Genomic DNA, 114,400 nt, shown 5'->3' with positions numbered 1-114,400 from the left:
GGACCTTCCAGGTCTTCCCGATGTACGTGGCGGCCTGCCTGTGGTACCTGCTGCTGACCAGCGTGCTGCTCGTCGGGCAGTACTACCTGGAGCGACACTTCTCCAGGGGGTTCGGCAGGAGCGCCCAAGCGAAGATCAGACTGCGCGGGATCACCGCTGAGGCCGGCGGCAGCGCGAGCGAGGCGGGTCGGTGATGACGCAGGTGACGACATCGGCGGAGGCCGCGGAGACGGCCGCCGACGGCGTGATGGTCCGCGCCGAGCAGGTGCACAAGTCGTTCGGTCCGGTGGAGGTGCTCAAGGGCATCGACCTGGAGGTGCGCAGCGGCGAGGTCTGTTGTCTGCTCGGGCCCTCCGGCTCGGGCAAGTCGACGTTCCTGCGCTGCATCAACCATCTGGAGAAGATCAACGCCGGCCGGATCCGGGTGGACGGCGACCTGATCGGCTACCGGGAACGCGGTGGCAAGCTGCACGAGATGCGGGAGAAGGAGATCGCCGCCCAGCGCCGCGCTATCGGCATGGTGTTCCAGCGGTTCAACCTCTTCCCGCACATGACCGCCCTGCAGAACGTCGCCGAGGCGCCGGTGCTGTTGGGCAGGGAGCGCAAGGCGGCCGCCCGGGAGCGGGCCGCCGCGCTGCTCGAGCGGGTCGGGCTCGGCGACAAGCTGGGCAACTACCCTGGGCAGCTCTCCGGCGGGCAGCAGCAGCGCGTCGCCATCGCCCGGGCGTTGGCGATGCAGCCGAAGCTGATGCTCTTCGACGAGCCCACCAGCGCGCTGGACCCGGAGCTGGTCGGCGAGGTGCTCGACGTGATGAAGGACCTTGCCCGCGACGGCATGACGATGATCGTGGTGACCCATGAGATCGGCTTCGCCCGGGAGGTCGGCGACTCGCTGGTGTTCATGGACGACGGTGTGGTGGTGGAGTCCGGCGCGCCGCGCGAGGTGATCGCCAACCCCCGGCACGACCGGACCAAGGCGTTCCTGGCCAAGGTGCTCTGAGTCGGTGCCCGGCGCGGCCGCTCCGAATGGCCGCGCCGGGCGTCGTGCCGGTGTCCCGTCCTGTCGTAGCGGCGGACTAGAGTCGCTGCCGTGACAGCTACGACGCCGCGCCTGCTTCTCGTTGACGGACATTCCATGGCATATCGGGCGTTCTTCGCCCTGCCCGTGGAAAACTTCTCCACCACGACGGGGCAGCCGACCAACGCGGTGTACGGCTTCACCTCGATGCTGATCAACGTGCTGCGCGACGAGCAACCCACCCACATCGTGGTGGCCTTCGACGTCTCCCGCCACTCCTTCCGCACCGACAAGTACGCGGAGTACAAGGCCGGCCGCAGCGAGACCCCGACCGACTTCAAGGGCCAGGTCAGCCTGGTCAAGGAGGTCCTGGCCGCGCTGCAGATCCCCGTGGTGGAGAAAGAGGGCTTCGAGGCCGACGACGTCATCGCCACGCTCGCCTGCCAGGCCCGCGACCAGGGCATGTCGGTGCTGATCAGCAGCGGTGACCGCGATGCGTTCCAGCTGGTCGACGATCAGATCACCGTCCTCTACCCGCGCAAGGGCGTCTCCGACCTGGCCCGGATGGACCCCGCGGCGATCGAGGCGAAGTACGGCGTCACGCCACAGCAGTACCGGGACCTCGCCGCGCTGGTCGGCGAGACCAGTGACAACCTGCCCGGCATCCCGGGCGTCGGCCCGAAGACCGCCGCCAAGTGGATCACCACGTACGGCGGGGTGGAAGGCGTCATCGCCCGGGCCGACGAGATCAAAGGCAAGGCCGGCGACAGCCTGCGGGAGCGGCTCGCCGACGTGATCCGCAACTACGAGATCAACCGGCTCGTCTCCGACCTGGAGCTGCCGCTGCGCCCGGAGGACAGCCGCTGGACGGGTTGGGACCGGGAGGCGGTGCACCAGGTCTTCGACACCCTGGAGTTCCGCATCCTGCGCGACCGCCTCTACCAGTACCTGGAGGCGGTCGAGCCGGAGGCCGAGTCCGGCTTCGACCTCACCGGCGAGGTGCTCACCGAGCCCGGCGCGCTGGCCGGGTGGCTGACCACGCACGTCCCGACCGGCACCCCGGTCGGGTTGGCGGTCAAACTCGACACCGGCCCCAACCGCCGGCACACCGCCTCGATCACCGGTCTCGCGCTGGCCACCGCAGGCGGCGCGGCGGTCTGGCTCGACCCGGCAAGGCTCGACCCGACCGACGAGGGCGCCCTGGCCAGCTGGTTGGCCGACGAGCAGCGCCCCAAGGTGCTGCACGACAGCAAGCCCGCCGTGCTGGCCTGCGCCGCGCACGGCTGGCAGCTCGCCGGCATCGTCCGGGACACCCAGATCGCCGCGTACCTGGCCCGCCCCGATCAGCGGTCCTACGACCTGACCGACCTGGCGCTGCGCTACCTGCACCGCGAGCTGCGGGTGGACGTCCCGGAGTCCGGCCAGCTCACCCTCGACGGCCTCGGGGACGAAGGGGTGGTCGAGCAGAACCTGATGCTCCAGGCCCGCGCCACCCTCGACCTGGCCGACGCGATCGACGCCGAGCTGTCCCGCGACGGCGAGCAGTCGGCCCGGCTGATGGCCGGCGTGGAGCTGCCGCTGATGCGGGTGCTGGCCACCATGGAGAGCACCGGCATCGCCGCCGACACCAACTATCTCTCCGAGCTGGAGGCCCACTTCGCCGCCGAGGTGAAGGCCGCCGCGCAGGGCGCGTACGAGGCGGTGGGTCGGGAGTTCAACCTCGGCTCGCCCAAGCAGTTGCAGGAGATCCTCTTCACCGAACTGGGTCTGCCGAAGACCAAGAAGATCAAGACGGGCTACACCACCGACGCCGACGCTCTGCAGTGGCTCTACGTGCAGCAGCCGCACCCGGTGCTGGCCCACCTGCTGCGTCACCGGGACGTTGCCAAGCTCAAGTCGACAGTCGACGGGCTACTCAAGTCGGTCTCCGACGACGGCCGGATCCACACCACCTTCAACCAGACCGTCGCGGCCACCGGTCGGCTCTCCTCCACCGAGCCCAACCTGCAGAACATCCCGATCCGCACCGAGGAGGGCCGTCGGATCCGTCGGGCCTTCGTGGTGGGAGACGGCTACGAGTCTCTGCTCACCGCCGACTACAGCCAGATCGAGATGCGCATCATGGCGCACCTCAGCTCGGACGACGCGCTGATCGACGCGTTCAACTCCGGCGCCGACTTCCACGCCGCCACCGCCTCGTCGGTCTTCGGGGTGCCGCTCGGCGAGGTCACCCCCGACCAGCGCCGCAAGATCAAGGCCATGAACTACGGCCTGGCGTACGGCCTGAGCGCCTTCGGCCTCTCCCAACAGCTCAGCATCAGCACCGAAGAGGCGCGCGGGCTGATGGAGAACTACTTCGCCGGCTTCGGTGGGGTGCGCGACTACCTCCAGCAGGTGGTCGCCCGGGCCCGCCAGGACGGCTACACCTCCACCATCCTCGGTCGACGCCGCTACCTGCCCGACCTGGTCAGCGACAACCGGCAGCGCCGTGACATCGCGGAGCGGATGGCGCTCAACGCCCCCATCCAGGGCTCCGCCGCCGACATCATCAAGGTGGCGATGCTGCACGTCGACACCGCGCTCCGCGAGGCTGGGCTGGGCTCACGGATGCTGTTGCAGGTGCACGACGAGTTGGTCTTCGAGGTCGCGCCGGGTGAGCGGGAGGCGTTGGAGGCCCTGGTCCGGCGGGAGATGGGCGAGGCTCACCCGTTGTCGGTGCCGCTGGAGGTGTCGGTCGGTCTGGGCCGGGACTGGAACAGTGCCGATCACTGATCTTTGTGCTTGCGGTGGTGGGGGTTGCGGTGTGGGGTTGCCCCGGAACCCCTGACCTGGTCGCGGCAGCTGGCGTGGTTGGGCCCTCGCCGACGGGCGCCATTTCACGATCGCGCAACGTCGGGGACAGTGCGGATCGTGGCGTTCTGAGCGACCAACGTCACCGACGTTGCGCAGATCGTGCGGCGCTGACCAGCTACTTCATGGGGTCGTGGCCCCAGTTCATGAGCGACCAGCGCCACTTGGTGTCGCGGACGTTGCCGGAGGGGCGCTGCGCCATGTGCCGGCGTACGTAGCCGACGACCTTGCGCATGTGCTTGTAGTCGCCCTCGGACAGATCGCCGCGTTTGCGACGGAGCAAGTTGATGATCTTCCGGCCGGACTCGTGCCCGACGGACTCGCCACCACCCGCACGACCGCCCTTGTGCCAGCCGACCTGTTTCGACTCGTCGGTCTCCAGCCATGTGGACAGCTCGCCGGGCTTCATGTTCACCGCCTCGGTGAACTCCCGGTAGGTGTCCCGGCCCTCGTCACTCTTACTCATGGCGCAGCGCCCCGGGGCGGTGGGCCACGTCGCGGCCCGTGCCGTCACTGCGGACCCGGTACTGCGGGTCGTCGGGGGCCGCGTTCACCGCCCGCCCGCTGACGCTGGTCCGCTCGGTGATCGTCTCCTGCACCACGCCGTACGCGCGGCTGCCGTGGGCCGACCAGGAGACATGGTCGCCCTTGTGAAATCTCGGTTCGGCCATGGTCCTCGGCTACCCGACCCGGCTGGGGCGAAACGGCTACGGCGTGATCTCGGCGACCGGCAGCTTGATGTCGAACGGCTCAGCCAACTCGATCACGTCGGCACCGTCGGAGACCAGCTCGTACTGCCGCTCACCGCCCGGCCCCACCCGATCGCCGATCCGGTACGCGTACACGTGCACCGGGTCCTGTTCGATCCGCCAGTAGAACGGGATGCCCGCTGCGGCGTACTCACCCGGTTTCGCGAACCGGTCGATCCGTCGCGTTCCCGGCGAGACGATCTCCACGGCGAGCAGGACGTCTGACGGCCGCAGGATGGATTGGACGGACTTCACGCCGGCGCGGTGCAACAGCACGTCGGGCTGTCGGCTCGTGTTGTGGCTGAGCCTGACACCGATGGCCTGGGCGGTGCCGAGGTGTCGCGGCGCGCGGTTGTGCAGCCAGAGCCAGAGCAGGCTGGAAATGTTCTGGTGGCCCAGGGTGGGGGAGGGTGTCACCTGGATAACTCCGTCGACGAGTTCGACGCGGGGGGCGTCGTCCGGCAGGGTGAGCAGGTCCTCCAGCGTGTAGTCGGCACGCTGCTGCCTCATCGGATCCGGACACCAGGGGCCAGGTGATGTCGGGACGGGCTCGGCGCTCATGGGCACGAGCCTACCGGCGGTCGATGGCTCGCACGTCGGACAACGGGTGCGGCGCTCACTCGGCGGGCTTCTCGGTGACGAAGATGGCGGTGCCGGGGAAGAGTCGTCCGCGCAGCGGGCTCCACTGCCCCCAGATCCCCTCGTGCCCCTCCGGCCACTCCGGCTCCACCAGGTCCAACAGCCGGAACCCGGCACCGACCAGCTCGCGGATCCGGTCGCCGAGGGTGCGGTGCTGCTCGACGTAGGTGGCCACGCCGGTCTCGTCCTGCTCGACGTACGGGGAGCGGTCGAAATACGAGTGCACGGCCGTCAGGCCGCCCTCGCCGGGGTCGTCGAGGAAGATCCACCGCATCGGGTGGGTCACCGAGAACACCCACCGGCCACCCGGGCGCAGCACCCGGTGCACCTCGGCGAGCAGCGCCGCCGAGTCGTCCACGAACGGGATCGCGCCGAACGCGGTACAGGCGACGTCGAACGACCGGTCGGCGAACGGCAGGGCGAGCGCGTCGGCCTGCACCAGCGGTACGCGTACCCCGGTGCGGTCGGCGGCCTCGGCGGCGTGCCGCAACATGCCGGCGGACAGGTCGAAGGCGACCGGCCGGGCGCCCTGGGTGGCGAGCCAGCGGGCGGCGGCCGCTGCGCCGGCGCCCACCTCCAGCACCCGCCGCCCCGACACGTCGCCGAGCAGCCGGGCGTCGGCCTCGCGCAGGCCCTCGGGGCACCACACGAAGTCCACATCGCCGAGGAACGCACCGTGTTCGGCCTGGTAGTCGTCGGCGTCGGTGTCCCACCAGCCGCGGTTGGCGCGCCGGGCCTCGGCGTCTCCCACCCGGCGCCGGGTAACCCGGCTGTCGTCATCCACGCGCTCACGCTAGGCCCCACCCAGCCCATTGGGCACGGCGGCGCGTCCAAGATCTGCGCGACTCCTCGCCCGGTGGGCTCGATCGACCCGGCTCCGGTGACGTCGCGGTGTCCGAGCCGCTTCAACCGTGCCGGCGGGCCGGCAGCGACACCGCAGCGACACCGCAGCGACACCAGGAAGCCGGGGCGACCAATCGCGGCCCGTGGTGCGCACCCACGGGGCGGGAGGGGCTGTTGTGACGCAGGAGACAGCAGCGGTGTTTTCCGGGCGATTGTTCGGCTTTCGCAGGTCATCGCACGAAGAGAACCCGGGAGGGCTTGCACGCTGTGGTAATGCGCACGGTAGGCTAGACGATGCGCTCGCGGATCGCGTTGCCTCGGCAGGGAGCAGGTACGCGGTCGTCGGAGCCACATCATGATCTCACTAGGCGATCGTTCGGTGTGCCCGGCGACGGATCCGCTGGCGCGAACAGGTCACTGCGACACACCAGCCTGCTGTGACAACCCACCGACCGGAGCAACCGCCCACATGACGAGCAGCATCGAGGCCCCCTCGAGCGCCACCCGGGTCACCCACGACGATCTCGGTTCCGAGGAGGCATTCCTCGCCGCGATCGACGAGACCATCAAGTACTTCAACGACGGCGACATTGTCGAAGGCACCGTCGTCAAGGTCGATCGGGACGAGGTCCTGCTCGACATCGGCTACAAGACCGAGGGTGTCATCCCCTCTCGTGAGTTGTCGATCAAGCACGACGTGGACCCCGCCGAGGTTGTGACGGTTGGTGACCACATCGAGGCCCTGGTCCTCCAGAAGGAGGACAAGGAGGGTCGTCTGATCCTCTCCAAGAAGCGGGCACAGTACGAGCGGGCCTGGGGCACGATCGAGAAGATCAAGGACGAGGACGGCGTCGTCCGCGGTTCGGTCATCGAGGTGGTCAAGGGCGGCCTCATCCTCGACATCGGGCTGCGCGGCTTCCTGCCCGCGTCCCTGGTCGAGATGCGTCGCGTGCGCGACCTGCAGCCGTACGTCGGGCGTGAGCTCGAGGCCAAGATCATCGAGCTGGACAAGAACCGCAACAACGTGGTCCTGTCCCGCCGGGCCTGGCTGGAGCAGACGCAGTCCGAGGTGCGCACCGAGTTCCTCAACAAGCTGCAGAAGGGCCAGGTCCGCAAGGGCGTCGTGTCCTCGATCGTCAACTTCGGCGCCTTCGTGGACCTGGGCGGCGTCGACGGTCTGGTGCACGTCTCCGAGCTGTCCTGGAAGCACATCGACCACCCGTCCGAGGTCGTCGAGGTCGGCCAGGAGGTCGAGGTCGAGGTCCTGGACGTCGACCTGGACCGCGAGCGGGTCTCGCTGTCGCTGAAGGCGACCCAGGAAGACCCGTGGCGGCAGTTCGCCCGCACCCACGCGATCCAGCAGATCGTGCCGGGTAAGGTCACCAAGCTGGTTCCGTTCGGTGCGTTCGTCCGCGTGGACGACGGCATCGAGGGTCTGGTCCACATCTCCGAGCTGGCCGAGCGCCACGTGGAGATCCCGGAGCAGGTCGTCCAGGTTGGCTCCGAGGTCATGGTCAAGGTCATCGACATCGACCTGGAGCGTCGCCGGATCTCGCTGTCGCTCAAGCAGGCCAACGAGGGCTTCGTCGAGGGCGAGGAGCACTTCGACCCGACCCTCTACGGCATGGCCGCGACGTACGACACCGAGGGCAACTACATCTACCCCGAGGGCTTCGACCCGGAGACGGGCGAGTGGCTCGAGGGGTACGACAAGCAGCGCGAGACCTGGGAGAACCAGTACGCCGAGGCTCGTGTCCGCTGGGAGGCCCACACCAAGCAGGTGCAGACCTCTCGGGCTGCCGACGCCGAGGCTGCTGCCAACCCGACTCCGGTCGTCCCGGCCGCTGGCGGCGGCGGTGGCGGTGGCACCACCTCCTCGTCCAGCCCGGCCCCGAGCCGGCAGGCCGAGGAGCCGGCCGGCACGCTGGCCACCGACGAGGCGCTCGCCGCACTGCGGGAGAAGCTCGCCGGCGGTAAGTGACCCGCTGAACGACGACGGGCCCCGTCCCCGCGATCTCCGGATCGCTGGGGGCGGGGCCCTCGCCGTATCCGCCGACCGCCCCGCCGCCTCGCCGCCCCGCCGCCTCGCCGCCTCGCCGCCTCGCCGCCCCGCCGGCTCGCCGGCTCGCCAAGATCGTGCTCGATCCATGATGTAGGGGCCTCCCCAGCGCCGTAGACCACTACATCCTGGTTCGAGCACGATCTTGGCGGTCGTGGGCGTCCCGAACCCCGCTTTCGGTGTCTCCGAGGGCGGAGTTCGTCGTCATGATTCGCGCAACATCAGGGATGTTGCTGTCTCGCGCGCGTCGGAGGCAGCAACATCCCTGATGTTGCTCGGATCTTGGCGCGGGGCGCGGGGCGCGGGGCGAGTCCCGGGGTGGGGTGGTGGCGAGGTGTCGCCGGGTCGTGGGTGGGTTGGCGGCGGGCTTGTCGATCCGGTTGACTGTCCGGGTGCTGAGGGTGGGGTTGACCGGCGGAATCGGGTCAGGAAAGAGCGCGGTGGCCGCGCGGCTCGTCGAGCGGGGCGCGGTACTGATTGACGCGGACCGGGTGGCCCGGGAGGTGGTGGCGCCGGGTACGGACGGGCTGGCCGAGATCGTCGCCGCCTTCTCCGACGCGGTGGTGGACGCCGATGGCGCACTGGACCGTGCCGCACTGGGAGCGGTGGTGTTCGCTGACGAGACCGCCCGTCGTCGGCTGGAGGCGATCACCCACCCCCGGGTCCGGGCCCGCACCGCGGAACTGGCCGCCGCGGCGGCAGCCGACGCGATAGTCGTCAACGACGTACCGCTGTTGGTCGAGGTGGGTCTCGCGCCGACGTACCACCTGGTGGTTGTGGTGCAGACGGCCGTGGCGACCCGACTGCAGCGGCTGGCGCGTGACCGGGGGATGAGTCGCGCGGAGGCCGAGCGGAGGATCGCCGCCCAGGCCGACGACGCCCGCCGTCGGGCGGCGGCGGACGTGGTGCTGACCAACGACGGGAGCCTGACGGCGCTGCACGACGCCGTCGACCTGCTCTGGGAGCAGCGGTTGGTGCCCTACGAGGACAATCTGCGCCAGCGGCGGGTGGTCCCGCCCGACGAGGCCGAGTTGGCCTGGGCCGACGCGAGTTGGCCGGAGCAGTACGCGCGGCTGGCCGCCCGGATCCAGCACGCGCTCGGCTCGAGTGCCCTCCGGATCGATCACATCGGCTCGACGGCGGTGCCCGGCCTGGCCACGCAGAACGTCATCGACGTGCAGGTGGCGGTCGCCAGCCTCGCCGACGCCGACGGGCCGTTGGCCGATCGGCTGGCGAGCGCCGGGTTCCCACGGGTGCCGGGGCAGTGGTGGGACGACCCGCGCCCGGCCGGCAGGGGCCGCTGGGAGAAGCGGTTGCACGGTAGTGCGGACCCGGCCCGCCCCGTCCGTCTGCACGTGCGGGTGGCGGATTCGCCGGGTTGGCGGTACGCGCTGTTGATGCGCGACCACCTGCGTGCCGACCCGGATCAGCGAGCCACGTACCTGCTGCTCAAGCGGGAACTCATCGACGCGGCCCCGGTGGCCGGCAATTCCGGGACGGGCCGCAACCCGTGGTTCGACGAGGAGTACCTGCGGGCCGAGCAGTGGGCCGCGCAGACCGGCTGGCGTCCCTGAGGAATCGGTCAGCGGGCACCGGGCCGGGGTGCCGGAGAGCGAGGGGCCGGGGGTCGAGGGTTGGCAGCCAGTCGGGGCACGACGGCGGGCTGGAGATCCAGGTGTGCCCACGCGCCGGCGTCGGTCTGCAACTCGAGCCGGCGGAGCGACCCGTCCCGGTCGAGCCAGTAACGCAGCCGCGCGTCGGCCGGGCCCGATTCGATGACGTCCACTGTTCGTCCGGCAATGACGTCCTCGCGTACCCGCACGGCCGCGCCGCGCTGCCCGACCGACCCGGCGGCTATCGCGGCGTCGACCAGCACACTCAGGTCGTCTCGGGCGGGCCGGGAGACGCGCCATCCCCCGGTCGGGGGCGGTAGCGGCGGCCGGGCCGGCGCCTCCGCGGTGCCGCCGCCACCATCGGCCGCGGGCAGGTCCGCCCGGGCCAGGCCGGCGGCGTCGCGGCGCAGCAGGGTCCGGCGCTCCGGTACGCCCAGGTCGGCGACCGCGAGGTACGCGCTGCGCGCGGTCCAGCTCAACCAGCCTGCGCCCCGCAGGTTCGTCTCAGTGCCCATCGGTGCGGTCAGAGTCACGGTGGCACCGCCGTGGGCGCGGAGCCGGGCAGGCAGCCGGTCGAGCCGACGTTGCTCGGCGTCGGTCAGCGCGCGGGGCAGACCGGGGCGACCGCCGAGTGCGTCCACCGGTCGTAGCGTTGGCCGGTCCTCGCGGTTGAAGATCATCGTGACCGGCCCGGTGCCGGGCAGCACGGTTACCAGCTTGTGCAGGCGGGCGTCCTGATCGAGCCAGTACCGGGTCTTCCCGTCCGGGGCGGGCGTCGCGGCGCTGGGGGTGCCGATGGCCGTGCTGGCGGCTGGCGTGCCGCTGGGCAGTGGTGCCTGTATGACGTCGAGTGGGCCGGCCGGGACGGCCTCGCGGGCGATCCAGCGCGCCCCGTCGGACGGTGCGGTCCGGGTCGTGGTGTCGGGGCGGTCGGCGGCGAGATCGAGGAGCAGGTCGAGCACCGGTGCCAGGTGCGCCCCGGGTGCCGGTCGGTGCAGCTGCCACCGGTCCGTCGGGGGCATCAGTGGTGGTGCGGCGGGAGTGGGCACCGCCGCCGGATCGGGCCGGATCACCAGCACCGGACCGCTCCTCTGCAACAGCCCGCGTTCGGCACCCGCTCCCGGCCCGCCCACGTCGAGGTAGAGCAGTGACCGGGACCAGTCCACCCAGCCCACCAGTTCGATGCGGGCGGCGCCGGTACCGGCCGTGACCCGTACGCCGGCGCGCAGGTCCCGCAGGTTGGTGACCCGCACGGCGGCCAGCCGCTCACCCTCCGCCAGGGTCAGTGGCCGGGCCGGCTCGGGCGGGTCGGGCGCCCAGCTCAACAGCCCGAGCACCAGCGCCGTCGCGGACGTCACCGCCGTCAGACCGAGCAACAGCAGCACCGTACGCCGACGACGGCCGGCCGAGGGCGGCCCGGCGGTGTCGGCGGCCTCGGTGGTGTCAGTGGTGTCCGGGGTGTCGCCGCTGCGGGTGGTCTCGCGGTTCTCCGCGAGGCTCCGCTCGGCGGCGGCCCGCCGCGTGTCCTTGGTCCCGCGACCGGCGGTGGCTCGGCGCGCGCCGCCGGCGGACCGGCCGGCCGTGGACCTGCTCCCGGTGTCGGTGGTTCGGCCGGCTGTGGACGTGTTCCTGGCGTCGTCGGTTCGCCCGGCCGCCGGGGTGCCGCCGACCGGGCCGGTGCGGTGCCGCCCGCTGCCGCTGGCCGTGCCCTCGCTGGTGCCCGGGCCCTCGCCGGTGCTCGGGCCGTTGCCGCTGGCCGGGCCCTTGCCGGTGCTCGGGTCGTCCGGCGGGGGTGTGGCGGTGCGGGCGGTGTCGGGTGCCGGGGTCGGAGAGGTGTCCACGGAGATGAAACGGGCGGGGAGGCACCGGGGTGACGAGCAGGGGCGCTCGCGGCGGCCGGTCTGCGCCTCGAGCGCGACCACACGGGTGCGCACGCCGGACGAGCCGGGTGCTGCGACCGCAGTGCCGGGGGTGACCGGCCGTGATGTTGGCCTGGCCACCGGCCCGGTCGGCCGCCGCGAGCGGCCTACATGAAGAGGGTAGTCCCGGTGACATGGGCCACACAATGGGAATATTGAAGCCGATCACGTACCTGGCGTGACGGCCGTTCCTGTCGGACCTCCGGCGTACCGTTGATGGCATGGCGCTCGACATTCCCCGGCTGGACAGCCGCTTCCAGGTCGTCAGTGACTTCCAGCCGGCCGGCGACCAACCAGCGGCCATCGATGACCTTGAGCGCCGAGTTCGGCGCGGCGACCGCAACACGGTGCTGCTCGGCGCGACCGGCACCGGCAAGAGCGCCACCACTGCGTGGCTGATCGAGCGGCTGCAACGCCCCACCCTGGTGCTCGCCCCGAACAAGACGCTCTGCGCACAGCTGGCCAAGGAGTTCAGCGAGCTGCTGCCGCACAACGCGGTCGAATACTTCGTCTCGTACTACGACTACTACCAGCCCGAGGCGTACATCCCGCAGACCGACACCTACATCGAGAAGGACTCCTCGATCAACGAGGAGGTGGAGCGGCTACGGCACTCGGCGACGATGTCGCTGCTCACCCGCCGCGACGTGATCGTTGTGGCGACCGTCTCGGCGATCTACGGCCTGGGCACCCCGGAGGAGTACCTCAACCGGGCGGTGAAGGTGCAGATCGGGCAGGAGCTCGATCGCGACCAGTTGCTGCGCCGGCTGGTCGACATCCAGTACACCCGCAACGACATGGCCTTCCAGCGGGGCACCTTCCGGGTTCGCGGCGACACGCTGGAGATCATCCCGGCGTACGAGGAGCTGGCGATCCGGATCGAGCTGTTCGGTGACGAGGTGGAGAAGCTCTACTACCTCAACCCGTTGACCGGTGACGTGGTCCGCGAGGTCGACCAGTTGGTGATCTTCCCGGCCACCCACTACGCGGCCGGTCCGGAGCGGATGGAACGGGCGATCCGTGACATCGAGGTCGAGCTGGCCGAGCGCCTCGCCGAGCTGGAGCGGCAGGGCAAGCTGCTGGAGGCGCAGCGGCTGCGGATGCGCACCACCTACGACATCGAGATGATGCGGCAGGTGGGCTTCTGCTCCGGCATCGAGAACTACTCGATGCACATGGACGGGCGGCTGCCCGGCAGCCCGCCGCACGCCCTGCTCGACTACTTCCCCGACGACTTCCTCACTGTGGTCGACGAGTCGCACGTGACCATCCCGCAGATCGGCGGCATGTACGAGGGCGACGCGTCCCGCAAGCGGATGCTCATCGACCACGGCTTCCGGCTGCCCAGCGCTGCCGACAACCGGCCGCTGCGCTTCGACGAGTTCCTGGAGCGGGTCGGCCAGATGGTCTACCTCTCCGCGACCCCCGGCACCTGGGAGATGGAGCAGGCTCAGGGCGAGTTCGTCGAGCAGGTGATCCGACCCACCGGTCTGGTCGACCCGGAGGTCGTGATCAAGCCGACCAAGGGCCAGATCGACGACCTGATGCACGAGATCAAGCTGCGGACCGACCGGGACGAGCGGGTGCTGGTCACCACGCTGACCAAGAAGATGGCCGAGGACCTGTCCGACTACCTCCTGGAGAACGGCATCCGGGTGCGCTACCTGCACTCGGAGGTCGACACGTTGCGCCGGGTGGAGCTGCTGCGCGAGCTTCGCAAGGGTGACTACGACGTGCTCGTCGGCATCAACCTGCTCCGCGAAGGTCTGGACCTGCCCGAGGTGTCGCTGGTGGCGATTCTCGACGCCGACAAGGAAGGCTTCCTGCGCAGCGGCCGCTCGCTGATCCAGACCATCGGGCGGGCCGCCCGTAACGTCTCCGGCCAGGTGCACATGTACGCCGACAAGATCACCCCGTCGATGGCGGCGGCGATCGACGAGACCGATCGGCGTCGGGCCAAGCAGATCGCGCACAACGAGGCGCACGGCATCAGCCCGGAGCCGCTGCGTAAGAAGATCCACGACATCCTGGACGACATCTACCGCGAGGCCGAGGACACCGAAAACTCCCGGGTCGGCGGCGCGGTGCGTCAGCTTTCCCGAGGCAAGGCGCCGGTCAAGGAGACCCGCAGCCGTAGCCGGTCCGCCGCGACCGTCACCTCACGGGAGGGGATGGCCCGCGCCGACCTCGCCCAGCTCATCCAGGAGCTCAACGACCAGATGCTGGCTGCCGCCCGCGAGCTCCAGTTCGAGTTGGCGGCCCGGATCCGCGACGAGGTCTCCGACCTGAAGAAGGAGCTGCGCGGCATGGACGCCGCCGGCGTGAAGTGACGGCCACCCGGTCGGCCCCGCCCAGCGCACCGCTCGGGCCCGGCCGACCGGGGCACGCGAAGGGCGGGCACTGTTGACGGCGGTGGCGCCGATCGGCGAGATGGTCTTCGGGCTGCCCGACGCCAGCCTGCGTCCGTTCGTCGACAGGTACGTGGGCTACCGGGAACGAGCGGACGTGCCACTGGTCCGCCGGGAGTCGGCGGGCGTCTTCGTGGTGCTGATACTGGGCTGGGGCGCTCCGCTGGACGTGACCGACCGCCGTAGCGCCGAGCGTGGCGTCACCGCTGTCGACTCGTTCGTGGCCGGCACTTTCGACAGTTGGTGCACCACGCGCACCGTGGGCGTGGGGGAGGGCGTCCAGTTGCTGCTCGCCCCCCTGGCCGCCCGCCGACTTCTCGGTCTGCCCCTGGGCGAGCTGACCAATCGGGCCGTCGGCGTCGGGCAGCTCCCGGGCCGTTGGCTGGATCGGCTGCGCGGCCAGCTCGCCGAGGCCACCGGCTGGTCGGAGCGGTTTGACCTTCTCGACCGGGTCCTCGCCGCCCGGCTGGCGGCGTCCCCGCCGGTGGACCCGCGGCTCGACTGGGCGTGGCGGTGGCTGACCGCCAGCGGTGGGCGGGGGAGCGTCGGTGTTCTCGCCGACGAGTTGGGCTGGAGCCGCCGGCACCTCGCGTCCCGATTCCGGCAGGAGGTCGGGCTGCCGCCCAAGATGGCCGCCCGGCTGCTGCGTTTCCAGCAGGCTCAGGCCGCGTCGACCCACGCCGGCGAGGCCGGGCGGGGAGTCGACTGGGCCGCCGTGGCGGCGGGCTGCGGCTACTACGACCAGTCCCACCTGATTCGGGACTTCCACGAGTTCGCGGGGGCGACGCCGGCCGCGCTGCTCTCCGGCCGCTGACGGCCGCCAGCCGACCGGAGCCGGTTCGGCGACCCGCCGAGGTCACATTCGTCCAATCCGGAGCCGCGCCACTGGCCGCAGAATCGGGTCATGCGAACCATCTATCCGATCTTCCGTTATCCCGATCCCCGCGCCGCGATCGACTGGCTCGGTGCCGCCTTCGGTTTCCGGGTGCACGCCGTGCACGAGGCGCCGGACGGTGCGGTCGCGCACGCCGAGCTGGTCCTCGACACCGGCATGATCATGCTGGGTGGTCGGGCCGACGCCCCGCCCCGGCCGGCCGATGACGGCTGGTCGGTCTACGTGGCCGTGCCGGACGTCGACGCCCACTGCGCCCGGGCCCGCGCGGCCGGCGCCGAGATCATCCGCGAGCCGTTCGACACCGACTACGGCTCCCGTGACTACGCGGCCCGCGATCTGGCCGGTTACGTCTGGTCCTTCGGCACCTACCGACCCTGAGTCCGGCTACGCCGATCGGGGATGGACGGCCCGCCGGGACCAGCCTTCCCGGTCTGAAACTGCACTGACCTGCGGAAACGATCTGCTCCGGCGAGCCGGTCCGGCCAGCGGCGTCGAATACCCTGATTGCGGTGCGCGAGCGAGCTATTGCACTGGGTGATCGTCCTGCGTAGTCTCCCTCGGTGGGGAGGCCGGGATGCCGCTGCCAACAAGTCCTGTCATTCGACGTGCACGTCTCGGCGCGGAGCTGCGCCAACTCCGTCGGCGCGAGTCGCTGACCCTGGAGCAGGTCTGCGACCGGCTGGGCTGGGCCTCGACGTCGAAGCTGTCCCGCATCGAGCTGGGTCAGAGTCGCCCGGACCTCGCCGACGTGCTCGATCTGCTGGACGTCTACAAGGTGCCCACGCCCGCGCGGGAGGCGCTGATCGTCATCGCCCGGGACGCGGCGACCAGCCGAGGCTGGTGGAAGACGCTGGGCGAGATGAGCGAACGGCAGCGCACCTACGCGGAGTTGGAGGCGGGCGCCGCCGACATCGTCGAGTACCAGCCGTCGGTGGTGCCGGGGCTGCTCCAGACGCCCGCGTACGCCCGGGTGTTGGTCAGCGCCGGCGTCCAGCTCACGCCGGACGTCGATGTGGAGGCCGAGGTGCGCGCGCGGGCACTGCGGCAGGAGGTGCTTCGGCGGGCCTACCCGCCGCGCTACATGGCGGTGCTCGCCGAGGCTGTCTGCGACCCGGGTGACCTGCCGGTGGCGGTCTGGCGTGAACAGTTGCGTCACCTGGTCGCCGTGACCGGCCTGTCCCACGTGACGGTGCGGCTGTTGCCACGCGGAGCGGCAGGTGGCGGGCTGCATCCGCTCACACCCTATTCCTGCTACGCCTTTCCCGACCCGGCGGACCCGCGCACGGTCATGCTCGAGGCGTTGACCACCGACGTCCGGTTGGCCACCGTGCTCGACGTCGACCGCTACGAGCGGATGACCGCGGCGCTGCTGGCCGCGGCGTTGTCACCGGAGGAGACGGTCACCGTGCTGGCCCGCCGTGTCGGCGAGTGAGTGTCGACCGGTGCCGACGGTGGCGCGCCGCGCGGCCACCGGACCCGGCGCCCCCGAGCCCGTCGGGGCCGGCGGCCGGCGCGTGCGCCCGGCACGATAACCGCGGGGTACGACAGCTCGGCTCAGGCCGGTACGTCGAGGAAGTGTTCGACAATGGGCGGTCCCGCGAAGTGCGGCCCGATCAGCGCCCGCCACGCGTCGAACCGTTCGGTGGCCCGGAAGTTGTTCTCGTGCGCCTCGACCGAGTCCCATTCGACGAGCAGCACGAACCGGGTCGGTGACTCGATTCCTCGGGTCATCCGCACGGACCGGCAGCCGGTCGCTCCGGCGAGCACCGGGTGACCCTCGGCGTACGCGGCGGCGAACGCGTCCTCGTGTCCGGGTAGTACGTCGATCAACGCGACCTCAAGCACCATGTCGGACAGCCTCCCACGGCGGTCGGGGCGGTCGGTGTAGCGGGGCCGTGCCGGACCACTGCCTGGGCTCCGCCTCGGCTCGACCGAGGGCGTTGACACGGATCCTAGGGTGGCCTCGTGATCATCGACTGGCTGACCGGCACCGCGTTTCGGGTGGCCGGGACGGGCACCACCTGGGCGGAGCTGCTGGGGTTCTTGACCGGTGTGCTCAACGTGTGGTTGGTGGCCCGGCAGAAGATCGCCAACTGGCCGATCGGCATCGCCAACGTGCTGCTGCTCATGGTGCTGTTCTGGACCGCCGGGCTGTACGCCGACGCGGGGCTCCAGGTCGTCTACGTCGCGCTCGGCTGCTACGGCTGGTGGCACTGGCTGTTCGGGGGCGAGCGGCGTACCCGGCTCACTGTCAGCCGGACGGGGCGGCGGGAGTGGCTGGGGCTGGCCGCCGCCGGGCTGCTGCTCACCGGCGCGCTCTGGGTCCTGCTGGACCGGGCCACCGACTCGACAGTGCCGCTGCCGGACGCGTTGACCACGGCGCTGTCCCTGCTGGCCACGTACGGGCAGACCCGAAAGCGGGTGGAGAGTTGGTGGCTGTGGATCGCCGCCGACCTGATCTACATCCCGCTGTACGCGTACAAGGGGCTACACCTGACGGCCGTGCTCTACCTGGTCTTCCTCGCCCTGTGCGTGCTCGGATTGCGGGCCTGGCGCGCCGATCTGCGTCGGGCCGACCGGCCGAGCGCGGTTCCGCCCGGCCCGGCCCCGGTCACCGCGTGAACCCCGCGACATCCGGCCGTCCGCCGGCACCACGCGGGCCGGCACGTCGGTCCACCGCCGAGTTCGGGCACGGGATGGTGGTGGGCAAGTTCTATCCGCCGCACGCTGGGCACCACGCGCTGATCCGGGCCGCCGCCGCCCGGTGCGCCGAGGTGACCGTCGTCGTGGCGCCCTCGCGTCGGGAGTCCATTCCGCTTGCGCTGCGCCTCGACTGGCTGCGAGAGGTGCACGCGGACACGCCGTGGGTCCGTGTCGTCGGCCGGTACGACGACCACCCGGTGGACTACTCCGATCCGGCGGTCTGGGACGCGCACTGCGCGGTGTTCCGCGAGGCGGTCGGGTCGGGGTCGGTGGACGCGGTCTTCTCCTCCGAGGCGTACGGCGTCGAGCTGGCGCGCCGCTTCCACGCCGTACCCGTGTCGGTTGATCCGGACCGGCGGACCGTGCCGGTGTCCGGGACGGCCGTGCGCGCGGACCCGGCGAGTCACTGGCGGTGGCTGAGCCCGCCGGTGCGGGCATGGTTCGCCCGGCGGGTGGTGGTGGTCGGGGCCGAGTCGACCGGGACCACGACGATGGCGGCGGCGCTCGCCGGGCACTACGGCACGTCCTGGGTGCCGGAGTACGGCCGGGAGTTGACCGCTCGCAAGCTGGCCCGGTTGCGGGAACGAGCGCCGGAGGCGACCGTCTTCGACGTCAACTGGGACCGGGACGACTTCCGCGCGGTGGTGCGCGAGCAGCAGGCGGCCGAGGACGCGGCGGCCCGGACGGGCGCGCCGCTGCTGGTCTGCGACACCGACGCGCGGGCGACGGCGGTGTGGGAGGAGCGCTACCTGGGCAGCGCGTCCGAGGAGGTGCGGGCGGCGGCCCGCCGGCCGGCGCTGTATCTGCTGACGGATCACCGGGGGGTGCCGTTCACCGATGACGGGCTGCGCGACGGTGAGCACCTGCGGGCCTGGATGACCGAGCGTTTCAGGGCCGAGCTGGCCGGGTGTGGCGTGCCGGTGGTGGAGTTGACCGGGCCGCACGCCGACCGGTTGGCCGCGGCGGTGCGGGCCTGCGACGACCTGCTCGCTGCTGGCTGGTCGCTCGCCGACCCGATCGCCGCACCCGACGTGCACTAGCCTCCTAGGAAGCCCTGGCGGGTGTGCGGTGGGACGCGTCGCGTGGTGTCCGGCGCCACCGGGTGCCCGGGGTGTGATCACGGGGCGTGGTGGGCAACAATGGTCATTGAGGAGGGGAGTATTCCCCCGCAACGGAGTCGTCAGCACGGTCGATCGCCGGAACCACGGCGCCCGACCCGGCCCCGTAGGTCGCCGCCCCCCGGGGCGACGGCGGAAGAGACCTCCGACAGTCACCAGAGTGAGCGACAGCGGCACGCCGGCTCCCGCAGGGGCGTACGGTGTGCCCGACGCCGCGTGTCTGCCGGAGGAATGAACGTTGGACGTGTCCGGATTGGTGTGGGCGGGGACGCTTGTCGCACTGACTGCGGTCCTGCTCGTCGACCTGTTGATCATCGGTCGGCGCCCGCACGAGCCGAGTGTGCGGGAGTCGAGCCTCTGGGTCGCCTTCTACGTCGGCCTCGCCCTGCTCTTCGGTGTGGGTGTCTGGCTGACCTCGGGGGCCAGCGCGGCCGGCCAGTTCTACACCGGCTGGCTCACCGAGTACAGCCTCTCGGTGGACAACCTCTTCGTCTTCGTGATCATCATGGCGCGCTTCGGGGTGCCTCGGCAGTACCAGCAGAAGGTGCTGCTCGTCGGCATCGTGCTGGCGCTGGTGATGCGCGGCGGGTTCATCGCCGCGGGTGCGGCGCTGATCACGCAGTTCTCCTGGGTCTTCTACATCTTCGGCGCGTTCCTGATCTACACCGCGGTGAACCTGGCCCGGCAGGGTGAGCCGGACGAGGACGAGTTCTCCGAGAACCTGCTGATCCGGTGGAGCCGCAAGGCGTTGCCGATCTCGAAGGACTACGACGGCGCGAAGCTGACCACCCAGGTGGCCGGCAAGCGGCTGTTCACCCCGATGCTGATCGTGATGATCGCGATCGGCACCACCGACCTGATCTTCGCGTTGGACTCGATCCCAGCGATCTTCGGCATCACCCAGGAGCCGTACCTGGTCTTCACCGCGAACGTCTTCGCGCTGATGGGCCTCAGGCAGCTCTACTTCCTGCTCGGTGGCCTGCTGGACCGGCTGATCTACCTGAGCTACGGCCTGGCCGTCGTGCTCGGGTTCATCGGGGTCAAGCTGGTGCTGGAGGCACTGGCCGACAACAACCTGCCGTTCATCAACGGTGGCGAGCACGTCGGCTGGGCGCCGCACATCCCGATCTGGTTGTCGCTGCTGGTCATCATCGGCACCCTGGGCATCGCCACCGCCGCCAGCCTGGTGAAGTCCTCCCGGGACCGGCGTCGCGAGTTGGCCGAGGCCCGACGCTGACCGGACACCGGCCGGGTGCGGACAGGCACCCGGCCGGTGTCGGAAGTGCCGACCGGCCTGCGCCGGGCCCAGCCGCCTGGACTCCGGCGTCGACAGAGACCCGCCCTAAGGCCTGTTTCATAAGAACTGGCCGCCCTGCGGCGGGCCCGGACGACGACCGGCGGCGTTGCGGTTGCGTCCGGATACGACACCGGTATCCGGACGCAACCGCGCCTTGCCGGATCGCCGCCCGGACTCCGCCTCGGCTCGACCGCCCTTATGAAACAGGCCTTAGACCCGGTGCGCGCCCACCAGTGTGGCGGTCCGGTCTGCCGGCAGTTCCTCTTCGATGACCCGCCGCCGCCGGTAGCAGGCGTGCAGCATCCGGCGCTGGCCACCGTCGCAGGGGGCGGCGGTGACGATGCCGATGTGGTGGATCTTGCGGCCCGGTCGGGCGAAGAAGTAGAGATCGCCGGGGCGTTCCGCGCCCAACGACAGTGGGGTGGTGGCCACGGCCTGATCGTCGGCGTCGCGGGGCAGCAGCACCCCGAACCGCCGCCAGGCCAGATGCACCAGCCCCGAGCAGTCGATGCCGTGCGCGGAGAGACCGCCCCAGATGTAGACCACGTCCAGCAGGCGCTGTGCCACCGCGAGCGCCTGCGCGGCGGCTGGCGACGCGACCGCCGACGACACCAGGTGACGGTCGGGCAGCCAGAGCGGGGCGGCCCGACCGGGAACGTGCACCGGCCGCCAGTCGTCGAGCGCTGGGCCGGCCGGGACGAGCCGGGTGCCGACGACGACGCCGGGCAGCACCACCGGCCCGTTCGGGGCGGCGTGCAGCCCGGTGACCGTGGCGTCCACCACCAGCGGGTGGTCGATGCCGGTGTGGGTCGGGTCGAGAACGGCCAACTGCTCGGCGGGAAGCCAACCCGGGTAGCCGCGGGGATCCAGCTTGGCGGCTGGTTGTTCGACGGCGACGACCCGGGCCCAGCCGTCCGGGCGTAGCTCACTGACGAGGACCCGTTCGCCGAGCAGGAGTTGGCTCAGCACGCAGTCGCCGACCTGCTGGTCGGTGTCCATCCCGGAGACCCAGGTCGGGATGTCGGCGCGTGCGGTCAGCGCCGGACGGTCGACCGCGCGGACGGCCTCGGGGGAGGTCCACAGCGTCGCCACGGCGACCCGGACGACGGCCTCGCGGCCCGGTTGCAGCTCCACGTCAACCCCCAGATCGTGTCGGCTGTCCAGGGAAACCCTATGAAAGAAACCGACGGCCATCAACCATGGGCCTGCACTTTTGCTTCAGCGAGGCCGGAGATGCCCAGGCCAGGGGCATCCGGCAGCACCACCGTCGCCCCGTCGTAGCGAATGCCGCCCTGCACCGGTGACCAGGCCAGCCACCAGGCGGCGTCCAGGTCGGAGACCGCTGTGGTGCCGTACGCGGCGACCAGGCTCGCGGCCGCTCCGATGCCGACCTGGCTCTCCATCATCGAGCCGACCACAGTGCCGAGGCCGTGCGCGGAGGCCAGGTCGAGGAGGGTGCGGGCCGGGTGCAGTCCACCGCACTTGGCCAGTTTGACGTTGACCAGGTCGGCGGCCCGGCGGCGGATCACCTCCACCAGGTCACGCACCCCGAAGACCGCCTCGTCGGCCAGGATCGGCACGGACACCCGGTCGCTGACCCAGGCCAGCCCGTCCAGGTCCCAGCGGGCCACCGGCTGCTCGACCAACTCCACGTCGAGCCCGGCGTCCTCGATGCCGCGGATCACCCGGACCGCCTCCCGGGGCGTCCAGCCCTGGTTGGCGTCCAGCCGGATCCGGGTGCCGGGGCCGACGGCCGCCCGTACCGCGCGTACCCGGTCCAGGTCAGTGGCCGCGTCGGTGCCGACCTTCAACTTGAGCACGCCGAAGCCGTCGGCCTGCCGCTGCCGTGCCGCGGACGCCAGGTCCACAGCGTCGCCCGCCGCCAGCGTGACGTCCGTCGGAACCCGCAGCGTGGTGCCCCCGAGCAACCGCACCAGGGGTACGCCCAGTCGCCGCGCGGCGAGGTCGTGCAGGGCGACGTCCACCGCCGCCTTCGCGGCCTCGTTGTCGACCACGGCGCGCTGCACCTCGGCGCACCGGGTCACCAGGTCGTCCGGGTCACGGCCGATCAGCCGTGGGCCGAGCAGCTCGCGGACGCACGCCTGCGCGCCGGCGACCGACGCGCCGGTGACCTGCCAGACCTGCGGCGCCTCACCGAAGCCGGACCGGCCGTCGCTGTCGACGAGTTCGACGACCAGAGTGTCCACTGTGGTGGTGCGACGTAGCGCGGTGACGAACGGGGTGTGTAAGGGAGCGGAAACCCGGTGGGTGCGTACCGCCGAGATCGTCATGTCAGGCACCCTATACGGAGGTTCACCTTCGGAGGGGAGACCGCATGACCGGGCAGGGCTGGGAGCTGGTGGGTGCGCCGAACGCGCGTGACCTGGGTGGGCTCGTCGGCGCGGGCGGGCGGAGGGTCCGGGTCGGCCAGTTGATCCGCACTCCGGCGCTGGGTCGGCTGACCGACGAGGACCTGCCGGTCCTGGCGAAGCTGGGGCCCGCGTGCGTGGTGGATCTGCGTGACGCCTCGGAGATCGCGGTCGCGCCGGAGGACCGCTTCGCCGGTGAGCCACGGGTGGTGCGCCTGCCGGTGCACGACGCGGAGCACCCCGTCTTCACGTACGTCTCGGCGGTGCTGCTCGGACACGACCTGAACGCGTACGCCGAGCTGGCCCGGCAGGGCACGGCGGGGGCGATGGAGGCGATCTACCGCTGGTTCGTCACCGGTGAGTCGGCGCGGGTCGGTTTCGCCGAGGCGGTGCGGCTGGCGTCCCGCCCGGAGAATCTGCCGCTGCTCTACCACTGCTCCGCCGGCAAGGACCGCACCGGTTGGCTGACCGTCATCCTGTTGACGGCGCTCGGGGTGGACGAGGCGGCCGTTCGCGCCGACTACCTGCGCAACAACGAGCTGACCGACAGCCTGCGGGCGGTGATCGTCGAGGCGATGCGTCGGCGGAATCCCGAGTTGGACGTCGACGCGGTGGTGCCGGTGCTGGAGGTCCGCGCCGAGTATCTCGACGCCGGTTACGCCGAGGTGCGGCGGGTGCACGGCTCGTTCGACGCGTACCTGCGCGACGGGCTGGGGCTCACCGACTCCGACCTCAGGGCGTTGCGGGCGCAGTTGCTGGAGTGACCGGCGCGTCGGTGGGTGTGCCGGTGCGGGCGGCGCAGCCGGTGACGATCAGTGCCTGGCCGGCGGCGTAGGTCGCCATGACCAGCACCGGCGCGCCGGGTGGTTGGGCCACCTCGGCCACCCCGGCGGCGATCAGCAGGTCGGAGCCGAGGAAGAGCGCCGCGCCGACACCGACCCGCCAGCCCTGGGTGGCGGCGGTGCTGGCCATGGCGGCCAGCGCGATCGCGTAACCGGCCACCGGTACGGCCAGCCCGGCATCGGAGAGCCCCGCCCACATCCAGGTCAGCGCGATGACGGTCAGCGCCGCGTACCCCAGGGGAACGGCGACCAGCGGCGTGCGGCGCAGCGCGGTCGCGGCGCCGCGTCGGGTGAAGGCCGCGAGGTAGCAGAGGTGCGTGCCGAGGAAGCAGGCCATGCCGGCGAGGAACCAGCCGGTGCCGTCGATCATCAGGGCGATGTCGCCGCCGGTGGCGAAGGCCAGCGCGGCGAGCAGCAGCCGGTCCGGTCGGGCCGCGCGTTCGGCGCTGACCCGCCAGAGGTACGCGGCCAGCAGCGGCATCAGCAGCGGCTTGGTGAGCAGGAAGGCCAGGCCGCCGCCGGTGGCGTTGGCCAGCAGGTTCGCGGCCGTCACGACGAGGAAGGCGATCAGCACGGTGCGACTGCGGGGCATCGGCGGCTCCGGGGTGGGGGTGCGAGCAGCGTAGCCGTAGTCGGCGGTGCTGGCATCGCCGCCGAGGCTGTCGGGTCAGAGGTGGTGGCGGGCGGCCCAGACCTGCGCCGAGATGTGCGCGAGCAGCAGGCAGGCGTCGTCCTCCACCTGGTCGTCGCCGCCGGCCAGGTCGGTGGTGGTGCAGACGGCGATCAGGTATGGCGGGGCGTCGTCGGGCAGCACCACGCCGGCGGCGTGGCGGACGCCGCGTACCCAACCGTTCTTGTGCGCGATGCGGGTGCCAGTGGGCAGGCCGGCGGCGAGGTCCTCGCGGTGTTCCTGGGCGAGCAGGACGTCCAGCATGGCGGTGCAGGCCGCCGGTGAGGCGAGTGGGCCGGGGGTGTCGGCCCCGGTGGCCAGTGCGCCGAGCAGGGCGGCCAGGTCGGCGGCGGTGACCGTGTTGGTGATGCCGGCCTCGCGGGCGGCGAAGTCCTCGATGCCGCGGCCGGTGACGCTGTTGCGGGCACCGGCGAGCGCCCAGACCTCGGCGACCGCGGGCAGCCCGACGTGGCCGAGGACGAGGTTGGTGGCGAGGTTGCTGGAGCGCACGATCATGCGGTCGGCCAGCCAGCGCAGCGTCGCGGTGCCGCCGATGCGGTCCCAGACCGCGTCGTCGTTGTCGTAGGGCTGCGCGTTGGCGAAGCGGGGTGCGCCGGGCTGGGCGGAGTCGAAGTCGTTGACGACCGGGACCGGGGCGTCCAGGTCCAGGGTGCCGGCCTCGGCGGCGCGGTGCAGCGCGGCGAGCACCGCCACCTTCATGGTGCTCGCGGCGTAGTGGCCGGCGTCCGCGTGGCGGGTCCAGGTCGGCGGCGCGTCGAGGCGCCCCACGTACGCGGAGACGGTGCCGGGCACCCCGTCCAGGTGGGCGTCGAGATCATCCCAGGTCATGCCGGTGACCGTAGCGGATCAAGCGGGGGTGGGCTCGCGTACCCGTCGGGGGAAAGACGACGGGCGCGCCGGCCGCAAGCGGCCGACGCGCCCGGTGTCGGGTGCTGGTGAGATCAGCCGGCGTGCTTGCGGCGGGCGGTGGCCCGGCCCCGCAGCTGCTGGTCGAGCACCACCTTGCGGATGCGCACCGTGGCCGGGGTGACCTCGACGCACTCGTCCTCGCGGCAGAACTCCAGCGCCTGCTCCAGGGTGAGCTTGCGCGGCGGGACCAGCTTCTCGGTCTCGTCGGAGGTCGACTGCCGCATGTTGGTGAGCTTCTTCTCCTTGGTGATGTTGACGTCCATGTCGTCGGAGCGGGAGTTCTCCCCGACGATCATGCCCTCGTACACCTCGGTGGTCGGCTCGACGAAGAGCTGACCGCGCTCCTGCAGGTTGGTCATCGCGAAGGCGGTGACCGCGCCGGCCCGGTCGGCGACCAGCGAGCCGTTGTTACGGGTACGCAGCTCGCCGAACCACGGCTCGTAGGACTCGAAGACGTGGTGCAGGATGCCGGTGCCCCGGGTGTCGGTGAGGAACTCGGTGCGGAAGCCGATCAGGCCACGCGCCGGCACCAGCCACTCCATCCGGATCCAGCCGGTGCCATGGTTGACCAGCTGCTCCATCCGGCCCTTGCGGGTAGCGAGGAGCTGGGTGATCGCGCCCAGGTATTCCTCCGGGGCGTCGATGGTCAGCCGCTCGACCGGCTCGCAGGTCTTGCCGTCGATCACCCGGGTGACCACCTGCGGCTTGCCGACGGTCAGCTCGTAGCTCTCCCGGCGCATCTGCTCGACCAGGATGGCCAGCGCCAGCTCACCGCGGCCCTGCACCTCCCAGGCGTCCGGCCGCTCGGTGGGCAGGACCCGCAGGGACACGTTGCCGATCAGCTCCTTGTCGAGCCGGTCCTTGACCATCCGCGCGGTGACCTTGGCGCCCTTGACCCGGCCGACCAGCGGCGAGGTGTTGGTGCCGATGGTCATCGAGATGGCCGGCTCGTCGACGGTGATCAGCGGCAGCGCGACCGGGTTCTCGACGTCGGCGAGGGTCTCACCGATCATGATCTCCGGGATGCCGGCGACGGCGATGATGTCGCCCGGGCCGGCGGTCTCGGCCGACGTGCGCTCCAGGCCCTCGGTCATCAGCATCTCGGAGATGCGGACCCGCTGGGTGCTGCCGTCGGTGCGGCACCAGGCCACCGTCTGACCCTTGTTGATGGTGCCCTGGCGGACCCGGCACAGCGCGAGCCGGCCGAGGAACGGCGAGGCGTCCAGGTTGGTGACGTGCGCCTGCAACGGCGCGCCGTCCTCGTACGAGGGTGCCGGGATGGTGTCCAGCAGGGTGCGGAACAGCGGCTCCAGGGAGGTGCTGTCGTCGGGCACCGAGCCGTCGGCGGGCTGGGTCAGCGAGGCGACGCCGTCGCGGGCGCAGGCGTAGACGATCGGGAAGTCGATCTGCTCCTCGTCGGCGTCCAGGTCGAGGAAGAGCTCGTAGGTGTCGTCCACGACCTCCTTGATCCGGGCGTCCGGACGGTCCACCTTGTTGATCACCAGGATGATCGGCATCCGGGCCCGCAGCGCCTTGCGCAGCACGAAACGGGTCTGCGGCAGCGGGCCCTCACTGGCGTCGACGAGCAGCACCACACCGTCGACCATGGTCAGGCCGCGCTCCACCTCGCCACCGAAGTCGGCGTGGCCGGGGGTGTCGATGATGTTGATGGTGACCGGGTCGGAGCCGTCCGCCGGCAGGTACCGCACACCGGTGTTCTTGGCCAGGATCGTGATGCCTTTTTCCCGCTCCAGGTCACCGGAGTCCATCACCCGCTCGGTGTTCTCGCCGCGTGCGCCGTACGCGCCGGCCTGCCGCAACATGGCGTCGACCAGGGTGGTCTTGCCGTGGTCGACGTGAGCGATGATGGCGACGTTGCGGAGGTCGGTGCGAAGCTGCATACCCTCTATCCTTCCGCCTGCGCTCGCGCAGGCTGCGTCGGGGTCACCCCCAGGTGCCCCTGATCTATGGTGAAACCGCTGTGCCGGTGGTTCCCCCGGCTGGCATGCTGGCTCCCGTGTCCTGGGGGCCTGAGTGCACGACCTGCTGACCTGGGTGCAGGGTCTGCCCACCCTGTGGATCTACCTGGTCGCCGCGCTGATCGTGGCGGGCGAGACCGCGGTGATCTTCGGCCTGCTCGTGCCGGGTGAGGCTACCCTGCTGCTCGTCGGCTTCCTCACCTACAACGGTACCTTGCGGCTCGGGCCGGCGTTGCTGGCGATGATCGTCGCGGCGGTCCTCGGCGATGGGCTGGCCTTTCGGGCCGGACGGCGGTACGGCTCCCGGCTGCGCGCCGGGCTGGGTCACCGGGTCGGGCCGCAGCGGTGGGCCCGCGCCGACGCCATGCTGGCCCGCCTGGGCGGGCGGGGGGTGTTCGCCGCCCGATGGGTGGCTTTCGCCCGGACCCTGGTGCCCCGGCTGGCCGGTGCGGCCGGTATGCCGTACCGGCGGTTCGCCCTCTGGAACCTGGCCGGGGTGGTGACCTGGGTGGGCGGCTCGGTGCTGCTCGGTCACCTCGCCGGTGAGTCGTACGACACCGTCTCCCGGCTTCTGGGCCGGGCCACCGGGGTGGCGTTCCTGCTGCTGGCCGGCCTGGTGGGTGTGGTGCTCGTGGGTCGGTGGCTCGGCCGCAACCCCGACCCGGCGCGCGCGCTGCTGTCCCGGGCCGGCGCGCTGCCCCCGGTGCGGTGGCTCACCGCCCGCTACGGGGTGCTGTTCTTCCTGGTGGCCATGCGGATCGGCCCGGCCTGGACGCTGCTGCTCAATCTGGCCGCCGGGTTGCTGCTCCTGTTCGCCGCCGGGCTCGCCATCGCCGGTCTGCTCGCGCTGGCGGTCCGCAACAGTGGTCTGGCCGCGCTGGACGGCGCCGTCGCGGGGTGGTTCGCGGCTCGGCGCACCCCGGACGCCGCCGACGCCACACTGGTCCTGGTGTCGGTGGTACGCGGGTCGGTGCTGATCCTGTTGGTGGCGCTGGTGGCGGCGGTGCTGGCGTGGCGCAACCGACCCTGGCGGGCGGATCTGCTCAGCGTGGTCGGTACGGCGGGCGCGTTCGTGCCGCTGGTGGTGCTGGCCGTGGTGGCCGAACTGACCGGCCCGCACGGGACCGCCCCGGGCGGCGGTGAGGTGGCTGCGCTCTCCACCCAGAGCGCCGTGGTCGCGGCGAGTTTCTGCACCCTGGCGTGGCTGGTGTCGCGCAGCGCCCGCTGGCCGGTGGCGGTGGCTGCCTGGACCGCCGCCGCGGCGGGGGTGCTCGGGATCGGCGGCGCGCGGCTCTATCTCGGGCTGGAGACGGCGAGCGGGACGGCCGCGGCGGTGCTGCTCGGGGTGCTCTGGACCGTGGTGTTCATGGTCGCCTGGGCGACCCGCGACCGGGCGGTTGGCAAGGGTCAGCCACCGGTGGACCAGGCCCCCCGGCGGCCGTCGCAGGGGCAACGCCGCCCGGTCGAACCTTGTTAGGGTGCGGCGACAATCACACGGGGGAGGCATCGGCATGGTTCGACGCACCGATCGGCTGGGCGCCGCAGTGCTCGCCGGGCTTCTGCTGGCGGGCGCGCTCGTCGGCTGCGCCGCCAAGGGGGAGAGCCCATCGGGCGTGGCCGCGCCGGTCGCCATCACCGACGGGCCGACCGATGCCCCGTCCGACGAGGTCGACGGGGAGCCGAGCCCGTCGGTGAGCGCCGTGGAGTCGATGGGTTCCGCGCCGAGTCGGAGCGCTACCCCGAAGCCGAAGACGACGAAGAAGGCGACCCGGGCGGCACCGAAGCCGCGCCCGGTGCCGAAGCCGCCCACCGAGACCGAGGTTCCACCGGCGCCGCCGAAGCCGGCGCCGAGTTCCTGCAAGCCGACCTACAAGGGCAGCCAGGCGAGCCGGTCCGAGGTGAAGGCGGCGCTGACCGACGCGGCGAGCCGTACCTACTGGCCGGTGTCGGCACCGGACATCAAGATCCCGCTCAACCTGCTCAAGGCCACCGCGTGGCAGGAGAGCGGCTGGCAGTCCAACATCTACGCCTGCGACGGTGGGGTCGGGCTGTTGCAGGTGATGCCGGACACCGCGACGTGGATGAACCAGCGGTTCGAGAAGAGCTACAAGATCGACGCGTACCAGGACAACGCCTACCTCGGCGCCACCTACCTGGCCTGGGCGACGAAGTACATCGGCGACATGTACTTCGAGTCCGACTTCCGGCTCGACCCGGCACTGTGCACCAGCGAGCTGAATTCCTGCCTGCTCAACGCCGTCATCGCCGCGTACAACTTCGGGCACGGTGCGGTGGCTCAGGAGGGGAAGCCGCTGACCATCCCCAACCCGTCGTACGTGCGCAACGTGCGGGCACTGATGAACGAGTGCGTCTGCCTGGCGTACTGACCCTCGTCGGGGCCGTGGCGGATTCGCCGCGGCCCCGACGGGTCGGTCAGTCGTGTGTGGCGACCGGCTCGGGCGAGCGCGGGGTGGCCCCCTGCACCGGGTCGGGCGTGATGCGGCCGGGCCACCAGAAGCGGTCGCCGAGCAGGAACGCCAGCGCCGGCACCAGGACCGTACGGACCAGCAGGGTGTCGAGCAGCACACCGATGCAGACGATGATCCCGATCTGGGTCAGGGTGATCAGCGGCAGCACACCGAGCACGGCGAAGACCGCGGCCAGCAGCACTCCGGCGCTGGTGATCACACCGCCGGTCACCCGCAGGGCGGACAGCATCCCGGCGCGGGTGCCGGCGCTGCGGGCGTCCTCCCGGGCCCGGGTGACCAGGAAGATGTTGTAGTCCACCCCGAGCGCCACCAGGAACACGAAGGCGAGCAGCAGCACACCGCTGTCCAGCGCCGGGAAACCCAGCACGTGGTCGAAGAGCAGCCAGGCCGCGCCGAGGCTGGCGAAGTACGAGGCGATCACGGTGAGCACCAGCAGCAGCGGCGCGAGCAGACCGCGCAGCAGCAGCACGAGCACACCGCCGACCAGCAGCAGGATAATCGGCAGGATGAGCCGCAGGTCCCGGTCGTTGGCCTCGTCGGAGTCGTACGTGGCGGCCACGGAGCCACCGACGATCGCCCCGGACGGGGCGTCGGCACCGGCGGCGGCCGGCGGCGCTGAGTCGGGAACGGCGGCGACCGCCGCGCGCAGCGCCTCGATCGCGCGGTCCGAGGCGGTGGTGCCGGGTTCGGCGTCGAGGACCACGTCGACCTGGGCGACGGCCGCGCCGGCGTCGCCGGGGCGTGCCGAGGCGACACCGGGTACCGCTGTGGCGGCGTCGGTGACCGCCCGCACCGCCGCCGGGGTGGTGATCACGGCGACGGGCTGGGTGCTGCCGGCGGGGAAGGCCCTGGCCAGGGTCTGTGCGCCGGTCACCGCCTCGGGCTCGGCCCGGAACTGTTCGGTCTCGGACAGGCCGGTCCGGATGCCGAGCCCACCCAGCGCCAGGCCGCCGAGCAGCACAGTGGCCAGCGTCGCGACCACCACCGGGCGGCGTTGCACGGCGGCGCCGAGTCGACCCCAGAGCCGACCCTCACGTACCGGGCCGCCGACCCGGGGCACGAACGGCCAGAACAGGCCGCGACCGAAGAGCACCAGCACGGCGGGGAGCACGAACAGGGCCGAGAGCATGGCGAAGACCACACCGGTGGCGCAGGCCACGGCCAGTGCCCGGTTGGTTTCCTGCTCGCTGAGCAGCAGGGTGAGCACGCCGAGCACGACGGTGCCGCCGCTGGCGAGGATCGGCTCCGCGGTGCGGCGCAACGCGGCGCGCATCGCCGCGAACCGGTCCTCCTCGCGGCGCAGCTCCTCCCGGTAGCGGGCGATGAGCAGCAGCGCGTAGTCGGTGGCGGCGCCGAAGACCAGCACGCTGGCGATGCCGGTGACCTGACCCTGCTGGAGGTTGATGCCGACACCCGGCACGATGACGTCCACCGCGCGCAGGGTGAGCTGCTCGGTGGCGGCGACCACGACCAGCGGCACGATCCACAGGAACGGGCTGCGGTAGGTGATCAGCAGCAGCAGCGCGACCACGGCGGCGGTCACCACGAGCAGGGTGACGTCGGCGCCGTCGAACACCGAGGAGAGGTCGGCGGTGAACGCCGGGGAGCCGGTCACCTCGGCGGTCAGCCCGTCGGGCAGGTCCGCGAGGGTGGCGCGCAGCTGGGTCACCGCGTCGGTGACGACCTCCTGCCCGCCGGCGGTGTCCAGCGGCACGGCGACCAGGGCCACCGCGCCGTCCGGGGAGACCTGGGCGGGGCTGACCTGCCCACCCACCGCGAAGCGGCGCAGACCGTCGGCGCGAGCGCCGACGGTCGCCCGGTCGGCTTCGCTCAGCGCGCCGCCGTCACCGCGACTGATCACCACGATGGCCGGCTGCACGTCGCTGGAGGGCAGCTGATCCTGCAGGCGTTGCACCTGGGTCGACTGCCACTGCACGGACAGGCCGGTGGCGGAGACCGGTGCCGGGTTGTCCGGCTGGGGTGTCCCGAAGACGGCAGCGCCCACGACGATCGCGGCGGCCACTGTGAGCCAGGCGGCCAGCCGGCCACGAGCGACTCTGGTGAACACAGACATCAGATGACCTCAAGGTCTTTCGGAAGTCGAGTATCTTGATAGCCGAGATTATCCGGGGCTGTTCTATGCTGCAACCCGGGGGATCAACGACGGGAAGAAGCGGCGCGAGGTGGCGACTCACGGCATGTACCGACGGCGCGACACGCGCCGCGAGCAGCTGGCCGCGGAGATCACCAACAACCTCCGGCGGTACGCGGCGGACGCCCAGCAGGTCGGCCACGCCTTCGCCAACCTGCACGGCCTCAACCCGACCGACCTGCAGGCGTTGATCGCGGTGATGGACGCCGAGCTGCTCGGTGACCCGATCACCCCGGGCCGTCTCGGCGAGCAGCTGAACCTCTCCTCCGGCTCGGTCACGGCCCTGATCGACAGGCTGGAACGGGCCGGGCACATCCGCCGCGACCGGGACACCGTCGACCGGCGCAAGGTGCTGCTGCACTACGCCGACCAGGGTGCCACGCTGGCCATGGAGTTCTTCCGGCCGCTGGGCGCCCGTACCGACACGGTGATGGCCCGCTTCAGCGAGGACGAGCTGGAGGTGGTGCACCGGTTCATGGAGGAGATGAGCGAGTCGCTGCGCGGGCACCGCGACGCGGTGCGCGCCACCCGGCCGGAGTCACCCCGCCGCCCGACGGGCTGACCGGTGCCGCACCTCGTCACCCGCCTCGCCAGCGCCGCGCTGCGCCTAACCCCGACCCGCCCCGGCCCGGTGCGGGTCAGCCGTGACCTCGCGGTGCGGGCCCGCGACGGCGTGGTGCTGCGCACCGACCACTACGCCCCGGCCGTCCGCGGTGCGCCGACCGTGCTGATCCGCACCCCCTACGGGCGGGGTGGGCCGCTGCGGCTGCTCGGTCGGCTGCTCGCCGCCCGGGGTCGACATGCGGTGATCCAGTCGTGCCGGGGCACCGGCGGCTCCGGTGGAACGTTCGCCCCGCTGGTGCACGAGCGCGACGACGGCGCGGACACGCTGGACTGGCTGCGTCGCCAGCCCTGGTGGTCCGGGCAACTCGGCATGTTCGGGGTCAGCTACCAGGGCTTCGCCCAGTGGGCCCTGGCCGCCGACGCCGACGAGGAGCTGCGCGCCATGGTCGCGGTGGTGACCGCCTCGGCCACCCGCGACTCGACGTACGCGGGGGAGTCCTTCGCCCTGGACACCGTGCTGACCTGGGCGGAGCTGCTGCACGCGCAGACCGTGCCGTGGCTGGCCCGGCAGTGGGAACTCAAGCGCGGGCAACCCCGGCTGGCCGCCGCACTGGAGCACCTCCCGCTGGCCGAGGCCGACCGGGTGGCCACCGGCGTGACCATCCCGTTCTTCCAGGAGTGGCTACGCCACCACACACCGCAGGCCGCGTACTGGCGGACCCGGGTCTTCGCCGACCAGGTCGCGAAGGTGCGGGCGCCGGTGGTCATGGTCACCGGTTGGCACGACATCTTCCTGCCCGCCCAGCTCGACGACCACGCCGTGCTGCGCGCCGCCGGCACACCGCCGCGCCTGGTCATCGGCCCATGGACGCACGGCAGCCCTGGACTGTTCGTGGGCGCGCTGCGCGAGGGGTTGGCCTGGCTCGACGAGCATTTGCCGGCCACCACTCGATCGCGCGGCCCGGCGGGACCAGCCCGGCCGCCCGTGCGCATCCACGTCGGCGGTGCCGGCGGCGGCTGGCGGGACCTGCCGGACTGGCCACCCCCGGCGGTCCAGACCGCCTGGCACCTGCAACCCGGTGGCGCGCTGGCGGCACGCCCACCTGTCGTGTCGACACCGGACGCGCTCCGCTACGACCCCGCCGACCCCACCCCGTCGCTCGGTGGTCCACTGCTCGTCGCCCAACGGGCCGGCCCGGTCGACAACCGGCGTGTCGAGGCCCGCCCCGACGTACTGACCTACACCAGCGCCCCGCTGGCCGCGCCGGTCGAGGTGATCGGCCCGGTCCGCGCCGAGATCCACCTGCGCAGCGATCTGCCCTACCTGGACGTGTTCGTTCGTCTGTGCGACGTGGACCGCCGGGGTCGCTCGTGGAACGTGTGCGACGGTCTGGTGCGGGTCACGCCCGAGCGCTTCCCGGCCGACCCTTCCGGGGCGCTGCGGATTCCGGTGCCGCTCTGGCCGACCGCGTACCGCTTCGCCGCCGGGCACCGACTGCTGGTGCAGGTCTCCGGCGGCGCCCATCCACGGTGGGCGCGCAACCCCGGCACCGGAGAGCCGCTCGGCACGGCGGTGACGCTGCGTGCCGGTTGGCGGCAGGTTCTGCACGACCCGGCGCACCCCTCGGCGCTGCTGCTGCCGATCGTCCACTCTGCCCCGCACCAACCTCCAATCTGAACAGACCCCTCCTGAGCTGGGCGTTTACCGAAAATGCGGGCTATGGTGGAGTCAACGCCCGGCGCCGTGCACCAGTAGGCCGGGCTCGCCCGAAGCCCAGCACCGCGTACGCGGTGTGACGTCGTGCCCGGTCCCCGCCTCTCGGAAAGGGGGACCCCATGACCCGGGCCCCGGCTAACCTTCTGGCCGTCCGAAGTCTGCTCCTCACTCACCTCGACAACGCTCCCGGGCCCGACGACCTGGATCCGGGCGAGGTCGGCATCGTCGGCGACAGCGCCCACCGGGGCGGCTACCACTGCGGATCGGACCGGGTGGTCCCCAACGACTACTCGGTGGTCGAGTCGCCTCGGGACCGGGCCGGGCTGACCCTCGACGCGGCGGCACTGGACGTCGGACAGTTCGATGTCCGTTCCGGTGGCCGATCGAACACCCTGCCCAGCTTCTCGGTCTGGTGCGTGGCGCAGTGCGCCGCGAACGCGGCCGACACCCGGGACATCCGGGAGATCATCTACAGCCCCGACGGCAGCACTGTGAAGCGGTGGGATCGCCTCGGCAAGCGCACCACCGGCGACAGCTCACACCGTTGGCACACCCACTTCAGCTTCTTTCGCGACGCCATCAAGGCGGGCCGCGACCAGCGGCCCCTGTTCCGCCGCTACCTCAGTTCCATCGGACTCCTGGAGGACGACGACATGACCCCCGAAGAGCACAACTGGCTGGCCACCGTCCACAAGAACCTCACCGTCCTGGACGGCCGCAACCCGATCGGGCAGATCTACACCCGGATGGCGATGGGTGAGGACGCCACCGTTCCGAACTTCAGGTCGGCCCACCCGACCCTGAAGTCGCTCGGTTTGCAGGTCACCGCCCTGCAGGCCGCACTGACGGAGTTGTCCAACCGGGACTTCACCGACGAGGAGGCGATCATCCAGGGCGTGCTGGCCGGGCTGACCCCGGAGGAGATCGCTGCCGCGATCCCGCCCACGATCGCCAAGCAGGTGGCCGACGAGTTGGCCCGCCGGCTCGTCGCCTGAGCGAGGGGCGGTTCGTAGCCGCCGGGCCGCCCCTCTTGACGCAATCCGCAACGACTGTTGGGCAATAAGTGTTGCGCAACAGTTGTTGCGGATGTCAGGCTGTCGACATGAACAGCCCCGACGTACGCCAGATCACCGACTCCCGGGTGCTGGCCGCCATGTCCCACCCGCTGCGCCGCCGGCTGATGGACGTGTTCAAGGTCCACGGGCCCTCCACCGTCGGGCTGCTCGCCGAGCGCACCGACCAGGCCCCCGCGAACGTCAGCCACCACCTCAAGGTCCTCGCCGCCGCCGACCTGGTCGCCGAGGCGCCCGAACTGGCCCGGGACCGGCGCGAGCGGTGGTGGCGCCTGGTGACCAGGGGGCTGCGCTGGTCCAACGCCGACTTCGACGCCGACCCGGCCTCCCGCGCGGTCGCCGACGCCGCCACCTCGCTCAACCTCGACCGGCACGTCGCGCTGGCCCGGGCCTGGCACGCCGCCGACGAGGCCGAGCAGGCATCCTGGCGCGACGCCGCGTTCTCCACCGATCACTGGCTGCGCCTCACGCCCGAGGAACTGGCCGAGCTGAGCCGCGAGATGATCGGCATCCTCTCGCGCTGGGCCAACCGGGACCTGCCCGACGACGACGCCGAGCGCCGACCGGTCTTCGTGTTCGTCCACGGCGTGCCGGCGCGACCGTGACCGCCGCCACCCGCAGCAACCCGACCCCCGTGCGCCATGCCGGCGGGCTGCTGCGGCACCGCGACTTCCGGCTGCTCTGGACCGGCCAGACGGTCAGCAGCATCGGCAGCAACGTCACCACCGTCGCGCTTCCGCTGGTCGCGGTCGCCGTCCTGGACGCCGGCACCTTCCAGGTGGCGGTGCTCACCGCCGCGGCCTGGCTGCCTTGGCTGCTGATCGGCCTGCCGGCTGGCGCGTGGGTGGACCGGCTGCCCCGCCGACCCGTGATGGTTGCGTGCGACCTGTTCCGCGCGCTGCTCTTCCTCAGCGTGCCGCTCGCCGCCGCGCTCGACCGGCTCACCGTCTGGCACCTGCTCCTGGTGGCGCTCAGCGCCGGCGTCGCCCGTGTCTTCTTCGAAACAGCCGACCAGGTGTACCTGCCGGTGCTGCTGCGACCCGAGCAACTGCCGGAGGGCAACGCGAAGCTGCACGCCGCCCAGACGGCGAGCTATGTCGTCGGTCCCGGCGTCGCAGGTCTGATCGCCCAGCTCATCGGTGCGGTCACCGCTCTGCTGCTGGACGCGATCAGCTTCCTGGTCTCCGCTGTGTGCCTGCTGCGGATCCGCACCGTCGAACCGCGCGTTCGCCGAGTGGACCAGTCCCGGTCACTGCGCCGCGACATCGCCGAGGGGCTGCGCTTCGTCGCCCGAGACCCGTACCTGCGGGTGCTGACGGTCTTCGGCGCGGCCAGCAACATCGGCCTGACCGGTTACCAGGCCGTCCTGGTGGTCTTCCTGGTACGTGAGTTGCGTCTCGAACCGGGCCTGGTGGGTGGGCTCGTCGGTGTGATGAGCGCCGGCGGGATCATCGGCGCGCTGCTCGCCACCACTGTGGCCCGGCGCTGCGGCACCGCACGGGCAGTGCTGATCGCGGCGGCGCTCACCGGCCCGCCCGCGCTGCTCATCCCGCTCGCCGCACCCGGCGTCGGGCTGGCCTGGCCAGCCCTCGGCGGCCTGCTGATCGGCCTCGGGGTGGCCATCGGCAACGTGGTCAAGGGTGCCTTCCGGCAGACCTACACGCCGCACCACCTGCTGGGCCGAGTGACGGTGAGCATGCATCTGCTCAACTACGGCACGATCCCGCTGGCGGCCGTGCTGGCCGGTGCCATCGGCGCACGTTACGGCGTCGAGACGGCAATTGTCGTGATGACCGCCTGGCTGGCGCTCACCCCGTTGATTCTGTTGGTAGGGCCAATCCGGAGGCGGCGGGACCTGCCCGCCGCCCCGGCGGCGTCTTGAGTGCGCTGCGACGGCGGCCGGAGACCGGCCGCCGTCACCGGCACGGAGCTACATCGGGCGGACGTTGTCCGCCTGCGGACCCTTCTGCCCCTGGGTCACCTCGAACTCGACCTTCTGGCCCTCGTTGAGCTCCCGGTAGCCGCTCGAAGCGATGGCGGAGTAGTGGACGAACACGTCCGGCCCTCCACCGTCCTGCTCGATGAAGCCGAAGCCCTTTTCCGAGTTGAACCACTTAACCGTGCCGGTTGCCATGCATCTCTCCCTGTTCAAAGCGGCTGACCCTCGGCCTCTGGCCGATGATCGCCCGTACCTGTTCGACAGTAACGGGCAAAACCCCGATCCGCTGGCCGAAGTGCCGTAGGTATTTAACTGAACTCGGGTGAACTCCGCGCGGCGGCATGTGAAACCCGCCCCGACCAACCGCCGCTGCGGCATGCTTGCGCCGATGAGAGATGCCGCAGTCGACGCGCTGACCGAGCTGGAACGCGAGATCCACGCGCCCGGTGCGGGTCTGGACCGGCTCCGGTTGATGCCCACCCCGTTCGTCCCCGAGGTGCGGCTGCACCTGGCCGAGGACGCGATCGTCTGGTGGGCCCGGATGGAGGCCGCCGCCGGACATGCGCTGCCGGCGCCGTACTGGGCGTCCGCCTGGGCCGGGGGACAGGCCCTGGCCCGCCACCTCCTGGACCACCCGGAGCTGGCCGCCGGTCGCCGGGTGCTCGACCTCGCCGCCGGGTCCGGGCTGGTAGCCATCGCCGCCGCGCTCGCCGGCGCCGCGGAGGTGATCGCCAACGACATCGACCCGTACGCCGTCGCCGCCGTCACCCTCAACGCGCGGGCCAACCACGTCTCCGTCGACGCGACCGGGGACGACCTGCTCGACAGCACCGAAGCGAAGGTCGACCTGGTCGTCGCCGGAGACGTCTTCTACGACCGCGCGATGGCCGACCGGATGCTGCCCTTCCTGCAGCGGGCCGCCGCCGCAGGTGCCGACGTGCTGGTCGGCGACCCCGGCCGCGGGCACCTGCCGACGGACCGCCTGACCGTGCTGGCCGACTACCCGGTACCCACCACCGAACCGTCGGTCGACTCGTCGCTACGCCACGTGCAGGTGCTGCGCCCCGACTGAGGCGCACCCCCGACTCAGGGGCGACCCCGAGGCGGATACCAGGGGTCACTGAGGGCTACGACCGGATGTCCGAAGTGGCGCCACGGCCATAGCGTCGACGTATGACGCAATGGCTGGCCCAGATCGGAGAACTACCGGTTCTGCTGCTGATGGGCGCGCTCGGGCTCGTCATGCTCTTCGACGCCGTACCCCTGCTGGGTGTCCTGGTCCCCGGCGACGTCGCGATCCTCGCCGCCGTCGGCGTCGGCCGCCCGAGCACCGGGCTGGCCACCTTCACCGCGGTGCTGATCGGTTGCCTGGCCGGCTGGTCACTGAGCTTCCTGGTCGGCCGTCGCTACTCCGACCGACTGCGCGACAGCCGCATCGGTGGCTGGATCGGCGAGGCCCGCTGGACAGCGGCCGAAGGAATCCTGCGTCGCGGCGGCGGCCGGATGATGGTTGTCGCACCGTTCCTGCCGGTCTTCAACGCGTTGCTGCCACTGGCCGCCGGCGGGCTGCGGATGTCGTACCGCCGATTTCTCGGCTGCGCGACGATCGGCGCCGCCGCCTGGGCCGGTCTCTACCTCGCCCTGGGCACCGCGTCGCGGTCGGTGGCCGCGCTGCTGCCGGGCGACCCCAGCCCTCTGCTGGTCACGATGGGGGTCGGGCTGGTGCTTGCCTCCGTCGCGTTGCTGGGGGCGCGGCGGCGGTTGTTCGCCGTCGTTGGCTGAGTCTGTCTTTGTTCTGGGGGTGCTGGGGCCGGGTTGCGGTGGGTGAGGGGCTCGCGCCGTGCCTGGTTCGGGAGCCGGGTTGCGGTGGGTGGGGCGGGGGCCCGCCGTGCCCGGCTCCGGGCGGTCAGGCTTGATCCCTGCGCCGGGCACGGCGGGCCCCCGCCCCCGTCGTGGTTCCGGGTCGTGCGGGGGTGCCGCCGCCGTCGTCGGGTTTCTGGATCTTGGTGGTTCTCGGTCAGCGGTTGGTGACCCTGGTTGGGTGGTGGGTTACCAGCCTCTGGCTTTCCACTGGGGGAGGGCGGGGCGCTCGGCGCCCAGGGTGCTGTCCTTGCCATGGCCCGGGTAGAACCAGGTGTCGTCCGGGAGTTGGTCGAACAGCTTGTGCTCGACGTCACCGATCAGCGCCGCGAAGCGCTCCGGGTCCTTGTCGGTGTTGCCCACCCCGCCGGGGAAGAGGCTGTCGCCGGTGAAGAGGTGCGGGGTGCCGGACGGGTCGCGGTAGAGCAGCGCGATCGAACCCGGGGTGTGCCCCTTGATGTGGATGACCTCCAACGCGCAGTCGCCGACCGCCACGGTGTCGCCGTCGGCCAGCCGCTCCGCCTCGATCGGCAGCCCCGACGCGTCATCGGCGTGCACCAACGTCCGGGCGCCGGTCTTGGCGACGACCTCCTCCAGCGCCACCCAGTGGTCCATGTGCTGGTGGGTCGTCACCACTGCGGTGAGCCCACCGTCACCGATCAGCTCGAGCAGCCGGGGCGCCTCGTTCGCGGCGTCGATGAGCACCTGATCACCGGTGCCCGTGCAGCGCAGCAGGTAGGCGTTGTTGTCCATCGGACCCACCGACAGCTTGCTGATGGTCAGCCCGTCCAGCTCCCGAACCGCCGGTGGGCCGCCGTGCGTGACGTCTCCGCTGTATGTCATGACGTTTCTATATCCATTCCGGTGGAGTAGGCAGGGGACCGTCAGGGGTGACGGAGAGCAGGGTGCCGTCGGCGCGGCCGATCAGCCAGGCGGCGAGGTCGGGGGCGGGGCCGGCGACGACCGGTGCGCTCACGCGTTCCCCGATCACCACCTCGTGCTCACTGCCGTCGAGGCGCAGCACCATCGACGGCGGTGTCGGCCCCATGGCGTGATGACTGGCCGCCTCCCGCAGCAGTCGGTGGGCGAACGTCTCCGACCAGTCCGCGGCCCGGTAGTCGGCGGCCAGATCGAGGTGGTGCACCTCGATCTCCCGCAGTCGACCCCATACCAGCAGCGCCGCCGGCCAGGGACCCTTACGCGCCTGCACCGTCGCCGCCCAGGCGTCGGCCGGCATCGCCGCGACCGCCTCGGCGAACAGGTCCGCGGTGCGTCGCAGGTCGTCCAGGTGCGCGGCCGGTGGCCGGCTCGAACCGGCTTCGATGTCGGCGGTGCGGGCGTCCAGCGAGGCGTACATCGGCAGCGCCGCCCCGGTGCGGGCCGCGGTGAGCAGGTTGACGAAACCGTCGGCGTTGCGCGCCACATGCGCCAGGACGTGGCCACGCGTCCAGCCCGGCAGCAGCGACGCGGCGGCCAGGTCCGCGGCGTCGAAAGAAGCGGCGGTACGCAGTAGTCGCCTGGTGGCCGCGTCCACCTCGCCCATCAGCAACAGCGGATCCGTGGTCACCCGTCGACCCTAGCGGTCCGCCGTCGCGCCGTCGCCGGGGAAATCGCTTTCGGCGCGTCGGCGCGCGACCTACCGTCAGCGGCAGACGCGGCACCGGGACATCGGACGGAGGTGGTGATCATGCCGGACGTGGCACGCGTGTTCCGCCATCACCAGCTTCGACACCGATGAGGATGCCATGACGATCGATTTGACCGCCCTCGGCTGGGATGCCGAGCGGACGGCGTACGCCGCGCGCCGCGGCGAGCACCAGCCGGGTCGGGTGGCCCGGGTGGACCGGGGGGTCTGCACGGTGCTCACCGCAGGTGGCCCGGTCCGGGCCAGTCTGGGTGGGGCGGTGCTGACCGTCGCCGCCCGGGACCCGTCCGCGCTGCCCTGCGCCGGGGACTGGGTGCTGCTCACCCACTGGCCGGACCGCCGCGTCACCGTCGAGGCGGTGCTGCCACGGCGGGGCGCGCTGATCCGACGTACCGCCGGCAAGGACGCCAGTGGTCAGGTGCTGGCCGCCAACCTCGACGCCGCCGCCGTGGTGGAGCCGGTGCACCCCGAGCCGGACGTGGGCCGGATCGAGCGGCTGCTCTCCCTGGCCCACGAGTCCGGCGCCCGGCCACTTGTCGTACTGACCAAGGCGGACCTCGCGGCCGACCCGGCCGCGCTGGCCCGCCAGCTGGCCGCCGTCGCGCCCGGGGTGCCGGTGCTGCCGGTCAGCGCCGAACGTGGCCTCGGGCTGGCACCGCTGCGCGCCGAGGTGACGCCCGGCCGCACGCTCGGTCTGCTCGGCCCGTCCGGTGCTGGCAAGTCGAGCCTCGTCAACGCTCTCGTCGGGGCGGTGATGATGCCCACCCAGGCGATCCGGCGCGTCGACGGCAAGGGCCGGCACACCACCACCTGGCGGGCGCTCGTACCGATCCCCGATGGCGGTGCGGTGATCGACACGCCCGGTGTCCGGGCGGTCGGCCTGCTGGACGGCGCGGCCGGGCTCGACCGGGCGTTCGCCGACATCGCCGGGCTGGCCGAGGGCTGCCGGTACGCCGACTGCGGTCACGACGGCGAGCCGGCCTGCGCGGTCCGGGAGGCGGTGCACACCGGCGAGCTCTCCACCCGTCGGTGGGAGAGCTGGCGGCGGCTGCAGGGCGAGGTGGCCCACGAGAGCCGACGGCGGGAGGCCCGGGTGGCGGCGGAGCGACGCGGCGGGTGGCGTTCGGCCCGGCGTCGGGCCGCGCGTCCGCCGGCGCCCGGCGGCTACTGACCGGGCGCCCGCCGGCGCGCGGCCGACCGGGCTCCCGGGCGGCGCGGCCGACCGGGCTGAGCTGGGGGAATGTGCGGGCGAGGGAAAGTGTCGTACCTCGGGGCTAGAGTTGCCGAGGCGTGTTTTCCGCGCCCGCACGACCGCTCAAGACCACCCAGAGCGGGACAGATCCTTTGCTTCGTCTTCTCCCGGGAGTACACGCACCGTGGCCGACCGACTGATCATCCGTGGCGCGCGCGAGCACAACCTGCGTGACGTCAGTCTCGACCTGCCCCGGGACGCGCTCATCGTGTTCACCGGGCTGTCCGGGTCGGGCAAGTCGAGCCTGGCCTTCGACACGATCTTCGCCGAGGGGCAGCGCCGCTACGTCGAGTCGCTCTCGTCGTACGCCCGGCAGTTCCTCGGCCAGATGGACAAGCCAGACGTCGACTTCATCGAGGGCCTGAGCCCGGCCGTCTCGATCGACCAGAAATCCACCTCGCGCAACCCGCGCTCGACGGTCGGCACCATCACCGAGGTCTACGACTACCTGCGTCTGCTCTACGCCCGCATCGGTGAGCCGCACTGCCCGGTCTGTGGTGAGCGCATCTCCCGGCAGAGCCCGCAGCAGATCGTCGACCGGGTCCTCGCCATGGCCGAGGGCACCAAGTTCATGGTGCTCGCCCCGGTGATCCGTGGCCGCAAGGGCGAATATGTCGACCTCTTCGCCGAGCTCCAGGGCAAGGGCTACGCCCGGGCCCGGGTCGACGGCGTGGTGCACCCGCTGACCGAGCCGCCGAAGCTCAAGAAGCAGGAGAAGCACACCATCGAGGTGGTGATCGACCGGCTCACCGTCAAGCCGAGCGCCAAGCAGCGGCTCACCGACTCGGTCGAGGCCGCCCTGGGCCTGTCCAGCGGCCTGGTCCTGCTCGACTTCGTCGACCTTCCCGAGGACGACCCGGACCGCGAGCGCCGCTACTCCGAGCACCTGGCCTGCCCCAACGACCACCCGCTCGCCATCGAGGATCTCGAGCCTCGGGTCTTCTCCTTCAACGCGCCCTACGGCGCCTGCCCGGAGTGCACCGGCCTGGGCACCAAGAAGGAGGTCGACCCGGAGCTGCTGGTCCCCGACCCGGAGCGCAGCCTGCGTGAGGGCGCCATCCAGCCCTGGTCCACCGGGCACAACCTGGAATACTTCCTGCGCCTGCTGGAGGCCCTCGGCGAGGCCCAGCACTTCGACATCGACACCCCGTGGCGGGCGTTGCCGGCGCGCGCACAGAAGACGATCCTGCACGGCTCCGACGACCAGGTTCACGTGCGCTACCGCAACAAGTACGGCCGCGAGCGCTCCTACTACACCGGCTTCGAGGGCGTGGTGCAGTGGATCGAGCGCCGGCACTCCGACACCGAGTCCGAGTGGTCCCGCGACAAGTACGAGGGCTACATGCGCGACGTGCCGTGCGCGGCCTGCGGCGGTGCCCGGCTCAAGCCCGAAGTCCTCGCGGTCACCCTCGCGGGCAAGAGCATCGCCGAGGTCTGCAACCTGTCCGTGGGGGAGTGCGCCGACCTGCTCGCCGGCATCGAGCTGACCGACCGGCAGAAGATGATCGCCGAGCGGGTCCTCAAGGAGATCAACGCCCGGCTGCGGTTCCTGCTCGACGTCGGCCTGGACTACCTCTCCCTGGACCGCCCGGCCGGCACGCTCTCCGGCGGCGAGGCACAGCGCATCCGGCTGGCCACCCAGATCGGCTCCGGCCTGGTGGGCGTGCTCTACGTGCTCGACGAGCCGTCGATCGGGCTGCACCAGCGCGACAACCACCGGCTGATCGAGACCCTGATCCGGCTGCGTGGGCTCGGCAACACGCTGATCGTGGTGGAGCACGACGAGGACACCATCCGCACCGCCGACTGGATCGTCGACATCGGTCCCGGCGCGGGTGAGCACGGCGGCAAGATCGTGCACAGCGGCTCGGTGCCGGCGCTGCTGAAGAACAAGGAGTCGATCACCGGGGCGTACCTGTCCGGTCGGCGGTCGATCCCGACGCCGACGGGCCGCCGGCCGCAGGACCCGGCCCGCGAGCTGGTGGTGCACGGCGCGCGGGAGCACAACCTGCGCAACCTGACCGTCTCGTTCCCGCTGGGCCAGCTGATCGCTGTCACCGGGGTCAGCGGCTCGGGCAAGTCGACGCTGGTCAACGACATCCTGTACGCGGTGCTGGCCAACCAGATCAACGGCGCCCGGCTGGTGCCCGGCCGGCACACCCGCGTCTCCGGGCTGGAGCACGTGGACAAGGTCGTCGGCGTGGACCAGTCGCCGATCGGTCGTACGCCGCGTTCCAACCCGGCCACCTACACCGGCGTCTGGGACCACGTCCGCAAGCTCTTCGCCGAGACGACCGAGGCGAAGGTGCGCGGGTACGGCCCGGGTCGGTTCTCCTTCAACGTCAAGGGCGGGCGCTGCGAGGCGTGCTCAGGTGACGGCACGATCAAGATCGAGATGAACTTCCTCCCCGACGTGTACGTCCCCTGCGAGGTCTGCAAGGGCGCCCGGTACAACCGGGAGACCCTGGAGGTGCACTACAAGGGCAAGACCGTCTCGGACGTGCTGGAGATGCCGATCGAGGAGGCCGCCGAGTTCTTCTCCGCGATCCCGGCCATCCACCGGCACCTGAAGACCCTGGTCGACGTCGGCCTGGGCTACGTCCGCCTCGGTCAGCCCGCGCCGACCCTCTCCGGCGGTGAGGCGCAGCGGGTCAAGCTCGCCTCCGAGTTGCAGAAGCGCTCCACCGGGCGGACGGTCTACGTGCTCGACGAGCCGACCACCGGTCTGCACTTCGAGGACATCCGCAAGCTCCTGATGGTGCTGGAGGGGCTGGTCGACAAGGGCAACACGGTGATCACGATCGAGCACAACCTCGACGTGATCAAGACCGCGGACTGGCTGATCGACATGGGTCCCGAGGGTGGCCACCGTGGCGGCACCGTGCTCGCCACCGGCACCCCCGAGGAGGTCGCCGAGGTCGCCGAGAGTCACACCGGCGAGTTCCTGCGCCAGGTGCTCAAGCTCGACGGCAAGGCCAAGGGTGCGGCTGCCGCCACCACCCGGGCCGCCAAGGCCAACGGCGTGACCAAGGCGCGGGCCAGCCGCAAGGTGCCGGCCGCCGCGCGCTGACCTCACTACGCGTGCTGATGGGGTGGGGCGGGTCGGATGACGACCTGCCCCACCCCATTTGTCGGGTCGAGCGGATGCCGTGGTGAACCATCCGGCACAGTTGCCCGTGTGGAGAAGTGTGGCCGGCCTTCGACCGGCAGCGGGCTAGAGAGAGGCGAGGCATGAGTGACGATCAGGCGCTGACCGGACCAGGTACGCAGACACGTCGTAACCTGCTCACCGGCGTCGGGGCGGTCGGCGCGGCCGTCGTCCTGGCTGCCTGCGGCAGTGACGACGGCGGCAGCAGCAGCGGTGCGCCCACAAGCGGTGGCCCTGCCGTACCCAGCACCGGCGACGCTGGCGGCGGTGACCGGCAGGATGCCCAGTCGCTGGCCACCACCGCCGACATCCCGGTCGGCGGCGGCAAGGTCCTCGCCGCCCAGGGCGTGGTCATCACCCAGCCCACGGCCGGCCAGTTCAAAGGCTTCAGCCCGATCTGTACGCACCAGAACTGCCCGGTGACGAACGTCGACGGCGGCACCATCAACTGCACCTGCCACAACAGCAAGTTCTCGATCGAGGACGGCTCGGTGAAGGCCGGCCCGGCCACCAAGCCGCTGCCGCCCAAGGAAATCAAGGTCACCGGCGACCAGATCTCGCTGGCCTGACCCGACGCGGGGCCGCTGGGCTGACCCGTCCGCACGTTGACCGGCCGGTCGGCCCCGCGTCGCAAGGATCGATCCGCGTTCGGGAAGTCGGGGTGTCGGCGGTGTGCCGACACCCCGACTTCCGGGGCGCCGAGTGGATCACGCCTGCGGTGGGCTGTCGGTGCTGCGGACTAGGCTTGTTGGCGTGGCTGACCCCTCGACCTACCGCCCCGCACCCGGCACCATCCCGGAGCTACCAGGGGTCTACCGCTTTCGCGACGGCACCGGCCGGGTGATCTACGTCGGCAAGGCGCGAAATCTGCGCAGCCGACTCAACTCCTACTTCGGCGACGTCTGGAACCTGCACGAGCGCACCCGGCAGATGGTCACCACCGCCGAGTCGGTGGACTGGATCACCGTCGGCACCGAGGTCGAGGCGCTCCAGCAGGAGTTCACCTGGATCAAGCAGTACGACCCGCGGTTCAACGTCCGCTACCGCGACGACAAGTCGTACCCCTATCTCGCTGTCACCCTCGACGAGGAGTACCCCCGGCTGCAGGTGATGCGCGGCGCCAAGCGCAAGGGCGTGCGTTACTTCGGTCCCTATTCGCATGCCTGGGCCATCCGGGAGACCCTCGACCTGCTGCTGCGCGTGTTCCCCGCGCGCACATGTTCCGCCGGGGTGTTCAAACGGGCCGGCCAGGTCGGTCGCCCCTGCCTGCTGGGCTACATCGGCAAGTGCTCGGCGCCGTGCGTGGGCACCGTCTCCGCCGACGAACACCGGGCCATCGTCGACGGGTTCTGCGACTTCATGGCCGGGCGCACCGACACCATGGTCCGCAAGATCGAACGTGAGATGACCGAGGCGAGCGAGCAGCTGGAGTTCGAGCGGGCCGCCCGCCTGCGCGACGACGTGGCCGCGCTGCGCCGGGCCATGGAGAAGCAAACCGTGGTGCTCGGCGACGGCACCGACGCGGACGTCGTCGCGTTCGCCGACGACCCGCTCGAGGCGGCTGTGCAGGTCTTCCACGTCCGCGACGGCCGGGTCCGCGGCCAGCGCGGTTGGGTGGTGGAAAAGACCGAGGAGCTGACCACCGGGGACCTGGTGCACCACTTCTGCACCCAGGTGTACGGCGGCGAGCACGGCGAGGCCGACGTGCCTCGGGAACTACTGGTCCCCGAGCTGCCCGCGGACGCCGACGCGCTGGCCGAGTGGCTCTCCAACCACCGGGGCAGTCGGGTGTCGCTGCGGGTGCCGCAGCGTGGCGACAAACGCTCACTGATGGAGACGGTGGAGCGCAACGCCAAGGACGCGCTGGCCCGGCACAAGCTCAAGCGCTCCGGTGACCTGACCACCCGGGGTAAGGCACTGGACGAGATCAGCGAGGCGCTGGGCATGAGCACCTCGCCGCTGCGCATCGAGTGCTTCGACATCTCCCAGATCCAGGGCACCGACGTGGTCGCCAGCATGGTGGTCTTCGAGGACGGGTTGCCCCGCAAGAGCGAGTACCGGCGGTTCATCGTCCGGGGCGCCACCGACGACCTCTCCGCGATGTCCGAGGTGCTCCGTCGCCGCTTCGCCCGCTACCTGGACGCCAGGGCCGAGACGGGTGAGGTGGGCGTGGAGTCGGCCGACGACTCGGCCGCCCCCCAGGACGCGGTCGAGCCCCAGGTCGGTGTCTTGATCGATCCGACCACCGGCCGGCCACGGAAATTCGCGTACCCGCCACAGTTGGTGGTCGTCGACGGTGGTGCCCCACAGGTCGCCGCCGCCGCGCAGGCCCTCGCCGACCTCGGCATCGACGACGTGGCCCTGTGCGGGCTGGCCAAGCGGCTGGAAGAGGTGTGGCTCCCGGACGACGAGTTCCCGGTCATCCTCCCGCGCACCTCGGAAGGGCTCTACCTGCTGCAACGGGTGCGTGACGAGGCCCACCGGTTCGCCATCACCTTCCACCGGCAGCGCCGGTCCAAGCGGATGACCGAGTCAGCGCTGGACCACGTACCCGGCCTGGGCGAGGTACGTCGCAAGGCGCTGCTGCGGCACTTCGGCTCGCTCAAGCGACTCTCGGCAGCAACGGTCGACGAGATCACCGAGGTGCCTGGGGTGGGGCGGCGCACCGCCGAGGCGATCCTGGCCGAGCTGGACAAGGACACGAAGGCCGGCGACGGCGCGAAGCCCAGCACCTGAGCGCCGTCGCTCGCTCGCTGCCGGGCCGGAGGCGGCCACCCAGGGCGCGCTGGCTGTCCTCGCTCGCTCCGGTGATGGGCGGCAGCCCCCATGATCGTGCTCGTTCCTGGATGTCAACGCCATTGCGTTAGGCGGAGCGACTGCTCGTCAACCGGCGCCACCTCGCCGATCATGCAGTTGTGGTGGGCAACAAAACGCCCACAAACTGCCAAGCCGGGCACCACAACTCCATGATCGCCCGCGCCGCGCCGCTCCTCGCCGCGCCGCGCCGCTCCTCGCCGCGCCGCGCCGCTCCTGCTCCTGCTCCTGCTCCGCGATCTTGCACTTCCTGTCACGACACAAGCCACATTCCACCCATGTCGACAACCGAAAGCGCAAGATCGGTGCGATCTTCTCGCTCCACCTACGGTGATCGACTAGGAGCCCCTTCTCCAGCACGGTTCGACCCGCCGGCCACAGTGCTAACGCCACAGTGTTTAGTGGCCTCGTTGCGCTGGGCTCCCCGGTCCGCCCCGCACCCGCCCCGGTCCGCCCCGCCCCGCCTCGCCTCGCCCCGGTCCGGTCCGGTCCGGGGCGCAACGGACGAACGGCGCACGCGAGCATTGATCGACTCGGGTTCCGTGATGTCGGGGGGTCTCCGGCTTCGGGACACCGCGTTTTCAGGGAACCCGAGTGGATCATGCGGTTTCGGCCGTCGTGTCGGGGTCGGCAGGGTGACGGTTCGGGTGGTTTGTCGGGTTCGGAATGAATGTCGGGTGGTCGGGGCCACCCGGTCGGCGGAATCGGCGGCCGGCCGGGGTCGTTATACCTGGCAGACCACCGCGACCCTCGAGTCGTAGGGCGCGGGCGGTGGCCCCCGGGAACACCCGGTAGGTCGCCTCGGTTACACCCGGAACGGCCGAGCACGACAACGGCCGGGCCGCCGCCGGGAAGACCCGGCAGGCCACTGCGGTTACACCCCGGAACGGCCGAGCACCACAACGGCCGGGCCGCCGCCGGGAACACCCGGCAGGCCACTGCGGTTACATCCCCGCACTGTCGAGCACCACAACGGCCGGACATGGCAGCCCCCGGGAACACCCGGCAGGTCGCCTCGGTTACACCCCGGAACGGCCGAGCACCACAACGGCCGCCCCCCGCAGGTAGGCGGAATGATCCGCCGCCGGCACCCGTTGCACCCTGTCCCGACGCCGGCCCCCTCGTGCGGGTCGCCGGGCAGACGAACTTTCCCGCGCCACCATTCACCCCCCCTGGTGTGGTGTGGGTATCCCCCTGAGGCAGAGGAGCACGCCATCATGCGTACCGATCTGATCCGTAAGACCGCCCTGACCGCCGCCGGCCTCGCGTTCACCGGCGGCGCCATCGCCGGCCCCGTCACCACCGCGTTCGCCGCCCCGAACACCGGCAAGCCGGCCACGCAGACGCAGACCGACCGCAAGGGCGGCCACGGCGAGCGGGAACTCGGTGTGCGCTACGAAGCGCAGCCGAACTTCTACTACTGCGGGCCCGCCGCGACCCGTAACGCCCTGAGCGTGCAGGGCAAGAACATCAACGTCGATGACATGGCCAAGGAGATGGGCACCACCGAGGCCGGCACCAACTCCATCAACGACATCACCCCCGTGCTGAACAAGGAAACCGGCAAGAACGACGCCTACCGCTCCGTCGAGATCAGCACCCCGAACGCCGATGCCAAGCAGACCGACCAACTGCGCGCCGACATCGTCCGCACGGTTGACGACGGCAGGGCCGTGGTCGCGAACATCGCCGGGACCAGCACCGACACCAACGGTGTGACCCACTCCTACGAAGGCGGGCACTACATCAGCGTCGTCGGCTACCACGACAACGGCACCACCGTCACCATCGCCGACTCCGCCGACCCCAACCAGGCCGCCTACCAGATCAGCGTCGAACACCTCGCCGACTGGATCGCCACCCGCGGCTACGCCACCAGCTGACCCGAACCACACCACATGACCGAAGGGCCGGACCCCACCACGGGGCCCGGCCCTTCGTCATGACCTCAGTCGGTGGCGAGGACGGCCAGAATCTGCTCGCCGTACTTGGCGAGTTTGTTCTCGCCGACCCCGCTGACCTTGGACAGGTCACCTAGCGTGCTGGGCGCGTCGCTGGCGATCTGTCGCAGTGTCGCGTCGTGAAAGATGACGTACGCCGGGACGCCCTGTTCCTTGGCGGTGGTCGCGCGCCAGGCTCGCAACCGCTCGAAGAGCGACGCGGCGGCCGGGGTCAGCTCGGCCACGACGGTGGACGCGCCGCGCGGCTTCGATGAGCGGCTCGATGCCGGCTTCTCCGGCTCGCGACGCATGGTGACCGTACGGCGGCGAGCGAGGACGTCGGCGCTCGCCTCGGTCAGCGCCAGCGTGCCGTAGTCGCCCTCGACGGCGAGGAGCCCTTCGGCGAGCAGTTGGCGGACGACGCCCCGCCACTCGGCCTCGCTGAGCTCGGAGCCGATGCCGAAGACGGTCAGGGAGTCGTGACCGTACTGGCTGATCTTGTCGGTCTGCTTGCCGAGCAGGATGTCGATGCAGTGCCCGGCGCCGAAGCGCTGGTTGCGTTCGCGGTCGAGGCGGAAGACGGCGGAGAGCAACTTCTGGGCGGCGACGGTGCCGTCCCAGGTCTCCGGTGGGGTGAGGCAGGTGTCGCAGTTGCCGCACGCCGCCGTCGTCGTCTCGCCGAAGTATTCGAGCAGCTGGACCCGCCGGCAGCGCACCGTCTCGCAGAGGGCGAGCATCGCGTCCAGGTGCGCGGCCAGGTTGCGGCGGTGGGCGAGGTCCCCGTCGGACGTCTCGATCATTTTGCGTTGCTGGACCACGTCCTGAAGCCCGTACGCCAGCCAGGCGGTGGACGGCAGACCGTCACGGCCGGCGCGGCCGGTCTCCTGGTAGTAGCCCTCGACGGACTTGGGCAGGTCGAGGTGCGCGACGAACCGCACGTCGGGCTTGTCGATGCCCATGCCGAAGGCGATGGTGGCCACCATGACCAGGCCGTCTTCCCGCAGGAAGCGCTGCTGGTTGCGGGCGCGGGTGCCCGCGTCCAGCCCTGCGTGGTACGGCAGCGCGGCGACCCCGTTGGCGGTGAGGAACTCCGCCGTCTTGTCGACCGAGGCACGGGACAGGCAGTAGACGATGCCGGCGTCGCCGGGGTGCTCGTCGCGTAGCAGGGTCAGCAACTGCTTGCGGGGCTCGCGCTTGGGCACGATCCGGTACTGGATGTTGGGCCGGTCGAAACTGGCCACGAAGTGCCGGGCGTCGTCGAGGTTGAGCCGGGTCGCGATCTCGGTGCGGGTGGCGCTGGTCGCGGTGGCGGTCAGGGCGATGCGGGGCACCTGCGGCCAGCGTTCGTGCAGCATCGAGAGCGCGAGATAGTCGGGGCGGAAGTCGTGCCCCCACTGGGACACGCAGTGCGCCTCGTCGATCGCGAACAGGGAGATGCGGCCCCGGTCGAGCAGGGCGAGGGTGGATCGGACGCCGAGCGCCTCCGGGGCGAGGTAGAGCAGGTCCAGCTCGCCGGCGACGAAGGCGGCCTCCACCCGTCGTCGGGCGTCCAGGGTCTGGGTCGAGTTGAGGAACCCGGCGCGTACGCCGACCGCGGTGAGGGCGTCCACCTGGTCCTGCATGAGCGCGATCAGCGGGGACACGACGACGGCGACCCCGTCGCGGACCAGGGCCGGGATCTGGTAGCACAGGGACTTGCCGCCACCGGTGGGCATCAACACCAGCGCGTCGCCGCCGGCGACCACGTGGTCGATCACGTCCTGCTGGAAACCGCGGAAGGCGTCGTAGCCGAACACCCGGCTCAGCACGTCCAGGGCGTCGGAGGCGGCCCGCAGGTCGGTGGGAGAAGCCATCCGGGGAGTCTACGAGCCAACCCCGACAGCGCCCGCCCGGCGCACCCGGGTCGGGTGGGCCGGACGGGCGGGGCGGTCAGCCGGGCTGGCTGGACCGGTTGGCCAGGCCGCGTGGCGGGGCCTTCATCCCGATCACGATGTCGACGATCTCGATGTAGCGGGCCTTGTTGCCCATGCGGAAGGCGGTGGCCGCCGCGTTGATCTCCTCCAGGGTGTCGGCCTCGACCATGGTGACCTGGTCGTACGTGCCGTTCACCCCGGTGCAGACGACGTGGGTGAGCTGCTTGGCGAAGCGGCCCAGATCACGGGCGTGCTCGGCGGAGATCTCGTGGATGCCCTCACGTCCGAGGGCGAAGTACTCGGGGTTGATCCGCATGAACAGGAAGCCCACGTACTTGTTCTTGTCCGCCAGGTCGTGCATCGCACCCTCCCAGATATCGGCCTTGACCTGCGGTTATCGCAAGGAGCGTATAGACAGTTACTGATCGTCATCAAGTGCGCGCACTGTCGGGAGCGCGACCGCCGGGCGCTCGGTGTGCGCCGTGCGGCCACGGGTGCCGGGCGGCGACCGGGTGGCGGGATAGAGTCGCTGATTGACCAATCGCGGCCGAGGGCGGCCGCGGCGCCACGGCTTGGGGGTACGGGTGAGCGAGGCGCGCACAGCCGGGGACCGGATCGACGGCCCGGATGCCAATGACGAACAGGTGGCGGCTGAGTCGGAGACCACACTGGTGGTGGTCACCGGCGTCTCCGGGGGTGGCCGCAGCACTGTGGCCCGGGCGTTGGAGAACGTCGGCTACTACGTCGTGGACAACCTGCCGCAGGCCCTGATGCTGGACATGGCCGAGCTGGCGTTCAAGGCGGGCGGAGCGGCTCGGCGTACCGCGATGGTGCTGGACGTGCGGTCGCGGGCCTTCTCCACCGACCTGGCAGGGGCGATCCGGGAGCTCAAGGAGCGCGGATTCTCGCCCCGGGTGGTCTTCGTCGACGCCGACGACGAGGTGCTGATCCGGCGGTTCGAGAGCGTTCGCCGTTCGCATCCGTTGCAGGGTGACGGGCGGCTGGCCGACGGCATCGCCGTGGAGCGTGGCCTGCTGGAGGAGGCCCGTGACCAGGCCGACGTGATCATCGACACCAGCCATCTGAACGTCAACCAGCTCCGGCGCCGCATCGAGGAGCTGTTCGGTGGCGAGGACGCCCGCCGGCTGCGGGTCACCGTGTTGTCGTTCGGCTTCAAGTACGGCCTGCCGCCGGACGCCGACTTCGTGTTGGACGCCCGCTTCCTGCCCAATCCGTACTGGGTGCCGGAGCTGCGTGAGCACACCGGGCGGGAGGAGGCGGTCAGCGCGTACGTGCTGGGCCAGGAGGGCGCCGACGCCTTCGTCGCCTCGTACGCCGACCTGGTCAACGCCACCACGACCGGGTTCGAGCGGGAGGGCAAGCGGTACCTCACGGTCGCCGTGGGCTGCACCGGCGGCAAGCACCGCAGCGTGGCCATCGCCGAGGAGTTGGCCAGCCGACTGCGTCACTCGGGGTTGGCGGCGAACGCCCAGCACCGCGACCTGGGGCGGGAATGACGGCCCGGCGGGTGGTGGCGTTCGGCGGCGGGCACGGTCTGTCCGCCTCGTTGCGTGCGCTGCGCCACTGCGCCCCCGAACTCGACCTCGACATCACCGCGGTGGTCACGGTGGGTGACGACGGTGGTTCCAGTGGTCGGTTGCGGGCCGAGCGGGGTGGCCTGCCGCCGGGAGATCTGCGCCAGGCGTTGGTGGCCCTGGCCGGTGACCACCCGGCCACCCGGCGCAGCGCCGGGCTGTTCCAGCACCGCTTCGCCGCCGCGCCGGTGGGCGTACCCGGATCCGGCGCGACCGGCCGGGGCCTGGCGGCGGGCGACGACGCGGGCCGGGACGGCGCGGCTCCGCGCGGCACCGACGGGGCGTCTGCCGGCACCGACGGTCTGACCGGGCACGCGGTGGGCAACCTGGTGCTCTGCGGCCTCATGGAGTTGCTCGGCGACCCGGTGGCGGCGCTGGAGCACGCCGGCGCGATGCTCGGCGCGGTGGGTCGAGTGTTGCCGATGTCCCGCCAGCCGGTCGGCATCGAGGCGCGGGTACGCGGTGCCGACCCGGCCGCCCCGGACGACGTGTGCACGGTCAGTGGCCAGCACCAGGTGGCCGTGACCACCGGGCGGGTCGAGTCGTTGCGCCTCACCCCGAGCGCCCCACCGGCGTGCGCCGAGGCCATCGAGGCGATCCGGGCGGCCGATTGGTTGATCTTCGGGCCGGGCAGCTGGTACACGAGTGTGCTTCCGCACCTGCTGGTGCCGCAGTTGGCCGACGCGATCGTGTCCACCTCGGCCCGGCGGCTGGTCACGCTGAACCTCGCCGCGGAGAAGGAGACCCTGGGGCTCTCCGTCGCCGATCATCTCGCGGCACTGCACTGGTACCTGCCCGAACTCAAGGTCGATCTTGTGCTCGCCGACGCGAAGGCGGTGGGTGACCCCGAACCGGTCGAACGTGCGGCAGAATCGCTGGGTGCCCGCCTGGTCCTCGCCCCCGTCGCCGTTGTCGACGGGACTCCCCGCCATGATCCGGCTGCCCTGGGCGCCGCGCTGGTGCCTGTCCTGGGCGCCGATCGTTAGACACGTACGTAATCTCCGGCGACACGCCGGAACAGGTCCGTGAGGGGACGCACAATGGCGATGACGGCCGCGGTCAAGGACGAGCTGAGTCGGGTCGACGTGCCCAAGCCCTGCTGCCGGCGGGCGGAGATGGCCGCGCTGCTGCGCTTCGCCGGCGGGCTGCACATCGTCTCCGGCCGCGTGGTGGTGGAGGCGGAACTGGACACCGGGGCGGTCGCCCGGCGGCTGCGCCGGGAGGTCGCGGAGGTCTACGGCTACCCCAGCGAGATCCACGTGCTGGCCTCCGGTGGGCTGCGCAAGGGCAGCCACTTCATCGTGCGGGTGGTCAAGGACGGCGAGGCTCTCGCGCGGCAGACCGGCCTGCTCGACGTGCGGGGTCGCCCGGTGCGGGGGCTGCCCCCGCACGTGGTGGCGGCCAACGTCTGCTGCGCGGTCTCGGCGTGGCGGGGCGCGTTCATGGCGCACGGCTCGCTCACCGAGCCCGGCCGCTCCAGCGCGCTGGAGATCACCTGCCCGGGGCCGGAGTCCGCGCTGGCGCTGGTCGGCGCGGCCCGCCGCATCGGCATCACCGCGAAGAACCGCGAGGTACGCGGGGTGGACCGGGTGGTCGTCAAGGACGGCGACGCGATCGCCGCGCTGCTCACCCGGATCGGCGCGCACTCCAGCGTGCTGGCCTGGGAGGAGCGTCGGGTACGCCGCGAGGTGCGGGCCACCGCCAACCGGCTCGCCAACTTCGACGACGCCAACCTGCGCCGCTCGGCGCGGGCGGCGGTCGCCGCGGCCGCCCGGGTCACCCGTGCGCTGGAGATCCTCGCCGACGAGGCGCCCAACCACCTGACCGACGCCGGGCGGCTGCGCCTGGAGCACCGGCAGGCGTCCCTGGAGGAGTTGGGCGCCCTGGCCGACCCCCCGCTGACCAAGGACGCCATCGCGGGACGGATCCGCAGGCTCCTGGCGCTGGCCGACAAGCGGGCCCGCGACCTTGGCATCCCGGATACGGAAGCGGCCGTCACGCCCGACATGCTCGTGGTCTGATAGGACGGTGGGGCCGCACGGTGTGCCCGGGAGCACGACCCGGCGCAGCGTGGTCTCGCACGCTCGGATAGGGTCGCTGCGTACGGCAAGGGGGCCGACACAGGCACGCCTCGTCGTGCGCACCGCCTCGGGCGGTCAGGTCCTCAGACCGCGGCGGGGTGGCCGAGACGAACCTTCAGCGGCCGGCTCCAACGGTCGGCGCACACCACTCCGCCGGCCCGTTGTCTGAGGCCGGCAGACCAGAACGCGAGGAGATGGAACCTGTGACTATCCGGGTTGGCATCAACGGCTTTGGCCGAATCGGCCGTAACTTCTTCCGGGCAGTGCTGGCGTCTGACGCCGACATCGAGGTCGTGGCGGTGAACGACCTGACCGACAACGCGACGCTTGCCCACCTGCTCAAGTACGACAGCATTCTGGGTCGCCTGCCCTACGAGGTCAAGGCCACCGCCGACGAGATCACCGTCGGTGGCAAGACCATCAAGGCGTACGCCGAGAAGGACCCGTCGAAGCTGCCGTGGGGCGAGGTCGGCGCCGACGTCGTCATCGAGTCGACCGGCTTCTTCACCGACGCCACCAAGGCCAAGGCGCACGTCGACGGTGGGGCCAAGAAGGTCATCATCTCCGCCCCGGCGAAGAACGAGGACGTCACCGTCGTCATGGGTGTCAACCACGACACCTACGACCCGGCGAAGCACACCATCATCTCCAACGCTTCGTGCACCACCAACTGCCTCGCGCCGATGGCGAAGGTCCTGCACGACACGTTCGGCATCCAGCACGGTCTGATGACGACGATCCACGCGTACACCCAGGACCAGAACCTCCAGGACGCGCCGCACTCGGACCTGCGTCGTGCCCGGGCTGCCGCGCTGAACATCGTCCCGACCTCGACCGGCGCCGCCAAGGCGATCGGCCTGGTCCTTCCGGACCTCAAGGGCAAGCTCGACGGCTACGCCCTGCGGGTGCCGATCCCGACCGGCTCGGTCACCGACCTCACCGTCAACGTCGGTCGCGAGACCACCGTGGACGAGGTCAACGCCGCGCTGAAGGCCGCCGCGGACGGCCCGCTCAAGGGCATCCTGGTCTACAACGAGGACCCGATCGTCTCCACCGACATCGTGACCGACCCGGCGTCGTGCATCTTCGACGCGCCGCTGACCAAGGTCGTCGGCAACCAGGTCAAGGTCGTCGGCTGGTACGACAACGAGTGGGGCTACTCCAACCGCCTGGTCGACCTCGTCAAGCTGGTCGGTTCGTCGCTGTGAGCATCCGGACCCTCGACGACCTGCTCGCCGAGGGGGTGTCGGGTCGGCGCGTGCTGGTGCGCGCCGACCTGAACGTCCCGCTCGACAAGCAGACCGGTGCGATCACTGATGACGGGCGCATCCGCGCGGTGCTGCCGACCCTCGGCGCGCTGGTCGAGGCCGGCGCGAAGGTGGTCGTCTGCTCGCACCTGGGCCGCCCGAAGGGCGCTCCGGACCCGCAGTTCAGCCTGGGCCCGGTCGCCGGGCGGCTCGGTGAGCTGCTGGGGGCGCCGGTGCACTTCGCCACGGACACCGTGGGTGAGTCGGCCCGCGCCACCGTCGCCGACCTGGCCGACGGCCAGGTCGCACTGCTGGAGAACCTGCGTTTCAACGCGGGCGAGACCAGCAAGGACGAGGCCGAGCGGGGCGCCTTCGCGGACCAGCTCGCCGCGTTCGGCGACGTGTACGTGGACGACGCGTTCGGTGCCGTGCACCGCAAGCACGCCAGCGTCTTCGATGTGCCGGCCCGGTTGCCGCACGTCGCGGGTCGGCTGGTGCTGCGTGAGGTCGAGGTGCTTTCCAAGCTCACCGGTGACCCCGAGCGCCCGTACGTCGTGGTGCTCGGTGGGTCGAAGGTGTCCGACAAGCTCGCCGTGATCGAGGCTCTGCTGCCCACTGTCGACCGGCTGCTCATCGGTGGCGGGATGTGTTTCACCTTCCTCAAGGCCCAGGGCCTGGAGGTGGGCACCTCGCTGCTGGAGAAGGACATGGTCGACACCTGCCGCAACCTGCTGGAGCGGTCCGACGGCAAGATCATGCTGCCGGTCGACGTGGTGGTGGCGGACGCGTTCGCTCCGGACGCGGCGCACGACACGGTGCGGGTCGACGGCATCCCGAGCCACCGGCTCGGCCTGGATGTCGGCCCGGAGACGGTGGCTGGCTTCAGCGCCGCGCTGTCCCAGGCGAAGACGATCTTCTGGAACGGCCCGATGGGCGTGTTCGAGATGCCGGCCTTCGCTGCGGGCACCCGGGGGATCGCCGAGGCGATCACCAAGGCCGACGCGTTCAGCGTCGTCGGTGGCGGTGACTCCGCCGCGGCCGTCCGTGCCCTGGGGCTGGACGAGTCGTCCTTCGGGCACATCTCCACCGGTGGTGGCGCCTCCCTGGAATACCTCGAGGGCAAGACCCTCCCCGGCATCGCGGCCCTGGAGAACTGAATGTCGAGCACCACCCGCCGGCCGTTGATGGCCGGCAACTGGAAGATGAACCTCAACCACCTCGAGGCCAACCTGCTGGTGCAGAAGCTGGCGGCGAGCCTCACCGAGAAGCAGCTCACCGCCGTCGAGACGGTAGTGCTGCCACCCTTCACCGACCTGCGCACCGTGCAGACCGCGGTGGACGGGGACAAGCTGCTGATCGGCTACGGCGGGCAGGACCTCTCCCCGCACGCGTCCGGCGCGTACACCGGGGACATCTCCGGGCCGCTGCTGGCCAAGCTCGGCTGCACGTACGTGGTGGTCGGGCACTCCGAGCGGCGGGCCTACCACCACGAGGACGACGCGCTGGTCAACGCCAAGGTCAAGGCGGCGCTGACGCACGGCCTGACGCCGATCCTGTGCGTGGGGGAGGGGCTTGACGTCCGCGAGCAGGGCACCCACGTGGCGCACTGCTCCGACCAGCTCGACGGGGGCCTCGCCGGGCTCACCCCCGAGCAGGTGCGGCAGGTCGTGATCGCGTACGAGCCGGTCTGGGCGATCGGCACCGGCAAGACCGCGACCCCGGACGACGCCCAGGAGGTCTGCGGGGCGGTGCGTCAGCGACTGGCGCAACGCTTCGACCAGGAGACCGCCGACCAGGTTCGGGTTCTTTACGGCGGGTCGGTCAAGGCGTCCAACGTCGCCTCGATCATGGCCCAACCGGACGTGGACGGGGGTCTGGTGGGGGGCGCCAGCCTGGACGCCGAGGAATTCGCTCAGATCTGCAGGTTCCCGGAGCACCTCGCCCGCTGATCGCTCGGTATCCTTGACACCGCCCGTCCGCCGGTCGGTGCCGCCGTGCCCGATCAGACCGGGCGAGGATCGCTACGAGAGGAACTGACCCCAGCCATGCCGATCTGGTTCGCATACACGTTGATCGTGTTGCTGGTCATCACGAGCATTCTGCTTACCCTGCTGATCCTGCTGCACCGTGGCAAGGGTGGCGGTCTGTCGAGCATGTTCGGCGGTGGCGTCAGCTCCAGCCTCGCCGGCTCCTCGGTCGCCGAGAAGAACCTGGACCGCTACACCGTTCTGGTGAGCGTCGTCTGGTTCGCCGCCATCATCGGGCTCGGGCTCTGGCTGCGCCTCCAAATGAACAGCGGCGCCTGAGCAGGCTCAGTAAGTCGTACAATCTGCGCGCGGTTCGTCACTCGACGGGCCGCGCGCAGGCTTTTCTCCGCTGCACCGCGTCGCCCGCCGCTCCACCCCCGAAGACGGCGGGTCCCCTCCGACGACAGGAGCGAGCAGCCGTGCCGAATGGCAACGTTATCCGGGGAGCCCGGGTCGGGTCCGCACCGATGCGCCCCGACGAGCGGCACCAACCCGCCCCCCGACAGGACGTCACCTACTGGTGCCGTAACGACCACCGGGTCGACATTCGGATCGCCGCGGACGTCGAACCGCCACCCCTGTGGGACTGCCCCCGCTGTGGCCTACCCGCCGGTCGGGACGCCCAGAACCCGCCAGGTCGGGTCCGCGCCGAACCGTACAAGAGCCACCTGGCGTACGTGAAGGAGCGCCGTACCGCCGAGGAGGGAGAGGCCCTGCTCGCCGAGGCGCTCGCCGCACTGCGCCGTCGACGCGGCGAGTAGCGGGCTCCTCCGCCCGCTCAGCGCAGACTGCGCAGTCGGACGGGCACATCGGCTGCGGCCGTCCGGTCCAGCAACCAGCGGGTGCGGTTCACGCCGTGCACGCCGGCTGCCGGCAACTGCACCGGGCCTGCGCCGGCCAACGCCATACCCACCGCGCGAGCCTTGTCGGCGCCGGCGGCCACCAGCCAGACCTCCTCGGCGGTGTTGATCGCCGGCAGGGTGAGGGTGGTCCGCGTCGGCGGCGGCTTGGGGCTGCCCCGCACCGCGCTCACCGGCCGGGTCTCGTAGCCCACCGGGTGCTCGGGGAAGACCGAGGCCACGTGGCCGTCCTCGCCGACGCCCAGCATCAGCACGTCGAAGTGCGGCAGTGTGGCGTGCCCGGGCCCGGCGGCGCGGGCCAGCTCCTGCGCGTACTCGGCAGCCGCCGCCTCGGGGTCGTTGCCGGCCGGGCCGTCCGAAGCCGGCATCGCGTGCACCCTGGCCGGATTCAGCGGCACCACGTCCAGCAGGGCGGCCCGGGCCTGCGTCTCGTTGCGGTCCGGATCACCGGCGGGCAGGAACCGTTCGTCGCCCCACCACACGTCGACCCGGGACCAGTCCACCGCGTCGCGGGCCGGCAGCGTCGCCACCGCCCGGTAGACGGCCGCCGCGACCCGACCTCCGGTGAGCACGACCGAGGCTTCGCCCCGGTCGGCCTGGGCGTCGAGCAGCTTCACCAGCAACCGAGCCGCCACTGCCTGCGCCAGCAGGTCGGCGTCGGCGTGGACGGCGACACTCGCCTCACTCATGGTTGCGCCTTCGTTCGAGGACCGCGAGGCGGTCGCTGTCGTGCCCGGGGCGGTGTGCCCGAGGTGGTGGGGCGAAAACCCCGGAGATTGCGGGGCAGGGCCGGTGCGTACCGGCCCTGCCCGACGTTGTGCCCCGGCTGGGCTCAGCCCTCGCCGCTCGTGCCGACGTGCGCGGTCACCCCGGCCTCGGCGCGCTGTGCGGTGGCCGGATCCTTCCAGACGTGGACCCGCTGCGCGGGGCGCTGATCCAGACCTCGCAGCCCGACCGTCGCGCCCAGCGCCTCCGCGTACACCTGGTCGGCGTCCAGCCGGCGCAGCTCCTCGGCCAGTTCGTCGCCGAGCGGGCGGCGTACCAGCGGCAGGGCCCGGTCGTCCTGGCCCGTGCGCCGGAACACGGCCATGCTGTCCTCGCGGGTCAGCGTCAGCTGATCGCCGTTGGCGCAGCTGAGCTGCACCTCCCGCATCCGGGGGAACTCGTTGCTGTCCACCCGGCGTGGGGTGATGCCGAGCCGGCTGGACAGCCAACCGGCCATCAGCGCCGCCGTCGGATCAGTGGGAGGCGCGACGATCGTCGCCTCGGTGACCTGGGCGTTGGTGGTGTCGAACGCCCCGGCGACCAGGGTGCGCCACGGGGTGATCCGGGTCCACGCCAGGTCGGTGTCGCCCGGGGCGTAGTCCCGGGCCCGCTGCCGCAGCGCCTCCAACGGGTCGGCGGCCTGCGCGGAGTCGGTGATCCTCCGGTCGGCCACCACCCCGAGGAAGTCGGTGGCGATCTCCGCCGGCGGCTCGCCGTGCCACCAGGTGACCACCGGTACGTCGGGAACGAGCAGCGGCATCACCACCGACTCGGCGTGCAGGGACAACCGGCCGTACATCCGGGTGACCACCGCCTCGCACGGGCCGAGCCGGCCACCGACCACGATCTCCGCGTCCAGTCGGTTGCGGTCCCGCTCGATCTCCGAGCGGACCACCACCACGAGGCGGCACGGGTGCGCCGCGGCGGCGATCGTCGCCGCGGCCTCAGCCTCCCGGACCCGCTTCTCGTCCACCACCACGATGAGGGTGAGCGCCATGCCGCTGGCCACCCCGCCGGCGCTGCGCCGCTCGGCGGCGAGCGCCTTGACCACCTCGTTGCCGGTGGTGTCCCACAGCCCGATCATGCTCGTCTCCAGGCGCGGCCCTCGCGGGCCAGCATCTCGTCGGAGGCCCGGGGGCCCCACTCGCCGGCCCGGTACGGCTCCGGGGTGGTGCCCTCCCAGGCGTGCTCCAGGGGGTCGATCACCTGCCAGCTCTGCTCGACCTCGGCCGCGTCCGGGAACAGGGTGCGGTCGCCGATCAGCACGTCCAGCACCAGACGCTCGTACGCCTCGGGGCTGGACTCGGTGAACGCCTCGCCGTACTGGAAGTCCATCGCGATGTCGCGGACCTCCATTGTCGTGCCCGGCACCTTCGAGCCGAACTTGAGCACCACGCCCTCGTCCGGCTGCACCCGGATGACCAGCTGGTTGTTGCCCAGCGACTCCATGTCGGCGTCGTTGAACGGCAGGTGCGGCGCCTTCTTGAACATGATGGCGACCTCGGTGACCCGCCGGGGCAGCCGCTTGCCGGCCCGGATGTAGAACGGCACCTCCGCCCAGCGGCGGTTCTGGATGCCCAACCGCACCGCCACGTACGTCTCAGTGGTGGAGTCGGCGGGGACGTCCCGCTCTTCCAGGTAACCGACAGCGCGTTCGCCGCCGACCCAGCCCGGCAGGTACTGACCGCGGACGGTGTCCCGGGCGACGTCCTTCGGCAGGGTGATGGCCTTGAGCACCTTCAACTTCTCAGCCCGGATCTCGTCGGCGTCGAAGCTGGTCGGCTCCTCCATCGCCACCAGGGCGAGGAGCTGGAGAAGGTGGTTCTGCAGCACGTCGCGGGCGGTGCCGACGGTGTCGTAGAAGCCGGCGCGGCTGCCGATGCCGACGTCCTCCGCCATGGTGATCTGCACCGAGTCGACGTACTTCGAGTTCCACAGCGGCTCGAACAGGTTGTTGGCGAACCGCAGGGCGAGGATGTTCTGAACCGTCTCCTTGCCCAGGTAGTGGTCGATCCGGAAGACGTCCTCCCGGGTGAACACGTCGTCGACGAGGTCGTTGAGGGCCTTCGCCGAGGGCAGGTCGTTACCGAACGGCTTCTCCACCACGACCCGGCGCCAACCGCCGGACTTGTCGTTGTCGGCCATCCCGGTGCGGGCCAACTGCTTGAGCACGACAGGGAACGCGGCCGGCGGGATGGAGAAGTAGAACGCCGCGTTGCCGGTGATGCCGTGGGTCTGGCGCAGATCGTCAAGCGTCGAGGCGAGGGTGTCGAAGGCGGCGTCGTCGTCGAACGAACCGCCAACGAACTTGATGTTGCCGGCCAGCCGCGCCCACACCTCGTCCCGCCACGGCGTGCGGGCGTGCTTGCGGGCAGCCTCGCAGGCCAACGTCTCGAAGTCGCCGTCACCCCAGTCCCGGCGCGCGAAACCGAGCACCACGAAGCCCGGCGGCAACAGCCCCCGGTTGGCCAGGTCGTAGACCGCAGGGAGCAGTTTCTTGCGGGCCAGGTCGCCGGTCACCCCGAAGATCACCAGAGCACAGGGCTCCGGGATCCGGGGCAACCGGCGGTCCTGCGGGTCGCGCAGCGGGTTCACCGAACCGCCTCCTGGCTCCGCCTCAGTCACGTCGTCCATCCTCACGCCCGCAGATCACCGGCCGCATCCAGTAGTTGGGCGACACCGGAGGCCCGGTCGGTGAGGTGCAACCGCAGCAACGGCCGCTCCCGACCGGCGAGAGCCTGCCGGTCGCCGGCGGCCTGCGCCGCCTGCAACTCACCGAAGGTGTACGGCTTGCCCGGCACCGCCAGGTCCTCGGCGACCGCGCCGGTCACCTGGAGATAGCTGCCCACCTGCGGGCCGCCCTTGTGGTACTGGCCAGTCGAGTGCAGGAAGCGCGGACCCCAGCCGAAGGTGACCGGTCGGCCACCCGCCTGCGCCAGCAGCGACCGCAGCTTGGCCGTGTCGGCGTCGGCGAACCGGTCGAGGTACGCCATCACCGCGAGGTAACCGTCGTCGCCCAGCCCGTCGAGCAGCCAGCGCAGCACACCGGCCAGGTCCCCGGGGGCGCCCTGCGGGGCGTACACCTCGACCGCGCCCTCGGTGAACGACGGCGTCTCCGCCGGCAGGCCCGAGGCCAGGATCTTGTTGGTGTTCTCCTTGGACTCGGTGACGTTGGGCTGGTTGAACGGGTCGATGCCGAGCACCACACCGGCCACCGCGGTGGCGTACTCCCAGGCCAGGAACTGCGCGCCCAGCGGGCCGTTGACGGCCACGTCCGGGGTGGCCCCGCCGCCCGGCATGTCACCAGGGGCCAGCGCGCCGCCGTAGCTGATCGTCAGCACGTCCGCGCCGGTGGCGCCGGGGCTCTGCGGAGACTCCACGACCACCGGCAGGATGCCCACCCCGGCCTTGCCCGTCGACTCGGCGATCAGCTGCTCGGCCCAGTCGCCGAGCCCGTCGATGCCGGTGCCGTCGGACACCAGGGCGACCTTGTCCCGGGCGAGCGTTGCCGCCGCGCCCAGAGCGGCGCCCAGCGCCAGCGCCGGGTTGTTCTGGTCCGCGCCGAGCGACGTGGCCAGCGCGTCGGCCTGGTCGAGCAGCTCCGCGACCTCGACCCCGGCCAGCGCCGAGGGCACCAGACCGAACGCGGTGAGCGCCGAGTAGCGGCCGCCGACGTTCGGGTCGGCGAGCACCGTGAACGCGCCCATCTCGGCCGCGGTGGCCTCCAGCGGCGAACCCGGGTCGGTGACGATGACGAAGTGCCGGCCGGCCTCCGCCTCGGTCATCCCGGCGTCCAGGAACGCCTGCCAGTACGCGCGCCGGTGGCTGTCGGTCTCCACCGTCGACCCGGACTTGCTGGCCACCACCACGACGGTGCGCTCCAGCCGGTCACCGAGCGCCGCCCGGACCTGGCCCGGGTCGGTGGTGTCCAGCACCGTCAACGGGCGACCCAGCGTCTGGGTGATCACCTCGGGCGCGAGCGAAGAGCCGCCCATGCCGGCGAGCACCACGTGATCCAGGTCGGCCAGCTCCGCGCTCAGCTCGGCCAACTGGACGAGCAGCTCGCGGCTGCGCCGGTGGGTGTCCACCCAGCCCAGCCGGATCTTGGCCTCGGCCTCGGCGTCCGGACCCCACAGGCTGGCGTCCTTGCCCGCCAGCTTGCCCGGGACGCCGGCCTTGACCAGCGCGTCCCGGGTCGAGGCCGGCGCGGCCTTGTCGACCGCGTCCGCGCCGTACACGGAGAGCCCGGCGGCTGCCTCCACCGGCCCTGCAAGCAGGTCGCTCATGCGCCACCCGCCTTGTCGGCGGCCTTGGCGTTGCCCTTGGCGGCCTTGTTCGGCGCGCCGGTGCCCTGCGCCGCGGCCTTCAGCGACTTGGTCACCCCGTCGAGCAGCTCCTGCCAGCTGACCTCGAACTTCTCCACGCCCTCGCGCTCCAGGGTGACGATCACGTCGGCCATGTCCACCCCGACCGACTCCAGGTCCGCGAAGACCTTCCGGGCCGCGTCGTAGGCCCCGGTGACGGTGTCACCGCGGGTCTCGCCATGATCGGCGTACGCGTTGACGACCGACTCCGGCATCGTGTTGACAGTGCCGGGGGCGATCAGCTCCTCGACGTAGATGGTGTCCTTGTAGTCCGGGTTCTTCGTCGAGGTGGACGCCCACAGCGGCCGCTGCGGGTGCGCGCCGGCTGCGGCGAGCGCCTTCCAGCGGTCCGAGGCGAACACCTCCGTGTAGCGCTCGTACGCCAGTTGGGCGTTGGCGACGGCGGCCTTACCCCTGAGCGACTTGGCCTGCTCGGAGCCAATCTTCTCCAGCCGCTTGTCGACCTCGGCGTCGACCCGGGAGACGAAGAAGGACGCGACCGAGCCGATCTTCGACAGGTCGTGGCCGTTGGCCTTGGCCTGCTCCAGGCCGGCGAGGAAGGCCTCCATGACCGCCGAGTAGCGGTCCAGACCGAAGATCAGCGTCACGTTCACGCTGATTCCCTCGGCGAGCGTGTCGGTGATCGCCGACAGGCCCTCCTCGGTGGCCGGGATCTTGATGTAGAGGTTGGGCCGGTCGACAAGCCACCACAGCGCCTTGGCCTCGGCGACGGTCTTGTCCGCGTCGTGCGCGCTGCGGGGGTCCACCTCGATCGAGACGCGGCCGTCGACGCCGTCGCTGCCGTCGTACGACGGGCGCATCACGTCGCAGGCCCACCGCACGTCGTACGTGGTGAGCATGCGGACGGCCTCTTCCACGTCCACGTCACGAGTAGCGAGGTCGCGCAGTTGCCAGTTGTACTCGTCGGCGTCGCTCAGGGCCTTGGCGAAGATCGTCGGGTTGGTGGTGACACCGGCCACGTGCTTCTCGCGGCGGAGCTGGTCCAGCCCGCCGGAGCTCAGTCGTACCCGGGAAAGGTCGTCGAGCCAGACCGCCACTCCCGCGGCGGTCAGCTCATTCAGCTTGTCGGTCATGCCGTCCACGCTCCCTCAGTTGCCGGTCGTGAAACCGGTGATGTCGCCCACCCGGGCCAGCGAGGCGTGTGCCGCCGCCACGATCCGGTCACCGGTGAACCCGAACTGCTCGAAGAGCACGGTGTGCGGGGCACTCGCGCCGTAGTGCTCGATGCTGACGCTCTCGCCCAGGTCACCGACGATGCCGCGCCAGGACATCGCGATGCCCGCCTCCACGCTCACCCGTGCCTTTACCCCGCGGGGGAGCACCGATTCCCGGTACGCCTCGTCCTGCTCGTAGAACCACTCCTGGCACGGCATCGAGACGACCCGGGTCGGGGTGCCGTCGGCCTCCAGCCGCTCACGGGCGGTCAGGCAGAGCTGCACCTCGGAGCCGGTGCCCACGATGATCACCTGGGGCTTGCCGTTGGACGCCTCGGCCAATACGTAACCACCCTTGGTCACGCCCTCCGCGCTGCCCAGGACGTCGCGGTCCAGGGTCGGCAGCGGCTGACGACTCAACGCCAGCGCGGTGGGCCGGTCGGTGTGCTCCAGCGCCTGCCGCCACGCCCAGGCGGTCTCGTTGGCGTCGGCCGGGCGGACCACGTCCAGGCCGGGAATGGCGCGCAGCGCGGTCAGGTGCTCCACCGGCTGGTGGGTCGGGCCGTCCTCGCCGAGGCCGATCGAGTCGTGCGTCCAGACGTAGGTCACCGGCAGCTTCATCAGCGCGGCCAGCCGCACCGACGGACGCATGTAGTCGCTGAACACCAGGAACGTGCCGCCGTAGGGGCGGGTGCCGCCGTGCAGGGCGATGCCGTTGAGGATCGCGCCCATGGCGTGCTCACGGATGCCGAAGTGCAGCGTGCGGCCGTACTCGTGGCCGGGGAAGTCCTTGGTGGCATGGGCGGCCGGGATGAAGGACGGCTCGCCCTTCATCGTGGTGTTGTTGCTCTCGGCCAGGTCGGCCGAGCCGCCCCACAGCTCCGGGAGCACCGGCGCGAGCGCCTCCAGCACCTTGCCGGAAGCGGCCCGGGTGGCCACACCCTTGGCGTCCGCAGGGAAGACCGGCAACGCGTCGGTCCAGCCGTCGGGGAGTACGCGGCCAGCCAACCGCTCGTAGAGCGCGGTGCGCTCCGGGTTGGCCTTCTTCCAGGCGTCGAACGCGGCGGTCCACTCCTGCTCGGCCGCGTCGCCGCGCCCCATCACGGTGCGGGCGTGGCTGAGCACCTCCTCGTCGACCTGGAAGGTCTGCTCCGGGTCGAAGTCGAGGATCCGCTTGGTGGCCTTCACCTCATCGGCGCCGAGTGCCGAACCGTGGATCTTGCCGGTGTTCTGCTTGTTGGGCGCGGGCCAGCCGATGATGGTGCGCAGCGCGATGAAGGAGGGGCGGGCGGTCTCCGCCTTGGCGGCCACCAGCGCCGCGTACAGCGCCTCGGCGTCCTCGTGGTAGTCGCCCTGGTCGGCGTCGCCGCTGCGCCAGTCGACAGTCTGCACGTGCCAGCCGTACGCCTCGTAGCGGGCGGCCACGTCCTCGCTCTTGGCGATCCGGGTGTCGTCCTCGATGGAGATCTCGTTGTCGTCGTAGATCACCGTGAGGTTGCCCAGCTGCTGGTGCCCGGCGAGGGCGCTGGCCTCGTGGCTGATGCCCTCCTCGATGTCACCGTCGGAGACGATGCACCAGATGTCGTGGTCGAAGACGGACGCGCCGAGCTCGGCCTCGGGGTCGAACAGGCCGCGCTCGCGGCGGGCCGCCATGGCCATGCCGACCGCGTTGCCCAGACCCTGCCCGAGCGGGCCGGTGGTGGTCTCCACGCCCGGCGTGTGCCCGTGCTCGGGGTGCCCCGGCGTCTGCGAGCCCCACTGCCGCAGCGACTTGAGGTCGTCCAGGCTCAGCGGGTAACCGGAGAGGAACAGCTGGATGTAGAGCGTCAGGCTGGAGTGCCCGGCGGAGAGGACGAACCGGTCGCGGCCGGGCCAGTTCGGGTCGGCCGGGTTGTGCCGCATGACGCGGTTGAAGAGGAGGTACGCCGCGGGCGCGAGGCTCATCGCGGTGCCCGGGTGACCGTTGCCGGATTTCTCTACGGCGTCCATGGCCAGCACGCGGACGGTGTCTACGGCCCGGCGATCGAGGTCGGACCAGTTCAGTGCGGGGTGCTCGGGTCGTTTAACAGCCACGATGGTTGTGCTCCTCGGCAGATGGGCGGAACCCTCACCGATGACCTTATCGAGCGTCCCTAAACATGCGCCCGGGGATCTGCGCATGGTGTGCGCTACGTGACCATCCGGATGCTCGGTTCAACCCGGTGGTGTGACGGCCCGCACCGTTGTCGGGTCGGCCGGGCAGCCAAAACGACGACGCGTAGTGTGTGGGGCGGTATGCGGATCCGTGCGGTCCCGACCGATCCGATCTCCCCGTGCCCGATGCCGGAAGGTGGCAATCCGTGAGCATGATCACCGAGCGCCCCGCGAGCAACCCGGCCGGGCCACACCCGGCGCGGGCGGCCGAAGGCCCGGTGGCCCGACGGGACGTACGCGCGGTTCTCTCGGCGTACGTGTCGCTCACCAAGCCGCGGATCGTCGAGTTGCTGCTGGTCACCACCATCCCGGCGATGATGCTCGCCGAGGGTGGGCTGCCGTCGCTGTGGCTGATGGCCATCGTGCTGATCGGCGGCTCGCTCGCCGCCGGTGCGGCAAGCGTCCTCAACTGCTACATCGACCGCGACATCGACCAGTTGATGCGGCGTACCAAGCGTCGGCCGCTGCCGGCACACACCGTGTCGCCGCGGAGCGCGCTGATCTTCGGTCTGGTGCTGGCGGCGGTGTCCGTAGCCCTGATGGCGGCGTTCACCAACCTGCTGGCCGCCGGGCTGACCCTCGCCGCGATCGCCTACTACGACCTCGTCTACACCCTGTGGCTCAAGCGTTCCACCCCGACGAACACCTTCTGGGGCGGCGCCTGCGGGGCGGCACCGGTGCTGATCGGGTGGGCCGCGGTGACCGGCTCACTGGCGCCGGCCGCCTGGGGGCTCTTCGCTGTGGTCTTCTTCTGGCAGATGCCGCACTTCTACCCGCTCGCCATGAAGTACAAGGACGACTACGCCCGGGCCGGCATCCCGATGCTGCCGGTGGTGGCCTCGATCCGTCGGGTGAACGCCGAGATTCTGATCTTCGCGTGGCTCACCGTGCTCACCTCCCTGGCCGTCTGGCCGCTGGGGCTCAGCGCGATCTACGGGGCGCCGACCCTGGTGGTGGGCGCCATCTTCATCCTCGAGGCACACCGACTCTGCCGGCGCGCGACGCGCGGCGAGGCGGTCAAGCCGATGCGGCTGTTCCACTGGTCGACGACGTACCTGACGATCGTCTTCGTGGCCGTCGCGCTCGACGCGCTGATCTGACCCGTCCCGGCCGACTCCGCTCCCGCTGTCCACGTGCGGTGGCCTGCGCCCGTCGGCTCCGCTCGCTGCCTTCCACCGCGCCGCGTTCGGCTTCCCGGCCCTCGCGATGGCCGTCTGCGGCGTTGTCCGTCCTGCCAGGTTGTCAGCCCAGCTGGCACCCAGCGGCTCGGGTCGGCGGCGATCGATGCCGCTGATCTACTGACTAATCACGGACGTGGATGAGTTGTCCGGGTTTAACGTCACATCAGAGTAACTTTCTGCATGAGTCGGATCGGCTCAACCTGGGAGGGTTGGGGGGCGGTTTGCCGACGCGCTTTGGGCGTAAAAGTCGGTAAATAACCGGACAGCAAACCTGTGGTCGTCCTTAAACCTGTAGGTAATTGGCATCACAAAAGGTTCATGGTTCTCGCCCGACGGGGTGCAAGTCTGCTTAGGCTTCGCGTCATGGCAGATGGTTCCGATACGACGCTGACCGCTGAGCAGACCGCCGGCGAGCAGGCGCCCCAAAGCCTGGTTGCGGGTCTCAAGGCGTTCGCCGCAGAACACGGCGGCGCGAAGGCGGTCATCGAGTACGTCGGCAAGCGCGGCGCGCGAATCGTCCTGGTCGGTGCCGACGGTGAGTGGGGCGACCAGTTCGCCGACGACACCGTCACCGCCCGGGAGGCGTGCGCCAAGGCGGGAGTCACCGTCGAGAACGCCTGGGAGCGTGAACTGATGGACCAGATGCGTCCGAGCAACGACCTCTGGCGGTCGATGGCCCGGCGCACGATGGCCCGCTGAACAGACAGCTGAATTGACCACATATCACCAGTCGACCCGGGGGGAACCCCGGGTCGCTCTCGTCACCTGCTCCGACCTGGCCGACCTCGACCCGGACGACCGGCTGGTCCTCGCCCCGCTCGCCGCCCGTGGCGTCGCCGTCCAAGCCGCCGTCTGGGACGACCCCGACGTCGACTGGTCTTCCTTTGACCTGGTCGTGCTCCGCTCACCCTGGGACTACGCGCTGCGCCGCGACGAGTTCGTGTCCTGGGCGTCGACCGTGCCGACGCTCGTCAACCCGGCCGACGTGGTTCGCTGGAACACCGACAAGCGCTACCTCGCCGAGCTGAGCGCCGCCGGCGTGCCAACCGTGCCAACAGCCTGGATCATGCCGGGGGAGAGCTGGCAGCCGCCCGCCGAGACCGGCGAGTACGTGCTCAAACCCGCCGTCAGCGCCGGCAGTCAGGACACCGGCCGGTACGACCTGGCCGACCCGGAGCACCGCGACCTGGCCGCCGCACACGTTCGCCGACTCTCCGAGGCCGGCCGGGTCACCATGGTCCAGCCGTACCTGCGGGCCGTCGACACCGAAGGCGAGACGGCTCTGCTCTTCCTGGCCGGCCCCGAAGGGCTCGCGTTCAGCCACGCGATCCGCAAGGGTCCGATGCTGTCCGGGCCGGACCTCGGTCCGGACGGGCTGTACAGGGCCGAAGAGATCACCGCCCGCACCGCTCGCCCCGAGCAGTTGGCGGTGGCCGAGCAGACCCTCGCGACGGTGCCCGGCGGCACCCGACAGCTGCTCTACGCCCGGGTCGACCTGATCCCCGGTGCGGACGGCGAGCCGGTCCTGGTCGAGCTGGAGCTGACCGAGCCGTCGCTCTTCATCGGGTACGCGGACGGCGCCCCCGAGCGCCTCGCCACCGCGATCACCACTCACCTGGCCCGCAACGCCTAACCACTCACACAACAAGCCACTCCCGAACGGCCGCCCGCGCCGCGCGCTCGTGCGTCCGGCTGCCGCGCGTCCGCGCGTCCGTGCTGCCGCCGGCAAGATTGCGCAACATCTTGGTTCTAGTGGCTTCCCGGCGTTCCGTGGCCACTACATCCTGGTTCGAGTGCGATCTTGGTGGCCGGGGGCGCCAGGGGCGGGGTTCCGGTCTCCCCAGGGGCGGCGTTCGTCGTCAAGATCCGCGCAGGATCAGGGACGTTGCTGTCTCCGGCGGGTCGGAGGCAGCAATATCGGGGATGTTGCTCGGATCTTGGGCGCGGGGCGCGGGGCGCGGGGCGCGGGGCGCGGGGCGGTCAGGCGGTGACTGGTACCGGGGCGGCGGCGTCGGTCGGGGTGGCCTGGGGGGCCGGCGCGACCGGGCGGCGTTCCCGGGTGGACCACTGCACCGACAGCGCGGCCAGCAGTACCAGGCAGGAGCCGAGCATGTGTGCCCCGACCAGGAGCGCCGGCACGTGGGTGAAGTACTGCACGAAGCCGATCAGGCCCTGGCCCAACTCCACGGCGACCAGGATGATCGCGGCGCGGGTGGCCCGCTGCGCACCGACGGCGCGGAACGCGAAGATCAGCGCCACCGACAGGCCGATCAGCAGGAAGACCCCGTCCGCGTGCACCTGGGAGATCGTCTCCGGGTCGAGCCCGTTGCGGGCGGCGCCGTGGTCGCCGGCGTGCGGGCCGCTGCCGGTGACCCAGGTGCCGACGACCAGCACGGCGACGGTGACGCCGGTGGTGACCCGGGCCAGCGCGCGCAGCGGTGCGGGCACCACGGCCACGGTCGGGCCGTCGGGGTCGCCGATGCGTCGCCAGAGGGCGTACGCGGCGGCGATCACGGCCATCGAGGCGAGGAAGTGCAGCCCGACCACCCACGGGTTGAGGTTGGTCAGCACGGTGATGCCGCCGAGCACCGCCTGGGCGGGGATGCCCAGGAAGACCGCCACGGCCAGTGCGAGGAGCCCGGGTCGGCGGGGCCGGTGCAGCAGTACGGCCAGCAGCGTGGCCAGCGCGATCAGACCCACCGCGAAGGTCAGCATCCGGTTGCCGAACTCGATGACGCCGTACACGCCCATCTCCGGCGTGGTGACGTAGGAATCGTCTGTGCACCGGGGCCAGGTGGGGCAGCCGAGGCCCGAGGCGGTCAGTCGGACGGCCCCGCCGGTGACGACGATGCCCACGTTCGCGATGATCGAGGCGAGCGCGAGGCGGCGCAGCAGGATGCCGGAGACCGGACGGACGATTCGGTTCACGGCGCAAATCCTACGCACCGTAGTGATCGAGGTTCGTCCGACTCCGTCGGTGCGGTGGTTGGGATCACCGGGGCCCGGGTTTGCGACCCTCCGGGTAATTACGTAACGTTGGCGTTGTGAAAAACGCGGCGGCGCTCTCCGGGCACCAACCGACGGCCGTGCCGGCCGTCGGTGCGTCCGCGTCCGCGCCTGCCGTGACCACGCCGGTCGGCCCCGCCGGGCCGGCGGCGGCCGAGGTCTCCACCCGGGATCGGGTCACCCAGTTGCTGTTGGAGCAGGGTGCCACCACCGCCGCGCAGCTTGGCGCGGCGCTCGGGCTCAGCCCGGCGGCGATTCGCCGACACCTCGACGCGATGCTTGCGGATGGTGACGTGTACGCCCGCGAGCAGCCCGTGCAGGGCAGTCGCGGTCGGGGCCGCCCGGCGAAGGTGTTCCTGCTGACCGAGGCCGCCCGGGTCCGCTGTGGCACCCACCACTACGACAACATGGCCACCGCCGCGCTGCGTTGGATCGCCCGCAGCGGCGGCCCGGACGCGGTGGAGGCGTTCGCCACCGAGCAGGTGTCCGCTCTCGAGTCCCGCTGTCGGGCGGCCATGGAGGATGCGGGCGACGACCCTCTCGCCCGAGCCGAGGCACTTGCCGCAGCGCTCACGGGCGAGGGTTACGCTGCCAATGCGACCACGATCGCCTCTGGCGGCCAGCTCTGTCAGCACCACTGCCCGGTGGCTCACGTGGCCGCCGAGTTTCCTCAGCTGTGCGAGGCCGAGACCGCGGTCATCTCCCGTCTGGTCGGCACCCACGTGCAGCGTCTGGCCACCATCGCGCACGGCGACGGGGTGTGCACCACGCACATCCCGACCCAGCCGGGCCGTGCTCAATCCGGTAATCCCGTAACCACTGTGAGGACAGATAGATGACCGAGCAGATCGTCCAGCCCCTGACCCAGGAAGAGCAGCTCGCCGCCCTGGGCCGGTACGAGTACGGCTGGTCCGACCCGGACGCCGCCGGGGCTGTCGCCCAGCGTGGCATCAACGAGGCGGTGGTGCGGGACATCTCGGCCAAGAAGAACGAGCCGGCGTGGATGCTCGACCTGCGGCTGAAGGGCCTGCGGCTGTTCGGCCGTAAGCCAATGCCGGCGTGGGGCGCGGACCTCACCGGGATCGACTTCGACAACATCAAGTACTTCGTCCGGTCGACCGAGAAGCAGGCCACCAGCTGGGAGGACCTGCCCGAGGACATCAAGAACACCTACGACCGGCTGGGCATCCCGGAGGCGGAGAAGCAGCGGCTGGTCGCCGGTGTCGCGGCGCAGTACGAGTCGGAGGTCGTCTACCACAAGATCCGTGAGGACCTTGAGGAGCAGGGCGTCCTCTTCCTGGACACCGACACGGCGCTGCGCGAGCACGAGGACGTCTTCAAGGAGTACTTCGGCACGGTGATCCCGGTCGGCGACAACAAGTTCGCCGCGCTGAACACCTCCGTGTGGTCCGGCGGCTCGTTCATCTACGTGCCGAAGGGCGTGCGCGTGGACATCCCGCTGCAGGCCTACTTCCGGATCAACACGGAGAACATGGGCCAGTTCGAGCGGACGCTGATCATCGTCGACGAGGGCGCGTACGTGCACTACGTCGAGGGCTGCACCGCGCCGATGTACTCCTCCGACTCGCTGCACAGCGCGGTCGTGGAGATCATCGTCAAGAAGAACGCGCGCTGCCGCTACACGACCATCCAGAACTGGTCGAACAACGTCTACAACCTGGTCACCAAGCGCGCCGTCTGCCACGAGGGCGCGACCATGGAGTGGGTCGACGGCAACATCGGCTCCAAGGTGACCATGAAGTACCCGGCGGTCTACATGACCGGCGAGCACGCCAAGGGCGAGGTGCTCTCGGTGGCGATGGCCGGCGAGGGTCAGCACCAGGACGCCGGCGCCAAGATGGTGCACGCCGCGCCGCACACCTCCTCGACCATCGTGTCGAAGTCGATCGCCCGTGGCGGCGGCCGCACCTCGTACCGGGGTCTGGTGCAGGTGCTGGAGGGTTCGCACCACAGCCGGAGCACTGTCAAGTGCGACGCGCTGCTGGTCGACACGATCTCCCGCTCGGACACCTACCCGTACGTCGACATCCGTGAGGACGACGTGTCGATGGGGCACGAGGCGACCGTCTCCAAGATCAGTGATGACCAGCTCTTCTACCTGATGAGCCGGGGCCTGAGCGAGGACGAGGCGATGGCGATGATCGTGCGCGGCTTCATCGAGCCGATCGCCAAGGAGCTCCCGATGGAGTACGCCCTGGAGCTCAACCGCCTGATCGAGCTTCAGATGGAGGGCGCGGTCGGCTGACGCCGCCGCTCCCTCGTGACGGGTCGGAACCTCGGCCCGTCACATCCGGCCCCAACTCGTCGTCACGGAACAGACAGACCAAGGAAGACATGACTACCCAGGCTTCCGCGCCGCCGCCCAGCACCAAGTCGCAGGCGCTGCGCTCGTACGACGTCGCCGACTTCCCGGCCCTCACCGGCCTGGAGGAGGAGTGGCGCTTCACCCCGCTCAAGCGCCTGCGCGGCCTTACCGGCGACGCGCCGGCCGCGACCGGCGCGGTCCGACACGAGTACGGCGACCTGCCCGAGGGTGTCGCCATCACCCGGGTCGGCCGTGACGACGAGCGCGTCGGCAGTGTGCTGATCCCGGTCGACCGGGTCAGCGCGTTGGCTTACGGTGCCGCCGCGGACGCACTGCTGCTGCGGGTGGACCCCGACGTGGTGCTCGGCGAGGCGGTACGGCTGCGGGTGGTCGGCGAGGGCGTCGAGCAGCCGGCGTTCGGTCACACCTTCGTCGAGGTGGGCCGGTTCGCCGAGGCGACAGTGGTGCTGGAGCACGTCGGGTCGGCCACCCTGGCCGACAACGTCGAGGTCGCCGTGGCCGATGGCGCGAAGCTGACGCTGGTCACTGTCGCCGACTGGGCCGACGACGCGGTCCAGGCCCAGCACCTGAAGATCAAGCTGGGTCGGGACGCCAAGGCCATCCACATCCAGGTCTCCCTGGGTGGCGACCTGGTCCGGCAGTTCACCAGCGTGGAATACACCGGGCGCGGGGGCGAGGCCGAGCTGTACGGCGTCTACTTCGCCGACTCCGGCCAGCACCTGGAGCACCGGCAGCTGGTCGACCACAACGTGCCGGACTGCCGCAGCTACGTCGGCTACCGGGGCGCTCTGCAGGGCGAGAGCGCGCACACCGTCTGGGTGGGCGACGTGCTCATCCAGGCCGAGGCGACCGGCACCGACACGTACGAGATCAACCGGAACCTGCTGCTCACCGACGGTGCGCGGGCGGACTCCGTACCCAATCTGGAGATCGAGACCGGCGAGATCGCCGGCGCCGGTCACGCCAGCGCGACCGGCCGCTTCGACGACGAGCAGCTGTTCTACCTGATGGCCCGGGGCATCCCGGAGAGCGAGGCCCGCCGGCTGGTGGTCCGTGGCTTCTTCGCCGAGCTGATCAACAAGATCCCGGTGGAGTCGCTGCGGGAGAGCCTCGGCGACGCGATCGAGGCCCGGCTGACCAAGGCCGGCGCTTGATGATCCGGCTCTGCTCCACCGAGGACGTGCCGAAGGGCACCGCGATCAGCGCGGACGTCGAGGGCACCCCGATCGCCCTGGTGCACGGCGAGGACGGCAACTTCTACGCCGCGTACGACGAGTGCTCGCACGCCGCTGTCGCGCTCTCCGAGGGCGAGGTCGACGGCTGCACGCTCGAGTGCTGGTTGCACGGCTCGCGCTTCGACCTGCGCACCGGCGAGCCGACCGGCCTGCCCGCCACCGAACCCGTCCCCGTCTACCCCGTCGAAGTCCGCGACGGCGACATCTACCTCAGCCTGACGCCGAGTAATGGAGTGACCCGATAATGAGCACCCTGGAGATCCGCGACCTGAAGGTGTCGGTCAAGCTGCCCGAGGGTGAGCTCAAGCCGATCCTGGCCGGCGTCGACCTGACCGTGAAGTCGGGCGAGACCCACGCGATCATGGGCCCGAACGGTTCCGGCAAGTCCACCCTGGCGTACTCGATCGCCGGCCACCCCAAGTACGAGATCACCGGCGGTACGGTGACCCTCGACGGCGAGGACGTGCTGGCGATGACTGTCGACGAGCGCGCCCGCGCCGGTCTCTTCCTGGCCATGCAGTACCCGGTCGAGGTGCCCGGCGTCTCGGTGGCGAACTTCCTGCGGACCGCGAAGACCGCCATCGACGGCGAGGCGCCGAAGCTCCGTACCTGGGGCGGCGAGCTGCGCGGCGCCATGGAGCGCCTCCAGATGGACCCGGCGTTCGCCCAGCGCAACGTCAACGAGGGCTTCTCCGGTGGTGAGAAGAAGCGGCACGAGATCGTCCAGCTGGAGCTGCTCAAGCCGAAGATCGCGATCCTCGACGAGACCGACTCCGGCCTCGACGTGGACGCGCTGCGCGTGGTCAGCGAGGGCGTCAACCGGGTCCGCGACAACGGCGACACCGGCGTGCTGCTGATCACCCACTACACGCGGATCCTGCGCTACATCAAGCCGGACTTCGTGCACGTCTTCGTGGCCGGCCGGATCGTCGAGCAGGGCGGCCCGGAGCTGGCCGACAAGCTCGAGGCCGAGGGCTACGAGCGGTACGCCGCCGGGGCCGGCACGGCCAAGGCCTGAGCGAAAGAGGCGCTGCCGAGATGACCAGCATCGCGATCCCCGAGGGGATGCCGCAGTACGACGACGTGCCGCGTTTCGACGTGGCCCGGGTGCGCGCCGATTTCCCGATCCTGGACCGGGAGATCAACGGGCATCCGCTGGTCTACCTCGACAGCGCCAACACCTCCCACAAACCGCGCCAGGTGCTCGACGTGCTCGACGAGCACTACGCGCGGCACAACGCGAACGTGTCGCGGTCGGTGCACACCCTGGGCACCGAGGCCACCGAAGCGTACGAGGGGGCGCGGGCGAAGGTCGCCGCGTTCATCAACGCGCCGAGCGTCGACGAGGTGGTGTTCACCAAGAACTCCACCGAGGCGATCAACATCGTGGCGTACGCCTTCTCGAACGCCTCGCTGCGCGCGGACGCCGACCCCCGGTTCCGGCTCGGTCCCGGCGACGAGGTGGTGATCTCCGAGATGGAGCACCACTCGAACATCGTCCCGTGGCAGCTGCTCTGTGAGCGCACCGGCGCGACTCTGCGCTGGTTCCCGGTCACCGACCAGGGCCGGCTGGACGAGTCGGGCCTGGAGGACCTGGTCACCGAACGGACGAAGATCGTCTCGTTGGTGCACGTGTCGAACATCCTGGGCACTGTCAACGCGACCTCCCGGATCACCGCTCGGGTCCGCGAGGTGGGCGCGCTGCTGCTGCTGGACTGCTCGCAGTCGGCGCCGCACCTGCCCCTCGACGTGGTCGACCTGGACGCCGACTACATCGTGTTCACCGGCCACAAGATGTGCGGCCCGACCGGCATCGGTGTGCTCTGGGGCCGGGCCGAGCTGCTGGCGGCCATGCCGCCGGTGATGGGTGGCGGCTCGATGATCGAGACGGTCACCATGGGCCGCTCGACGTTCGCCGCCCCGCCGGCCCGGTTCGAGGCCGGCACCCCGCCGATCGCCGAGGCGGTCGCGTTGGGCGCGGCGGTGGACTACCTGACCGGCGTCGGGATGCGGGCCATCCAGTGGCACGAGAAGGAGCTGACGGCGTATGCGCTGGACGCCTTCGGCTCGGTGCCGGACCTGCGGATCTTCGGCCCGACAGTGCCGGTGGGCCGGGGTGGCACCATCTCGTTCGCGCTCGGCGACGTGCACCCGCACGACGTGGGTCAGGTGCTCGACTCGCTCGGCGTGCAGGTGCGGGTGGGTCACCACTGTGCCAAGCCGGTGTGCAGCCGGTTCGGCGTCCCCGCCATGACCCGGGCCTCGTTCTACCTCTACACCACCACCGAGGAGATCGATGCTCTGGTGGCCGGTCTGGAGCAGGTACGGAAGGTGTTCGACTGATGCAGCTCGACCAGCTCTACCAGGAGATCATCCTGGACCACTACAAGCGCCCGCACGGGCGTGGCCTGCGCGATGCCGACGACCCGGGCGACCAGGTCGCGGAGGCGCACCACGTCAACCCCACCTGCGGTGACGAGGTCACCGTCCGGGTGGCCACCGACGGCACCGTGCTGCACGACATCTCGTACGACGGGATGGGCTGCTCGATCAGCCAGGCGTCGGCGAGTGTGCTGCACGAGTTGCTGCGTGGTCGGGGCGCCGGGGAAGCATTCGAGGTGCACGAGGCGTTCGTGGAGTTGATGTCCGGACGTGGCCAGGTCACGCCGGACGAGGACGTGCTCGGTGACGGGGTTGCTTTCGCGGGCGTGGCCCGTTACCCCGCCCGGGTCAAGTGCGCGCTGCTGCCGTGGATGGCGTTCAAGGACGCCGCGGCACGCGCCGGTGTGGGCGTGAGCCCGGAGGTGAAGGCGTGAGCGAGCGTCAGCGAGCGAATGACACAGTGGTGCCTTGCGGCATCACGCAGCGAAGCGGAGGGACGGCATGAGCGAGCACATCGCTGCTACTGAGGCGACGCCGGAGGCCGGTGACACCACTGTGGTGCCGCAGACCGACGCCGCGACGACCGACGGCACCTCTGACGCCGCCGCTCCTGCGGGCGGCGTCAGCAAGGCCATGATCGCCGACATCGAGGAGGCGATGAAGGACGTCGTCGACCCGGAGCTCGGCATCAACGTGGTCGACCTTGGCCTCGTGTACGGCGTCCACGTCGACGACGAGAACGTCGCCACCCTGGACATGACGCTCACCTCGGCGGCCTGCCCGCTGACCGACGTCATCGAGGACCAGACCCGGCAGGCGCTGACCACCGGCCCCGGCGGTGGCCTGGTCAACGACATCCGGATCAACTGGGTGTGGCTCCCGCCGTGGGGCCCGGACAAGATCACTGACGAGGGTCGGGACCAGCTTCGCTCCCTCGGCTTCAACGTCTGACCGATCCCACTTCGTCGAGCGCGGTACCCGTCCGGGTGCCGCGCTCGACGCGTTTCCAGACCAGCTCCGAAAGTAGTGGAACGGATCATTCCGGTTCGCTCATCAAATGGAGCGGAATATTCCGCTGCGACAGTGGGTGGGTCAGCTCGCTGGAAGCCGGCGGAGAGGGCAGAACAATGAGCGGGATGGCGGCGGGGCAGTGGCGGACCGTGCTCGAAAAGGCGCACGCGGCGCTTCGGACGGCAGTCGAGGGAGTTCCGGCCGACGCCTGAGAGCGGCCCACCCCCTGCAAGCGGTGGAACGTCACCCAGGTGCTTCAGCGCGCGGTCGGCGACCAGCTCGCGACCCCCGACTGACCGCCTGAGGTTCGGCTCTGCTCCCTCGGCCGATCCCAGAACACCCCAAGATCGCGCTTGATCCTCGATGTAGTGGCCTCGGTGCGTCGCCGAGGCCACTACATACTGGTTCGAGTGCGATCTTGGTGGCCGGGGGCGCCAAACCCGGGGTTCCGATCTCCAGAGGGGCGGCGTTCGTCGTCAAGGTCGGCGCAGGATCAGGGATGTTGCGGTCTCCGGCGTGTCGGAGGCAGCAACATCGGGAATGTTGCGCGGATCTTGGGCGCGGGGCGCGGGGCGCGGGGCGCGGGGCGCGGGGCGCGGGGCGCGGGGCGCGGGGCGCGGCGGAATATCGGTGGCGGGGGCGCGGGTCCGGCGCGGAGGATGCGCGTGTGACTGAGGCGTACCCGAAGCAGGTTCCTGTCCGTGCGGCCACTGCCGCGCGTCGACAGCGCAGCCTGCCCCGGCCCGCCTCGATCCGGCGCCCGCCGTCGTGAGCGGCGCGTTCCTCGCTGGTCTCGTGGCCGGCTACGGCGTCGCCATTCCCGTCGGCGCGATCGCGATTCTGATCCTGGGGCTCAGCGCCCGTACGTCGTTTCGGGTGGGTGCGGCCGCGGCGCTCGCGGTGGCGACGGCCGACGGGCTCTACGCGGTGGTGGCCGTGCTCGGCGGCGCAGGCCTGGCCGGGATCATCGCGCCGGTCGCCGGGCCCCTGCGGGTGGTCGCCGCCGTGGTGCTGCTGGGCCTCGCCGGGCACGGCCTGTGGCGGACGTGGTCCGCGCACCGCTCGCCGCGACCGCCGACGGCACGCGACGGTGGGGGCATGAGCACTCCGGGGCGGGCCTACGCGGCGCTGCTCGGGTTGACCCTGCTGAACCCGATGACGGTGCTCTACTTCACCGCCCTGGTGCTCGGCCGCCGGGACACTGCCGACTCGGGCATGGTCCCGATGGCCCTCTTCGTGGCCGGGGTGTTCCTGGCGTCGGCGAGCTGGCAACTGGTCATCGCCGGCGGTGGCACCGTGGTCGGCCGGGCGCTGACCGGGTCGCGTGGCCGGCTGGTCACCGGCCTGGTCTCCAGCGCGCTCATCGCCGCGTTGGCGGTGGCCGCGCTACTGCCAGGCTGAACGGCCACGGCGACCATCCGGCGCGGCGGCCGACCCCGCAGGAGGTGGCTGGGTCCAGGCCGAGCCAGACCAGGTTCACCGGCGGCTCAGCCACCCGGACGGCGCCCGACCGCGCCGGGTCCGCGATGTCGCCGGGCGTGTTCCTGGCCGGGCACACGGGCCGCCCGGGGGCCCGGACGGGTTCGCTGTGCCGTACGGTCGGGCGATGACCAGTCGACCCGCAGCCGGCGGAGGCCGGTGGGTCGAGGTCGACCCGGCCCGCGTCGGCCGCTGGGTCGAGGGCTTCGCCGACCGGCACGGCCCGCCCAGCACCAGCGCGAGGGAGTACGGCCTACTGCTCGCCGCCCCGGACGGGGCAACCGCCGAGCTGCACGCCCCGCCGGGTGCGCCGGCCGGCGCGGATGTGGCCGGGTTCGTGGCCTCCGCTGTCATGCCCCGCCGGATCGGCCTGCTGTTGGCGCGCAAGGGCGCGGTGGCGCTCGGGGTGGCCGAGGGTGGCGACCTCGTCGTCTCCAAGGTGGACACCCGCTACGTGCAGGGGCGCACCGCTGCGGGGGGATGGTCGCAGCACCGGTTCGCCCGTCGGCGTGACAACCAGGCGAAGGCTGCGCTGGGCGACGCGGCGGACCTGGCCGTACGGCTGCTGTTGCCGGAGGTGGCGACGCTCGCCGCGTTGGTCTGCGGCGGTGACCGGCGGGCGGTGGACGGTGTGCTGACCGACCGGCGGTTGGCCCCGCTCGTGCCGTTGCGGGCGGAGCGGCTGCTCGACGTGCCGGAGCCCCGGCACGCGGTGCTGGTCGCGGCGGTGGGTGCGGCCCGGGCGGTACGGATCCTGGTGCGCGACCCCGACTGACCTCGGCCCGCCATTGCGGCGTCGGAGGCCCGCGCCGGCGGCGTCGGAGGCCTGCACGAGCGGCGTCGGAGGCCCGCACGGGCGGCGTCGGAGGGGAGACGGTCGCCACCCAAAACGGGGTTCGCGGCGTGCTGTCCGGCCGGCGGCTGGAGGATGGGCGCGTGGAGTTTCTGGTTGACATGGTGACGACGGTGCCGCAGGGGACGTCGGAGGACGGCGTCGCCGACATGCGTGCGCGAGAGGCCGCGCGTTCGGCCGAGCTGACGGCCCAGGGCAGTCTCCTGCGGCTGTGGCGGCCGCCGCTGGCACCGGGGGAGTGGCGTACGTGGGGGCTGTTCCAGGCCGACGACGCCGATGAGCTGGAAGCCGTGCTCGCGTCGATGCCGCTGCGCGCCTGGCGGCGCGAGACCGTGACGCCGTTGACGCCGCACCCGAACGACCCGGGTCAGCCGCCTCGCTGAGCCGGCGAGGGCACGCCGCCTCGACAGGCACGCCACGGGACACGTCCGTCAGCAGGGAGATCATCATGTCCGACGCTCAGATTCTGCGTACCGTCCTCGACCGGTGGAGATCGGCTGTCGACGCCCACGAGCCCGATCGGGTCGCGGCGTGCTTCACCGACGACGCGATCTTCCAGGGGTTGCAGCCGTACACGGTCGGTCCTGCCGGCGTCGCCGCGTACTACGCCGGACAGCCGCTCGGCCTGACCGCCGCGTACGACATCCGGGAGATCCGCCGTCTCGCCGACGACGTGGTCCTCGGCTACCTGGAGGTGGAGTTCGGCTTCACCGACCGGCCGGCACTGACCGTCAACCTCGGAGTGCTGCTGCGGCGGGTCGACGACGACTGGCTCATCGGCCACTACCAGGTCTCGCGGCTCACCTGACCCCGGAGCTTCGGCCGGAATGACAATCGTGGCAGGCCCACCGGGGGCCTGCCACGACTTCGGAGCGGGTGTCAGAGCTGGTCGGTACCGAAGGTGTCGCAGGTCTTCGGGTCGCCACGGTCGTAGCCCTGGGTGAACCAACGCTTGCGCTGCTCGGACGTGCCGTGGGTGAACTGGTCGGGGTTGACCCGCCCGCCGGAGCGCTCCTGGATGCTGTCGTCGCCGATCGCCTCGGCGGCCTGCACCGCCTCGCTGATGTCGGTCTGGGTGATGGACTTGAACAGCGGTTCCTGACCGGTCTTGTCCTTGCTCTCGGTGGCGTGCTTGGCCCAGGCACCGGCGTAGCAGTCGGCCTGCAACTCCAGCCGTACGGAGGCGGAGCGGGGGCCGCTCTGGTCACCCTGGCCGGCCTTCGCGTTGGTGCCGAGGAGGTTCTGGACGTGGTGTCCGTACTCGTGGGCGAGCACGTACGGCTGGGCGAACTCGCCCTTCGCCCCGAACCGGGACGCCAACTCGTCGTAGAAGCTCAGGTCGATGTAGACCTGCTTGTCGGCGGGGCAGTAGAACGGGCCGACGCCCGAGTCGGCCTGCCCGCAGCCGGTGTTGACGGCGGCCTGGAAGAAGTTGGTGTCGGTCTGCTCGTACTCTCCCTTGCCCAACTCCGGGTACGCCTTCTGCCAGTAGGCCTGGATGCTGTTGACGTAGAGCGCGTTGCGGCAGCGCGCGTCGTCGAGACGCTCGGGGTTGTCGCGGGAGCACAACTGCTCCAGGTCGGTGCCACCGGCCTGACCGCCCTCGTCGCCGTTTGTCATGGCGTTGAGGCCGAAGCCGCCGCCGAGCAGCGCGACGAGCACCGCCACCACGATGCCGATGATGCCGCCCCGACCGCCGCCGCCGGGGATCGGGATGCCGAGGCCGCCTCCGCCGCCTCCACCACCGCGGCCCACGTCGTTGACCTGCGAGGTGTCGATTTCGGCCCGCTCGTTGAGTTCCATGGTGACCCCGATCGCCGTATGCCGGTGAGTGTCTTTTGTGTGCCGTTTCGTCCATCGAGTGCCGGACGGGGTCCGGACAGGCGTTCCGGTACCCGATGATCTTGATTGGTAATCCGGGCAGGAGCTCCGGGCGCGCCCGGTACACTTGTCAGGTGCTGCGCTGCGAAGGCTGAACCGCCCCGCGCCGTCGGGCCTCTTGAGCCCGCCGGCCGTTTCGCGTGCCCCGAGTCAGCCTTCCGAACCCCGAGAGCGAGCCCGCAAACATGATCACTGTCACCGGCCTGGAACTGCGTGCCGGTTCCCGGATCCTGCTGTCCGACACCACCCTGCGCGTGCAGCCCGGTGACCGGATCGGCCTGGTCGGTCGCAACGGCGCCGGCAAGACCACCACGCTGAAGGTGCTCGCCGGCGAGGGGCAGCCGTACGGCGGCCAGATCGACCAGCGCAGCGCCATCGGTTACCTGCCGCAGGACCCGCGCACGGGTGACCTGGAGGTCACCGGCCGCGACCGGGTGCTCTCCGCGCGCGGCCTGGACGTGCTGATGTCCCAGATGCAGGAGATCGAGGCCCGCCTCGCCGAGGACGCCACCGACAAGCTGGTCCGTCGGTACGGCGCGCTGGAGGACCAGTTCGCCGCCCTCGGCGGGTACGCGGCCGAGGCCGAGGCCGCGCGGATCTGCGCCAACCTCGGTCTACCGGACCGGGCGCTCGCGCAGACCATCGGCACCCTCTCCGGTGGTCAGCGGCGCCGCATTGAGCTGGCCCGGATCCTGTTCCGTGACGCGGGCGAGAACGGCGGCGGCATCCTGCTGCTCGACGAGCCCACCAACCACCTCGACGCCGACTCGATCACCTGGTTGCGGGGCTTCCTCGCCAACCACAAGGGCGGCCTGATCGTGATCTCCCACGACGGCGCGCTGCTGGAGTCGGTGGTCAACAAGGTCTGGTTCCTCGACGCCACCCGGTCGGTCATCGACGTCTACAACCTGGGCTGGAAGGCGTACCTGGAGGCGCGCGAGACCGACGAGCGACGCCGCCGCCGGGAACGGGCCAACGCGGAGAAGAAGGCCGGCGCGCTGATGGCGCAGGCCGACAAGATGCGGGCCAAGGCCACCAAGACCGTGGCCGCGCAGAACATGGCCCGCCGTGCCGAGAAGCTCATCTCCGGCCTGGAGGAGGTGCGGGTCGCCGACCGGGTGGCCAAGGTGCGCTTTCCCAGTCCCGCTCCGTGCGGCAAGACCCCGCTCACTGCGACCGGCCTCTCCAAGTCGTACGGCTCGCTGGAGATCTTCACCGACGTCAACGTGGCGGTGGACCGGGGCTCCCGGGTGGCCATCCTCGGGCTCAACGGTGCCGGTAAGACGACCCTGCTGCGGATGCTCGGTGGGCTGCTCAACCCGGACACCGGTGAGGTGCACGCGGGGCACGGCCTGCGGCTGGGCTACTACGCCCAGGAGCACGAGACGCTGGACGTGGAGCGGACGGTTCTGGAGAACATGCGCGCCGCCGCGGTCGAGCAGTCCGACACCGACCTGCGCAAGATCCTCGGCGCGTTCCTGTTCTCCGGCGACGACGTGAACAAGCCGGCCGGGGTGCTCTCCGGCGGCGAGAAGACCCGGCTGGCGCTGTCCACCCTGGTCTGTTCCGGCGCCAACGTGCTGTTGCTCGACGAGCCGACGAACAACCTCGACCCGGTCAGCCGGGAGCAGGTCCTCGACGCCATCGCCAACTACCCGGGCGCGATCGTCCTGGTCACCCACGACCCGGGTGCGGTGCTGGCGCTCAAGCCGGACCGGGCCATCCTGCTGCCCGACGGCGACGAGGACGCCTGGAGCGACGACCTGCTCGAACTTGTCGAGCTGGCCTGACCAAGCTTCTGGCCGGGCCTCAACCGAGCAGGTCCACCAGCCGGCCGACCACGCCGGAGCTGACCAGGATCACCACGCCGATGCCGATGAAGATCGTCGGCACCAGCCAGTGGCCGGCGCGTTCGACCAGCCGGACCACCCGTGGGTGCCCTCCCAGCCACGCGCCGACAGCACACCACAGCGCGATGAGCAGCACGAAGACCAGCAGGAACACCGCGCTGTCGGCTGCGCCGAGGGCGCGGAAGACGGGTACGTAGACGGCCACGTTGTCGGCGCCGTTCGCGATCGTCACGCCGGCCACGCCGAGCGCTCCAGTGACGACAGTGGGGGTCTCGTCCTCGTCGGAGTGACGCAGCGCGCGTACGCCCAGCGCGATCGGCAAGAGGCCGAGAAGCCCCGTCCACGGGTCCGGCACCACGAGCAGCCCGGCGGCCACCACCGCGCTCGCCAGCGCGAGCGCACCGATACCGACGTATTGGCCGGCGACAATCTGCCACGGGCGGGGCCGACCGGTGGTGCGGGCCGCGACGAAGAACAGGGTCAGGATGACGATGTCGTCGATGTCGGTCGCGGCGAAGACCACTGCCGCTCCGGCCGCCGTGCTGAGCAGGTCGATCACGACGGCAGGTTACGGCTCGTCGGCAGCAACCAGCGCCGGCGGGTGGTACGCCCGGACGCCGCGGCGGGCCGCATCGCCAGGATCACTCTATCGGGAAGCTGACATTGCATAGCGTGTCGGTTGGCGAAGAGTTGATATCTGGCGCATGATCGTTCGAGGCGGTCTAATAGGTGGGACCGTATCCGAACCGCACAGTCTGGGACGTGAGGACACAGCATGGCAGCCACTGGCACAGCCACCAGCACTGAGAAGGGTCGCCGGATCGTCGGAGCCGAGCGTCAGACGCTCGCCAAGGACCTGGTAAAGCGGTACACCTCGGGGGAGAGCATCCGCGCGTTGGCGGCCTCGACCGGCCGTTCCTACGGGTTCATCCATCGAGTGCTCACCGAGTCCGGCGTGCAGCTGCGTCAGCGCGGTGGCGCCCGACGCCGCAAGAAGGCGTGACCCGCCCCTCAGCGTCGTCCAACAGCGCCGCGCCCCGGGAAGTCCGGTGACCGCCGAGGCGACCGGGGTTCGGCTGACTTGCGACGGGCCGGTCGCCACGGTGACGTTGTGCCGGCCCGACGTGCTCAATGCCCAGACGCCCGCGATGTGGCGAGCGATGAGCGACTTTTCCCGCGACCTGCCCGGCGACGTGCGGGTGGTGGTGGTCCGCGGTGAGGGCCGCGCGTTCTCGGCCGGCCTCGATCTCGCGGTGGCGGGCGCCTCCGGTCCGGGGTCGTTCGCTGAGCTGGCCACGCTGCCCGAGCAGGAGTGCGCCGAGCGCATCGCGGAGTTCCAGGCCGGTTTCACCTGGCTGCACCGGCCGGATGTCGTCTCTGTCGCGGCCGTGCAGGGCCACGCGATCGGTGCTGGCTTTCAGCTCGCGCTCGCCTGCGACCTGCGAGTGCTGTCCGCGGACGCGAAGCTGTCGATGGCCGAGGTGACCCTCGGCCTGGTGCCGGATCTGGCCGGGACGAAACGCCTCGTCGAGCTTGTCGGCTATTCGCGGGCGTTGGAGATCTGTGCGACAGGCCGCCGGTTGGACGCCGCCGAGGCGGACCGGATCGGGCTGGCCACCCTGGTCGTACCCCCGGCCGAGTTGGACGGCGCGGTGCGGGATTTGACCGCCGGCCTGCTCTCCGGGGCCCGCGACGCGGTGGTCGAGATCAAGGCGCTGCTCGCCGGGGCCGCCGGGCGGTCGCACGCCGACCAGCAGCGCGCCGAGCGGGAGGCACAGACCCGTCGGCTGCGTGACCTCGCCGGCACTGGAGAATAGGTAAGGACCGCACGGGAAGATCCGGGTTACGACCGAGGTTGTCACACTCGTCGGGAGAATTGACCTGACGGTGCGGTCTGCCCGGCAACCCGGAGGTGAACGATGTCCAACCCGATGTCCGGCGGTGGCATGGCCGGGTGGAGCATGCTCCGGTCGATGCGTAACCGCGACGAGGTCTCCTCCCACCGGCTCAAGCGCGGGGTGGCCCGCCGCATCGTCGATTTCGCCCACCCCTACCGGCGCGACATCATCGTCTTCCTGGCCACCGTGGTGTTGGCCGCCATCATTGGCGTGGCCACTCCGGTGCTCGCCGGCGACGTGATCAACGCGATCAACGAGGGCGGCACCGAGGCCGGGCGGCTCGTGGTGCGGCTGGCCCTGTTCATCGCCGCGCTTGCGGTCGCCGACGCGCTGCTGTCGCTGGCCCAGCGGTGGTATTCCGCCCGCATCGGCGAGGGCATCATCTTCAACCTGCGCACCCGGGTCTACGACCACGTGCAGCGGATGCCGTTGCAGTTCTTCACCCGCACCCAGACCGGCGCCCTGGTCAGCAGGCTCAACAACGACGTGCTCGGCGCCCAGCGGGCGTTCACCTCCACCCTGTCCGGTGTGGTCAGCAACGTCATCCAGTTGGTCCTCACCGCGGCGGTGATGTTCACCCTCTCCTGGCAGATCACCGCGCTGTCACTGGTGCTGCTGCCGATCTTCATCATTCCGGCCCGTCGGGTCGGCAAGCGACTGGCCGAGATCACCCGCGAGGCGTACAACCTCGACGCCAAGATGAACGCGACGATGACCGAGCGGTTCGGGGTGGCCGGCGCGCTGCTGGTGAAGCTCTTCGGCCAGCCCGAGATCGAGGCCCGCCGGTTCGGCGACCGGGCCGAGCGGGTCCGCGACATCGGCATCCAGTCCGCCATGTATTCCCGCACCTTCTTCGTGGCGATGCTGCTGGTCGCCTCGCTGGCGCAGGCGCTGACCTACGGTCTCGGCGGCTGGCTCGCGGTGACCGGCGGCGTCAGCGCCGGCACCGTGGTGACGCTCGCGCTGCTGCTCACCCGCCTGTACGGACCGCTCACCGCGCTCTCCAACGTCCGGGTGGACGTGATGAGCGCGCTGGTCTCCTTCGACCGGGTCTTCGAGGTGCTCGACCTCGAGCCGGGCATCGTGGAGAAGCCCGACGCGGTGCCGGTGCCCCTGGGCGCCGGCCGGGTCGACTTCCGCGACGTGCGTTTCCGCTACCCGAGCGCCGCCGAGGTCTCCCTCGCCTCCCTGGAGGAGGTCGCCACCCTCGACCGGACCGTCAACGAACCGGTGCTCAAGGGGGTCTCGTTCAGCGTCGAGCCGGGGCAGATGGTCGCGCTGGTCGGCCCGTCCGGGGCGGGCAAGTCGACACTGTCGATGCTCATCTCCCGGATCTACGACGTCAGCGACGGGCAGGTGCTCGTCGGCGGCGTGGACGTGCGTGACGCGACGCTCGCCTCGCTGCGCGACGAGATCGGTGTGGTCACTCAGGATTCGCACCTGTTCCACGAGACGATCGCCGAGAATCTGCGCTACGCCAAGCCGGACGCCACCGACGACGAGATCTGGGCCGCCCTGGCCGGGGCGCAGGTGGCCGATCTGGTTCGGGCGCTGCCCGACGGTCTGGACACCACGGTGGGGGAGCGCGGCTACCGGTTCTCCGGCGGCGAGAAGCAGCGCATCGCGATAGCGCGGCTGCTGCTCAAGGCGCCGTCGATCGTGATCCTCGACGAGGCGACCGCTCACCTTGACTCGGAGAGCGAGGCGGCGGTGCAGCGGGCGCTGTCGGTGGCTTTGGCCGGGCGGACCGCGCTGGTGATCGCGCACCGGCTCTCCACGGTGCGCGACGCAGACCAGATCCTCGTCCTGGACGGCGGACGGGTCGTCGAGCGGGGACGGCACGACGAGTTGGTGGCCGTTGGTGGGCTCTACGCCGAGCTGTATCGCACCCAGTTCGCGGTCGCCGACTCGCCCACCCCGTTCGTCGACGCGACCGGTGCCGAGCCGGTGGTCATGCCGCTGGGCACCTACCGCGCCGACGAGGTGCTGCCACCGGCCGCCGCCAACTGACGTCGTCGATCAAAGGGCTGGTAGCTCGGTCGCTGCCCGCAACTCGGCGAACGCCAGGCCCAGGGTGACCGGGGTGAAGTGCGCGTTCAGGCCGCTGGGGTTGGGTAGCACCCACAGCCGCGCGTCGGCCAGTGTCTCCGGTTGCGGCCCGAAGGCGGCCTTGGGCCGCTGGAAACCGATCCGGTACGCGGTCACCCCCACCACTGCAACCCAGCGCGGCCGGTACCGGGCCACCTTGTCGGTCAGGATCGCCGCGCCGTCGAGGAGTTCCTCGGTGCTCAGCTCGTCCGCGCGGGCACTGGCCCGGGCGGCCATGTTGGTGATGCCGAGCCCGAGCGCTGGCAGTTCGTCCTGTTCGCTGGGGTGCAGCAGCCGGGGCGTGAACCCGCCCCGGTGCAGCGCCGGCCAGAACCGGTTGCCGGGGCGGGCGAAGTGCCAGCCCGTCGCCGCCGACCACAGGCCCGGGTTGATGCCGACGAAGAGCACCGCCAGGCCGGGAGCGAGGACGTCGGGAATCGTCCGGTCCGCGGCTGCCGCGAGGTCCGCGCGGGTGGGCCGGGTCGGGCCGGAACGCCGCGCCTCGATCGACTCGGGTTCCTGGACGTCGGCATGTCCTGGTCGCGTCGACAGCCCGGCCTCCGTGATGTCGAGTCGATCGACGGCCGGGTGGTCGTGTGGGGCAGGCTCTGGCGGCGTCACCGTGCGGGCGGGTCGGGCCCGCTCGGCTGTCACAGCCCGCGCAGCGCGCCGCCGTCGACCGGCACTGTGATTCCGGTGAGGTAGCTCGCGGCGGGGGAGAGCACGAACGCGGCCACCCGGCCGAACTCGGCGGGGTCGCCGACGCGGCGCAGCGGGATGCCGGCCTCCGCCTCGGCGCGGGCCCGCTCCGGGTCACCGGTCGCTCCGAACAGTTCCCGGTTGCGGTCGGTCATGATCCGGCCGGGCAACAGCCCGACCACCCGGACCCCACGCGGACCGTAGTCGTCGGCGATGTCCTTGGCGGCCCCGACCAGGCCGGGCCGCAGACCGTTGGAGATGCCGAGACCGGGCACCGGGCCACGCGCCGAGGTGGAGAGCACCAACCCGATCGCGCCGCCCTCGGGCAGGGCGTTGGCGACAGTGCGTACGGCGCGGATGGTGCCCAGGAAGACGGTCTCGAAGGACAGCCGCCACTGCTCGTCGGTGACCGCTGCGGCGTTGCCCGGCGGTGGTCCACCGACCGATATCAGCGCGCCGTCGAGCCGGCCGAAGTGTTCCTGAGCGGCGGCGACGAGCTGCCCCGGGGTCTCCGGGTGGGTCAGGTCCGCGGTCAGCCCGATGGCGTGCTCCGGGCCGCCAAGCTGCTGCGCGGCGGCGGCCACCGCGTCCGGGTCGCGGGCCGAGAGCACCACCCGCGCACCGTCGGCGACCAGGCTCTGTGCGGTCGCGTAACCCAGACCGCGGGAGGCGCCGGTGAGGACGTACACGCGGTCGGTCAGTCCGAGATCCATAACTCCGATCCTGCCGCATCCGGTAACCCGTTGCCAGCACGGGTGGGCAGCCGTGGGGCGGGGCGCAGCAGGCGTACCCGGCCGGCGATCTGCAGCGCGACGGCGCCGCCGGCGCGGCCCACCGCTGGCGCCCGGCGTGGGCGCGGCGCTCGAAGCCCGTCGTAGCGCAGGCGTGCCTCCCGGACGGCCAACTCCTCGGCGGCGGCCGGGGGGAGCGCCTGCTGGGCGCGCAGCGCCCGGGCCAGGTCCCAACCGTCGCGGAGCGATCCGGCGGTGGGTCGCCGGGCGGCCCACTCGGCGAAGGTGGCCGACCAGCGGGCACCGAGACCTGCGGCGAGCAGTGGCCAGTGCCGGGCCACCTCGCCGGCCCGTTTGCGCAGCAGGGCCGCGCGGGTGGCGGCCAGCGGGCCCGGCGCGAACCCCGCCGGTGGCTCACCCCCGGCGACCAGCGCCGCGACAAGTTCGGCCTGCCGTTCGGCCAGCCCGGCGCGGGGCGTCGGCGCGCTGCCGCCCTCTGGTGTGCCCGTCATGTCACGGCCGGAAAGCCTGCGGCGGCGGCCAGAGCGTCCAGTTCGGCGCGGAGTTCGACGGCCGGCGGGTAGTGGCCGTCGCGCTCCAGCAGCAGGGCCGGCGGTCGCCGTCGGGCGCAGAGCGCGCCGAGAAGCTCCAGCACCGCTGTCGGCACCGGGTCGGTGTGGGTGTCGTGGTAGAAACCGCCGTGTTCCGCGCCGCCAGCCACGTGGGCGTACGCGACCCGTTCCAGCGGCAGGCGGTCCAGCAACGCCAGCGGGTCGGCACCCCGGTTGCGGGCGTTGGCGTGCACGTTTGCCACGTCCAGCAGCAGCAGTGCTCCGGTCCGGTCGAGGATCTCGGTGAGGAAGTCCGCCTCGGTCAGCTCGTCGTCGGGCCAGTCGACAAGCGCGGCGATCGGTTCCAGCGCGATCGGCACCGGAAGCTCGGCCTGTGCCCGGGCCACGTTGGCGCAGACCACGTCGACGGCTTCCCGGCTGCGCGGCAGCGGCAGCAGGTGACCGGCCTCCAGGCCGCCGGCCCGGACGAACGCGATGTGCTCGCTGACCAGCGGGGCGTCCAGGCGTTGCGCCACCGCGGCCAGGTGCGCGACCCGGGCCGGGTCGACCGGCTCGGCGCCGCCGAGAGAGAGCCGCACCCCATGGGGTACGACGGTCACCGCGCGGTCCCGCAGCTGGGTCAGGCCGGGCGGGAGCGGCCCGGAGGCGGGCACCCCCTCGGCCACCACCTCCACGAAGCGTAGGCCGGGCAGCTCGGCCACGAAACCGGCGATCTCCGGCCGCCAGCCGATGCCGACGCCGGACGGGCCGGTCATCCGCCGCACCCCCCGCCGCCGCACCCGCCTCCGCCGCCGCCGCAGGAGCTGCCGCCGTCCGAGCCGGAGCTGTCACCACCGCCCGAGGATCCGTCGGACCCTCCGGACCAGCCGCTGCCGGCGGCGGCCTGGCGCTGGATCTCGGCCTGCTCGGCGAAGCCAGGGTCGAGCGCCCAGAGCGAGGCGGTGCCGTACAGGGCCACGCCCATCGCCGCGCCGGCCGCTCCGTAGGTGGCGTAGGCCGGCGCGGAGGCGGGGGCGAGGTGGGTGTGCTGGCGGCGGACGGAACGCAGGGCGGCCCGACCGGCCCGGGTGAGCATCGGGACCCGACGCAGCACCAGCGTGACGATCAGGAGAGCGGCCAGGGTCATCAGCAGGTAGCCGACCGGGCGGCCGCTGAACAGGCCGGAGACAAACCGGAGCACACCGAGACCCAGCAGGGCGATCAGGAGCGTGGCCCAGAAGCGGGCCCGCGCGCGCTGCGCGTCGTTGGTCAGCAGCCCGCGCTCCTCCAGGCCGTTGCGGATCTGGTGCAGCGCGACGCGTACGCGCTCGTCCTGGGGCAGGTCCCGGACCCGCGAGTGCTGGTGGGCTGCCCAGTGGATGGCCTGGTCCAGTGGGGTGAGCCCGGTCGGTGCGGCACCGACGGTGGTCAGTCGGCGGTCCGGTCGTACGGCGACCGCGCCGCTGCCGCGCAGCCCGCCGAGCGCCGAGTGCACCGCGAGTTGGGGGCCACCGTTGAGGTACGCGACCTGCTGGGGTCCGAGGGGATCGGCGGTCATGGCACCGCTCGACCCGACCGCCAGACGGAAGCGCTGGTACGCCACGATCGCCACCAGCAGGATGGCCGCGGCGATGTAGTAGCGGAGGAAGGTCGGGCCGGAGATGCCCCAGGTGTCGCCGGACGCGGCGTGGACGGTCATCGACTGCTCCTGTCACCGGAGGGATCGGCGGCCCCATTGTGGAGCAGCCTCGCCACGGTCGACAGACCGGTGTGCGCGCGGTCAGTGCCGGCGGACCGCCTCCTCGACGAGGTCGAGCACCGGGCCCAGGTCGCCGGCCGGTCGGCCCATGGCCAGGTGCAGCACCAGGCCGTCGTAGGCCAGCTCCAGGAACTGGGCCAGCACGTCGATCGGGACGTCCTCGCGCAGCACCCCGGCGTCGCGCTGGCGGGCCAGCCGGTCCCGGGTCGCCTCGGCGATCGCGGCGGACCGCTCCGCCCAGCGCTTGGCGAACGCCGGGTCGGTGCGCAGCCGACGGGAGACCTCCAGCTGGCTGCCCAGCCAGCCGGTGGTGTCCGGCGAGACGGCGCGAGCGAGGAGGTCGCGCATCACCTGCACCAGACCGTTGCGGGCCACCGTCTCGACCATGACCGCGGCGTCGTCCTCGGCGACGGCCAGGAAGAGCGAGTCCTTGTCGCGGAAATGGTGGAAGATCGCGCCACGGGACAGGCCGGTGGCCTCCTCGAGGCGGCGTACTGTCGCCCCCTCGTAGCCGAGCCGGGCGAAACACGCCCGGGCCGCGGCGAGGATCTCCTGCCGGCGAGCGTCGAGCTGGTCCTGGCTTACTCTGGGCACACGTCGATCGTCGCAGGTCACCCCGGGGCACGCAAACCGTACGTACGGCTTGGGATGTTGCCGACTACCATCGCCCGGTGACCCAGCCCCACACCCTGCCCAACTCCCCGCTGACGGTGGCCACCATCCAGGCCACCCCCACACCGGGCGACGTCGCCGGCAACACGGTCATCGCCGCCGACCTGGTCCGTGAAGCCGGTAGGCGGGGCGCCCGGGTGGCCGTCCTACCGGAGCTGTTCCTCTGCGCGTACCACCCGCCGGTTCTCGCTGCCGACCCGGCCGGCACGGACGTCGCGGCCGACCCGGCCGGGATGGTCGCGGATCCCCGGCTCGACCCGCTGCGCGTCGCGGCGCGCGAGGCCGGCGTCACCGCGGTGGTCGGCGCGGCCGTCCGGCACCCCGACGGCCGGCGGACCATCGCGGCGCTGGTGGTCGACCGGACCGGCGAGGTGCGGGTCGGGTACGACAAGCAGCAGTTGTGGGGCGACGAGCGGGAGCTGTTCAGCCCCGGCGACCGGGGTGCCACGCTGCTCGTCGACGACTGGCGGCTCGGGCTCGGCATCTGCTACGACGGCTGTTTCCCCGAGCACGGCCGGGCCGCCGCCCTCGACGGCGCGCACGCCTACCTGTGCCCCAGCGGATACCTGGCCGGCTCCGAGCACCGCCGGGATCTCTACTACGCCGCACGTGCCCTGGACAACACGATGTTCGTGGTCTTCGCCAACGCGGTCGGAGGTGCCGATCCGTGGCGGTTCAACGGCGGTGCGGCCATCTACGACCCCGAGGGGCGGGTGCTGGCTGGCGGAGCGGACGACGGCACGGCGGTGCTCGTGGCGACGCTGGACCCCGCAGTGCTCGCGGCTACCCGGACGGCCCACTCGATGCTTCTCGATCGGCTGCCGGACCAGGGCGGCGCCCGGCTGTCGATGCCTGGCTGAGCCCTTCGTCAGCTCGATACCCGCCGCATCTGTTAACGGACACGTCGGTCCCGTAGGGTGCCCGAGTGCCACTGCTCCTGCTGGACCTGGACAACACCCTGCTGGATCGGGCCGGGCCGTTCCGCCGCTGGGGTGAGCGCTTCCTGGACAGCATCGGCGCGCCCCACACCGACATCGACTGGCTGATCTCGATCGACGCCGACGGTCTGACCGACCGCTGGGACCTCGCCGACGCCATCCGGGACCGCTACGAGCTGCGGATTCCCTCGATCGACCTGGTCGAGGAGCTGCACGACGGGGTGGTGGCGCAGACCCGGCTCGACCCGCTGACCGCCTGCGCGCTGCGGATCGCCGACGACGCCGGCTGGGTGCCGGTGGTGGTCTGCAACGGCACCGTACGCGTCGAGGACGCCAAGATTCGCCAGACCGGGCTGGACCAGTACGTCGCGGACTGGGTGATCTCCGAGGAGGCCGGCGTCAGCAAGCCCAACCCGAGAATCTTCGCGCTCGCCGCCCAGCGGGTCAGGATGCCGCTGCGGGGGGCGTGGGTGATCGGAGACAGCCCGGAGGCGGACATCGGCGGGGCCGCCGCCGTCGGGCTGCCCAGCGTCTGGCTGCACCGGGGGCGCACCTGGTCGGACGTCCGGTTCGCGCCCAGCCGCACCGCGGACGGGTTGATCGCCGCGGTCGCCACCGTCCTGGCCCGCTGAGGGTTCCGCGCTGCCGGCCGGGCGTCCGAGCGGTCGTTCGGGTGGCGGCTCGGTAATTCGGTTGACCGGCCGACGTGGTCGTACGAGCATTGTCCGCGCATGGTGCATCCCGGGCGTGTGCCCGGTCGAGGAGAGGAGGCGGGTCATGGCCGTCTTTGCAGGTCGCTTCTTCCAGCTGCCTATCTCAGCCTCGACCAAGGGAACCTCACCACAGTGCGCGATCATGACCTTCCGGCGCTTGAGCGCCGGAGCCGCGGCAAGAGCCGCTTCGACGACGACGAACAGCAGTTTCTGAAGCGTGGGCGGCCCACCGAGCCGCTCGCAGACCCGGACAGCGAACCTGACCCGGACACCGGCGAGCGCTGGTCGTCCTGGGACGACGCCGTGCACGGGCCACAGCCGCACCCCGCCTGGCTGGTCACCGAGTTGGCCGCCAAGGACACCGAGCTGGGTGTGTTGAAGACCGGCAAGGAGGCGGACGTCCACCTGGTCCGTCGGGCCGTGCCGGACACCGACCGGTCCTGTCTGCTAGCGGTGAAACGCTACCGCGATCCCGAGCACCGGTTGTTCCACCGCGATGCCGGCTACCTGGAGGGCCGTCGGGTGCGCCGGTCCCGGGAGAACCGGGCGATGGCCAGCCGGACGGCGTTCGGCCGGCAGATGATCGCCGGGCAGTGGGCGGCAGCCGAGTTCGCCGCGCTGAGCCGGCTCTGGGAGATCGGCGCCGGGCACGACCGGATCGCCGTGCCGTACCCGGTGCAGTTGCGGGGCACCGAGCTGATGCTGGAGTTCGTCGGTGACGCCGAGTCGGGGGAGGCGGCACCCCGACTGGCCCAGTTGCGACCTGGCCCGACCGAGCTGCGTGACCTGTGGGCCCAACTGGTGGAGGCGCTGCGGGTGCTGGCGCGGGCCGGCTACGCGCATGGCGACCTGTCGCCGTACAACCTGCTCGTGCACCAGGGTCGACTGGTCGTGATCGACCTGCCGCAGGTGGTCGACGTGGTGGCGAACCCACAGGGGCCGGAGTTCCTGGCCCGCGATGTGCGGGTGGTCGGCGCCTGGTTCGCGGCCCGGGGTCTCTCCGCCGAGCTGGTGGACCCGGGCATGTTGACCGGAGAGCTGCTGCACGAGGCGGGCCTGCGCTGATCGGAGCGGGTCGGGCGGTCGCGCCGCCCGACCTGCCGCGTCGACTATTGCAGGTAGCGCTCCACCTCGGGCTTGGGGCGTTCGCCCTGGGCGTCCGGGTCGCCGTGGGTCTCCCGGGCGGCCCGTCGGCGGCGTAGCAGGTCCCAGCACTGGTCGAGGGACTCCTCCAGGGCGCGCAGCCGCTCGCTGGCCTCGCCCTCGGTGCCCGACTCGTGGGCCTGGGCGTCGGCACGCAGCTTGTGTTCCTCGTCGACCAGCTCGGAGATCCGGTTCAGGATGGTCTTGTCGTCCATGCCACAGAGCCTGGCACAGGGTGCCGGGCGTCGCCCGGATTCGGGGGTACCGGTGCGTCCCGGATCACCGACCCGCATCGGCCCGCCCTCCGTCGCCCTGGCGGAGAGGTGGCAGCCCGGCCGGCCGGATGCGGCCGCCTCCGCCCGCCGTGGTGGTGGCTTGATCGGCCACCCGGCGGGTGCCACTCCTGAATATCCATTCTGGATTTGCTCGACGTAGAACATCGACGGCTGTGCGTGCGCTTAGATGGAAATTGCGCTGTACGCAAGTCTGGAGGTGCCCCCCATTTGGTGAGATGCTTCCGGCGGCCCATAAGGTGAAAGTTTCATCAACCTGACCGACCGAAGTGGACTCTCGCGGTCGTCGGGACGACGAGGAGACGTGGTTCGATGTCGCAGGTGTCCGAAGCGGGCCCCGTCACCGTCAGCGCCGAGCCCCGGACGATCCCGTTACGACGCGTTCTCCCGGCACTGGCCCGCGATCCGCTGGGTGCACTCGTCGACTTCGCGCAGGACGCCGGCGGTGACGTCGTCCGGCTCAACCTCGGCTCGTTCCGCCCCTATCTGGTCAGCCACCCTGAGCACCTGCAACGCATTCTGCGGGACAACGTTGCCAACTACACCCGCGACGGCGACGGGTTGCTCTGGCGGCCCGTACGTCGAATCGTCGGTGACGCCATCCTGGTCGCCGAGGGTGAGATCTGGGAATCCAGCCGAGGCGCGCTGCAACCGTTGTTCACCGCCAAGCGGGCCGAGATGCTCGTCGACAGGATGGCCGAGGCGATCAACGAGGCGGTCGACGAGTGGCTCGAACCGGCCCGCGCCGGTCGCCCGATCGACGGGGGAGCCGAACTGACCCGGATCGTCCTGCGCACCACAATGCGGGTGCTCTTCGCCGACCGGATCTCGGTGCCCGACGCGCTGCGGATCAGCGCCGCACTGGACACCCTCACTACCGCGATGCTCCCCCGACTGCTGATGCCCGTCGTGCCGTACGCGGTACCGATGCCCGGCGACCGGCGCTTCCGCGAGGCGGTGCGCACCATCGACGAGGTGGTGCTGCCGATCATCCGGGCGGCCCGGTCCCATCCCACCGACGGCGAGGACATCATCTCCACGCTCTGCCGGCCGCGCGCCGACGGCAGCGAACCCGACGAGTACGCCATCCGCGGCGACGTGGTCGCGATGTTCTCCACCGCCACCGAGACCACGATCGCCCTGCTCTCCTGGCTCTGGCCGGTGCTCGGGTCCCGGCCCGACGTGGCCGAGCGGATGACCGACGAGATCGAGCGGGTGGTCGGCGCCGAACGGGTCGGACGCGAGCACCTGCCCCAACTGCGCTACGGCCGGATGGTGCTCGACGAGATGCTGCGGCTCTACCCGGCCGGCTGGATGATCCCGCGCACCGCGGTCGGCGACGACGTGCTGGGCGGGGTGCGGGTCAAGGCCGGCGGCACCGTGCTGGTCAGCCCGTACGTGACCCAGCGGATGTCGACCTTCTGGACCGACCCGACACTCTTCGACCCGGAGCGGTTCGCGCCGGAGCTGCCCCGGCGGCGTTACCGCTACTCCTACTTCCCGTTCGGCGGGGGCCCGCACCAGTGCCTCGGTCAGTACCTGTTCCTGTTGGAGGCCCAGCTCATCGTCAGCACCGTGCTGAGCCGCTACCGTTTTCGACTGCGCGAACCGGTGGACCTCACCCCCCGGATGGGCGCCTCGCTGCAACCCAAGCAACGGGCCGAGCTCATCCTCACCCCGGTCGAGCGCCCGGCCGCGTCGTGACGGAGGCCCCGCGACCGGCGCGGGCCGGTCAGGACGCAGTCGCCGAGCAGGGTCGGGTGTGCGCACTCGCCCTGCGGGGCGTACGCGACCTCCAGACCGTCACCGCCGCCCATCCCGAGCTGTTCGACGCCGCGCCGTTCGACCCGGCACTGCTGAGTTCGGTTGCCACAGCGGTTGCCTTCGTCGCGCCCTGGCACAGCGTCGCCGAACTGCGGATCACCACCCGTACCGTCCTCTGGGTCTTCGCGGCCGACTGGCAGGTCGACTACCTCGCCCGGTCCGTGGACGACGTCCGCGAGGTGGTGAATGCCTGCCTGGCGGTGGTCGACGGCGGGCCGCCACCACCGGGGCGGCACCTGGCCCGACTGCTGGCCGATCTGCGTGACGAGCTGGCGACCGTGCCGGCGTTCGCCCGGCTGCGCCCGATCTGGCGCGACGAGCTGGCCCGGATGCTCGCCGCCATGGCCCGTGAGTGGGACTGGAAGAACCTGCCTACCGACCCGACCACCGGGCGACGCCTGCCGGACCTGGACCGCTACCTGGAGAACGCCGACAACACCGGTAGCTCCTTCGTCAACGTCACCCACTGGATCGCGACCGGAGACGACCGGACACTCGCCCAGTTGGCCGATCTGCTGGACGCCGGACGCGGCGTGCAGCGGGTGCTGCGGCTGGTCAACGACCTCGCCACACAGACACGTGACGCCGAGTGGGGTGACCTGAACGCCCTCTCGCTCGTCGACGACCCGGCGCAGGTGCACGACCGGCTGGCCGAGCTGACCGCCCGCTCCCGGGGTGACCTGGCCGCCCTCGCCGAGCGGTGCCCCCGTCAGGCGGACTACCTCAACCGACAGATCTCCTTCACCGGCGGCTTCTACCAACTGTCGGACTTCTGGGGAGTGCGCGATGAGTGACTGTGGCACCCGTCTCCTCGCCGACGCGGCGACGACCACCGAACCGGTTGCCGCCGCAGCCCGCGAGCTGGTCGCCAGCCTTCGCCTGCGGCCGTGGGGGCAGGTCGCCGCGTCCGTGTACGAGACCGGGCGGCTGGTCGCCGTCGCCCCCTGGCTGACCGGGCACCACCAGCGGATCGCGTTCCTGGTGCGCAGCCAGCGCCCGGACGGGGCGTGGGGCCCTCCCGAGGGGTACGCCCTGGTGCCGACGCTGAGCGCCACCGACGCGCTGCTCGCGGTGTTGTCCGACGGCAGGGCCGGGACCAAGCTGCTCGCCCCGGTGGCCCGTGGGCTCGGCGCGCTCGTCGACACACTGCTCCGCACGGACGCCCGGACCCTGCCGGACACCCCCGCGCTGGACCTCATCGTTCCGGCGCTGGTCGACACGATCAATGGTCGGCTCGCCGGGCTGGAACGAGCCACCGCCGACCGGCTGGCCTGCGCGCCACTGCCGCTTCCGGCCGGGCTGAACCGGGACCGGCTGCGCGCGGTGCGGTCCGCGGTGGCCGCCGGAGCGGCTCTGCCGCCGAAGTTGGCCCACTTCTACGAGATCCTGGAGGCGGCACCCTCCGACGCCGGCCCCACCCTCACCGCGGTCGGCGCTTCACCCGCCGCGACCGCGGCCTGGCTGAGCCTGGCCGGCCCGGCTGCCGGCCCCGCCGCGTACGCCTTCCTGCGGGCGTTGATCCGCGACGGAGGCGGCCCGGTGCCCTGCCCGGCACCGATCACCGTCTTCGAGCGGGCCTGGGTGCTGAGTGGCCTGAGCCGGGCCGGGATCACGATCGACCCGCCGGCTGACGTCCTGGAGAGCCTGACCGCAGCCACCACCGGCCAGGGCATCGCCACCGGCGACGGCCTGCCGACCGACGCGGACACCACAGCGGTGTCACTCGACGCGTTGGCCCGGCTCGGCCGTCCGGCGGACCCGGCCAGCCTGTGGGCGTACGAGACGGCCGACGGCTTCTGCACCTGGCCGGGGGAGGACGGTTTCTCGGTCACCACGAACGCCCACGTGCTGAACGCCTTCGGTCAGTACGTGAGCCGGTACCCGGACGCCGACGGTCGCTACCACCGGGCGGTCGACCGGCTGAGCGCGGTGTTGACCGGGCGTCAACGCGCCGACGGTGCCTGGCAGGACAGGTGGCACGCCTCGCCGTACTACGCCACCGCCTGCTGCGTGCTGGCACTCGCCGAGTTCGGGCGGGGCGCGGCTGCCGCCGAGGCGGTGGATCGGGCGGCCGGTTGGGTGTTGAACAGCCAGCGCGCGGACGGTTCGTGGGGGCGGTGGGGCGGCACCGCCGAGGAGACCGCGTACGCCCTCCAGGTGCTGTTGACGGTGCCGACGGCGGTGCCCCGGGTCGACGACGCGGTGGCGCGCGGGCACGCCTACCTGCACGAATCCGCTGCGCGGGAGCACCCTCCACTGTGGTGCGGCAAGGAGCTGTACTGTCCGACGGTCATCGTTCGCGCCGCGGTGCTCGCCGCCTGCCGGCTGGCCGGCATTCGTGCCTCCGGCGTAGACCGATCGGTGGTGGATTGCGGTTACCAGATAACAAAAACAGCGACTTGAGGGGTTGTGTGGACACTGCTAGCGTACGCAGAGCCTCAGCCCCGGATGCCCCGCTGTGGTGGGACGTCGCCCCCTCTGATCATTCGTTGATGAGCTGAGTCAACGCCCGGCCTGGGACGGTTCAATGCGTTCTCGCGGTACGAGTATCCGCACCAAGGTTGTCGCCCTGCTGCTCTCCCTGGTCGCGCTCTGGATGTTCGCGGCCTGGGTCACCCTGCGTGATGGCTTCAACCTGCTCGGTGTTCAGGTCATCAACACCAAGGTGTACGAGCCGAGCGAACCGTTGCTGCAGGAGCTCCAGGTGGAGCGGCGGTTGACCCAGGCGTACCTGAGCAACCCCGAGGCCGCGCAGCGGAGCGCCCTTGAGGCCGAACACCGCAAGACCACCGAGCTGGCTGCCACCTTCGCCGACTCGGTGCGCGACTGGCAGGTCGACATCGCCGGCAGTTCCGTGCTGGGCAACCAGCTCCGCATGACGATCGCCCAGGTCGACACGTTGGAGCGGACCCGAGCCGAGGTGCTGGACCGCAAGATCGACCGAGTCGCCGCCGCCGAGGCGTACACCGACGCGATCGAGTCGATCTTCCAGGTCTACGACGTGACAGGCAGTCTGGACGACAAGCAGATCGCCGGCGAGGCGGCGGCCCTCATCCAGCTCAACCGGATGAAGGAGCTGATCTCGCAGGAGGACGCGCTGCTCAGTGGCCTCTTCGGCAACGGCCGGATGAGCGGCGCGGAGTATGCCCGCTACGTCGCGCTGGTCGGCGCGGAGCGGTTCGTCGGTGAAGAGGCCCGGGTCCGGCTCGCCGACGCCGACCAGCGCAGTTACCGGCAGCTCGTCGAGGGTGAGGCGTTCACCCGACTGCGCGCCGTGCAGGACAGCATCATCCGCGAGGGCCGGCCGTCGACGCAGCTGCCGGTCGGCGCCGAGCAGTGGCGCGGCACCGTGGAACCCGCGCTGGCCGCGATCGACGACGTCGTGCTCGGCGGTGGTGAGGGCATCGTGGACCGGGCCACCGGCGTCGCCGTGATGGTCGTCGTCCGGCTGGTACTCGCCACCGGTCTGGGCCTGCTCGCCGTCATCGCCTCCGTCGTCGTCTCCATCACCACCGCGCGGAACCTGCTGCGCCAGCTGGAGCGGCTGCGACAGGCCGCCTGGCAGCTCGCCGACGAGCGGCTCCCCCGGGTGGTGGACCGGCTCGGGCGCGGCGAGGAGGTCGACGTGGCCACCGAGGCGCCCCCGCTGGAGTTCGGCACCGACGAGATCGGTCAGGTCGGCAAGGCGTTCAACGCCGTTCAGGAGACCGCCCTGCGCACCGCCGTCGAGCAGGCCGACCTGCGTCGCAACGTCCGCGAGGTCTTCCTGAGCCTGGCCCGACGCACGCAGGCGCTCGTCCACCGTCAGCTCACCCTGCTCGACGCGATGGAACGCCGCGAGCACGACGCGGAGGAGCTGGAGGACCTGTTCCGGGTCGACCACCTGGCCACCCGGATGCGGCGCAACGCGGAAAACCTGATCGTGCTCTCCGGCTCCACCCCTGGTCGGGCCTGGCGGCGCAACGTCCCGATGGTCGACGTGGTGCGCGGCGCCGTGGCCGAGGTGGAGGACTACACCCGGGTCAACGTGCTGCCGCTCGGTCCTGTCTCGCTCGCCGGCCGCGCGGTCGGCGACGTCATCCACCTGCTCGCCGAGCTGATCGAGAACGGCCTGTCGTTCTCCCCGCCCCACACGACGGTCGAGGTCCGCGGCCAACTGGTCTCCAACGGCTTCGCCATCGAGATCGAGGACCGTGGCCTCGGCATGAGCGAGGAGGACCTGGCCGCGGCGAACCACCGGATCGTCGACCAGTCCGAGCTGAACCTCGCCAACGCCGCCCGCCTCGGGCTCTACGTGGTGAGCCGGCTGACCGAACGGCACGGCGTGCGGGTACGGCTCAAGGAGTCCGCGTACGGCGGCACCACCGCTGTCGTGCTGATCCCGCTGGAGCTGGTCACCGAGGCCGACGCCTCCCCGGAGGACTCCGGCTCGTTCCGGACCGGCTCGGCCATCCCGATGCCGCCGGCACCCGCCACGGACACCGGCCGTACGACCCCCCTCGCACCGGTCGCGCTCGCCGCACCGACGACCACCACGTCGGAGGTGGCGGTGACCTCGGCGGCGCCGAATCCAGCCGACACCACCGCGCCGACGACGGACGGGGAGGCCGAGGCGGACACCGTTCTCCCCACCCGACAGCGGACCACCCCGGCAACCAGCGCCCCCGACCTGCCCACCCGCGCCCGCCGCGGGCCCGCTCAGCCGGCCTTGGAAGCCCCGACAGTGCCCACCGGGCTGCCCGCTGTCGACACCACCCGCCCGGAGACCCCCGACGAAGAGGCGGCCCCGGCCGGCGACGGTGGGCCGGCGCCCGCCAGCGCCGATGCGGAGCGGACCGACTCCGGCCTGCCCGTCCGGGTCCGACAGGCGAACATCGTTCCCGAGTTGCGAGACGACCCGGCGATGTCCGAAACCGACGACGAGGATGTGGTGCGCCCACCGGAGCAGGTTCGCCGGATGATGAGCTCCTACCAGACCGGCACCCGGCGTGGGCGGACCGACGCGGCGCGGCTGCTCGGCGGCGCCTCCGGCGCACCGGTGACGACGACGCCGTCCGAGCCAGCCGACGAGGATCCACAAGCGACCTGACCGAGCACCGGCAACGCGCGGTGTGACGGTCGAGCCCCAGACGAACAACGGCGCACAGCCGGGCGAGAAGAGGACGACGAAGTGACCCAGAAGACGGCTTCGAGCGCCGACCTGACGTGGTTGCTGGATGACCTGGTGGGCCGGGTGAAGCAGGCCGAACACGCGGTCGCGCTCTCCACCGACGGCCTCCTGATGGCCTCCTCGCAGGGGTTGAGCCGGGACGACGGCGAGCACCTCGCTGCGATGGCGGCCGGCATCCAGAGCCTCGCGCGGGGCGCCGGCAAGCGTTTCGGTGGCGGGCAGGTGCAACAGACCATCATCGAGATGCAGTCGTCGTTCCTGTTCGTCACCGCGGCCGGCCGCAACGCCTGCCTGGCGGTACTGGCCACCGAGGACGCCGACGTCGGCCTGATCGCCTACGAGATGGCGATGCTGGTCACCCGGGTCGGCAAGTACGTCGCATCACCGTCGCGCGGCACTGATCAGCAGGTCGGCGAGAGGTAGCGGCGATGACGGTCCAGGGGGAGTCCGCAGACCACCAGTGGGTGGATGACCACGCGGGTCCGGTGGTGCGTCCGTACGCGGTGACCCGTGGTCGGGCCCGCCCGGTCACCGGCACGTTCGACCTGATCTCCCTGGTCACGGCGACCCGAGCCGAGGTCACGCCCGAGGTCGGTCTCGGTCCCGAACACTTGGCGATCGTCGGGCTGTGCCAACGCATACAGTCCGTCGCCGAGATCGCCGCCCATCTCGACCTGCCGGTGGGCACCATCAGGGTGCTCCTCGGTGATCTGGCGGCCCGCAGCCTGGTGCAGGTCCGCGAGCCGCAGACCACGGCCGGTCTTCCCGACAACAGCATCTTCGAGGCGGTAATCAATGGACTACGGGCACTCTGACCGGCCGGCGGGAGCGACGCCACTGCCCACCGCGATCAAGATCCTGGTCGCGGGCGGCTTCGGCGTGGGCAAGACGACGATGGTTGGCGCGGTCAGCGAAACCCGGCCGTTGCGCACCGAGGAGGTGCTGACGGAGTCGGGGGTCGGCATCGACGACCTGTCCGGGGTGGAGAGCAAGACCACCACCACCGTGGCAATGGACTTCGGCCGGATCACCATCAGCGACGACCTGGTGCTGTACCTGTTCGGTACCCCGGGGCAGGACCGGTTCTGGTTCGTCTGGGACGAGTTGGCGTTGGGGGCGATCGGCGCGGTGGTGCTGGCCGACACCCGCCGGCTCGCCGACTGCTTCCCCTCGATCGACTACTTCGAGGGTCGGGGCACGCCCTTCGTGGTGGCGGTGAACTGCTTCCAGGACGCCCGGAAGTACCGGCTCGACGAGGTGCAGGCCGCGCTGAACCTGGACCCGGGTGTGCCGGTGCTGCTCTGCGACGCCCGGCAGCGTGAGTCCAGCAAGGAGGTGCTCGTCACGCTGATGGAGCACGCCATGAAGACCCGCGAGGCCCGCCGCCGCGCCGCCAGCGGAGACTGACCGGAATTTCTCGGGGGAGGGTGTCCGGAACGCTCCCGGCCGATCGTCATGCTGGCGACACCCCGAGAAACCAAGGGAGCGATCAGATGAAGTACATGATGTTCGTTTGCAGCGACACCGAGCCGGACACCGACCCCACCGAGCTTCCCGACATCGACAAGTGGGTGGCGGAGAACGACTCTCGTGGCCGCCGCCTGACCGGCAACGTACTGGGGCCGACCAGCGCGGCCACCACCGTCCGCGTTCGCGACGGCGAGCTGCTCGTCTCCGAGGGGCCGTTCGCGGAGACCGCCGAGGTGATCGTGGGCTTCGACCTGCTCGACTGCGCCGACCTGGACGAGGCGATCGAGGTGGCCCGCACCCACCCGATGGCCCGTGAGGGGCGACTGGAACTGCGTCCGTTCGCGGACCTGTCCGACTGACGAGGTTGTCCACCCCGCCGCGCCGGCCGGTGCGCATCCCGGCACCGTCCGACGCGGCGGCGGAGGCCGTCGCGGTCGCCAGCGTCGAGGCGTACCCCCGGATCGTCGCGACCCTCATCCGTGTCACCGGGGACTGGGCGTTGGCCGAGGACTGCGCCCAGGAGTCGTTGACCGTGGCGCTGGAACGCTGGCCCACCGACGGTGTGCCGGCCAACCCGGGCGGCTGGCTCATGACCGTGGCGCGCAACCGGGCGATCGACGTGCTACGCCGGGCCACAGTGGAGCGGCGCAAGCTGCACGAACTGGCGTTGCTCACCCCCGACGACGCGCAGCCCGAGCCCGAGGTGGGGCAGGACGTGGTGGACGACCGGTTGCGTCTCATCTTCACCTGCTGCCATCCGGCGCTCGCGATCGAGGCCCGAGTGTCGTTGACGCTGCGAACGGTCTGCGGCGTGCCCACCGCTGACATCGCCCGCCTGCTGCTGGTCAGCGAGTCGACGATGACCCGCCGGTTGACCCGGGCGCGCACCCGCATCGCCCAGGCCGGCATCCCGTACCGGGTGCCGAGCGGGCCGGCGCTGACCGAGCGGCTGCCCGGCGTCCTCGCCGTGCTGTACCTGCTGTTCACCAGGGGCTACGTCGCCGACGGCGAACCGGCCTTCGCCGACGAGGCGGTCCGGCTGGCCCGGCTGCTCGACCATCTGATGCCACACCAGTCCGAGGTCGCCGCGCTGCTGGCGCTGCTGCTGTTCCAACACTCCCGCCGGGACGCCCGCCGCGACGCCGCCGGCAACCTGCTCACCCTGCAACGGCAGGACCGCGACCGGTGGGACCGCTCCGCCGTCGCCGAGGGCCTGACCGCCCTCGATCGGGTACGCCACGACGGGCCGTACGCGTGGCAGGCCCGAATCGCCGCCTGCCACGCCACCGCCGCCTCGGCCGACGAGACCGACTGGCCGACGATCGCCCACGCCTACGACGCCCTGCTCGGCATCCGGCCGTCGCCCGTGGTCGCGCTGAACCGCGCGGTCGCGCACGGCTACGCGTACGGGCCGGCCGCCGGGTTGGACCTGCTCGACGCGGCGCGTGCGGGGGGAGGGCTGGACGACCATCCGCTCACCGCGGCGGTGGAAGCCGATCTGGTGGCCCGGCAGGGCGACCGACTGCGCGCCGCCGCCCTGTTCCGGCGGGCGGCGGCGACGGTTGGCTCAGCCGCCGAGCGCCACGCCCTGCTCGAGCGTGCCGACGACCTCGCCTGCAGCTAGCGGAGCGGCCGCACGCCACCAGGAGCGGTACGTCGGGCATCTGGACCGGCACCGCCTTGCCGATCATGGAGTTGTGGTGGGCAACAAAGCCCCCCGTGAACTACCAAACCAGGCACCACAACTCCATGATCGACGGGCCCGGTCTGTCCCCGCTCCGCGATCTTGCATTTTCTGCCCCGACACAAGGGGCATCCCGCCCATGTCGACGACCGAAACTGCAAGATCGGCGCGATCTTCTCCCTGGACCGTGGGGAGGGTCAGCCGCGCTTGGCCAACGCGAGGAACCGGGTCCAGGCCGCCGGGTCGAAGGCGAGCGCCGGACCGGCCGGGTCCTTCGAGTCACGGACGCCGATGACGCCCGCGAGGTTGTCGGCCACCTCGACGCAGTCGCCGCCGTTGTTGCCACTCTTGCTGCTCTTGCGCCACCGAGCGCCGGTCAGGTCCATGATGCCGCCGCTTCCCTGATGAGATTGAGGGACTGCGCCCGCGACAGGGTGCCGTCGCGGATGCGTTCCCACCGTCGGTCGAATGTAGCAACGTCGGCAACCTTGTCGATGAGCTGCGCCTGCGCCTGGCTGTCGACGTGCGCGACCCGCGCCCCGTCCGGCATCTCGGCCACAGTGAACGGCCCACCGAGGCCCGGATACATGCCGACGTCGGCGGGCACGACGAACAGCGACACGTTCGGCAGCGCGGCCTGCTCAGCCAGCCGCTCGCACTGCTCCCGCATCATGGCCCGGTCGCCGTTCAGGGTGCGCCGGAGGACTCCCTCGTCGAGGACCGCGACGAGCAACGGCGGGCGTTCCCGGCGCAGGATGGCCTGCCGGCTCAGCCGCGCCTCGGCGAGGTCGTCGGCCTCGGCCGACGTCAACGCCTCGCCGACCAGCGTCGCCAGCGCGTACGCCTTGGTCTGAAGGAGGCCCGGTATCCACGCGAGCTGAAACGACCGCAGCGACAGTGCCTCGCGCTCGATCTCCGCCCAGGGCCGGAACCAGGCCGGCGTCCGACGCTTGAACGCGTCGGGCCACAGCTCCTCGACGTTCCGGCCCAGCAGCTCAGCGACCCGCGCCCGATGACGCGTCTGCGGAATTCGTCCCGTGCTCGCCCACTTCGCGGCCGTCTTCGGATCGACACCAATCTGCGCGGCGAGACTGTCCGCTGTGTGGCCCCGCTCAGCCATCGCCGCCTGTACTGCTCGATTCATTCCCAAGCCCTTCAGAACGTTCCAGACGTCGAAAGGAATTACCTCTACGCGGTGTGATCGCTTGGCAACCCTCGGCAGGGTGCTGTGTAGACAGCATCGACGAGGGAGCACCGGATGCCCGACGACACGCCCTGCCACCGCCCACATCGACCGAGCCAACCGGCTTCGCCCCGGTTGAACACCGCCGGCCCGACCGGGCCACGGCACCCTCCGTACCGTGGTCCCGGTCGCGCGGGGAACGTCGTACCCGAATCACGCTGGCGGTCCCGGTGCGGCCCGCCGGTCGCGCACACCGCCGACGGCCCGCTCTGGACGTGCGACGCCTGCGGTCAGGACTGGCCCTGCCCGGCACTGCGAGCGACCCCGACGAACGCCGCCCGCCGCGCAACCCTGATCCCCGAGTTCTCCCGGATCACCCGTCGGGCGATCCGCGACCTGCGCGGCCAGCCGGGCGGCCCCGACCCGGTCGCGATCGTCCGCCGCTTCCTCTGGTTCCTGCCGCTCACCGACGAGGAGGCCCGCGCTGTCGCACTGCGGCTGCGCTGAGCGCTCACCGCTGTCCCGCACCCTGCCGGCGCAGGCGGCGATCGATATGGTGGCTACATGGCGTTGCCGTTCGTCGTCACCCTGCGCGGTTACGACATGTGTCAGGTTGAGAGTCTCTTCGCCGAGGTCGATGGGGCGCTGGCCACTGACAGCGCTGTGTTGCGGGCTGCCGCGCGGGATGCGCTGCGGGCGGCCACCCTGCGGCGGCGGATACGGGGCTACGCCTCCCGGGACGTGGATGCGGCGATAGCCCAACGGCTGGCTGCACTTGCGCACCCGGGCACCCCGAGCGGACCGACGCGACCACCCGCCATCATGACGGTGCCGTTCGTGGTTACTTTGCGCGGTTACGACATGCGTCAGGTCGAGAGTCTCTTCGCCGAGGTCGATGAGGCTGTGGCCGCCGACAGTGCAGTGTTGCGGGCTGCCGCGCGAGACGCGCTCCGGGCGACCACCCTGCGACGGCGTTTACGGGGTTACGCGTGCCGCGCCGTGGATGACGCGGTAGCCGAGCGACTACGGACGCTCTGACAGCATCCCTCGCCTGGAACGGCGAAGGCCGCCCCCGCCGGAGCGGGAGCGGCCTTCCACCAGCCGTACGCGATCAGTTGGCGATCATGCGGCGCAGCACGTACTGCAGGATGCCGCCGTGCCGGTAGTAGTCCGCCTCGCCGGGGGTGTCGATCCGCACCACGGCGTCGAACTCCACGCCGGTGTCGGTGCTGACCTGCACGGTGCGCGGGGTATCACCGTCGTTCAGGGCGGTCACCCCGGTGATGGTGAACGTCTCGGTGCCGGTCAGGCCGAGCGACTCGGCGGTGACGTCCACCGGGAACTGGAGCGGCAGTACGCCCATCCCGATCAGGTTGGAGCGGTGGATCCGCTCGTACGACTCGGCGATGACCGCCCGGACGCCCAGCAGCATCGTGCCCTTGGCCGCCCAGTCCCGCGACGAGCCCGAGCCGTACTCCTTGCCGGCCAGGATGACCAGCGGGATGCCGGCCTCCTGGTAGGCCGTCGAGGCGTCGTAGATCGAGGTCTGCTCGCCGGTGAGGTGGTTGACGGTGAAGCCACCCTCCACCCCGGGCACCAGCTGGTTGCGCAGCCGGATGTTGGCGAAGGTGCCCCGGATCATCACCTCGTGGTTGCCCCGGCGGGAACCATACGAGTTGAACTCGTGGCGCGGCACGCCGTGCTCGGCAAGGTACGTGCCGGCCGGGGAGTCCGCCTTGATCGCGCCGGCCGGGGAGATGTGGTCGGTGGTCACCGAGTCACCCAGCTTGGCCAGCACCCGGGCGGCGGAGATGTCGACGACCGGGCTCGGCTCCTGCTGCATGCCCTCGAAGTACGGGGGCTTACGCACGTAGGTGGAGTCGTTCTCCCAGGCGAAGGTGTCGCCGGTCGGGGTCGGCAGCGACTGCCACCGCTCGTCGCCGGCGAAGACATCGGCGTACGCGGCGCTGAAACCGGCGGCGCCGATCGCCTGGGCGATGACGTCCTGGATCTCGGCGCTGTTCGGCCAGATCTCGCGCAGGTAGACCGGGTTGCCCTCGGAGTCCTCACCGATCGGCTCGTTGGCCAGGTCGATGTCCATGGTGCCGGCCAGGGCGTAGGCGACCACCAGCGGCGGCGACGCCAGGTAGTTCATCTTGACGTCCGGGTTGATCCGGCCCTCGAAGTTCCGGTTGCCCGAGAGCACCGAGACGACCGACAGGTCGTGCTCGTTGACCGCGGCGGACACCTCCTCGGGCAGCGGGCCCGAGTTGCCGATGCACGTGGTGCAGCCGTAGCCGACCAGGTTGAAGCCGAGCTTGTCCAGGTACGGGGTGAGGCCGGCGCGCTCGTAGTAGTCCATGACGACCTTCGACCCGGGCGCCAGGGTGGTCTTCACCCACGGCTTGCGGGACAGGCCCTTCTCCACCGCGTTGCGGGCCAGCAGCGCGGCACCGATCATCACCTGCGGGTTGGACGTGTTGGTGCAGGAGGTGATCGCGGCGATCACCACTGCGCCGTGGTCCAGCTCGTACTCCACGCCGTCGGTGCCGGTGACCCGGACCGGGTTGCTGGCCCGGCCGCCCGCGCCAACCGCTGCGGTCTCCAGGTCGCGCGGCTCGTCGGCCGGGTCGCTGAACTCGTTGGCCGGCGGGTCGCTGGCCGGGAAGGACTCGGCGCTGGCCTCGTCGGCCGGGCCGTTGGCGCCGCGCGGCAGCTCCTCGCGGGGGACACCCGGCTTGAGGTCGCGCTCACCGACGGAGTCGTCGGCCACGTAGTCGGTCAACGCGGAGCGGAACAGCGTCTTGGCGCTGCCCAGCGGCACCCGGTCCTGCGGGCGCTTCGGGCCGGCGAGCGACGGCTCGATGGTGCCGAGATCCAGCTCCAGGCGCTCGGAGTAGTCCGGCTCGGCGTCCGGGTCGTGCCAGAGACCCTGCTCCTTGGCGTACGCCTCGACGAGCGCGACCTGCGCGGCGTCCCGGCCGGTCAGCTCCAGGTAGCGGATCGTCTCCGCGTCGATCGGGAAGATCGCCACGGTGGAGCCGTACTCCGGGGACATGTTGCCGATGGTGGCCCGGTTGGCCAGCGGCACCGCGCTCACGCCGGGGCCGTAGAACTCGACGAACTTGCCGACCACACCGTGCTTGCGCAGCATCTCGGTGATGGTCAGCACCAGGTCGGTGGCGGTGGTGCCGGCCGGCATCTCACCGGAGAGCTTGAAGCCCACCACCCGGGGGATCAGCATGCTGACCGGCTGGCCGAGCATCGCGGCCTCGGCCTCGATGCCGCCGACGCCCCAGCCCAGCACGCCCAGGCCGTTGACCATCGTGGTGTGCGAGTCGGTGCCGACCACAGTGTCCGGGTACGCCTGGCCGTTGCGCTCCATGATGGTGCGGGCCAGGTACTCGATGTTGACCTGGTGCACGATGCCGGTGCCCGGCGGGACGACCTTGAACTCGTTGAACGCGGTCTGACCCCAGCGCAGGAACTGGTAGCGCTCCTTGTTGCGCTCGTACTCCAGCTCGACGTTGCGGGCGAACGCGTCCTCGCGGCCGAACAGGTCGGCGATGACCGAGTGGTCGATGACCAGCTCGGCCGGGGCGAGGGGGTTGACCTTGGTGGCGTCGCCGCCCAGGTCACGTACTGCCTCGCGCATGGTGGCCAGGTCGACCACGCAGGGCACGCCGGTGAAGTCCTGCATCAGGACCCGCGCCGGGGTGAACTGGATCTCCACGCTCGGGGCGGCGGTGGAGTCCCACCCGCCGAGCTGGCGGATGTGGTCGGCGGTGATGTTCGCGCCGTCCTCGGTCCGCAGCAGGTTCTCCAGCAGGATCTTCAGGCTGTACGGCAACCGCGCGTGGCCGTCCACCTTGTCGATCTTGAAAATCTCGTAGCTCGCGTCTCCGACGCGTAGCTGGGTCTTCGCACCGAAGGTGTCGAGGCTCGCCACGTCGTACTCCTTCACACCAGCGACCGTGAGTAGTCCTGAGCAGTCTGTCGCACCGGCCGGGGTGCCGCCGAGGTTAGGTGACACTTACCGCCCGATTCCGCTTCCAACAAAACCGTACGTCCGTCTTGCTATATGTGCAAGCGAGTGCCAGGGTTCGAGACAGGAGGTACCGCAATGATCCACCACGTACTGCTGGCCTGTCCGCGCGGCACCGAGGAGGTCTCGCGCGCCTTCTACGCTGGCCTGCTCGGCCTGGTCGAGAAACCCAAACCCCCGGCCCTCGCCGCCCGCGGCGGTTGCTGGTTCATCGGGTACGACGCCGAACTGCACCTGGGCGTCGAAGACGACTTCCGCCCCGCCCGCAAGGCACACCCTGCCCTGCTCCGCCCCGACCTCGACATGCTTGCCGGTCGGCTGCTCGACGCCGGGTACGACGTCGTCTGGGGTGACGACGAACTGCCCGGGATGCGCCGCTTCCATACTCACGACCCGCACGGCAACCGGCTGGAGTTCGTCGCCCCGCTCGCCGGCTGACGCCAGCCCTCGACTCCCGCGGTTGAGCCTGAATGGCGGCTGGGCGGGTGTCCGCGAGCACGCCGGTTCACCAGGTCCCGGGGTAGGGTCGGAGGCCGGATCGGAAGGGGTGCCGAGTGGTCGACGTCCAGCACTGGCTCTCGGCCCTGCCTCCGGGCGTGGTCTACCTCATCGTCGCCGGCGTGATCGGCGTCGAGAGCATGGGCGTCCCGCTGCCCGGAGAGATCGTGCTCGTCAGCTCCGCCCTGCTCGCCGCCACCGGAGTGGTGGAGCCGGAGTGGGTGGCCAGCGCCGCGGCGTTCGGCGCCATCGTCGGCGACTCCGTCGGGTACGCCGTCGGCCGACGCGGCGGTCGCCCGCTCCTCGCCCGACTGGGCAGACGGTTCCCCAAACACCTGGGTCCGGCGCAACTCGCCCGTGCCGAACAGAGCTTCGCGCGGCACGGCGTCTGGGCGGTCTTCTTCGGTCGGTTCGTGGCACTGCTGCGGATCCTCGCAGGGCCGCTCGCCGGTGCGCTGCACGTGCCGTACCGCCGCTTCCTCCTGGCTAATGCGGCCGGCGGCCTGGTCTGGGCCTTCGGCACGACGTACCTGCTCTACTCGGTCGGCAAGGCGGCCGAACACTGGCTGAAGGACATCTCCTGGGCCGGGTTGGTCCTCGCGGTGCTCGCCGGGCTCGGCAGCACCTGGTGGCTGCGCCGCCGCGCCCACCACGTCACGTCGACCGACAGCGCGTCCGGCGTGGAGGTGGCCTCCGACGGTCAGTCGGCTGCGGTGGCCCCTGACGTCGATCCGGTCCGCGCGGGCAACGAGCACTGATCTTCGACTGGTCATGACGAAGGGCCGGACCCTCGTGGGGTCCGGCCCTTCGTCATGTGGTGTGGTTCGGGTCAGCTGGTGGCGTAGCCGCGGGTGGCGATCCAGTCGGCGAGGTGTTCGACGCTGATCTGGTAGGCGGCCTGGTTGGGGTCGGCGGAGTCGGCGATGGTGACGGTGGTGCCGTTGTCGTGGTAGCCGACGACGCTGATGTAGTGCCCGCCTTCGTAGGAGTGGGTCACACCGTTGGTGTCGGTGCTGGTCCCGGCGATGTTCGCGACCACGGCCCTGCCGTCGTCAACCGTGCGGACGATGTCGGCGCGCAGTTGGTCGGTCTGCTTGGCATCAGCGTTCGGGGTGCTGATCTCGACGGAGCGGTAGGCGTCGTTCTTGCCGGTTTCCTTGTTCAGCACGGGGGTGATGTCGTTGATGGAGTTGGTGCCGGCCTCGGTGGTGCCCATCTCCTTGGCCATGTCATCGACGTTGATGTTCTTGCCCTGCACGCTCAGGGCGTTACGGGTCGCGGCGGGCCCGCAGTAGTAGAAGTTCGGCTGGGCTTCGTAGCGCACACCGAGCTCCCGCTCGCCGTGGCCGCCCTTGCGGTCGGTCTGCGTCTGCGTGGTGGGCTTGGTGGTGGTGGGTGCGGCGAACGCGGTGGTGACGGGGCCGGCGATGGCGCCGCCGGTGAAGGCGAGGCCGGCGGCGGTCAGGGCGGTCTTACGGATCAGATCGGTACGCATGATGGCGTGCTCCTCTGCCTCAGGGGGATACCCACACCACACCAGGGGGGTGAATGGTGGCGCGGGAAAGTTCGTCTGCCCGGCGACCCGCACGAGGGGGTCGGCGTCGGGACAGGGTGCAACGGGTGCCGGCGGCGAATCATTCCGCCAACCTGCGGGGGGCGGCCTGTTGAGGTGCTCGGCCGTTCCGGGGGTGTAACCGAGGCGACCTGCCGGGTCTTCCCGGCGGGGGCCCGGCCGTTGAGGTGCTCGGCCGTTCGGGGGCTTAACCGCAGTGGCCTGCCGGGTGTTCCCGGGGGCCGCTGCCCGCGCCCTACGACTCGACGGTCGCGGTGGTCTGCCAGGTATAACGACCCCGGCCGGCCGCCGATTCCGCCGACGGGGTGGCCCCGACCACCCGACATTCATTCCGAACCCGACAAACCGCCCGAACCGTCACCCTGCCGAACCCGACACGGCGGCCGAAACCGCATGATCGACTCGGGTTCCCTGAAAACGCGGTGTCCCGAAGCCTTGGGCTCAAGTGGTTGTTGCAACGGGGTGGATTCTCGTCAGGATGAGGGGTCATGCCGGGGCAGAGGTTGGCGTCCGCGGAGCGGGCGCAGAT

The 114,400-nt window shown here is 71.2% G+C and carries 106 protein-coding genes and 1 pseudogene (1 of these 107 cut by a window edge); 70 read left to right on the top strand and 37 right to left on the bottom strand.

Annotated elements, in window-relative coordinates:
• The 3 genes from ACFYPG_RS27240 to polA form a co-directional block, all read left to right on the top strand.
• Positions 1-194, top strand: the 3' portion of a protein-coding gene (locus tag ACFYPG_RS27240) for an amino acid ABC transporter permease (protein WP_355007595.1). Its footprint begins 784 nt before the window's first position; the window shows 194 of its 978 coding nt (coding positions 785-978); its start codon lies beyond the left edge, outside the window; its stop codon occupies positions 192-194.
• Between the two features lie 53 nt (positions 195-247).
• Positions 248-1,000, top strand: coding sequence for an amino acid ABC transporter ATP-binding protein (locus tag ACFYPG_RS27235; protein ID WP_387354411.1), 753 nt, complete (start codon positions 248-250; stop codon positions 998-1,000).
• 90 nt (positions 1,001-1,090) lie between these two features.
• Positions 1,091-3,790 carry a DNA polymerase I gene (gene polA, locus ACFYPG_RS27230; RefSeq protein ID WP_387354296.1) on the top strand — a complete coding sequence of 900 codons (2,700 nt, stop codon included), beginning with the start codon at positions 1,091-1,093 and terminating at the stop codon, positions 3,788-3,790.
• 199 nt (positions 3,791-3,989) lie between these two features.
• Here polA and ACFYPG_RS27225 read toward each other — a convergent pair.
• The 4 genes and pseudogenes from ACFYPG_RS27225 to ACFYPG_RS27210 all read right to left on the bottom strand — a co-directional run.
• Positions 3,990-4,334 (bottom strand): annotated as a pseudogene (locus ACFYPG_RS27225) (DUF3140 domain-containing protein); the annotation flags it as partial.
• Positions 4,327-4,539, bottom strand: a complete 213-nt coding sequence (locus tag ACFYPG_RS27220) for a DUF2945 domain-containing protein (RefSeq protein ID WP_355010251.1) — start codon at positions 4,537-4,539, stop codon at positions 4,327-4,329. The pseudogene ACFYPG_RS27225 and the gene ACFYPG_RS27220, both read right to left, overlap by 8 nt.
• A gap of 36 nt (positions 4,540-4,575) precedes the next feature.
• Positions 4,576-5,127: a Uma2 family endonuclease gene (locus ACFYPG_RS27215; protein WP_387354295.1), complete on the bottom strand. Its 552-nt coding sequence runs from the start codon at positions 5,125-5,127 to the stop codon at positions 4,576-4,578.
• A 106-nt stretch (positions 5,128-5,233) separates the two neighbouring features.
• Positions 5,234-6,040 (bottom strand): class I SAM-dependent methyltransferase, encoded by an 807-nt coding sequence (locus ACFYPG_RS27210; protein ID WP_387354294.1) that lies wholly within the window; start codon positions 6,038-6,040, stop codon positions 5,234-5,236.
• Between the two features lie 528 nt (positions 6,041-6,568).
• Here ACFYPG_RS27210 and rpsA point away from each other — a divergent pair.
• Both rpsA and coaE read left to right on the top strand, forming a co-directional pair.
• Positions 6,569-8,080 carry a 30S ribosomal protein S1 gene (gene rpsA, locus ACFYPG_RS27205; RefSeq protein WP_354947972.1) on the top strand — a complete coding sequence of 504 codons (1,512 nt, stop codon included), beginning with the start codon at positions 6,569-6,571 and terminating at the stop codon, positions 8,078-8,080.
• A gap of 470 nt (positions 8,081-8,550) precedes the next feature.
• Positions 8,551-9,732: a dephospho-CoA kinase gene (gene coaE, locus ACFYPG_RS27200; RefSeq protein WP_387354293.1), complete on the top strand. Its 1,182-nt coding sequence runs from the start codon at positions 8,551-8,553 to the stop codon at positions 9,730-9,732.
• 8 nt (positions 9,733-9,740) lie between these two features.
• On the opposite strand, the gene ACFYPG_RS27195 is transcribed toward coaE, so the two are convergent.
• Positions 9,741-11,705 carry a hypothetical protein gene (locus tag ACFYPG_RS27195; protein ID WP_387354292.1) on the bottom strand — a complete coding sequence of 655 codons (1,965 nt, stop codon included), beginning with the start codon at positions 11,703-11,705 and terminating at the stop codon, positions 9,741-9,743.
• Between the two features lie 206 nt (positions 11,706-11,911).
• Here ACFYPG_RS27195 and uvrB point away from each other — a divergent pair, with 206 nt between their 5' ends.
• The 4 genes from uvrB (at position 11,912) to ACFYPG_RS27175 (ending at position 16,425) form a co-directional block, all read left to right on the top strand.
• A complete protein-coding gene (gene uvrB / locus ACFYPG_RS27190) occupies positions 11,912-14,020 on the top strand; it encodes an excinuclease ABC subunit UvrB (RefSeq protein ID WP_355010256.1) in 2,109 nt (702 codons plus the stop codon).
• An 82-nt stretch (positions 14,021-14,102) separates the two neighbouring features.
• Positions 14,103-14,912, top strand: coding sequence for a helix-turn-helix domain-containing protein (locus ACFYPG_RS27185; protein WP_355010257.1), 810 nt, complete (start codon positions 14,103-14,105; stop codon positions 14,910-14,912).
• Positions 14,913-15,002: 90 nt separating this feature from the next.
• Positions 15,003-15,371, top strand: a complete 369-nt coding sequence (locus tag ACFYPG_RS27180) for a VOC family protein (protein WP_355010258.1) — start codon at positions 15,003-15,005, stop codon at positions 15,369-15,371.
• Between the two features lie 196 nt (positions 15,372-15,567).
• Entirely contained in the window at positions 15,568-16,425 is an 858-nt protein-coding gene (locus ACFYPG_RS27175; protein ID WP_387354291.1) for a helix-turn-helix domain-containing protein, read from the top strand.
• Positions 16,426-16,547: 122 nt separating this feature from the next.
• Here the strand turns inward: ACFYPG_RS27175 and ACFYPG_RS27170 are convergent, their stop codons facing one another.
• On the bottom strand, positions 16,548-16,841 hold the full coding sequence (locus tag ACFYPG_RS27170) for an antibiotic biosynthesis monooxygenase family protein (protein WP_357200510.1): 294 nt from the start codon (positions 16,839-16,841) through the stop codon (positions 16,548-16,550).
• A 117-nt stretch (positions 16,842-16,958) separates the two neighbouring features.
• Between ACFYPG_RS27170 and pnuC the strand changes: the two genes are divergently transcribed.
• From pnuC to ACFYPG_RS27155, 3 genes are all read left to right on the top strand, one after another.
• Entirely contained in the window at positions 16,959-17,615 is a 657-nt protein-coding gene (pnuC, locus tag ACFYPG_RS27165; RefSeq protein ID WP_387354290.1) for a nicotinamide riboside transporter PnuC, read from the top strand.
• Positions 17,612-18,736: an AAA family ATPase gene (locus ACFYPG_RS27160; protein ID WP_387354289.1), complete on the top strand. Its 1,125-nt coding sequence runs from the start codon at positions 17,612-17,614 to the stop codon at positions 18,734-18,736. Before pnuC ends, ACFYPG_RS27160 begins: the two co-directional genes overlap by 4 nt.
• A gap of 316 nt (positions 18,737-19,052) precedes the next feature.
• A complete protein-coding gene (locus tag ACFYPG_RS27155) occupies positions 19,053-20,051 on the top strand; it encodes a TerC family protein (protein ID WP_355010263.1) in 999 nt (332 codons plus the stop codon).
• 270 nt (positions 20,052-20,321) lie between these two features.
• Here the strand turns inward: ACFYPG_RS27155 and ACFYPG_RS27150 are convergent, their stop codons facing one another.
• Both ACFYPG_RS27150 and ACFYPG_RS27145 read right to left on the bottom strand, forming a co-directional pair.
• Positions 20,322-21,245, bottom strand: a complete 924-nt coding sequence (locus tag ACFYPG_RS27150; RefSeq protein ID WP_387354288.1) for an NlpC/P60 family protein — start codon at positions 21,243-21,245, stop codon at positions 20,322-20,324.
• 59 nt (positions 21,246-21,304) lie between these two features.
• On the bottom strand, positions 21,305-22,402 hold the full coding sequence (locus tag ACFYPG_RS27145) for a mandelate racemase/muconate lactonizing enzyme family protein (RefSeq protein WP_387354287.1): 1,098 nt from the start codon (positions 22,400-22,402) through the stop codon (positions 21,305-21,307).
• Positions 22,403-22,446: 44 nt separating this feature from the next.
• Between ACFYPG_RS27145 and ACFYPG_RS27140 the strand changes: the two genes are divergently transcribed.
• Complete coding sequence (locus ACFYPG_RS27140) at positions 22,447-23,244, top strand: tyrosine-protein phosphatase (protein WP_387354286.1); 798 nt, start codon at positions 22,447-22,449, stop codon at positions 23,242-23,244.
• On the opposite strand, the gene ACFYPG_RS27135 is transcribed toward ACFYPG_RS27140, so the two are convergent.
• The 3 genes from ACFYPG_RS27135 to typA all read right to left on the bottom strand — a co-directional run bounded on the left by ACFYPG_RS27135 (position 23,213) and on the right by typA (position 26,823).
• Positions 23,213-23,914, bottom strand: coding sequence for a lysoplasmalogenase (locus ACFYPG_RS27135; RefSeq protein WP_355010232.1), 702 nt, complete (start codon positions 23,912-23,914; stop codon positions 23,213-23,215). The two genes, ACFYPG_RS27140 and ACFYPG_RS27135, sit on opposite strands and share 32 nt — an antisense overlap.
• A gap of 75 nt (positions 23,915-23,989) precedes the next feature.
• Positions 23,990-24,841, bottom strand: a complete 852-nt coding sequence (locus tag ACFYPG_RS27130; protein ID WP_355010231.1) for a serine hydrolase — start codon at positions 24,839-24,841, stop codon at positions 23,990-23,992.
• 113 nt (positions 24,842-24,954) lie between these two features.
• A complete protein-coding gene (gene typA, locus ACFYPG_RS27125; protein ID WP_387354285.1) occupies positions 24,955-26,823 on the bottom strand; it encodes a translational GTPase TypA in 1,869 nt (622 codons plus the stop codon).
• Between the two features lie 133 nt (positions 26,824-26,956).
• Here typA and ACFYPG_RS27120 point away from each other — a divergent pair, with 133 nt between their 5' ends.
• Together ACFYPG_RS27120 and ACFYPG_RS27115 are read left to right on the top strand one after the other, a co-directional pair.
• Complete coding sequence (locus ACFYPG_RS27120; RefSeq protein WP_355010229.1) at positions 26,957-28,378, top strand: DedA family protein; 1,422 nt, start codon at positions 26,957-26,959, stop codon at positions 28,376-28,378.
• A 34-nt stretch (positions 28,379-28,412) separates the two neighbouring features.
• Positions 28,413-29,288, top strand: coding sequence for a transglycosylase SLT domain-containing protein (locus tag ACFYPG_RS27115; RefSeq protein ID WP_387354284.1), 876 nt, complete (start codon positions 28,413-28,415; stop codon positions 29,286-29,288).
• A gap of 46 nt (positions 29,289-29,334) precedes the next feature.
• On the opposite strand, the gene ACFYPG_RS27110 is transcribed toward ACFYPG_RS27115, so the two are convergent.
• Positions 29,335-31,464 carry an MMPL family transporter gene (locus ACFYPG_RS27110; RefSeq protein ID WP_387354283.1) on the bottom strand — a complete coding sequence of 710 codons (2,130 nt, stop codon included), beginning with the start codon at positions 31,462-31,464 and terminating at the stop codon, positions 29,335-29,337.
• Between the two features lie 124 nt (positions 31,465-31,588).
• Here ACFYPG_RS27110 and ACFYPG_RS27105 point away from each other — a divergent pair, with 124 nt between their 5' ends.
• The 5 genes from ACFYPG_RS27105 (at position 31,589) to ACFYPG_RS27085 (ending at position 36,778) form a co-directional block, all read left to right on the top strand.
• Positions 31,589-32,104 (top strand): MarR family winged helix-turn-helix transcriptional regulator, encoded by a 516-nt coding sequence (locus ACFYPG_RS27105; RefSeq protein ID WP_387354282.1) that lies wholly within the window; start codon positions 31,589-31,591, stop codon positions 32,102-32,104.
• Positions 32,105-32,107: 3 nt separating this feature from the next.
• A complete protein-coding gene (locus ACFYPG_RS27100) occupies positions 32,108-33,784 on the top strand; it encodes a CocE/NonD family hydrolase (protein WP_387354281.1) in 1,677 nt (558 codons plus the stop codon).
• A 158-nt stretch (positions 33,785-33,942) separates the two neighbouring features.
• Complete coding sequence (locus ACFYPG_RS27095) at positions 33,943-34,818, top strand: hypothetical protein (RefSeq protein ID WP_387354280.1); 876 nt, start codon at positions 33,943-33,945, stop codon at positions 34,816-34,818.
• Between the two features lie 107 nt (positions 34,819-34,925).
• The gene (locus ACFYPG_RS27090) at positions 34,926-35,501 is read left to right on the top strand and encodes a helix-turn-helix domain-containing protein (RefSeq protein ID WP_355010223.1); all 576 of its coding nucleotides are present in this window, start codon (positions 34,926-34,928) and stop codon (positions 35,499-35,501) included.
• Positions 35,498-36,778, top strand: coding sequence for an MFS transporter (locus tag ACFYPG_RS27085; protein ID WP_387354279.1), 1,281 nt, complete (start codon positions 35,498-35,500; stop codon positions 36,776-36,778). The genes ACFYPG_RS27090 and ACFYPG_RS27085 overlap by 4 nt, the downstream gene beginning before the upstream one ends.
• A 48-nt stretch (positions 36,779-36,826) precedes the next feature.
• On the opposite strand, the gene ACFYPG_RS27080 is transcribed toward ACFYPG_RS27085, so the two are convergent.
• Positions 36,827-37,030, bottom strand: coding sequence for a cold-shock protein (locus ACFYPG_RS27080; protein WP_007462771.1), 204 nt, complete (start codon positions 37,028-37,030; stop codon positions 36,827-36,829).
• 181 nt (positions 37,031-37,211) lie between these two features.
• Here ACFYPG_RS27080 and ACFYPG_RS27075 point away from each other — a divergent pair, with 181 nt between their 5' ends.
• A complete protein-coding gene (locus ACFYPG_RS27075; protein ID WP_355010221.1) occupies positions 37,212-37,907 on the top strand; it encodes a 50S ribosomal protein L11 methyltransferase in 696 nt (231 codons plus the stop codon).
• Between the two features lie 101 nt (positions 37,908-38,008).
• On the top strand, positions 38,009-38,617 hold the full coding sequence (locus ACFYPG_RS27070; protein ID WP_357230442.1) for a VTT domain-containing protein: 609 nt from the start codon (positions 38,009-38,011) through the stop codon (positions 38,615-38,617).
• Positions 38,618-38,884: 267 nt separating this feature from the next.
• On the opposite strand, the gene ACFYPG_RS27065 is transcribed toward ACFYPG_RS27070, so the two are convergent.
• Together ACFYPG_RS27065 and ACFYPG_RS27060 are read right to left on the bottom strand one after the other, a co-directional pair.
• Entirely contained in the window at positions 38,885-39,538 is a 654-nt protein-coding gene (locus tag ACFYPG_RS27065) for an MBL fold metallo-hydrolase (protein WP_387354278.1), read from the bottom strand.
• A gap of 7 nt (positions 39,539-39,545) precedes the next feature.
• A complete protein-coding gene (locus ACFYPG_RS27060; RefSeq protein WP_387354277.1) occupies positions 39,546-40,262 on the bottom strand; it encodes a maleylpyruvate isomerase family mycothiol-dependent enzyme in 717 nt (238 codons plus the stop codon).
• 178 nt (positions 40,263-40,440) lie between these two features.
• On the opposite strand from ACFYPG_RS27060, the gene rsgA reads away from it, so the two are divergent.
• The 5 genes from rsgA (at position 40,441) to ACFYPG_RS27035 (ending at position 49,437) form a co-directional block, all read left to right on the top strand.
• A complete protein-coding gene (gene rsgA / locus ACFYPG_RS27055; protein ID WP_387354276.1) occupies positions 40,441-41,511 on the top strand; it encodes a ribosome small subunit-dependent GTPase A in 1,071 nt (356 codons plus the stop codon).
• Between the two features lie 205 nt (positions 41,512-41,716).
• Entirely contained in the window at positions 41,717-44,662 is a 2,946-nt protein-coding gene (uvrA, locus tag ACFYPG_RS27050) for an excinuclease ABC subunit UvrA (RefSeq protein WP_355010216.1), read from the top strand.
• A 161-nt stretch (positions 44,663-44,823) separates the two neighbouring features.
• A complete protein-coding gene (locus ACFYPG_RS27045) occupies positions 44,824-45,309 on the top strand; it encodes a Rieske (2Fe-2S) protein (RefSeq protein ID WP_355010215.1) in 486 nt (161 codons plus the stop codon).
• 184 nt (positions 45,310-45,493) lie between these two features.
• Complete coding sequence (gene uvrC / locus ACFYPG_RS27040) at positions 45,494-47,476, top strand: excinuclease ABC subunit UvrC (protein WP_387354275.1); 1,983 nt, start codon at positions 45,494-45,496, stop codon at positions 47,474-47,476.
• A gap of 1,295 nt (positions 47,477-48,771) precedes the next feature.
• Positions 48,772-49,437, top strand: a complete 666-nt coding sequence (locus tag ACFYPG_RS27035) for a C39 family peptidase (protein WP_387354274.1) — start codon at positions 48,772-48,774, stop codon at positions 49,435-49,437.
• A 65-nt stretch (positions 49,438-49,502) separates the two neighbouring features.
• Here ACFYPG_RS27035 and recQ read toward each other — a convergent pair whose 3' ends face one another.
• Both recQ and ACFYPG_RS27025 read right to left on the bottom strand, forming a co-directional pair.
• Entirely contained in the window at positions 49,503-51,347 is a 1,845-nt protein-coding gene (recQ, locus tag ACFYPG_RS27030; protein ID WP_387354273.1) for a DNA helicase RecQ, read from the bottom strand.
• 76 nt (positions 51,348-51,423) lie between these two features.
• Complete coding sequence (locus ACFYPG_RS27025; protein ID WP_355009940.1) at positions 51,424-51,768, bottom strand: hypothetical protein; 345 nt, start codon at positions 51,766-51,768, stop codon at positions 51,424-51,426.
• A gap of 253 nt (positions 51,769-52,021) precedes the next feature.
• On the opposite strand from ACFYPG_RS27025, the gene rapZ reads away from it, so the two are divergent.
• From rapZ to ACFYPG_RS26985, 8 genes are all read left to right on the top strand, one after another.
• The gene (gene rapZ / locus ACFYPG_RS27020) at positions 52,022-52,924 is read left to right on the top strand and encodes an RNase adapter RapZ (RefSeq protein WP_355009982.1); all 903 of its coding nucleotides are present in this window, start codon (positions 52,022-52,024) and stop codon (positions 52,922-52,924) included.
• Positions 52,921-53,988: a 2-phospho-L-lactate transferase CofD family protein gene (locus ACFYPG_RS27015; protein ID WP_387354272.1), complete on the top strand. Its 1,068-nt coding sequence runs from the start codon at positions 52,921-52,923 to the stop codon at positions 53,986-53,988. The genes rapZ and ACFYPG_RS27015 overlap by 4 nt, the downstream gene beginning before the upstream one ends.
• 54 nt (positions 53,989-54,042) lie before the next feature.
• Positions 54,043-55,023, top strand: a complete 981-nt coding sequence (whiA, locus tag ACFYPG_RS27010) for a DNA-binding protein WhiA (RefSeq protein ID WP_210785006.1) — start codon at positions 54,043-54,045, stop codon at positions 55,021-55,023.
• Between the two features lie 263 nt (positions 55,024-55,286).
• Entirely contained in the window at positions 55,287-56,291 is a 1,005-nt protein-coding gene (gap, locus tag ACFYPG_RS27005) for a type I glyceraldehyde-3-phosphate dehydrogenase (protein WP_124853956.1), read from the top strand.
• Positions 56,288-57,487 (top strand): phosphoglycerate kinase, encoded by a 1,200-nt coding sequence (locus tag ACFYPG_RS27000; protein ID WP_355009942.1) that lies wholly within the window; start codon positions 56,288-56,290, stop codon positions 57,485-57,487. Before gap ends, ACFYPG_RS27000 begins: the two co-directional genes overlap by 4 nt.
• Positions 57,488-58,279: a triose-phosphate isomerase gene (tpiA, locus tag ACFYPG_RS26995; RefSeq protein WP_355009943.1), complete on the top strand. Its 792-nt coding sequence runs from the start codon at positions 57,488-57,490 to the stop codon at positions 58,277-58,279. It begins immediately after the preceding gene.
• Positions 58,280-58,375: 96 nt separating this feature from the next.
• Positions 58,376-58,636: a preprotein translocase subunit SecG gene (gene secG / locus ACFYPG_RS26990; RefSeq protein WP_121653040.1), complete on the top strand. Its 261-nt coding sequence runs from the start codon at positions 58,376-58,378 to the stop codon at positions 58,634-58,636.
• A 140-nt stretch (positions 58,637-58,776) separates the two neighbouring features.
• Entirely contained in the window at positions 58,777-59,118 is a 342-nt protein-coding gene (locus ACFYPG_RS26985) for an RNA polymerase-binding protein RbpA (protein ID WP_124853953.1), read from the top strand.
• A 17-nt stretch (positions 59,119-59,135) separates the two neighbouring features.
• Here the strand turns inward: ACFYPG_RS26985 and pgl are convergent, their stop codons facing one another.
• From pgl to tkt, 6 genes are all read right to left on the bottom strand, one after another.
• Complete coding sequence (pgl, locus tag ACFYPG_RS26980; RefSeq protein ID WP_355009944.1) at positions 59,136-59,906, bottom strand: 6-phosphogluconolactonase; 771 nt, start codon at positions 59,904-59,906, stop codon at positions 59,136-59,138.
• Positions 59,907-60,049: 143 nt separating this feature from the next.
• Positions 60,050-61,066, bottom strand: coding sequence for a glucose-6-phosphate dehydrogenase assembly protein OpcA (locus ACFYPG_RS26975; RefSeq protein ID WP_355009945.1), 1,017 nt, complete (start codon positions 61,064-61,066; stop codon positions 60,050-60,052).
• Positions 61,063-62,616: a glucose-6-phosphate dehydrogenase gene (gene zwf, locus ACFYPG_RS26970; protein WP_355009946.1), complete on the bottom strand. Its 1,554-nt coding sequence runs from the start codon at positions 62,614-62,616 to the stop codon at positions 61,063-61,065. Before zwf ends, ACFYPG_RS26975 begins: the two co-directional genes overlap by 4 nt.
• Positions 62,617-62,618: 2 nt before the next feature.
• Complete coding sequence (locus ACFYPG_RS26965; protein WP_387354271.1) at positions 62,619-64,268, bottom strand: glucose-6-phosphate isomerase; 1,650 nt, start codon at positions 64,266-64,268, stop codon at positions 62,619-62,621.
• Positions 64,265-65,440 (bottom strand): transaldolase, encoded by a 1,176-nt coding sequence (tal, locus tag ACFYPG_RS26960; protein ID WP_355009948.1) that lies wholly within the window; start codon positions 65,438-65,440, stop codon positions 64,265-64,267. Before tal ends, ACFYPG_RS26965 begins: the two co-directional genes overlap by 4 nt.
• A 15-nt stretch (positions 65,441-65,455) precedes the next feature.
• Positions 65,456-67,594, bottom strand: coding sequence for a transketolase (gene tkt / locus ACFYPG_RS26955; protein WP_355009949.1), 2,139 nt, complete (start codon positions 67,592-67,594; stop codon positions 65,456-65,458).
• Positions 67,595-67,860: 266 nt separating this feature from the next.
• On the opposite strand from tkt, the gene ACFYPG_RS26950 reads away from it, so the two are divergent.
• The 3 genes from ACFYPG_RS26950 (at position 67,861) to ACFYPG_RS26940 (ending at position 70,528) form a co-directional block, all read left to right on the top strand.
• Positions 67,861-68,814, top strand: coding sequence for a heme o synthase (locus tag ACFYPG_RS26950; protein WP_355009950.1), 954 nt, complete (start codon positions 67,861-67,863; stop codon positions 68,812-68,814).
• Positions 68,815-69,258: 444 nt separating this feature from the next.
• Positions 69,259-69,594 carry a hypothetical protein gene (locus ACFYPG_RS26945; protein ID WP_355009951.1) on the top strand — a complete coding sequence of 112 codons (336 nt, stop codon included), beginning with the start codon at positions 69,259-69,261 and terminating at the stop codon, positions 69,592-69,594.
• Positions 69,595-69,607: 13 nt separating this feature from the next.
• Positions 69,608-70,528, top strand: a complete 921-nt coding sequence (locus ACFYPG_RS26940) for a RimK family alpha-L-glutamate ligase (RefSeq protein WP_387354270.1) — start codon at positions 69,608-69,610, stop codon at positions 70,526-70,528.
• A gap of 347 nt (positions 70,529-70,875) precedes the next feature.
• On the opposite strand, the gene ACFYPG_RS26935 is transcribed toward ACFYPG_RS26940, so the two are convergent.
• On the bottom strand, positions 70,876-71,841 hold the full coding sequence (locus ACFYPG_RS26935; RefSeq protein WP_387354269.1) for a heme A synthase: 966 nt from the start codon (positions 71,839-71,841) through the stop codon (positions 70,876-70,878).
• Positions 71,842-71,939: 98 nt separating this feature from the next.
• Between ACFYPG_RS26935 and ACFYPG_RS26930 the strand changes: the two genes are divergently transcribed.
• From ACFYPG_RS26930 to ACFYPG_RS26875, 12 genes are all read left to right on the top strand, one after another.
• A complete protein-coding gene (locus ACFYPG_RS26930; RefSeq protein WP_387354268.1) occupies positions 71,940-72,740 on the top strand; it encodes a helix-turn-helix transcriptional regulator in 801 nt (266 codons plus the stop codon).
• A complete protein-coding gene (gene sufB, locus ACFYPG_RS26925) occupies positions 72,737-74,167 on the top strand; it encodes a Fe-S cluster assembly protein SufB (RefSeq protein ID WP_238680026.1) in 1,431 nt (476 codons plus the stop codon). Before ACFYPG_RS26930 ends, sufB begins: the two co-directional genes overlap by 4 nt.
• Positions 74,168-74,256: 89 nt before the next feature.
• Complete coding sequence (sufD, locus tag ACFYPG_RS26920; RefSeq protein ID WP_355009954.1) at positions 74,257-75,402, top strand: Fe-S cluster assembly protein SufD; 1,146 nt, start codon at positions 74,257-74,259, stop codon at positions 75,400-75,402.
• Positions 75,402-75,728 carry a non-heme iron oxygenase ferredoxin subunit gene (locus tag ACFYPG_RS26915; protein WP_387354267.1) on the top strand — a complete coding sequence of 109 codons (327 nt, stop codon included), beginning with the start codon at positions 75,402-75,404 and terminating at the stop codon, positions 75,726-75,728. Before sufD ends, ACFYPG_RS26915 begins: the two co-directional genes overlap by 1 nt.
• Positions 75,728-76,501 carry a Fe-S cluster assembly ATPase SufC gene (gene sufC, locus ACFYPG_RS26910; RefSeq protein WP_112677399.1) on the top strand — a complete coding sequence of 258 codons (774 nt, stop codon included), beginning with the start codon at positions 75,728-75,730 and terminating at the stop codon, positions 76,499-76,501. Before ACFYPG_RS26915 ends, sufC begins: the two co-directional genes overlap by 1 nt.
• Before the next feature lie 20 nt (positions 76,502-76,521).
• Positions 76,522-77,826 carry a cysteine desulfurase gene (locus tag ACFYPG_RS26905; protein WP_355009956.1) on the top strand — a complete coding sequence of 435 codons (1,305 nt, stop codon included), beginning with the start codon at positions 76,522-76,524 and terminating at the stop codon, positions 77,824-77,826.
• Entirely contained in the window at positions 77,826-78,299 is a 474-nt protein-coding gene (gene sufU / locus ACFYPG_RS26900; protein WP_091403700.1) for a Fe-S cluster assembly sulfur transfer protein SufU, read from the top strand. The genes ACFYPG_RS26905 and sufU overlap by 1 nt, the downstream gene beginning before the upstream one ends.
• Positions 78,300-78,366: 67 nt before the next feature.
• Complete coding sequence (locus ACFYPG_RS26895) at positions 78,367-78,816, top strand: metal-sulfur cluster assembly factor (protein WP_355009957.1); 450 nt, start codon at positions 78,367-78,369, stop codon at positions 78,814-78,816.
• A gap of 828 nt (positions 78,817-79,644) precedes the next feature.
• The gene (locus tag ACFYPG_RS26890; RefSeq protein WP_387354266.1) at positions 79,645-80,277 is read left to right on the top strand and encodes a LysE family transporter; all 633 of its coding nucleotides are present in this window, start codon (positions 79,645-79,647) and stop codon (positions 80,275-80,277) included.
• A gap of 205 nt (positions 80,278-80,482) precedes the next feature.
• Positions 80,483-81,130, top strand: coding sequence for an acVLRF1 family peptidyl-tRNA hydrolase (locus ACFYPG_RS26885; RefSeq protein ID WP_355009960.1), 648 nt, complete (start codon positions 80,483-80,485; stop codon positions 81,128-81,130).
• A 161-nt stretch (positions 81,131-81,291) separates the two neighbouring features.
• Entirely contained in the window at positions 81,292-81,591 is a 300-nt protein-coding gene (locus ACFYPG_RS26880) for a muconolactone Delta-isomerase family protein (protein WP_238682673.1), read from the top strand.
• A gap of 65 nt (positions 81,592-81,656) precedes the next feature.
• The gene (locus tag ACFYPG_RS26875; RefSeq protein WP_355009961.1) at positions 81,657-82,016 is read left to right on the top strand and encodes a hypothetical protein; all 360 of its coding nucleotides are present in this window, start codon (positions 81,657-81,659) and stop codon (positions 82,014-82,016) included.
• A gap of 71 nt (positions 82,017-82,087) precedes the next feature.
• Here ACFYPG_RS26875 and ACFYPG_RS26870 read toward each other — a convergent pair whose 3' ends face one another.
• Positions 82,088-83,011 (bottom strand): neutral zinc metallopeptidase, encoded by a 924-nt coding sequence (locus ACFYPG_RS26870; RefSeq protein ID WP_355009962.1) that lies wholly within the window; start codon positions 83,009-83,011, stop codon positions 82,088-82,090.
• 263 nt (positions 83,012-83,274) lie between these two features.
• Between ACFYPG_RS26870 and ACFYPG_RS26865 the strand changes: the two genes are divergently transcribed.
• A complete protein-coding gene (locus ACFYPG_RS26865; RefSeq protein ID WP_387354265.1) occupies positions 83,275-84,879 on the top strand; it encodes an ABC-F family ATP-binding cassette domain-containing protein in 1,605 nt (534 codons plus the stop codon).
• Positions 84,880-84,898: 19 nt separating this feature from the next.
• On the opposite strand, the gene ACFYPG_RS26860 is transcribed toward ACFYPG_RS26865, so the two are convergent.
• Positions 84,899-85,498, bottom strand: a complete 600-nt coding sequence (locus ACFYPG_RS26860; protein WP_387354264.1) for a cadmium resistance transporter — start codon at positions 85,496-85,498, stop codon at positions 84,899-84,901.
• 216 nt (positions 85,499-85,714) lie between these two features.
• Here ACFYPG_RS26860 and ACFYPG_RS26855 point away from each other — a divergent pair, with 216 nt between their 5' ends.
• The 3 genes from ACFYPG_RS26855 (at position 85,715) to ACFYPG_RS26845 (ending at position 88,847) form a co-directional block, all read left to right on the top strand.
• The gene (locus tag ACFYPG_RS26855; RefSeq protein WP_007462679.1) at positions 85,715-85,942 is read left to right on the top strand and encodes a helix-turn-helix domain-containing protein; all 228 of its coding nucleotides are present in this window, start codon (positions 85,715-85,717) and stop codon (positions 85,940-85,942) included.
• A 46-nt stretch (positions 85,943-85,988) separates the two neighbouring features.
• A complete protein-coding gene (locus tag ACFYPG_RS26850) occupies positions 85,989-86,756 on the top strand; it encodes an enoyl-CoA hydratase/isomerase family protein (RefSeq protein WP_196924402.1) in 768 nt (255 codons plus the stop codon).
• Positions 86,757-86,870: 114 nt separating this feature from the next.
• Complete coding sequence (locus ACFYPG_RS26845) at positions 86,871-88,847, top strand: ABC transporter ATP-binding protein (protein WP_387354410.1); 1,977 nt, start codon at positions 86,871-86,873, stop codon at positions 88,845-88,847.
• A 9-nt stretch (positions 88,848-88,856) separates the two neighbouring features.
• Here the strand turns inward: ACFYPG_RS26845 and mug are convergent, their stop codons facing one another.
• From mug to ACFYPG_RS26815, 6 genes are all read right to left on the bottom strand, one after another.
• The gene (mug, locus tag ACFYPG_RS26840) at positions 88,857-89,432 is read right to left on the bottom strand and encodes a G/U mismatch-specific DNA glycosylase (protein ID WP_355009985.1); all 576 of its coding nucleotides are present in this window, start codon (positions 89,430-89,432) and stop codon (positions 88,857-88,859) included.
• Positions 89,433-89,575: 143 nt separating this feature from the next.
• Positions 89,576-90,337, bottom strand: coding sequence for an SDR family oxidoreductase (locus ACFYPG_RS26835; protein WP_355009965.1), 762 nt, complete (start codon positions 90,335-90,337; stop codon positions 89,576-89,578).
• Entirely contained in the window at positions 90,322-90,867 is a 546-nt protein-coding gene (locus ACFYPG_RS26830; RefSeq protein WP_387354263.1) for a hypothetical protein, read from the bottom strand. Before ACFYPG_RS26830 ends, ACFYPG_RS26835 begins: the two co-directional genes overlap by 16 nt.
• Positions 90,864-91,682 carry a DUF692 domain-containing protein gene (locus ACFYPG_RS26825; RefSeq protein WP_355009967.1) on the bottom strand — a complete coding sequence of 273 codons (819 nt, stop codon included), beginning with the start codon at positions 91,680-91,682 and terminating at the stop codon, positions 90,864-90,866. Before ACFYPG_RS26825 ends, ACFYPG_RS26830 begins: the two co-directional genes overlap by 4 nt.
• Positions 91,679-92,605: a TIGR04222 domain-containing membrane protein gene (locus ACFYPG_RS26820; protein WP_387354262.1), complete on the bottom strand. Its 927-nt coding sequence runs from the start codon at positions 92,603-92,605 to the stop codon at positions 91,679-91,681. The genes ACFYPG_RS26825 and ACFYPG_RS26820 overlap by 4 nt, the downstream gene beginning before the upstream one ends.
• A gap of 81 nt (positions 92,606-92,686) precedes the next feature.
• Positions 92,687-93,259, bottom strand: a complete 573-nt coding sequence (locus tag ACFYPG_RS26815) for a helix-turn-helix domain-containing protein (protein WP_355009969.1) — start codon at positions 93,257-93,259, stop codon at positions 92,687-92,689.
• A 77-nt stretch (positions 93,260-93,336) separates the two neighbouring features.
• Here ACFYPG_RS26815 and ACFYPG_RS26810 point away from each other — a divergent pair, with 77 nt between their 5' ends.
• From ACFYPG_RS26810 to ACFYPG_RS26800, 3 genes are all read left to right on the top strand, one after another.
• Positions 93,337-94,197 (top strand): carbon-nitrogen hydrolase family protein, encoded by an 861-nt coding sequence (locus ACFYPG_RS26810; RefSeq protein ID WP_387354261.1) that lies wholly within the window; start codon positions 93,337-93,339, stop codon positions 94,195-94,197.
• 65 nt (positions 94,198-94,262) lie between these two features.
• Positions 94,263-94,907 (top strand): HAD family hydrolase, encoded by a 645-nt coding sequence (locus ACFYPG_RS26805; protein ID WP_387354260.1) that lies wholly within the window; start codon positions 94,263-94,265, stop codon positions 94,905-94,907.
• 213 nt (positions 94,908-95,120) lie between these two features.
• The gene (locus ACFYPG_RS26800) at positions 95,121-96,053 is read left to right on the top strand and encodes an RIO1 family regulatory kinase/ATPase (RefSeq protein ID WP_355009971.1); all 933 of its coding nucleotides are present in this window, start codon (positions 95,121-95,123) and stop codon (positions 96,051-96,053) included.
• A gap of 44 nt (positions 96,054-96,097) precedes the next feature.
• Here ACFYPG_RS26800 and ACFYPG_RS26795 read toward each other — a convergent pair whose 3' ends face one another.
• Positions 96,098-96,346, bottom strand: a complete 249-nt coding sequence (locus ACFYPG_RS26795) for a DUF2630 family protein (protein WP_091403743.1) — start codon at positions 96,344-96,346, stop codon at positions 96,098-96,100.
• A gap of 444 nt (positions 96,347-96,790) precedes the next feature.
• Here ACFYPG_RS26795 and ACFYPG_RS26790 point away from each other — a divergent pair, with 444 nt between their 5' ends.
• From ACFYPG_RS26790 to ACFYPG_RS26750, 9 genes are all read left to right on the top strand, one after another.
• Positions 96,791-98,128, top strand: a complete 1,338-nt coding sequence (locus ACFYPG_RS26790; protein ID WP_355009986.1) for a cytochrome P450 — start codon at positions 96,791-96,793, stop codon at positions 98,126-98,128.
• Positions 98,125-99,042, top strand: a complete 918-nt coding sequence (locus ACFYPG_RS26785; protein WP_355009972.1) for a terpene synthase family protein — start codon at positions 98,125-98,127, stop codon at positions 99,040-99,042. Before ACFYPG_RS26790 ends, ACFYPG_RS26785 begins: the two co-directional genes overlap by 4 nt.
• The gene (locus tag ACFYPG_RS26780; RefSeq protein WP_387354259.1) at positions 99,035-100,651 is read left to right on the top strand and encodes a prenyltransferase/squalene oxidase repeat-containing protein; all 1,617 of its coding nucleotides are present in this window, start codon (positions 99,035-99,037) and stop codon (positions 100,649-100,651) included. The genes ACFYPG_RS26785 and ACFYPG_RS26780 overlap by 8 nt, the downstream gene beginning before the upstream one ends.
• A gap of 124 nt (positions 100,652-100,775) precedes the next feature.
• On the top strand, positions 100,776-103,337 hold the full coding sequence (locus tag ACFYPG_RS26775; RefSeq protein ID WP_387354258.1) for a nitrate- and nitrite sensing domain-containing protein: 2,562 nt from the start codon (positions 100,776-100,778) through the stop codon (positions 103,335-103,337).
• 81 nt (positions 103,338-103,418) lie between these two features.
• Positions 103,419-103,841 (top strand): roadblock/LC7 domain-containing protein, encoded by a 423-nt coding sequence (locus tag ACFYPG_RS26770; protein WP_030337269.1) that lies wholly within the window; start codon positions 103,419-103,421, stop codon positions 103,839-103,841.
• 5 nt (positions 103,842-103,846) lie between these two features.
• Positions 103,847-104,233: a DUF742 domain-containing protein gene (locus tag ACFYPG_RS26765; protein ID WP_030337267.1), complete on the top strand. Its 387-nt coding sequence runs from the start codon at positions 103,847-103,849 to the stop codon at positions 104,231-104,233.
• A complete protein-coding gene (locus ACFYPG_RS26760; protein ID WP_355009975.1) occupies positions 104,214-104,825 on the top strand; it encodes an ATP/GTP-binding protein in 612 nt (203 codons plus the stop codon). The genes ACFYPG_RS26765 and ACFYPG_RS26760 overlap by 20 nt, the downstream gene beginning before the upstream one ends.
• An 86-nt stretch (positions 104,826-104,911) precedes the next feature.
• Positions 104,912-105,247 (top strand): YciI family protein, encoded by a 336-nt coding sequence (locus ACFYPG_RS26755; RefSeq protein ID WP_387354257.1) that lies wholly within the window; start codon positions 104,912-104,914, stop codon positions 105,245-105,247.
• 5 nt (positions 105,248-105,252) lie between these two features.
• Entirely contained in the window at positions 105,253-106,512 is a 1,260-nt protein-coding gene (locus ACFYPG_RS26750) for an RNA polymerase sigma factor (protein ID WP_387354256.1), read from the top strand.
• A 257-nt stretch (positions 106,513-106,769) separates the two neighbouring features.
• On the opposite strand, the gene ACFYPG_RS26745 is transcribed toward ACFYPG_RS26750, so the two are convergent.
• Both ACFYPG_RS26745 and ACFYPG_RS26740 read right to left on the bottom strand, forming a co-directional pair.
• A complete protein-coding gene (locus ACFYPG_RS26745; RefSeq protein ID WP_387354255.1) occupies positions 106,770-106,958 on the bottom strand; it encodes a DUF397 domain-containing protein in 189 nt (62 codons plus the stop codon).
• Entirely contained in the window at positions 106,949-107,716 is a 768-nt protein-coding gene (locus ACFYPG_RS26740) for a Scr1 family TA system antitoxin-like transcriptional regulator (RefSeq protein WP_387354254.1), read from the bottom strand. The genes ACFYPG_RS26745 and ACFYPG_RS26740 overlap by 10 nt, the downstream gene beginning before the upstream one ends.
• 114 nt (positions 107,717-107,830) lie before the next feature.
• Between ACFYPG_RS26740 and ACFYPG_RS26735 the strand changes: the two genes are divergently transcribed.
• Positions 107,831-108,262 carry a hypothetical protein gene (locus ACFYPG_RS26735; RefSeq protein WP_387354253.1) on the top strand — a complete coding sequence of 144 codons (432 nt, stop codon included), beginning with the start codon at positions 107,831-107,833 and terminating at the stop codon, positions 108,260-108,262.
• A 57-nt stretch (positions 108,263-108,319) separates the two neighbouring features.
• Entirely contained in the window at positions 108,320-108,793 is a 474-nt protein-coding gene (locus tag ACFYPG_RS26730) for a hypothetical protein (protein WP_387354252.1), read from the top strand.
• 73 nt (positions 108,794-108,866) lie between these two features.
• Here the strand turns inward: ACFYPG_RS26730 and ACFYPG_RS26725 are convergent, their stop codons facing one another.
• Entirely contained in the window at positions 108,867-111,719 is a 2,853-nt protein-coding gene (locus tag ACFYPG_RS26725; RefSeq protein WP_355009979.1) for an aconitate hydratase, read from the bottom strand.
• Between the two features lie 159 nt (positions 111,720-111,878).
• On the opposite strand from ACFYPG_RS26725, the gene ACFYPG_RS26720 reads away from it, so the two are divergent.
• Both ACFYPG_RS26720 and ACFYPG_RS26715 read left to right on the top strand, forming a co-directional pair.
• Positions 111,879-112,238, top strand: coding sequence for a glyoxalase (locus ACFYPG_RS26720; protein ID WP_357207433.1), 360 nt, complete (start codon positions 111,879-111,881; stop codon positions 112,236-112,238).
• A gap of 116 nt (positions 112,239-112,354) precedes the next feature.
• Positions 112,355-113,056, top strand: a complete 702-nt coding sequence (locus ACFYPG_RS26715; protein WP_387354251.1) for a DedA family protein — start codon at positions 112,355-112,357, stop codon at positions 113,054-113,056.
• A gap of 71 nt (positions 113,057-113,127) precedes the next feature.
• Here the strand turns inward: ACFYPG_RS26715 and ACFYPG_RS26710 are convergent, their stop codons facing one another.
• Positions 113,128-113,793: a C39 family peptidase gene (locus ACFYPG_RS26710; RefSeq protein ID WP_387354250.1), complete on the bottom strand. Its 666-nt coding sequence runs from the start codon at positions 113,791-113,793 to the stop codon at positions 113,128-113,130.
• Between the last annotated feature and the right edge of the window lie 607 nt (positions 113,794-114,400).

It is taken from the genome of Micromonospora sp. NPDC005553 (assembly GCF_042871765.1).
Taxonomy (GTDB): domain Bacteria; phylum Actinomycetota; class Actinomycetes; order Mycobacteriales; family Micromonosporaceae; genus Micromonospora.
Note: the sequence above shows the minus strand (reverse complement) of the source record. Positions and strands in the feature narration are given on the sequence as shown.

Bases quoted from the DNA above. Each gene is read 5' to 3' on its own strand.
- ACFYPG_RS26760 (WP_355009975.1), top strand. From the start codon at position 104,214: ATGGACTACGGGCACTCTGACCGGCCGGCGGGAGCGACGCCACTGCCC.
- zwf (WP_355009946.1), bottom strand. From the start codon at position 62,616: ATGGACGACGTGACTGAGGCGGAGCCAGGAGGCGGTTCGGTGAACCCG.
- ACFYPG_RS27025 (WP_355009940.1), bottom strand. From the start codon at position 51,768: ATGCACGACCTGGCGGACAAGAACAAGTACGTGGGCTTCCTGTTCATG.
- ACFYPG_RS27070 (WP_357230442.1), top strand. From the start codon at position 38,009: ATGACGCAATGGCTGGCCCAGATCGGAGAACTACCGGTTCTGCTGCTG.
- ACFYPG_RS26765 (WP_030337267.1), top strand. From the start codon at position 103,847: ATGACGGTCCAGGGGGAGTCCGCAGACCACCAGTGGGTGGATGACCAC.
- ACFYPG_RS27130 (WP_355010231.1), bottom strand. From the start codon at position 24,841: ATGACCTGGGATGATCTCGACGCCCACCTGGACGGGGTGCCCGGCACC.
- ACFYPG_RS26835 (WP_355009965.1), bottom strand. From the start codon at position 90,337: ATGGATCTCGGACTGACCGACCGCGTGTACGTCCTCACCGGCGCCTCC.
- ACFYPG_RS26965 (WP_387354271.1), bottom strand. From the start codon at position 64,268: ATGAGCGACCTGCTTGCAGGGCCGGTGGAGGCAGCCGCCGGGCTCTCC.
- ACFYPG_RS27015 (WP_387354272.1), top strand. From the start codon at position 52,921: ATGACGGCCCGGCGGGTGGTGGCGTTCGGCGGCGGGCACGGTCTGTCC.
- ACFYPG_RS26855 (WP_007462679.1), top strand. From the start codon at position 85,715: ATGGCAGCCACTGGCACAGCCACCAGCACTGAGAAGGGTCGCCGGATC.
- pgl (WP_355009944.1), bottom strand. From the start codon at position 59,906: ATGAGTGAGGCGAGTGTCGCCGTCCACGCCGACGCCGACCTGCTGGCG.
- ACFYPG_RS26720 (WP_357207433.1), top strand. From the start codon at position 111,879: ATGATCCACCACGTACTGCTGGCCTGTCCGCGCGGCACCGAGGAGGTC.
- ACFYPG_RS27135 (WP_355010232.1), bottom strand. From the start codon at position 23,914: ATGCCCCGCAGTCGCACCGTGCTGATCGCCTTCCTCGTCGTGACGGCC.
- ACFYPG_RS27035 (WP_387354274.1), top strand. From the start codon at position 48,772: ATGCGTACCGATCTGATCCGTAAGACCGCCCTGACCGCCGCCGGCCTC.
- ACFYPG_RS26875 (WP_355009961.1), top strand. From the start codon at position 81,657: ATGTCCGACGCTCAGATTCTGCGTACCGTCCTCGACCGGTGGAGATCG.
- ACFYPG_RS26780 (WP_387354259.1), top strand. From the start codon at position 99,035: ATGAGTGACTGTGGCACCCGTCTCCTCGCCGACGCGGCGACGACCACC.
- ACFYPG_RS27175 (WP_387354291.1), top strand. From the start codon at position 15,568: ATGCCGCTGCCAACAAGTCCTGTCATTCGACGTGCACGTCTCGGCGCG.
- ACFYPG_RS26915 (WP_387354267.1), top strand. From the start codon at position 75,402: ATGATCCGGCTCTGCTCCACCGAGGACGTGCCGAAGGGCACCGCGATC.
- ACFYPG_RS26945 (WP_355009951.1), top strand. From the start codon at position 69,259: ATGGCAGATGGTTCCGATACGACGCTGACCGCTGAGCAGACCGCCGGC.
- ACFYPG_RS27080 (WP_007462771.1), bottom strand. From the start codon at position 37,030: ATGGCAACCGGCACGGTTAAGTGGTTCAACTCGGAAAAGGGCTTCGGC.
- ACFYPG_RS27140 (WP_387354286.1), top strand. From the start codon at position 22,447: ATGACCGGGCAGGGCTGGGAGCTGGTGGGTGCGCCGAACGCGCGTGAC.
- rsgA (WP_387354276.1), top strand. From the start codon at position 40,441: ATGACGATCGATTTGACCGCCCTCGGCTGGGATGCCGAGCGGACGGCG.
- ACFYPG_RS27065 (WP_387354278.1), bottom strand. From the start codon at position 39,538: ATGACATACAGCGGAGACGTCACGCACGGCGGCCCACCGGCGGTTCGG.
- ACFYPG_RS26775 (WP_387354258.1), top strand. From the start codon at position 100,776: ATGCGTTCTCGCGGTACGAGTATCCGCACCAAGGTTGTCGCCCTGCTG.
- ACFYPG_RS27170 (WP_357200510.1), bottom strand. From the start codon at position 16,841: ATGGTGCTTGAGGTCGCGTTGATCGACGTACTACCCGGACACGAGGAC.
- ACFYPG_RS26755 (WP_387354257.1), top strand. From the start codon at position 104,912: ATGAAGTACATGATGTTCGTTTGCAGCGACACCGAGCCGGACACCGAC.
- recQ (WP_387354273.1), bottom strand. From the start codon at position 51,347: ATGGCTTCTCCCACCGACCTGCGGGCCGCCTCCGACGCCCTGGACGTG.
- uvrB (WP_355010256.1), top strand. From the start codon at position 11,912: ATGGCGCTCGACATTCCCCGGCTGGACAGCCGCTTCCAGGTCGTCAGT.
- ACFYPG_RS27095 (WP_387354280.1), top strand. From the start codon at position 33,943: ATGACCCGGGCCCCGGCTAACCTTCTGGCCGTCCGAAGTCTGCTCCTC.
- ACFYPG_RS26825 (WP_355009967.1), bottom strand. From the start codon at position 91,682: ATGACCGGCCCGTCCGGCGTCGGCATCGGCTGGCGGCCGGAGATCGCC.
- ACFYPG_RS26710 (WP_387354250.1), bottom strand. From the start codon at position 113,793: ATGCGTACCGATCTGATCCGTAAGACCGCCCTGACCGCCGCCGGCCTC.
- sufC (WP_112677399.1), top strand. From the start codon at position 75,728: ATGAGCACCCTGGAGATCCGCGACCTGAAGGTGTCGGTCAAGCTGCCC.
- ACFYPG_RS27045 (WP_355010215.1), top strand. From the start codon at position 44,824: ATGAGTGACGATCAGGCGCTGACCGGACCAGGTACGCAGACACGTCGT.
- ACFYPG_RS27090 (WP_355010223.1), top strand. From the start codon at position 34,926: ATGAACAGCCCCGACGTACGCCAGATCACCGACTCCCGGGTGCTGGCC.
- ACFYPG_RS26975 (WP_355009945.1), bottom strand. From the start codon at position 61,066: ATGATCGGGCTGTGGGACACCACCGGCAACGAGGTGGTCAAGGCGCTC.
- ACFYPG_RS27220 (WP_355010251.1), bottom strand. From the start codon at position 4,539: ATGGCCGAACCGAGATTTCACAAGGGCGACCATGTCTCCTGGTCGGCC.
- ACFYPG_RS26730 (WP_387354252.1), top strand. From the start codon at position 108,320: ATGGCGTTGCCGTTCGTCGTCACCCTGCGCGGTTACGACATGTGTCAG.
- ACFYPG_RS27235 (WP_387354411.1), top strand. From the start codon at position 248: ATGGTCCGCGCCGAGCAGGTGCACAAGTCGTTCGGTCCGGTGGAGGTG.
- typA (WP_387354285.1), bottom strand. From the start codon at position 26,823: ATGCAGCTTCGCACCGACCTCCGCAACGTCGCCATCATCGCTCACGTC.
- ACFYPG_RS26745 (WP_387354255.1), bottom strand. From the start codon at position 106,958: ATGGACCTGACCGGCGCTCGGTGGCGCAAGAGCAGCAAGAGTGGCAAC.
- ACFYPG_RS26905 (WP_355009956.1), top strand. From the start codon at position 76,522: ATGACCAGCATCGCGATCCCCGAGGGGATGCCGCAGTACGACGACGTG.
- ACFYPG_RS26895 (WP_355009957.1), top strand. From the start codon at position 78,367: ATGAGCGAGCACATCGCTGCTACTGAGGCGACGCCGGAGGCCGGTGAC.
- rpsA (WP_354947972.1), top strand. From the start codon at position 6,569: ATGACGAGCAGCATCGAGGCCCCCTCGAGCGCCACCCGGGTCACCCAC.
- tpiA (WP_355009943.1), top strand. From the start codon at position 57,488: ATGTCGAGCACCACCCGCCGGCCGTTGATGGCCGGCAACTGGAAGATG.
- sufD (WP_355009954.1), top strand. From the start codon at position 74,257: ATGACTACCCAGGCTTCCGCGCCGCCGCCCAGCACCAAGTCGCAGGCG.
- sufB (WP_238680026.1), top strand. From the start codon at position 72,737: ATGACCGAGCAGATCGTCCAGCCCCTGACCCAGGAAGAGCAGCTCGCC.
- ACFYPG_RS27110 (WP_387354283.1), bottom strand. From the start codon at position 31,464: ATGTCTGTGTTCACCAGAGTCGCTCGTGGCCGGCTGGCCGCCTGGCTC.
- ACFYPG_RS26735 (WP_387354253.1), top strand. From the start codon at position 107,831: ATGCCCGACGACACGCCCTGCCACCGCCCACATCGACCGAGCCAACCG.
- ACFYPG_RS27105 (WP_387354282.1), top strand. From the start codon at position 31,589: ATGTACCGACGGCGCGACACGCGCCGCGAGCAGCTGGCCGCGGAGATC.
- tal (WP_355009948.1), bottom strand. From the start codon at position 65,440: ATGACCGACAAGCTGAATGAGCTGACCGCCGCGGGAGTGGCGGTCTGG.
- ACFYPG_RS26830 (WP_387354263.1), bottom strand. From the start codon at position 90,867: ATGACGGGCACACCAGAGGGCGGCAGCGCGCCGACGCCCCGCGCCGGG.
- ACFYPG_RS26740 (WP_387354254.1), bottom strand. From the start codon at position 107,716: ATGAATCGAGCAGTACAGGCGGCGATGGCTGAGCGGGGCCACACAGCG.
- ACFYPG_RS27075 (WP_355010221.1), top strand. From the start codon at position 37,212: ATGCTTGCGCCGATGAGAGATGCCGCAGTCGACGCGCTGACCGAGCTG.
- ACFYPG_RS27180 (WP_355010258.1), top strand. From the start codon at position 15,003: ATGCGAACCATCTATCCGATCTTCCGTTATCCCGATCCCCGCGCCGCG.
- whiA (WP_210785006.1), top strand. From the start codon at position 54,043: ATGGCGATGACGGCCGCGGTCAAGGACGAGCTGAGTCGGGTCGACGTG.
- ACFYPG_RS27115 (WP_387354284.1), top strand. From the start codon at position 28,413: ATGGTTCGACGCACCGATCGGCTGGGCGCCGCAGTGCTCGCCGGGCTT.
- ACFYPG_RS26870 (WP_355009962.1), bottom strand. From the start codon at position 83,011: ATGGAACTCAACGAGCGGGCCGAAATCGACACCTCGCAGGTCAACGAC.
- sufU (WP_091403700.1), top strand. From the start codon at position 77,826: ATGCAGCTCGACCAGCTCTACCAGGAGATCATCCTGGACCACTACAAG.
- ACFYPG_RS26845 (WP_387354410.1), top strand. From the start codon at position 86,871: ATGTCCGGCGGTGGCATGGCCGGGTGGAGCATGCTCCGGTCGATGCGT.
- ACFYPG_RS26795 (WP_091403743.1), bottom strand. From the start codon at position 96,346: ATGGACGACAAGACCATCCTGAACCGGATCTCCGAGCTGGTCGACGAG.
- secG (WP_121653040.1), top strand. From the start codon at position 58,376: ATGCCGATCTGGTTCGCATACACGTTGATCGTGTTGCTGGTCATCACG.
- ACFYPG_RS26820 (WP_387354262.1), bottom strand. From the start codon at position 92,605: ATGACCGTCCACGCCGCGTCCGGCGACACCTGGGGCATCTCCGGCCCG.
- ACFYPG_RS26885 (WP_355009960.1), top strand. From the start codon at position 80,483: ATGACCAGTCGACCCGCAGCCGGCGGAGGCCGGTGGGTCGAGGTCGAC.
- ACFYPG_RS27215 (WP_387354295.1), bottom strand. From the start codon at position 5,127: ATGAGGCAGCAGCGTGCCGACTACACGCTGGAGGACCTGCTCACCCTG.
- ACFYPG_RS27145 (WP_387354287.1), bottom strand. From the start codon at position 22,402: ATGACGATCTCGGCGGTACGCACCCACCGGGTTTCCGCTCCCTTACAC.
- ACFYPG_RS26865 (WP_387354265.1), top strand. From the start codon at position 83,275: ATGATCACTGTCACCGGCCTGGAACTGCGTGCCGGTTCCCGGATCCTG.